The organism is Actinomadura mexicana (assembly GCF_900188105.1).
GTDB classification, from domain to species: domain Bacteria; phylum Actinomycetota; class Actinomycetes; order Streptosporangiales; family Streptosporangiaceae; genus Spirillospora; species Spirillospora mexicana.
In genome coordinates this window covers 340,125-434,053 of the sequence record NZ_FZNP01000008.1, presented here as the reverse complement: position 1 = coordinate 434,053, position 93,929 = coordinate 340,125, and the positions used below count along the sequence as shown (strand labels likewise).

Here is a 93,929-nt window from a genome sequence, read left to right as displayed (position 1 = left end):
GACCTTGGCCACCCGCCTGACCTTGGCCACCCGCCTGACCTTGGCCACCCGCCTGACCTTGGCCACCCGCCTGACCTTGGCCACCCGCCTGACCTTGGCCACCCGCCTGACCTCGGCCACCCACCTGGCCCTGCAGGGGCGCTCCGACGCCTCCCGGCCCGCCCAGGACGTCAGCGCTGGGCGTGACCTCCCGCTGTGCCCGCCCCGGCCCGGCCGGACGGCCAGGCCGGCAGCGCCCGAACCGGCGGTGTCAGGGGGCGGTCGCGGCTGCGCCTTCGTAGTGCCGGCCGCCGCTCCCGGGACCGGCGGAGCGCCTGTGCCTGGCCCGGTGGTGTCCGGGCGGTGGCGCCGGCTGCTGTGAAGGGTGCCCTCCGCCTCTGACCGGCGCCCCTGCGTTCGGGGCCCGAGTGGGCCCCGACGCCGACCGGGGAGAGGGCGTGCCGCCCGCGCGCCCCCGTGGGCGCGGGCGGGACGTTTTCGGGCCGGCCCGTGCGCGCGGCCCCGCGCACGGGCCGGCGTCCGGTCCCGGCGCCGCGGCGGAGAAGAGCCGCGGCGAACGGGAGACCAGGGGCGCCGGGCGGCGGCCCCGGCGGCCGGCACCGCCGGGGCGCGCCCGGGAGCGCCGCCGTCCTGGGAGTGGGACGGGTGACGGCGGCGGTGGAGCGGCTCGAAGGAAAGTGTTCTAGAGGTTAGAAAACTCTGTCCAGTTGTTTGGGAGAACATCTTGAGATAAGTTCAGGCGGAAATGTCATCATTTCCCGCTTAGTTGGCCCCGCGGCCATTTCCGCGGGGTCTGGGAAGAGGTAGTAATGTCCCTCCCCGTGCCACCGACCCTGGACTCGCTGCTGGAGTGTCCGCCCGGCCTGCTCGACATGACGTTCGACCAGCTGCGGACCCTGCTGGTGGTGCACGAGACGGGGTCGGCGCTGCGGGCGGCCCGGGTGCTGGGGCGCGAGCAGTCGAGCGTCCAGAAGCAGCTCGACACGCTGAACCGCAACAGCCAGGTGCTGTGCGGGGAGGTCCTGACGGTCCGGCAGGGGCGCGGGAAGGACTACCTGTTCACCCCGACCGGGGAGACCACGGTCGAACTGGCGCGGACGACGTTCGAGAAATGGCTGGAGTCCATTCACTGGAGCCGCCGCCGCCTCGGACGCATGCTGACGGTCGGCACCACCGAGTTCACCCTGCCGATCGTCTCCCGGGCCTGGGACCGGGTCTCGGAGGAGTTCCGGCAGCGCGAGGTCGAGTTCAAGGTCGCCCACGTCCGCACCAAGGACCTGTGGTCGCGGCTGGAGACCCGCCAGGTCGACCTCATCTGCGGCAGCATCGTCAGCACCCCCGAGGGCGACCTGCGCCTGGAGGAGTACGAGGTCGTCGAGTACGCCCGGGGCCAGGCGCTGCTGCTCACCAACCTGCCGGAGGGCGAGCTGCCCGACACGCCGGTGCAGACGAGCCGCCTCGGGCGGATCCCGCTGGTGGTGCCGCCCGCCGGACTCGTCGCCGACCTGCTCGCCACCTGGTACGGGGCGAACTTCCGCGAGCGCCTCAACGTCGTCGCCGACATCGACGACGTGCACTACGGGCTGTCGCTGCTGCGGTCGGGGTTCGTGCGCGGCTGCATGATCGTCACCGGCTCGATCGGGCGGGGCATGGCCGCGCAGGAGGACCCCGACGCCGTCCCGCTGCGCACGATCGGGCTCCACGACGACCTGGAGCCCAAGGCCGAGTTCATGACGGGCGCCTTCGTCCGCCGCGCCGACCTCGAACGCTACGACGCGGGCCACCCCCTGAACCGCCTCTGGGACGCGGTCAGGGAGGACGTCCGCACCTACACCCCGCTCGCCTGAGCGGGCCCGCCTCTACTTGATCTGGTTGTCGACCACGTCGAGCGTCGGGCGGGCGCCCAGGTGCTGCATGGCGCGGGCGGCCAGGCGGCAGCCCGCGGTGAGGGCGTCGGCCGGCTGCTTGCCGTCCAGCCACGGCGGGAGGAACCCGGCGACGAACGCGTCGCCGGCGCCGGTGCCGTCGATGATCTTCTCGACGGGCTCCGCCGCGACGGTGACGGGCTCGGGACGGCCGTTGGTGTACCACAGGGCCCCGTCGGCGCCGGTCTTGATCACGACCTGCGGGTACCAGGCGGTCAGGACCTTGGCGGCCTGCTCCGGCGTGTCGCGGCCGGTCAGGATCTCGGCCTCCTTGGCGTTGACGACCAGGAGGCGGGCGCCCTGCGTCCACTCCAGGAAGGGCTCGGCGCCCATCCGCTTGAGCGGGGAGGACGAGCCACCGTCCACGGAGACCGACATCTGCGTCTTGCGGGCGATCTCCAGGGTGTGGATCGCCGCCTTGCGGGATCCCTCGTTGATCAGGGAGTAGCCCGACAGGTGCAGGTGGATGCCCCCGGAGAACAGGTCCTTGCAGCGTTCGATGTCCTCCGGCAGGAGGGCGGCGTTGGCGCCGGGATCCGACAGCATCGTCCGGTCGCCCTTGTGGGTGACCATGACCACACAGGTGCCGGTGGGACGTTCCTGGTCCATGACGAGGCGGGCGTCGACGCCGTAGCCCATCAGCTCCATGTCCCGGTTCCGGCCTGCGATGTCGGAGCCGCGGCGGCCGACGAATGCGGCGTCGGTCCCCTCCACGGCGAGCCATGCGGCCACGTTGGCGCCGGAGCCGCCACCGTGCATCGTCACGGCGGCGGGCGTGTCGCTTCCCTTGGACAGGGGATAAGCGGCACGCGCCACGGTGTCTGTCATAAGATCGCCGACCACGACCACGCGCGTCATGGAGTCATCACCTCGATCAACACGGCCCGCGCGAGCGGCAATTCTTGGGCGTGGGCTCGACCGTAACAGCTTCGGAGCCCGGATAAGGTCTCGAACGCGCAGCGAAACCGAGGAAGCCGGTTTTTTCGTCGCGGGGCCGTGACGCATCCGTGCCTTACCCTCGGGTACGTGACCGAGCGTTATCCGGATCAGTGGGAGGCCGACGTCGTTCTCAGCGACGGCGGGACGGCCCATCTGCGTCCCATCCGGCCCGAGGACGCCGATCTCCTGCGCACGTTCCACGCGCGGCTGTCCCCGGAGTCGATCTACTACCGGTTCTTCTCGCCGCGCCCCCAGCTGTCGGACCGCGACGTCGAGCACTTCACGACCGTCGACTACGACCGGCGTGCCGCGCTGATCGCCACGATCGCGGGGGAGATGGTGGCGGTCGTCCGCTACGACCGGCTCGCCGACCGGCCGGAGACGGCGGAGGTGGCCTTCCTGGTGGAGGACGCGCACCAGGGCCGCGGGCTCGGCGCGGTGCTGCTGGAGCACATCGCGGCGGCGGCACGGGAGCGGGGGGTGCGCCGGTTCGTGGCGAGCGTCCTGCCCGACAACCGCCGGATGACCCGGGTGTTCCGGGAGGCGGGGTACCGGGCGGAGCAGCGCTTCGAGGAGGGCGTGATCGAGCTCGTCCTCGACCTGGAGCCGACCGACACCTCGCTGGAGGTCATGACGGCGCGCGAGCACCGGGCCGAGTCGCGCTCGATCCAGCGGCTGCTGTTCCCGCGGTCGGTGGCGGTGATCGGGGCGAGCCGGGCCGAGCACACCGTCGGCCAGACCGTCCTGCGGAACCTGCTCGCCGGCGACTTCAGCGGGCCCGTGTACCCGGTGCACCCGACGGCGGTCGCGGTGGCCGGGGTCCGCGCGTACGCGTCCGTCCTGGAGATTCCGGACGACGTGGACCTCGCGGTGGTGGCGGTGCGGGCCGACGCCGTCCACGAGGTCGTGGAGGAGTGCGCGGGCAAGGGCGTCCGGGGGCTGGTCGTCGTGTCGTCCGGCTTCGGTGAGGTCGGGGAGGAAGGACGGGCCGCCCAAGAGCAACTGGTGCGGCTGGCACGCGCCTACGGGATGCGGGTCGTCGGCCCCAACTGCCTCGGGATCGCCAACACCGACACCGACGTGCGGCTGAACGCGACCCTGGCGCCGACCATGCCGGGACGGGGCCCGGTGGGGTTCTTCTCCCAGTCCGGCGCGCTGGGCATCGCCATCCTGCAGCGGACGGCCGAACGCGGTCTCGGGCTCTCCACGTTCGTCTCCGCGGGGAACCGGGCGGACGTCTCCGGCAACGACCTGATGCAGTACTGGGAGGAGGACCCGGCGACCAGGGCCGTCCTGCTGTACCTGGAGTCGCTGGGCAACCCCCGCAAGTTCGCGCGGCTGGCGCGCAGGCTGGGCCGCCACAAGCCGATCGTGGCGGTGAAGAGCGGGCGCAGCACGCAGGGCGTCCCGATCGGGCACGCGGCGCGGGCGCTCACCCTGCCCGACCACGCGGTCAGCGCGCTGTTCGAGCAGGCCGGCGTGATCCGGGTGGACGACCTGGCGGAGCTGTTCGACGTGGCGCAGGTGCTGGCCTACCAGCCGCTCCCGGCCGGCGACCGCATCGCGATCATCGACAACTCCAACTCGCTCGGCCTGCTGGCGCAGGACGAGGCCGTCGCGCTCGGCCTGGAGGTCCGGCCCCGCATCGACCTCGGCCCCCGCGCCGACGCCGACGACTACGAGGCCGCCCTCGCCGGGGCGCTGGACGACGACACGGTCGACGCGGTCGTGGCGCTGTTCACGCCCCCGACGATCGGCGGCTACGACGCGCGCGTTCCCGAGAAGATCCTCCGGCTCGCCGCCGAGGGCAGGAAGCCGATCGTGGCGACCTACCTCGGCACCGAGGGCATGCCCGCCGACCTTCGCGTCACCGGCCCGGACGGGATGGCCGCGGAGGGCTCCGTGCCGTCCTACACGGCGCCCGAGGACGCCGTCCGCGCGCTGGCGTACGTGATCCGGTACGCCAGGTGGCGGCGGCGCCCCCCCGGCCGGATGCCGGTGTTCGAGGACGTGGACCGCGCCAAGGCGCGGGAGCTGGTCGCCGCGTGGCTGGGCGACGGCGGCCCCGTCGACGTCGCGCCGGAGCAGGCGGGGGAGCTGCTGGCCTGCTACGGCATCGGGCTCGCCGGCGGGACGGACGGGGTCGCGACCCGCATCGTCGTCCGGGAGGACCGCTCGTTCGGGGCGCTGGTCTCGTTCGGGATCGCCGACGAGACCGCCGAACTGCTGGAGGACCGCGCCTACCGCCTGTCGCCGCTGGCGGACGCGGAGGCGGCGGAGATGATCCGCGCGATCCGCACCGCCCCGCTGCTGCTGGGGCACCGGGGCGCCGACCCGGTGAACCTCGGGGCCCTGGAGGAACTGCTGCTGCGCGCGTCCCGCCTCGGCTACGACCTACCCGAGGTGGCGCGGCTGGAGCTGAGCCCCGTCATGGTGGGCCCGTCCGGGGTCGCGGTGCGGGCGGTGAGGCTCACGCTGGAGCGTCCCCTCGGACCGCGTCCCGAACTGGAGCCGCGCCACCTGTGACCGCTGCACGGAGGCCGGGGCCTGAACAGCGTCCCCGGGCCTCCGGCGCCGCCTGAGCAGCGAAGGCACGACGGTTCACGCGCACGCGTGAACCGTCGTGCCCGGCGTCAGTCCGGGGGCGGGGGAGGGCTGGGCTCCGGCGTCGGCGGGACGGGGTCGGGCGCGGGCCCCGGCGGGATCGGCTCGGGCCCCGGCGCGGGCGGGGACGGGTCGGGCGGCGGTCCGGGCGGCACCGGCTCCGGAGAGGGGCCGGGCGGGACGGGGCCGGGAGGCCGCGGCGCGGGCCCCGGGGCGGGGCCGGGCGGCGGCGAGGGCGGCACCGGGGGCTGCGGGGGCGGTGCCGGGTCGGGCGTGGGCGGCGGTACCGGCGGCGGGGTCGGCAGGGGATGCTCGTCCATACCCACCCTCTACCCCGCACACGGACTCTACCCCGCACAGGACATATGACCGTGTGCCGCGGCGGTCATGTGCGCGTCCGGCCCCGGACAGGGCAGGATGGGGCCATGAGGGAAACCCGAGCGACCGTCAGTGGTCTGCGCACGGCGATCGAGCGCAGCGGTTACTACCCGGCCCTGGTCGCGGACGCGGTCGAGTCGGCCGTCGGGGACGAGCGCGTCGTCGCCTACGTCGTCCACCACGAGGCGACCTTCGACCCCGCGATGGAGGTGCGGCGGCACGTGACCGTTCTCGTGCTGTCGGCGAGCCGGCTGCTGGTGTGCCACACCGACGAGCATCCGCCCGGCGAGGGCATGACGCGGCCGCACGCGTCCACCACCACCGAGGCCGTCAAGCTGGAACGCGTCCAATCGGTCGCGGTGACGCGGGTGGTCCCGGACCCCGCGTCCTACGTTCCCGGGGTGCCGCCCACCGAGGTGGTGCTGACCATCGGCTGGGGGGCCATCGCCCACATCGACCTCGAACCCGCGACGTGCGGCGACGAGAACTGCGAGGCCGACCACGGCTACACCGGCAGCGTCACGGCCGACGACCTGTCGCTGCGGGTCAGCGAGGCCGCCGACGGCGCGGACGCCGTGAGCCAGGTGCTGGCCTTCGCCGAGGAACTGTCCGCCGCGACCGCGCAGTGAGCGGGGCGGCCGCAGGGGGGCGCGGCGGGTCCGCTGGCGGAAGGGGCCCGCACCCCGAACCGCCCGTCCCGCGGTACGGCGAGGCCGCGCTGGCCGACCTGCCGTCCTCCGCGCTGGCCGCGCTGGGCGTCCCGGACGCGCCGAACGTCCTCGGCCTGCCCGCCGTGCCGCGCGTCTGCGTGCTCCTGGTCGACGGTCTCGGCTGGGAGCAGCTGAGGGCCCATCCCGGCGAGGCGCCCTTCCTGAACGCGATGGACGGCGGCCCGATCACGGCCGGGTTCCCTGCGACGACCGTCAGCAGCCTCGGCTCGCTGGCCACCGGCGCCCCGCCCGGCGAGCACGGACTGCTCGGCGTGCAGGTCGCGATCCCCGGCACCGGGCGGCTGCTGAACTGCCTGCGCTGGCGGGACGACACCGTCGAGCCCGAGACGTTCCAGCCGGTCCCGACCGTCTACGGGCGGGCCGCCGCGGCCGGCGTCGAGGTCGCGTACGTGGCGCACCCCCTGTACCGGGGCTCCAGCCTCAGCCGCGCCACCACGCGCGGCGCCGACTACCTGGCGGCGGGCGGCCTCGGCCAGCTCGTCGGCCGCGCCGAGCTGGCCCTACGCCGCGGCGACCGGGCCTACGTCACCGTGTACCACGCCGACCTCGACGCGACCGGCCACCGGTTCGGGGTCGGCTCCGCCGACTGGCGCCACCAGCTGGGGTTCGTCGACATGCTCGCGCAGCGGATCGCTGACGTCCTGCCGCCGGGCTCGTCCCTGCACGTGACCGCCGACCACGGCATGGTCGACCCGGACGAGCGGATCGACGCCGACACCGTTCCCGAGCTGACGGAGGGCGTCGCCCTGCTCGGGGGGGACGCCCGCGCCCGCTATGTCTACAGCGAGCCGGGCGCCCACGCGGACGTGCTCGCCGCCTGGACGGCGACGCTGGGCGACCGGGCGTGGGTCGTCAGCCGCGAGCACGCCGTCGAGGACGGCTGGTTCGGCACGATCGGCCCCGGGATGCTGGAACGGATCGGCGACGTGGTCGCCGTCCCGCACGCCGACCTCGCGATCGTCGCGTCCGAAAGGGAGCCGTGGCTGGGCCGGATGGTCGGCATGCACGGCTCCCTCGTCCCGGCCGAGCAACTGGTGCCGCTGCTCACCGCGTCCCGGCCATGAGACCCGCGGAGTTGGGATGAACCCGGAATCGCCCCTCCCTAATCGGGGCAACGGCGGCCAAACTGGCGATGTGCACCCTCTCATCGAAGTGCCCGCGCTGGACCGGCTGCTCCGACGGCGGGCGAACGTGGTCCTGCTGGACGTCCGATGGCATCTGGCGGGGCCGCCGGGGATCGAGTCCTACCGCAAGGGGCACCTGCCCGGCGCCGTGTTCGTCGACCTCGAACGCGACGTGGCCGGGCCGCCCGGCGCCGGCGGCCGGCACCCCCTGCCGGGCTCCGCCGCCTTCGAGGCGGCGATGCGCCGCGCCGGGGTCTCGGCCGGCAGCCTGGTCGTGGTCTACGACGACGCCGACTCCACGGCCGCCGCCCGGGTGTGGTGGTCGCTTCGCTACTTCGGGCATGACCGCGTCCGCGTCCTGGACGGGGGCTACCGCGCCTGGACGGAGGCCGGTCACGCGGTGAGCACCGCCGAACCCGAGGCCGGGCCGGGCGACTTCGTCGCCGCTCCCGGCCGCCTGCCCGTCCTGGACGCCGAGGGCGCCGCGGAGCTGGCCCGGGCGGGCGTGCTGCTGGACGCCCGCGCCGCCGAGCGCTACCGGGGCGAGCAGGAGCCCGTGGACCCCGTCGCCGGGCACATCCCGGGCGCCCGGAACGCTCCCACCTCCGGCAACGTCGGTGTCGACGGCCGGTTCCTGCCGCCCGAACTGCTGCGCGAGAGGTTCGCGCAGCTCGGCGCCACCGACGCCCTCGACGTCGGCGCCTACTGCGGCTCGGGCGTCACCGGCGCCCACGAGATCCTCGCCCTCCATCTCGCCGGCATCCCCGCCGCCCTCTACGTGGGGTCCTGGTCGAACTGGGTGGCCGACCCCGGCAACCCGGTCGCCACCGGCGACGGCTGACCCGCCACCGGCGACGGCTGACCCGCCACCGGCGTCAGCCGGCGCCCATGGCCAGGAAACCGGTCGTGGCCGGGCCCCGGGTGGTGGCGGCCAACGCCCGCGAGGGGGTCTTCCCGGCCGCCAGCGCCGTGTGGAAGGCGGTCATGAAGGCCGGGGTCGCGTCGTCCCGGACGGGCAGGACGCTGGCGATCACGGTGGCGGTGCCCAGGGCCAGCAGGGCACCGGCCATGCCGAGGACGGCGTCCCCCTCGTCGGCGCGGCCGATGTCGCACGCGGACAGGACGATCAGGTGCGGTGGATCGGCCAGCTCGTCCAGGTCGTGGACCATGAGGGGGCCGTCGGCCAGGCGCAGCCGGGAGAAGAGGGCGTTGCCCTGGTGGAACTCGCCGTGGGCGGCGATGTGGGCGACGGCGGCCCCTTCCAGGGCGTCGCGGACGGGTTCGGCGCGGGCGTCCCGGCCGTCCAGGACGGTGGCGCCGGGGTGGAGGCGGCGGAGGGCGGCGATCTCACGGCCGGCGTGCAGGAGATCGGGACCCGCCACCAGGACGGCGTGCCCGCCGGAGGGGGCGCGCGTCCGGGCGTGGAGCCAGGCTCCGGCGGACGGGACCACCGTGAACGGGCGCTCCGCCAGGGACGGGAGCGCCGCCCAGGGCAGCCCGTGCAGGACCCCCGTCGGGGCGATGACCAGTTCGCGGTCGCCCAGGACGGGGCGCAGCGGGGCGAGCAGGAGGCGGTCGAGGCGTTCGGCCGCGCCCGTGAGTGCGGACGGCGCCGGCGGCCCGCCGTCCTCGGCGAGGCGGCAGGCGGCGAAGCGGAGCAGGCCGGTCTCGCGGCGCGCCTCGTCGCCGGCGCCGAGGCGGTGGCGGCGGGTGCGGCCGCCCGCGACGGTGACGGCGTGCAGCTCGTCGCCGATCGCGATCAGCTCGACGAGGGCGCGGTCGCCGAGCGCGGCGGCGACCGCGGCGGCGATCGAGCCGGCCGCGGCCGGGCGGCCCGGGGAGGCGCCGGACGGGCGGCGGCGCGTCCGCTCGCGGATCTTCGCCTCCAGCGCGGTCAGGTCCGCCTCCCGCGCGGCCGGGTCGGCCCGCGGGACGGGCGGGGTCCCGCCGCGGGCGGTGTCGGCCGTGCGGTCGACGCTGAGGGCGCGCAGCGCGGTCAGCGCCGCGGCGCGCTCGGGATCCTTCGGCGGGCGGACGCGGACCGGCCGCGCGATCGCCCGCCGCCGCTCCTCCACGGCCAGCAGCTCCCGCGCCGACCCCGACAGGCGGAGGCCGAGCTCCGCAAGCTCCGCGGCGAGTCCCGCGGCGCGGGCGCGCAGGTCGAGCGCGTCCAGGACCTCCGCATGCTCCTCGGTCACCTCCAGCCCGGCCCTGACCGCCGCCACCGCGCCCTTGCGGGCGTTCCGGGAGGAGTGTTCGAGGGCTGTCGCGTGCCAGGCGGCGATCCTGCCCGAGGCCGGCCCGCTCGTCCGCCGGACGGAGGCCAGCAGGTGGCCTGCCGGGCGGCCCAGCGACAGCGCCACGCGCGCGGCGACGATACGGGCCTCGTCGGCGGCGTCCGCCCAGCCGCCGCCCTCCAGCCGGTCCGCCGCGGCCGTCGCCGAACGGAGCAGGACGGCGGATCGTTCACCCGACGCCCACCGGGCCTTGAGCAGCACATGCTCGGCGAGAAGCGCCCATCCGGGGCGCTGCTGCTCGGTGAACGTCGTGCGGGCCCGCTCCGCCGCCACCGTGGCATCCTCCGCGTTGCCGTCGGCCAGCTCGGCGTGGGCGAGGAGCAGGTAGCCGTCCGCCGTGTCGCATCGGTACCCGTTCGCCGTGGCCGCGTCCAGGGCGGCGGTGAGGACGGGACGCGCCTCACCCGGCAGGCCGGCCATGATGAGCGTCTCCGCCTGGTCGAACCGGCACTGCGCCAGGCGCTCACCGGTCAGGCCCTGCTCGGCCTCCGCGAAGAGGCGGAGCGCCCGCGGGACGTCCCCACGCCGCGACACCGTGAAAGCCAGGTTCCCCTTCGCCATGGCCGTCTGGTGGCGTAACCCGGCGGCCTCGCCGACGGCGACGGCCTCGGCCAGCGCCTCCTCCGCGCCGTCGTAGTCACCGCGGAACACCCGCGCCAGGCCGAGGTTGGTGAGCAGACCGTTGAGCGCCGCCGGATCCTGCCCTGCACGTAACCGGGGCAATGCCTGCACGGCGACCTCGTGCGCCTCCTCCAGACGCCCGGCCCGTGCCAGAGCGCCCGCCTTGTTCGCGGCCAGACGGTCGGCGTCGGGCCCGCGCAGGACGGTCTCCGCTCGCCGCGCGTGGGCGAGCGCCTCGGTGACGTCACCGCTCGCCGTGAGCAGCCCGACGAGATTCATCCGCACCTGCGCCGCCGCATACGGGTCGGACCCGGAGGCCAGTTCCAGGGCGCGACGGAGGTAGGCGAGCCCTTCCTCCAGCCTTCCCAGCTCCTTGGCGGCCAGACCGGCCACGCGCAGCGGCAGGATCCCGCCGCCGTCCTCCAGCAGCGCGAGCGCCCGCGTGAAGGCGGTCGCGGGATCCTGCGCCGCCATCCGCAGCAGGACGCGCTCGTCCCGCCCGGTCACAGCCGGATCCAGCTCGTGACGATCGAGGTGCCGTCGTCCAGCCGCAGGATCAGGCTCACCAGCCCGGCCGGCACGCGCGGCAGCCAGAACATCCCCGCCGGCTCCGTGCGCGCCGTGATCCCGCCCGGCGGCAGGTCGCGGTGCCGGACCTCGACGAGCGCCGCCGCGGACGGGACGAGCCGCCCGTGGATCTCCCGGAGCCGGCCGTCCGGCGCCACCTCGATCTCGACCGTCGCGTCCGGGCAGGTGAACGTCAGCGTCCGGGCCGGTCCGCCCCGAACCCCCGCCGCGCGGTCGCCCCGGTCGTGCTCCAGCTCCGCCAGCCGCGCGGCCGGCGCCCGCCACGCGATCGACGCGCGGGCCGCCGCGAGGACGGCGGCCGGCACCGGGTCGAGGATCCGGAACGTCTCGCGGACCCCCGCCATCAGCTCGTCGTCGTTCACGGGACGAGCCTCCGCAGCGACTCCAGGCAGCGCGCCCGGGTCGGGCCGACGCTGCCGACGGGGATCCCGAGGGCGGCGGCCAGCTCGGCGTGGCTCGGCGCGAGCGCGAACAGCCGCAGCAGCGTCCGGCAGCGCAGGGGCAGCCTCTCCAGAGCGGCGCCGACCATGCCGAGCCGCTCGCGCGCCGCGACCACCCGCGCGGGGTCGGGCTCCGGCTCGCGCGGCGCCGGCACCGACGGAAGCGTACGGCCGCGCCGGCGCGCCAGCCGCAGGCTCTCGTGGCGCGCCGTCGTGGCCAGCCAGCACGCCGCCGCGGCGGGCTCGCGGATCTCGTCGATCCGCTCCACCAGCCGCAGCCACGTGGTCTGGACGGCGTCGCCCGCGTCGGCGTCGTTCAACCCGTACGAGCGGGCGATCGACCACAGCAGCCCGCTGTGCCGCTCGACCAGCCGGGCCCACGCGTCACCGTCGCCGTCGCGTGCCCGTACCACCAGTTCGTCCGTATCGTCCCTACGGGCCACCGAAGTCTCCTCCCGAGGCCCCCCGCTCCCCTTTCACCCTAAGGCATCGACCGATGACGCGGTGTGCACTTCGGTGCCGAGGCCGGGGAGTACCGGGTGCCGCGCGGGATCGAGCACGCGGTCGGCCGCCTCGGCCGCGCCGACGTCCTCCTCCGCCGCGAGGGCGGCGATCCGCCCCGCCACGACGGGCGTCGCGAACGACGTCCCGCTCCATGTCGCATAGCCGTCGAAACGGTCGGGATCGGCACCGTTCACCGCGGAGCGGGGGCCGTCGAACCGGACGAAGGCACTGGCGACGCCAACGCCCTGCGCGCACGCGTCCACCCACCATCCGTGGTTGGAGAACCAGGCCCGGTCGTCGCCGTCCAGGGCGGCGACGCCGATGACCGGCTTCATCGCGGCGGGCCAGAACGGGCGGTCCGTCGCCGTGTTCCCCGCGCACGCCACGACGACCGTGCGGCGGCCGAGCGCGGCGATCGCCTGGGAGAGGACCGGTGAGGGGCGGTCGTCGTAGGTGTGGCAGCCGAGCGAGATGTTGACGATGTCGGCGCGGCCCCAGGCGGCGAGCCACTCCAGTGCCCGGATCACGTCAAGCTCGTCGCCGATCCCGTGGCCGTCGATGACGCGGCGGGCCCGCAGCGCGGCGGACGGGGCCTGGGACAGCACGACGCCCGCGATGAACGTGCCGTGCCCCGCCTGCGCGTCCAGCGCGAAGTCCAGATCGGCGTCCAGGACCTCGGCCGCCTCGTCGCGCTGCCCGTGGTACCACTCCTCGCCCTCGTACCAGGGGTGCGGCGACAGGCCGGTGTCCAGGATCGCGACCGTCACGTGCCGCCGGACCGGGCCGCCCTCCGGCGCGGGCAGGGGAGGGGCCGGGCGGGGCAGGTCGGCGGGCCCGCTCCACCACATCGGCTGGCCGAGGACGAGGTGGTTCGGCGCCGCGCTCAGCCGGCGGTGCCGCCGGTCCGCGCTCCCGAGGGCGGACGCCAGCTCGCACACGTCGACCTTGGCGGGGGCGCGCAGCCGCAGCCGCGTGACGCCGCCCTCGTCGTGGCGCGAGTCGTACCAGCGCCGCACCAGCGACTCGGCGGCGCCGGCGTCCCGCCCCGCGACCAGGAGCTGGTCCCGGCGGATCAGTGCCGGCCGTCCCGGCAGCGGCTCCACCACGACCGCGTCCGAGTGCCGCGCCAGCACCCGGTCCAGCCGCGCCTGTTGATCGAACATCGAGCATCGCCTCCGCCGAACCGACCCTTTCGCTCATCGTGCCGGAATGATGACGCTCCGTGCCGGGAAACGGGCGGAACGCGGGCCGATGACGGCTCCGTGACGAGTCTCACTCCGCGGCGGGCGCACACCTCTCCTTCCTTCGCAATAGTGGATCTTGCCGGAGGCGCCGGGTGAACGATGTGCATCCTGTGTTCAAGCGTTCAACAAACTGCGAACTCGCGGTGGTGCGACTCCGGCCGATGATGCACAATGAGGGACGCGGACGCCGACTTGGGACGTACGAGGCCGTAGGGGAAGACGAGCCTCGGTACAGATCCAGGAGGTCCGGTGACCGCACGTGGCGTTTTTTACGTCCACTCCGCGCCACCTGCGCTGAGCCCGCACATCGAGTGGGCCGCCGCAGGTGTTCTCGGGGTGCCCGTTTCCCTTGAGTGGGCAGATCAGCCGGCCGCGCCCGGAACGCTGCGCGCCGAGCTGCATTGGGAGGGGAAGCCCGGTACCGCCGCGGGCATCACCTCCGCGCTGCGCAACTGGAAACTGGTGCGGTTCGAGGCCACCGAGGATCCGACGCCCGGAACCGACGGCGTCCGCTTCAGCTTCACCCCGACCCTCGGGGTGTTCACCGGGGTCATCGGCGCCAGCGGCGACATCATGATCCCCGAGGACCGGCTCCGCGCGGTGATGGCGAACGCCGCCGTCGGCAAGACCGCCCTGGAGCAGGAGCTCGACCGGCTGCTCGGCACGCCGTGGGACAACGAGCTGGAGCCCTTCCGCAGGGCCGGCGACGGCGCCCCCGTCCGCTGGCTGCACGCCGCCGTCTGACGGACCGGCCGACGCGGAGCGTGCCCGTCCCGCAACTCGCACGCTCCGCTGCGGTAAGGCGGTCATGCCCGCCGTCGGCCGACCCGGGAGGTGTGGAGGCGCGGACCCCGGGGCAGGCTGGAAAAATGACCGTTCTGACCCGCAATAATGTTCATGACCTGGGACAACGGTCAGAGCAGCCCATGATGTTCGCGCACGGGTTCGGCTGCGACCAGGCGATGTGGCGGCTCACCGCGCCGGCCTTCGAGCCCGACTACCGGGTCATCCTCTTCGACCACGTCGGGATGGGGAACTCGGATCTGGCGGCCTACTCGGCCGAACGGTACGGCGCCCTGGACGCCTACGCCGAGGACGTGCTGGACATCGTCCATGAACTGGACCTGCACGATGTGATCTTCGTCGGGCACTCCGTCAGCGCGATGATCGGGGTGCTGGCGGCCAATCGGGAGCCGCATCGCTTCGCCCGCCTCGTGCTGGTCGGCCCCTCTCCCCGCTACGTCGACGAGGGGGACTACGTCGGCGGGTTCACCGGCGCCGACATCGCCGAGCTCCTGGAGTCGCTGGAGAGCAACTACCTCGGCTGGTCCAGCCAGATGGCGCCGCTGATCATGGGGAATCCGGAACGGCCCGAGCTGGGCCGGGAGCTGACCAATGCCTTCTGCCGTACCGACCCCGACATCGCGCGGCAGTTCGCACGCGTGACCTTCCTGTCCGACAACCGGGCCGACCTGCCCGGGCTGAGCGTCCCGGCACTTCTCCTGCAGTGCTCGGAGGACATCATCGCCCCGGAGGCGGTGGGGGACTACGTGCACCGCTCCATCCCCGGAAGCGAGCTGGTGCGGCTGCGGGCGACCGGGCACTGCCCCATCCTGAGCGCGCCCGAGGAGACGATCGCGGCGATCAGGACCTTTCTGGAGAAGGGCCCGGGTGGCCCCGATGTCCGGCACGGATGACGAACTCGCCCGCCTGCGGGACCTCTACGAGCACGCGCCGTGCGGCTACCTGTCTTTGCGTCCTCCCGGCACGATCACCAGGGTCAACCGGACGTTCCTGGACTGGACGGGCTACCGCGCCGAAGAGCTGCTGGACGGCACGCGCTTCCAGGGGCTGCTCCCCGTCGGGGACCGGATCTACTACGAGACGCACGTCCAGCCGCTGCTGACCATGCAGGGCGAGGTCCGCGAGATCGCGGTCGACCTGAGGTGCGCCGACGGCGAGCGGCTGCCCGTGCTGGTCAACTCGACGCTGCGCCCGGAGGAGCCGGGCGGGCCCGCCGCGGTCCGGGTCTGCGTCTTCCGCGCCACCGACCGCCGGGAGTACGAGCGGGAGCTCCTGCACGCCCATCGGCGCGCGCGGGAGTCGGAGGCGCGCGCCCGGCAGCTCGCCGAGACCCTCCAGAGCAGCTTCATCCCACCCGCGCTGCCGTCCGTGCCCGGCCTGGAGGTGGGCGGCGCCTACCGCCCGGCCGGGGCCGGCGACGAGGTGGGAGGGGACTTCTACGACCTGTTCGAGATCTCTCCCGCCCGGTGGGGGCTGGTGCTGGGGGACGTGCGCGGCAAGGGGGTCGGGGCCGCGGTGGTGACGAGCCTGGCGCGGTACACGGTGCGGGCGGTCGCCACGGAGGCCGAGTCGCCCGCCGACGTCCTCCGGAAGCTGAACTCGTCCCTGCTGAGCCATGGCGCGGAACGGTTCTGTACCGCCGTCTTCGCCGGCATCGAGTGCGGCCCCGGCGGCGGGCCGCTTCTGACCGTCTCGCTCGGCGGGCATCCCGCACCGCTTCTGGCCACCCCCGCCGGTGAGGTGCGGACCATCGGCCGCCCCGGCGACCTGCTCGGCCTGCTCGACGACGTGGTGCTGGCCGACGAGGCCGTGGAGCTGCGGTCCGGCGACGCCGTCCTCTTCTTCACCGACGGCGTCAGCGAGGCGCGCCGCGGCCGGGAGTTCTTCGGTGAGGACCGGCTCGCCGGCCTGCTGTCCGACGTGCGCGCCCTCGACGCCGAGGCCATCACCGGCCGCATCGTCGACCGCGTCCTCGGTTTCCAGTACGGCGTGCCGCGCGACGACATCGCGCTCGTCACCCTCAGGGTCCCGTGACGGGACGGGCGCGCACGCGCGGGGGACCTGCGCACGCGCGAACGGCCCGGCGGGGGGGAACCCGGCCGGGCCGCTGCACGAGGACGGTCAGAGAGCGCGCTGGAAGGCGACCGACACGTTGTGGCCGCCGAATCCGAACGAGTTGTTGAGCGCCGCGGCCGGGCCGTCCGGGAGCTTGCGCGGCTCGTCCCGCGCGATGTCGAGGTCGACCTCGTCGTCGAGGTCCTCCAGGTTGGCCACGAACGGGACGAGGCCCTCCTTGAGCGCGAGGACCGTGAAGATCGACTCAAGGGCGCCGGCGCCGCCGAGCAGGTGCCCGGTCATCGACTTGGTCGCGGTGACGACCACCTGGCGCGCGGCCTCCTCGCCGAGCCCCGCCTTGATGGAGGCGAGCTCCGCGACGTCGCCGGCGGGTGTGGAGGTCGCGTGCGCGTTGATGTGGACGAGGTCGCCGGGTTCCAGTCCCGCGTCCTTGAGGGCCCGCTGCATCGCCTTGGCCTGACCGGCGCCGGACGGGTCGGGCAGCACGATGTCGTAGGCGTCGCCGGAGTAGCCGCAGCCGGCCGCGATGCCGTGGATGTTCGCCCCCCGCGCGCGGGCGTGCTCCTCCGATTCGAGGATCATCACGGCGGCGCCCTCGCCGAGCACGAAGCCGTCGCGGTTCTTGTCGTAGGGCCGGGACGCGCGCGCCGGCTCCTCGTTGCGGGTCGACATCGCCCGCATCGCCCCGAACGAGGCCATCTGCAGGGGGTGTATGCACGACTCGGTGCCACCGCAGATCACCACGTCGGCGCGGCCCGCGCGGATCATGTCGATGGCGTACCCGACGGCCTCGCCGCTGGACGCGCAGGCGCTGACCAGGGCGTGCGAGCCCGCCATCGCGCCGAACTCGATGCCGACGTGCCCGGAGGCGCCGTTCGGCATCAGCATCGGGACGGTGAAGGGCGAGACCCGCGACCAGCCCTTCTCGCGGAAGACGTCGTAGCTGTTGAGGGCGGTGTGCAGGCCGCCGATGCCGCTGGACAGCACCACGCCGAGGCGCTCCCCGTCGACGGTGAAGCCGCCGTCGACGCCGGCGCGGTCCATGCCCTTCTGGGGCTTGCCCCCCGTCGCCGCGGCGAACCCGGCGGACGTCCACGCCTCGCGCGCGGCGATCAGGGCGATCGCCTGGTTGCGGTCGAGCCGGCGCAGGTTCTGCTTCGGCATCACCTCGGACGGGTCGACCTTCAACGTCGCGGCGAACCGGACCGGCAGATCCTCGACCCCCTCCCAGTCCAGCTTGCGGATACCGGACTCGCCGGCGAGCAGGGCGGACCAGGTCGACGGCATGTCGCCGCCGAGTGGGGTCGTTGCACCGAGACCGGTCACCACGACCCTGGTCTGGCTCTTGCTCATAGTGCGTGCTCCTTGCGGACTGTGAGGGGAGGAGGAAGGGCGCGCCGCCTCCCGGGTGGCGGCGCGCCCTCCCGCGGCTCAGCTCTGCAGGTTCTGGACGAAGTTGATGACGTCCTTGACCGTCTTCAGGTTGCGCAGCTCGTCGTCGGGGATCTCGACGCCGAACTTGTCCTGGGCGGCCACCGCGATCTCCACCATCGACAGCGAGTCGATGTCGAGGTCGTCGATGAAGTTCTTCTCCGGGGTCACCTCGGACTTGTCGATGCCGACGATCTCATCGATGATCTCGGCGAGGCCGTCCAGAATCTCCTGTTCGGTGGCGACTTTCATGTTCCTGGGTTCTCCTTCGGTGGGTTGGTCCAGAGCCTGCGAGCAGGCGTGACGGCCTACGGGATCTGGATGACTTGGGCAGCGTAGGACAGCCCGGCACCGAATCCGACCAGCAGGGCCGGGGCACCGGACGGCACGTCGCCGCGCTCGATCATTCGGGACAGCGCCAGCGGGATCGAGGCGCCCGAGGTGTTGCCGGACTGCTTGATGTCGTCGGCCACGACGGCGTTGGACGCCTTCACCTTGCGGGCGATGGCCTCGATGATCCGCAGGTTGGCCTGGTGCGGGACGACCGCGGCCAGCTCTTCGGGCTTGATCCCGGCCCGCTCGCACGCCTGGATCGCGATCGGCGCGATGGCGGTGGTGGCCCAGCGGAACACCGCCTGCCCCTCCTGCCGGATGAACGAGTTGCGGTCATCGATGATGATCTTGTCGTACTTGTCGCCGGCGCTGCCCCACACGACGGGGCCGATGCCGGGGGTCTCGCTGGCCGTGACGACCGCCGCGCCCGCACCGTCGGCGAAGATGATGCAGGTGGAGCGGTCGGTCCAGTCGATCCACTGGGACATCTTCTCGGCGCCGATGACCAGCGCGTTGCGGGCGCTGCCGGCCCGGACGGCGGCGCTGGCGGTGGCGAGCGCGTAGCAGAAGCCGGCGCAGGCGGCGTTGAGGTCGAACGCGCCGGGCGCCTCGATGCCGAGGCGGTGCGCGATCTGCGCGGCGTGGCCCGGCATCGGCGTCTCCGCGGAGCAGGTCGCGAGGATCACCAGGTCGATGTCGGAGGGGGCGAGGCCGCTGCCCGCCAGCGCCTTGCCGGCGGCGTGCGCGCCGAGCTCGACGATGCCCTCGTCGTCGCCGGCGATGCGCCGCTCGGTGATCCCGACGCGGCTGCGGATCCACTCGTCGTTGGTGTCGACGGTCCGCGCGAGGTCGTCGTTGGTGACGATGCGGGCGGGGCGGTAGTCGCCGAAGGCCAGGATGCGGGCGCCGGGCGCCGCCTCGGGGATGGTGAGCGCGGTGGTCATGACGCGTCCGCCTCGATCAGCTCGCGGGCCTTGTCCAGATCGGCGGGGGTCTTGAGGGCGACCAGCTCGATGCCCTTCAGCTCGCGCCGGGCCAGGCCGGTGAGCGTCCCGGCGGGCGGCAGCTCGATGATCCCGGTGACGCCGAGCTCGCGCATGGTCGCCATGCACGCGTCCCAGCGGACGGGGGCGCTGACCTGCTCGACGAGCCGGGCGACGAAGTCGCGGCCGCTCTCGACGACGGCGCCGTCGCGGTTCTGGAGCAGCTTCGAGCGCGGGTCGGCGACGGGCACGCCGGCCGCGAGGCGGCGCAGGACGCCGACGGCGGGCTCCATGTGCTCGGTGTGGAAGGCCCCCGCGACCGACAGCGGCCGCAGGCGCGCCTTGGGGGGCGGCTCGTCGGCGAACTTCGCGAGCCGCTCGGTCGTCCCGGCGGCGACGATCTGGCCTGCGCCGTTGACGTTGGCGGGGGTGAGGCCGTGCTTGTCGATCGCGGCGAGCACCTCGTCGGCCTCGCCGCCGAGCACGGCCGTCATGCCGGTCTCGGTGACGGCGGCGGCCTCGGCCATCGCCCGGCCCCGCTCCCGGACCAGGACCAGCGCGGCCTCGGGGCTCAGCACCCCGGCGATCGCGGCGGCGGCGAGCTCGCCGACGCTGTGGCCGGCGACGGCGTCCGGCCCGGTCCTCCCGCCCGGGGCGCCGTCGTAGAGGGACTCGGACGCGGCGATCGCGGCGGCGACCAGCAGCGGCTGCGCGACCGCGGTGTCACGGATCTCCTCGGCGTCCGCGGACGTCCCGTACCGGACCAGGTCCAGACCCGTGACCGCCGACCACCAGGCGAACCGGTCGGCGACACCGGGTTTCTCTAGCCATGGCTGCAGGAAGCCGGGGGTCTGGGCGCCCTGGCCGGGCGATGCGAGGAGAATCACAGCGTCCAGCCTGCCTGCAAGTGCCCGCGCCCACGATGCCGATCACGACGAAGTTTGGTCTTGGCGGTTTGTACGACCCCTACAAGAAACCCTGGTGGGCGCCTGTAGCCCCGGCTGGGACCCTCGGTGCGACGCTCCTCACTGCCCGCCGTCCTGACTACCCGGTCGTCCTGGCGGCGCGGGAGTGGAATCGGCCGAGGACCAGGGCGATCCGGAGGGTGAAGGCGTTGCGGCCGTCGGTGGGGGCCAGGCCGGTCAGCTCCGCGACGCGGCGGAGCCGGTAGCGGACGGTGTTGGGGTGGACGAACAGGAGCCGGGCGGTGGCCTCCAGGGACGAGCCCTGTTCGAGGTAGGTGGTGAGCGTGTCCAGGAGCGGGGCGCCGGCGGCGAGCATCGGGTTGTAGACACTCTCCACCAGGTAGCGGCGCGCCTCGTCGTCGCCGTCGAGGGCGCGCTCGGGGAGGAGCTCGGCGGCGGGGACGGGACGGGGCGCGTCCGGCCAGCCGGCGGCGGCGCGCAGGCCGGCGACGGCGGCGCGGGCGGACATCGTGGACTCGTAGAGGTCGGCGACCTGCGGGCCGACGACGACCGGGCCGGGCCCGCACTTGGCGGCGATCGGGCGGGCGGCCTCCATGGGGTCGGTGTCGCCGCCCACGATGACGATGACCCGGTGCCCCTGGACGCCGGCCAGCACGTCGGCGCGGGCGCGGCGCGCGGCCAGCTGCATCTGGTCGATGGTGACCTCGGGCTCCTCGTCCTCCGGGGTGAAGCCGGCGATGACGGTGACGGGCTTGGACGTCCAGCCGAGCGCGGCGGCCCAGGAGTGCATGCCGTCGTCGACCTCGTCGCGCAGCACGGCGTTGACGACGAGGGCCTCCAGGCGGGCGTCCCAGGCGGCGCGCGTCTCGGCGGCGCGGGCGTAGACCTGGGCGGCGCCGAACGCCACGTCCCGGGTGTAGCGCAGGATGGCCTCGCGCAGCTGGGACTCGCCGCCGGGCGCGGCCAGTTCGTCCAGCCGCGTCTCCACCACGTCGATGATGACGCGGATCATGTCGATGGTGTGCTGGAGCTTGATGGAGCGCAGCAGCTCGCGGGGCGCGGTGCCGAACACCTCGCCGGCGATGGCCGGGCGGCTCCGCTCGTTGCTCTTGAACCACTCCACGAACGCGGCGATGCCGGCCTGCGCCACGAGGCCGATCCAGGAGCGCTGGTCGGCGGGCATGCGCCGGAACCAGGGGAGCTGCTCCTCCATGCTGGTCAGCGCCGCGGTGCCGAAGGTCCCCATCGCCTTCTCCAGGCGCTGGGTGGTCTGCTCGCGGATCTCGGCCTCGTTCGCGGTGTTCACCTTCCCAGGGTGCCACCACACCTGCGGTGTCCTTGCCGGAAGCGCGTAAACGGGCTCAGTCGGGGGTCACCGCGGAGACACGTCCGAGCGCGATGTCGGTGAGGTTGCGCAGTGGCGCGGAGCCGGGGGCGAGGTAGTCGCTGTGGCCTCCGTGTCCGGCGTCGAAGACCCGGGCGCCGAACCCGGTGGAGACCGGGTCGGGACCGAGCCCGAGCCCGAGGAACCGCACGTGCGGGACGTCCTCCATCCAGTCGGTCGAGCCCCGTCCCGCCCAGACGCGGGCCGACCCGCTCAGCCTGGACGCCGACCAGGCGGTCGTCCCCGGGCTGCCGTAGAGGGCGATGTCGGTGACCTGCCTCCAGGCGGCGCTCTTGGAACCGCCCAAGGCGGCCCGGCCGCAGACCACCGAGCCGTAGCTGTGGCAGAGCAGGCCCACGCGCGCGCCCGGGTTGACCTGGTGGACGCCCTTCATGAACGTGCGGAGCCGGACGGCGCCCTCAGCGGCCCGCTCGGCGGTGAGGACGTCGCCGCTGAACGTCTTGGGCGCCGCGTAGCCGAGCCAGGCGACGACCGCCAGGCCGGGCTCGGGCGACAGCGAGCGGGCCTGCCGGTAGACGGCGCGCGCGCCCCCGCCCGGCGTCGACCAGGGTTTGCCGCCCCGCTTGTCGAACGCGGCGAGCGTGGTGTCCGCGCCGGGGACGAGCACCGCGATGCGCCGTGCCCGGGCGAGGTCGCCGATGACCTCGATGGCCCGCCCGCGGCCGCGCGGGTCGAAGTAGAGGAAGCGGCGTCCGGGCTGGAGGAAGGCGCCGAGCGCCCTGCGCCGGTCGGTGTCGCCGACCTTCTCCGCCGTCCTGAGGGCCGCTTCGATGGAGCGCCGCTCGGCGGCGTACCGGACGTCCAGCGTCGACGGCGCCATCCTGGGAACCGCGACGGGCGCCGCGTACGGGTCGGCGTGGCCCGTTCCGGCGGTCGTCATCATCACCGCCCCGATGGACGCGGCGGCGGCGGTGGCCCGCCGGAGGCGGCGGGCCCGCCGTCGCGCGGGACGCGGCGAGGTCGTCGTGAGGTGCGGCGGCATCGTCGCCTTTCTACCATCGAAGATCGTTCGGCCTGGGCCCGGCTCACCCCCCCGGTGGATCAGGAGACGCCTCTGGAGAAGTACGCCCGGGGACCCGGCCGGTTCCCGGGGGCGGCGTCCCGCGCGTGCCGCCGCGGTCTCGGGAAGGCGGCGGCCAGTGCCCCGCCGGCGGCGAGCGCGCCGCCGAAGGCGACCAGCCACGCGAAGCGCTCGGCGATCCATTCCGGCCGGTCGGGAACGGTGTGCAACCCGTTCAGGTTACCGAACGCGAGCAGCGCCCCCACGGTGACGAAGATCATCGCCGTCTGGTGCCAGAGATAGATGCTCATCGCGGAGCGGTTGGCCGCCGCGATCGCCGACCGGGCCCGGGCGTGTCGCGTCCGGCGGGCGAGGGGGCCGTGCAGCAGCGTCGCGAGGCCCGTCTGCGCGAGACCGAACGCGACCGCCGCCAGCGTCGGCGGGCTGAGGTTGGAGACCGCGGCGCCAGGGACGCCGACCATGCTCGCCGGGTACCCCGCGAGCAGGACGAGCATCGCGGTGGCCGCGGCGCCCCCGCCCAGCAGGGCGAGCCCGGCCCCGCGGGACCGCAGCGCTCCGCCGGCCCAGCCGACGCCGAGGTAGAACGGCAGGAGCCAGGCGGTGAGGACGGTGGCCCAGCCCGTCCAGCCGGGCGCGCCGAGGGCGAGGCGGCCGAGGTCGATCCCGGCGGTCGCGCCGATGAGGAGCGCCGCCCCCGCGAACCCGAACCGGTTCCAGGCGGCCGCGATGAGCGGGGTGAACGCGGTCAGCACCACGTAGACGCAGAGGAACCACAGCGGGCTCACCACCAGCCCGATCAGTGCGCGGATGCCGCTCTCCGGAAGACCGGCCCACGACAGGGCCGCGGCGACCGGGATCCAGACGATCGCCAGGGCCGGGAGGGGCCGGGCGAAGCGGCTCAGGCGCCGACGCAGGCGGCGGCTCCAGGGCTCGCCGGGACGCAGGCTCCTCGCCGCCGAGTAGCCGCCGACGAGGAAGAACACGGCGAGCGTCTGCAGGACCCAGGAGAGCGGCGCCAGCTCGGGCATGGTCTTGAGCGGGCTGGTGACGTGCAGCCGGCCGCCTGGGGCGGCCACGACGATCGCGGTGACGAGCCAGTGGCCGAGGACGACGCCGAGGATCGCGAAGGCGCGCAGGGCGTCCACGGCCCGGTCGCGGTCCCCGTCCTCGCCGCGGTCGATGTGCTCGCCACGGCTCCGGTCTTCAGGCATGGGTGACCTCCGCGTCGCGGCCGAGGGCGATCAGGGCGAGATTGCGCAGCGCGAGGGAGCCGGGCTTCAGGTAGCCGCTGTGCGGGCCCGTCCCGGCGTCGAACCGCAGGGCGCCGAAGCCGGGCGAGACGGGATCGGCGCCGAACCCCAGCCCGGCGAAGCGGACGTGGGGCACGTACCGCACCCAGTCGCCCTTCGCCCGGCCCGCCCAGACGCGCGCGGACGTCTTGAGGTCGGAGACGTGGCGCAGGGTGGTGCCGGGACTGCCGAACAGGGCGATGTCGTCCACCGGCAGGGGCGCCAGGCGCCGGGCGGCCTTGCCGCAGACCACCGAGCCGTAGCTGTGGCAGAGCAGGGCGAACCGGGCACGCCGGTTCACGCGGTGCACGCCGCCGAGGAGACGCTCGAGAGCCCGCGCCCCCTTCTCCGCACGTCCGCTTCTCAGGGCCTCGGTGCCCAGCGTCGAGGGGGAGTCGTAGCCGAGCCAGGCGATGACGGCGATCCGCGCACCGGGAGCGGCGGCGCGGACCTGCCGGTAGAGCGCCCGGCTGCCGCCCCCGACGAACTTCGGCGAGTCGTAGTTGGCGAGCGAGTTGTCGGCGCCGGGCACGACCACCGCGATCCGGTCGGCGTGCTCCAGGTCGCCCAGGACCTCCACAGCGCGCCCGTCGCCTCGCGGGTCGAACGACAGGAACCGCCGGTCCGGCCCCAGGAAGGCGGACAGCGCCCGCGTCCGTCCCTCGTCACGGACGCGCTCCGCGACGGCCATGGCGCGCGTGATGTCCCGGCCGGTCGCCTGGTAGCGGGCGTTCAGTGCCGACGCCGACAGTGCGGGCGCCGGGGCCGGCGGCGCGTACACCTCGGCGTGCCCGGCGGCGGCCGTCGAGCCGGCCGCGGCCAGCACCGAAACGGCGGCGACGGTCCTGCGAACGCTGGGCATCCGGCGCGTCCTTCCTGTTCAGTGGAGTGGAGCACTGATCAGGAAGGTAGAAATCAGACGTGTTGGAGCACATCGGCCCTCGGTGCTGTCCCGTGCCGTGCGCCCCCGGTATGACGGGGTGCGCCCCCGGTATGACGGGAAGCGGACGGCGTCAGTCGCCGGGCCGCACCAGCCCCACCTCGTAGGCGTAGACGATGGCCTGCGGGCGGTCGCGCAGCCCGAGCTTCATCAGGATCCGCCCGAAGTGCGTCTTGACGGTCTGCTCGGCGACGACGAGCCGCCCTGCGATCTCGCCGTTGGACAGGCCGCGCGCCACCAGCCCGAGTACCTCGGTCTCCCGCTCGGTCAGCTCCTCCAGCCGCTTGCGGGACGGCGCGCGCGGCCCGCCGAGCCGGGAGAACTCCGCGATGAGCCGGCGCGTGACCGACGGGGAGAGCAGCGCGTCGCCCGCCGCCACCACCCGCACCGCCTCGGCGAGCTCCGTCGCGGACGCGTCCTTCAGCAGGAACCCGCTGGCCCCCGCCCGCAGCGCCTCGTAGACGTAGTCGTCCAGGTCGAAGGTCGCCAGCATGAGGACCTTGGGGGCGCCGTCCGCGGCGTCCGCGAGGAGCCGGCGGGTCGCCTCCAGGCCGTCCATCACCGGCATCCGGACGTCCATCAGCACCACGTCGGGGCGCAGCTCGGCGACGCGGCGCAGGCCCTCCGCGCCGTCGGCGGCCTCGCCCGCGACCTCGATGTCGGGCTGGGCGTTGAGCAGCACGCCGAAACCGGTCCGCACCATGCCCTGGTCGTCGACGATCACGACCCGTATCGTCACGTCGCGTCCCGCGCCTTCACCGGCAGCGATGCGGTCACGGTGAATCCTCCCTCGGACGTGGGGCGGGCGGTCAGCTCGCCGCCCAGCGCGGCGGCCCGCTCCCGCATCCCGAGCAGCCCGTGGCCGCCGCCCGGAAGCGGCGGAACGGACCCCCGCCCGCCCGCGGGCGGGCCGTTGACGACGCCGAGCCACACTATGCCGTCATCGCAGGACACTTCGACCTCGACGTGGGAACCGGGCGCGTGCCGCATGGCGTTGCTCAGCGCCTCCTGGAGGATCCGGTAGGCGGTGAGCCCCACGCCGGGGGGCAGCCCCGCCAGGTCGCCGCTCAGCCGCGTCCCGACGTGCAGGCCGGCGCCGCGCGCGTTGCCGACGAGCTCGTCCAGCCGCTCCAGGCTCGGCTGCGGGGCGGTCTCGGCGCCGTCCTCCGCGCGCAGCACGCCGAGGATGCGGCGCAGCTCCGTCAGCGCGTCCAGCGCGGTCGCGCGGATCTCGGCGAGGTCGCGGCGCGTCTCGTCCGGGACGGTCTCGACCTTGTAGGGGGCGGCCTCCGCCTGGATGGCGATCATCGACATGTGGTGCGCGACGACGTCGTGCAGCTCCCGCGCGATCCGCTGCCGCTCGGTCAGCACCGCCTCGGCGTCCTGGTGCCGCTTCTCCTGCTCGGCCAGCTCGCGCCGGGACGTCTGCCGGACGCGGACGGCGTAGCCCACCGCCAGCGGCAGCAGGAGCAGCACCGACGCCCCGGCTCCCGTCTCCGGGTCCTTGATCCACACTCCGGCGAAGGAGATGATCGCGACGCCCAGCGTGGTGTCGCGCGAGCAGCGCACCGCGACCGTGTACACGGTCACGATCGCCGCGAACACCCCCGCCGGGACGTAGGGGACGGTCAGCCAGCCGTCGATGTCGATCAGCGCCATCGCCAGGAAGCTCAGCCGCCACGCGCCGAGGGGGTGCCGGTCGCGCAGCGCCAGCGGCGCCGTCACCGCCACGGCGATGAAGAGCTTCGTCCCGTCGGACACGTACAGGCCGCGCCGCATCGTCTCGGTGGACAGCAGCGACACCGTCCCGGCGACCAGCCCGACGGTGAGGGCCAGCCCGAACAGGTTCGCCACCAGCCCGTACGGCAGCCGCCCCACGCCGATGTACCGCGTCCAGCGCAGCAGCAGGGGCCACGGCCGGTTCAGCGGAGCCGGGTCCGCCCTGCCGGTCACGGCGGCGGCGAGCAGCACGTCCCGCAGGACGCCGCGCAGTGTGAGGTTCTCCCCGGCCATGAGCACCAGGCTAGGGAGTCCCGGTCTCACTCGGATGACACCGTGGCGGGACGTGCGGGGTCATACCTGGGTACGGTGCGAGGCGTGGAGCCCGTCGAAGCGCTGCGCCGCATCGCGTTCCTGCTGGAGCGCGCCCATGAGCCGACCTACCGCGTGCGGGCGTTCCGCACGGCCGCCGACCGCGCGGAGCAGACGGCCCCCGGCGAGCTGGCCGACCGCGCCCGCGACGGGACGCTCACCGCGCTGCCCGGCATCGGCAAGGTCACCGCCCTGGTGGTCGAGGAGGCGCTGCGCGGCGAGACCCCCGTCTACCTGCGGCGCCTGGAGGCCACCGAGGGGGAGCCGCTGGACGAGGCCACGGCCGCGCTCCGCTCGGCCCTGAAGGGCGACCTGCACACCCACAGCGACTGGTCGGACGGCGGGTCCCCGATCCTGGAGATGGCCGAGACCGCCCGTTCCCTCGGCCACGAGTACCTCGCCCTCACCGACCACTCGCCGCGCCTGAAGGTCGCGGGCGGCCTGTCCGCCGACCGTCTGCGCCGCCAGCTCGACGTGGTCGCCGAACTCAACGCCTCCCTCGCGCCGTTCCGCATCCTCACCGGCATCGAGGTCGACATCCTGGAGGACGGCGCCCTCGACCAGGAGCCCGATCTCCTGGACCGGCTCGACGTCGTCGTCGCCAGCGTCCACTCCAAGCTCCGCATGGACCGCGTCGCCATGACCAAGCGGATGGTCGCCGCGGTGGCGAACCCGCGCGTGCACGTCCTCGGCCACTGCACCGGCCGCATCGTGAAGGCCGGCGGCAAGCGCGGCGGCCTGCGCCCGGAGTCGGAGTTCGACGCCGCGCTCGTCTTCGACGCCTGCGCCGCCTACGACGTCGCCGTCGAGATCAACTCCCGCCCGGAGCGCCTCGATCCGCCGAAGCGCCTGCTGCGCCGGGCGGTCGAGGCGGGCTGCCGCTTCTCCGTCGACTCCGACGCCCACGCGCCCGGACAGCTCGACTGGCAGCCGTTCGGCTGCGAGCGGGCCGCCCGGTGCGGGGTGCCGGCGTCGCAGGTCGTCAACACCCTCACCGCCGACGACCTGCTCGCCTGGACGCGCTCGAAACGCTGACGGTCAGCCGCCGAGGGCGTGGACCATGCGCATGATGGTCTCGATCTGCCTGCCGCCCTTCATGTCGTAGGCGGTGTCGCCGCCGTAGCCCCACCAGTTCCAGCAGCCCTGCGGGTTGCCGCCCAGCCAGCTGGACGCGGTGGCCTGCGGGTACAGGACGATCATGCCGTTGGTGTCGGCGTACTCGTTGAGGTAGGTCTTCGTCGCGAACGCCTTCCCGACGACGCTCCGCCCCTGCTGGCACCCGTGCAGCGCCACCATCAGCCTGCACGTCCCGGCCTGGCAGCTCGCCGGAATGTAGGCGAAGCCCGTCGCGTCCATGCTGATGGACGAGGCGCTCCCGCTCGGCGCGTAGGCGTTCTGGTCGAACTCCATGAGCGTGCCGCCGGGTGAGGAGGCGGGCGAGGCCACGGACCCGAACAGGTGCCCCAGCATCGAGCGCTGCGGGTCGTCACCGCACTTGTTGATGTAGGGGGTGTAGGTGGCCGAGCAGGGGTTGGGGCCGATCGGGCTCACCCAGGCGTGCCCGGACGGCGAGGTCCTGCTGTAGGAGACGGCGGACCCGAAGTCCCGGTAGAAGCCGGCGAGGTCGTCGTTCACCGACTGCTTCACGGTCGAGTCGTTCGTGCCGTGGTAGATCCACACCGGATGCCCGGACAGGTTGCCCACGGGATCGACGCTTCCCCGCGCCGCCCGGTCGCGGGCCGTCCGCTCCAGCTCCGCGGGGTTGTCGTCGTAGAGGTCGTTCATGCACGCGAGCTGCGCGGTCGTCACGTTGCCCCGCGCGCAGTGGTAGGGCCCGGCCGTGAAGATGCCTGCGCCCCGGAACGTCCCGGAGTAGGCGATGTGGAGCTGGTCGGCCATGTAGCCGCCGGACGAGACGCCGCTGACGTACGAGGCGCTGATCGAGTGGCGGGGAAGCGTGGCGGCGGCCGCGGACGCGGGCGACGCGCTGACGGTCGCTAAGGCGAGCGCGGCGGCAGCGGTGAACGGGGTGAGTTTCATGGTTTCCCCTAGCTGAGGGAGCAGGTGTTGACGGTGTCGCCCGAGGTGGGGCGGGGGAGCGTGGCGCTCTTCGGTGGGGTGGTGCCGTGCTGCGTCCAGGACTCCAGGGCCGTGAAGGCCGTGCGCATGCAGGGCAGGAGCGGGCGCAGGCGGTCGGGGAAGGAGTCGTAGAGGCCGTCGACGTGGTTGGCGGCCTCCAGGCGGTAGTAGCGGTAGGGCGCCCTTCCCTTGGCGCGAACGAGGTTCGCGTAGACGTCGGAATCGGTGGTGATGGGCAGGAGGGTGTCGTGGGTGCCGTGCAGGGTGATCATGGGCTTGCGGATGCGGCCCGTGAGGGCCACCCGGGCGACGGCACGGTGGACGCTCTTCGGACGTGCGGCGTAGTCGTAGCCGGCCTCCTCTCCCGTGTAGGCGGGGTCGAACTCTGTGCGGTAGATGCGCTGGGTGAGCTCCCAATAGACCTGGTCGTGGAACGGCCAGAGGAACTCCGAGCCGGGGGCCAGGCCCGCGTCCAGGAGTGCCTGGTGGGCGGACGGGTCACCCGTGGCCGCGTAGGACGGGTAGGCCCGCAGAACCTGCGGAAGGTAGGTGAACAGGTTCGGGCCGTCGGTGCGCCAGAGCGTGCCTTCGGCGTCGATGCCGCCGTCGTACAGTTCCGGACGGTTCTCCAGCTGCCAGCGGACCAGGTAGCCGCCGTTGGAGATGCCCGCCGCGTACGTGCGGCGCGGGGCGCGCCCGTACCGTTTCGCGACGACCTTCTTCGCGGCCCGCGTGAGCTGCGTCACCCTGTCGTTCCATTCGACGACGGCGTCGCCGGGGCGGCGGCCGTCCTTGGAGAACTCGGTGCCGCTGTTGCCCTTGTCCGTCGCGGCGTAGGCGTAGCCCTTGGCGAGCGCCCAGTCGGAGATGGTGAAGTCGTTGGCGTACTGCCGCCTGTTGCCGGGCGGGCCCGCGACGACGAGTCCGCCGTTCCAGCGCTCGGGAAGGCGGATGACGAACTGCGCGTCGTGGTTCCAGCCGTGGTTGGTGTTGAACGTCGAGGTGTCCGGGAAGTAGCCGTCCAGCTGGACGCCCCGGACCCCGGACGGGTTGCGCGTCCCGGCGGCGTGCAGTCCGGCCCAGTCGGCCGGGACGGTGTGGCCCGAGCCGACCGTCCCCGCGGTCGTGAGGTCGTCGAGGCAGGCGGCCACCTGCTTCTCCGCCCCCGGCACCGCGAGCCCGGACGCGCAGCCGGGGTTCTGCCGCGCGTCGGCCTGCACGGCCAGGGGCACGGCCAGGGCCGCGGCGAGGGCGCCGGCCACGGCGCCGGCGGTAAGGGCGGGACGGACGATGGGCATTCCGGCTCCTCGGGACGGACGTCAGATGCCCGCCATGGTGAGCGCCGGTTGTGACCACTGCCACGTGGCCCGCACACATAACGGATCGACCCGGCATGTGCCCGTGGTCGTGACCTGCGCGTGATGTGGCTCACACCCGTATCCGGCCGTCCGAATGTGGGTGCCGGTCACATGGTCCGGTCCGCGGGTGCCACCTAGCGTTCCCGGTCACAGCGGCCCGAGTGCGGTTCGGGCCGTCCACGACGAGCGCGAGGAGGGCGCATGGGCGACCCGGACCGAAATGCCCCGGTGCTGGCGGCGCGCGGCCTGGTCAGGGAGTTCCGCGGCTTCAGGGCCGTGGACGGCGTGGACCTCGACGTCGCCGAGGGGTCCGTCCACGCGCTGGTGGGGCCCAACGGCGCGGGCAAGACCACGCTGTTCAACCTGCTCACCGGATTCCTCAAGCCGACCGCGGGCAGCGTCCGGCTCGGCGCGCACGAGCTGGCCGGGCGGCGCCCCGAGCTCATCGCCAGGCTCGGCCTGGCCCGGTCGTTCCAGATCACGAGCCTGTTCGCCGAGCTCACCCCGCGCCAGCACGTGGAACTCGCGCTCGCCGGGCGCACCGGCCTCGGCTGGCGGTTCTGGCGCTCGGACAAGGCGCTCGGCCGCCACCGCGAGCGCGCCGCCGAACTGCTCGGGCAGGTCGGGCTGGACGAGCACGCCGGCGTCCCGGCAGGGGCGCTGGCCTACGGCCGCAAGCGCGCCCTCGAACTGGCGCTGGCCCTCGCGCTGGACCCGAAGGTGCTGCTCCTGGACGAGCCGACCGCCGGCATGGGCGTCGAGGACGTCGGCCGCACCGTCGACCTCATCAAGAAGGTGCGCGCCGGGCGGACCGTGGTGATGGTCGAGCACAACATGAGCGTCGTCTCCAGCCTCGCCGACCGGGTCACCGTCCTGCAGCACGGCCGCGTCCTCGTCGAGGGCCCCTACGCCGAGATCCGCCGCGACCCCCGCGTCGTCACCGCCTACCTCGGAGACTCCCATGCTGCGCATTGACGGACTGTCCGCCTGGTACGGCGAGGCCCAGGCCCTGCGCGAGGTGTCGCTGAACGTCGACGAGGGCGAGATCGTCACCCTCGTCGGACGCAACGGCGCCGGCAAGACCACGCTCCTGCGCTCCCTGATGGGGCTCCACCGGGGCGCGTCCGGCACGGTCCGGTTCCTGGACGAGGACATCTCCGGGCTCGGCCCGCACAGGCGCGCCCGGCGCGGCCTCGGCTACGTCCCCGACGACCGCGGGATCTTCGCGACGCTCTCGGTGGAGGAGAACCTCACCCTGCCGCCCGTGACGGGCCCCGGCCCCTGGTCGCTGGAGCGGGTGTACGAGACGTTCCCGCGACTGCGGGAGCGGCGCCGTTTCCCCGGGACGAAGCTGTCGGGCGGCGAGCAGCAGATGCTCGCGCTCGCCCGGGTGCTGCGGACCGGCGCCCGCCTGCTCCTGTGCGACGAGCCCACCGAGGGCCTGTCGCCGCTGATCGTCCAGCAGATCGGCGAGATCCTCCGCGAGGTCAAGGCGGCCGGGGTGACCGTCCTGCTCATCGAGCAGAACGTGCACTTCGCCGCGACCGTCGCCGACCGCCACCACCTGCTCGCCGAGGGCCGGATCGTCGAGTCCATGGACAACGACGAGGTCCGCGCCCGCGAGAGCGAACTCCTCCAGTACCTCGGAATATAGGGAGACCCCGATGAGAGTTCTCGGACGCTCGGCCGCGCTCGCGACCGCCGGAGCGCTGCTGGCCGGCTGCGCGGGCGGACCCGGCGGGGGCGGGGGCAAGATCAGCGATGACGGGATCGTGCTGGCGGTGCTGACCGACCAGTCCGGCGTCTACGCCGACCTTTCGGGCAAGAACGCCGTCGAGGCGGTGAAGATGGCCGTCGCCGACTTCAAGGCCAAGTACGGCGGCAAGGCCGTGACCGACAAGATCGAGGTCATCTCCGCCGACCACCAGAACAAGCCCGAGGTCGCCAACTCCAAGGCCCAGGAGCTCTACGACCGCAAGAAGGCCGACCTGATCCTGGACGTGCCCACCTCGTCCGCCGCGCTCGCCGTCGCCACCGTCGCCAAGAACAAGAAGAAGCTGTTCATCGACGTCGGCGCCGCGACGACCGAGCTGGAAGGCAAGCAGTGCAACAAGTACACCTTCCACTACGGCTACAACAGCTACATGCTCGCCCACGGGACGGGCACCGGGGTCACCAAGGACGGCGGGAAGAACTGGTACATCGTCTACCCGGACTACGCGTTCGGCCAGGACATGCAGAAGACGTTCACGGCGGCCATCAAGGGCGCCGGGGGCAGCGTCGTGAAGAGCGACCCGACGCCGTTCCCGAACGACAACTTCTCCACGTTCCTGCTGAAGGCGCCGGGCCTGAAGCCCAAGCCGCAGGTGCTCGGCGCGATGCAGGCCGGCGGTGACCTCGTCAACCTGGTCAAGCAGTACAACGAGTACAAGCTGGCCGACAAGGGCGTGAAGCTCGCCGCGGGCCTGATGTTCATCACCGACATCCACTCGCTCGGCTCCGACGCCCTGGCCGGGACGCGCTTCACCGACTTCTGGTACTGGAACGCCAACCAGGGCAACCGCGCCTGGGCCGACAAGTTCAAGGCCAAGACCGGCGCCCGCCCGACGGCCGTGCACGCGGCCGACTACTCGGCGGCGCTGCAGTACCTGGAGGCCGTGCAGCGCGGCGGCACCGACAAGTCCGACGACGTGGTGAAGCAGCTCGAAGGCGCCAAGGTCAACGACGTGTTCACCTCCACCGGCACGATCCGCGCCGAGGACCACCTGCTCGCCCACGACGCCTACGTCGCCGAGGTCAAGCCCAAGAGCGAGGTCAAGGAGCCCTGGGACTACGAGAAGATCCTCAGCACGATCCCGGCGGCGGAGGCGTTCCAGCAGCCCGACCCGTCCTGCTCCCTCTAGGCGGGCCGCGACGTGCTGCAACAGGCGTTCAACGGGCTGGTGGGCGGGGCGTTCTACGCCCTGCTCGCCCTCGGCCTGGCCGTCATCTTCGGGATGCTGGGCGTGGTCAACTTCGCGCACGGCGCGTTCTACATGCTCGGCGCCTTCGGCTCCTTCGTGCTGCTCGACTCCTTCGGCGTGAACTTCTGGCTCGCGCTGCTGATCGTGCCCGTCGCCCTCGGGATCGCGGGCGTGCTGCTGGAGCGGCTGTTCGTCCGCCGGCTCGCGCCGCTGGACCCGCTCTACAACTTCCTGTTCACGTTCGGGCTCGCGCTGATCCTGCAGGACCTGGTGAAGCGGCGGTACGGGGTGCAGTCGCAGCCCTATCCGCGCCCGTCCGCGCTGGACGGGTCGATCGACCTCGGCCTGTTCACCTACCCGACCTACCAGGTGTTCGTGCTGGCGGTGTCGGTGCTGGTGTGCGGCGCGGTGTGGGTGGTGCTGACCCGCACCCGCGTCGGCATGATCGTCCGGGCGGCGACCGAGCGGCCCGAGCTGTCGCGCGCCCTCGGCATCGACGTCGCCCGCTGGGTGACGCCGGTGTTCGGCTTCGGCATCGCGCTCGCCGCGTTCGCCGGCGTGCTCGCCGCGCCGATGCGGGCGGTCAACCCGCTGATGGGCTCCGACCTGATCATCACGGTGTTCGCGGTGGTGGTGATCGGCGGCCTCGGGTCGGTGTTCGGCTCGGTCGCCGCCGGGTTCGCGGTCGGCCTCGTGTCGGCCCTCGGCAACTACTACGTCCCGTCGCTGTCGCAGACGCTGGTGTTCATCCTGATGGCCGCCGTGCTGCTGTGGCGCCCCGCCGGACTGTTCGGACGCGAGGAGGCCCTGTGATCCTCTCCAAGCTGGCCGGACGGCCGGTCCTGCTGGCCGCGGGGCTCGTGGTGGCGCTCATCCTGCCCTGGTTCGTCTACCCGCCGGTCGCGCTGGACATCGTCTGCTGGGCGCTGTTCGCGGCCGCCGTCGACCTGCTGCTCGGCTTCACCGGGCTCCTGTCGTTCGGGCACGCGGCCTTCTGGGGCGGCGCGGCGTACGCCACCGGCCTGATCGCGCTGCACTCGGGGCTGCCGTTCCCCGTGGCCGTACTGGGCGGCGCCGCTTTCGCCGCCGCCCTCGCCGTCCCGATCGGCTTCCTGTCGGTCCGGCTGCGCGGCATCTACTTCGCCATGGTCACCCTGGCCTTCGCGCAGATGGTGTACTTCATCGCCAACCAGTGGAGGGGGGCGACCGGCGGGGAGAACGGCCTCCAGGGCATTCCCAGGGAGCTGTTCGGGCTGGACCTGTCCGACCCGTTCTTCTTCTACTACGCCGCGCTGCCGTTCGTCCTGCTCGGGCTGTTCGCCGCCTGGCGCATCGTCCGGTCCCCCTTCGGCAGGGTCCTGATGTCGATCCGCGACAACCCGAACCGGGCGCGGGCGCTCGGCTACAGCATCGACCGCTACAAGCTGCTGGCCTTCGTCCTGTCGGCGGCCCTGTCGGGCCTGGCGGGCGGGCTGTTCACCGTCGGGCACGGCTTCGCGTCCCTCCAGGGCGTGTACTGGACGACCTCGGGCCAGGCCGTGATGATGGTCGTCCTCGGCGGCATAGGCACCCTGTGGGGCGGGGCCATCGGCGCCGCGCTGATCGTGGAGCTGAACGACTACCTGGCCACCGCCGGGTTCGAGGAGACCGGGATCATCACCGGTGCGATCTTCATCGTGGTCGTGCTGCTGTTCCGCCGCGGCGTCTGGGGCACCGCCCGCGATCTCCTCGCGGCCCGCGCGTCCCGAGCGCGTCCCGAGCCCGAGAACGACGACGCCAAGGTCGAGGCCTCCGTGTGACGCGGACCGAGCGCGCGGCGCGCCGTCCCCCGAGGGGGGGCGGCGCGCCGCGTTCCGTCGCGCTCAGCGGGAGAGGCGGTGCAGGCGCAGGGCGAGCTGGAGTTCCAGGGCCCGCTCGGGGGTCTGCCAGTCGTCGCCGAGGAGGCGGGCGATGCGGTCGAGGCGCTGGCTCACGGTGTTGACGTGGATGTGCAGGCGCTCGGCCGTCCGCGACAGGCTGCCGCCCGTCCCGAAGTAGGCCTCCAGGGTCTGGACGAGGGCCGTGCCGCGCCGGTCGTCGTAGTCGAGGACGGGACCGAGCGCGCTCCCGAGGAAGCCCGTCACGTCGCGGTCGTCCCCGATGAGCAGGCCGACGAAGCCCAGCTCGGACGCGCCGGCGCCGTCGCCGCGGCGCCCGAGGGCCAGCAGCGCGTCCGCGCAGCGCTGCGCCTCCCGGTGGGCGGAGGCGACCCCGCCCGGCCCGCGCACCGGGCCGGCCGCGCCGACCGTGGCGGCCCCGCCGAGGGAGGCGCCGAGCTCCTTGGCGACCCGGCGCGCCGCGTCGCCCGGCCGGTCGCCCGGCAGCAGCAGGACGATCTCCTCCGCCCGCGAGGCGGCCAGGCCGTGCTCCACCGCCGCGAACGACGACGCCCAGAAGGCCGCGCGGGGCCGGTGCTCGCGGGAGTCGTACTTGGCGCACAGCACCACGTGCGGGGCGTCCAGGTCGACGCCGACGCGCCGCGCCCGGGCCGTCAGCGCCTCCGCGCCCGCCCGGCGGCCGGACAGCAGGTCGTCCAGCAGCTCGCCGCGCACCCGCCCCTCGGCCTCGGTGGCGCTGCGCTGGAACAGCAGCAGCAGCGCGGTCACGAGCGCCGCGCGCTCCAGGATCCGCTGGTCGGCGTCGTCCACCTCGTCGGCGGTGCGCAGCACCAGCGTGCCGAGCATCTCGTCGCCGGTGGACACCGAGGCGATCCACAGATCGCCGCGCCTGACCGTGCGGCCCTGTGCGCGTGCGGAGTGGGCCGAGGCCGAGACCCCGCCCAGCTCGTCGTCTCCGAGGGGTTCCGATGCGGCGCCCGTCGTCGCGAGCCGGCGGCCGTCGGCGTCCAGGACGTGCAGGGTGCCGCCCAGCAACTCGGTCACCACGGCGCCGACGTCCTCCACGCCGCCGCCCCGGACCACCACGGCGGTCATCCGGTCGTGCGCGCGCGCCGCCCGCTCCACGGCCGCGCTGCGCGCCTTGACCTCCTCGTTGGCGGCGCTCAGCTCGGTCAGAGCGGTGCGGGTCTCCTCCAGGAGGCGGGCGTTGTCGATGGCGATCGCGGCGTGGGCGGCGAGCGAGCCGAGCAGCGCCACCTCCTCCTGGTCGAACGGGCGCTGGCTGCGGTTCGCGGCCGTCAGCACCCCGATGACCCGGCTGCCCAGCCGCATCGGCACGCCGAGGATGGCGACCAGGCCCTCCTCGGCGACCGCGTCGTCGATGAACCCCCGGTGCTCGAACTGCGCGTCCTTCAGGTAGTGGGCGCTGTTGTAGGGCATCGCGGTCTGCGCGACCAGGCCGACCAGACCGGTGCCCATCGGCAGCCTGAGCCGCCGGAACGCCGCCGACACCGACCCGTCGGTCACCCGCATGTAGGTGTCGCCGCGCGCGTCGTCGTTCAGCGTCAGGTAGGCGATGTCGGCGTTCAGCAGCCGCCGGGCGCGGCGGGTGATCGCCTCCAGCACCGCGTCGAGGTCGCGCAGCCCGGCGAGGTCGCCCGCGGTGTCGAACAGCGCCGCCAGCTCGTTCTCCCGGCGGGCGTGCCGCCGCATGATCGTCCGGACCCGCAGTGCGGCGAGCTTCGTCTCCTCCAGCTCCTCCAGGACGGCGGGAGGCGCGCCCTGCGCCCGCGCCTGGACGAGGGGACCCTCGAACTCGACGGGGGAGGCCTCCCGGGCCAGCAGTTCGAGGAAGACGCCGCAGGTCATACGGCTCATTCTTAGTGCGCCGTCCAGCCGCCGTCGAGTGCCAGGGAGGCGCCGGTCACCATCGAGGCGGGCGGCGAGCACAGGTAGGCGACGAGTTCCGCCACCTCGTCCGGCTCGATCAGCCGCTTCACGGCGGCGTGGTCGAGCATGATCCGCTCGACGACCTCGTCCTCGGGCATGCCGTGCGTGCGCGCCTGGTCGGCGATCTGGTTCTCCACCAGCGGGGTCCGGACATAGGCGGGGTTGACGCAGTTGGACGTCACGCCGTGCGGGGCGCCCTCAAGCGCGATCACCTTGGACAGTCCTTCGAGGGCGTGCTTGGCCGTCACGTAGGCCGACTTGTACGGCGAGGCCCGCAGCCCGTGCACGGACGAGATGTTGACGACGCGGCCCCAGCCGCGCTCGTACATGCCGGGCAGCGCGTCCCGCACCAGCCGGAACGGCGCCTCCACCATCAACCGCAGGATCCGCGCGAACGTCTCCGGCGGGAAGTCCTGGAGCGGCGCCACGTACTGGATGCCGGCGTTGTTGACCAGGATGTCCGCACCGGAGGCCAGCCCGTCGAGCGCGTCCACGTCGGCCAGGTCCGCGAGCAGCGGGACACCGCCGATCTCGGCCGCGGTCCGCTCCGCCGCGTCCCCGTCCAGGTCGGCCACCACCACCTCGGCGCCCGCCGACGCGAGCCGCCGGGCGCAGGCGCGGCCGATGCCGCTCGCGCCTCCGGTGACCAGGGCGCGCCTGCCCGACAGATCCAGCGTCCCCGAAGTCCCCGCGGACGCCCGCGGTGTCACGCTCGTCATGGGCAGAACTTATGGAGCCCGGCCCCGCCCTCCCATGTGGGCCGCGCACACAATCCACTGCCGGACGGTATGGGTGCGCCGGCTCCAGCCGTTTTCTCCTCCTGCGGCGCGGGCACGCACCGGGGCGGCTACCGTTGGCCCGCACGGGCCGCCAATGCCGCTAGGGGTAGGGATGCACGAGATCAAGCACCGCTTCGTCCGGTCGGACAGCGGGCTGCGCATGCACGTCGCGGAGGCGGGCGAAGGGCCTCTCGTGCTCCTCCTGCACGGCTTCCCCGAGTGCTGGTACTCCTGGCGGCACCAGCTCACCGCGCTCGCCGAGGCCGGGTTTCACGCCGTCGCGCCCGACCAGCGCGGCTACGCCCGCACGGGCGGCCCCGCGGACACCGGCCAGTACACGATCCTGCACCTGGCCGCCGACGCGGTCGGGCTCATCGGCCCGCTCGGCGCGGACCGCGCCGTCGTGGCCGGCCACGACTGGGGCGCCCCCGTCGCGTGGGCCGTCGCCCAGATGCGCCCCGACAAGGTGCGCGGCGTGATCGGCATGTCGGTTCCGCACCGTCCGCGCAGCAGCGGGCCGCCCGTGGAGTCCATGCGCCGCCTCTTCGGCGACGGCTTCTACATGGTGCGCTTCCAGCGGCCGGACGTCCCCGAGGCCGAGCTCGACCGCGACCGGGCCGCCACGTTCCGCCGCATGCTGTACGGGGTGTCCGGCGACGGCCCGTGCCCGCCGCTGATCGCCCCGGAGGGCGGCGGCTTCCTCGACGGCCTCCCCGACCCGGAGAAGCTTCCCGGCTGGCTCACCGACGAGGACATCGCCGCCTACGTCGAGGAGTACGCCGGGAGCGGCTTCACCGGCCCCGTCAACTGGTACCGCAACCTCGACCGCAACTGGGAGCTCACGGCCGCCTGGCACCGCGCCCCCATCGGCCCGCCCGCCCTCTACATCGCGGGCGACCGTGATCTGGTCGCGGTCGGCGCCCGCGACGCCATCGCCTCGATGCGCGACTTCGTGCCGAACCTGCGCGACACCGTCTGGCTGTCCGGATGCGGCCACTGGACGCAGCAGGAGCGCCCCGCCGAGGTCAACGACGCCGTGATCGGCTTCCTGCGCGCCCTCTGACTGTCGGACCCGGCGCGTACGGTCGGCGCGTGAACCGCACCGACCGCTTGTACGCCTTGGTGGAGGAGCTGCGCGCGTGCGCCCCGCGCCGGGTCAGCGCACGGGAGCTGGCCGCGCGGTACGAGGTGAGCGTCCGCACGATCGAGCGCGACATCGGCGCGCTCCAGCAGGCCGGTGTGCCGATCTTCGCGGACGTCGGCCGCGGCGGCGGCTACACCCTCGACAAGAGCCGGACGCTGCCGCCCCTGAACTTCACCCCCGCCGAGGCCGTCGCCCTCGCGATCACCCTGTCCCGGGCCGGCGGCTCGCCCTATTCCCGCGCCGCCCGCACCGCCCTCCACAAGATCGTCGCCGCCATGTCGGCCGCCGACAGCGCCTCGGCCCGCGAACTGGCCCAGCGCGTCCGCTTCCTGACCCCCGCCGAAGTCGACGACCCGGCGTCCGTCCCGGCCGTGCTGGAGGAGGCCATCCGCACCCGCCGGGTGGTCCGCCTCACCTACGTCGACCGGACGGGCACCGAGACCGAACGCGACGTCGAGCCCGTCACGTTCACCGCGTCCGGCAACGGCTGGTACCTGACGGCCTGGTGCCGCATGCGCGATGGATCCCGCATATTCCGCACCGACCGAGTCCGCCGCGCCGCCCTCCTGGAGGAGACCGCCCCAGAGCGGTCGGTCGAAGCCATGCACGACGACATCCCGTCCGACTACACCGTCCGCCCCCTGGAATTCATCTGAGCACACCGGCGCGGGGCCGTCGCGCCGCCTCTACGGCGGCAGGCCCGCACGACGGGAGACGTGCGGGCCCGCGCTCACGGTCAGCCGGTGTAGTTCGGCACCTTGGGGATGGCCTTTCCGGAGGGCATGGTGACCGGCGGCTCGGTGGGCTTGGCCGGGGCCCCGGGAGGCCGGGTCGGGGTCGGGGTCGGTGCCGGGACGCCGGGGGGCTGGGTCGGGGTCGGGGCCGGGACGCCGGGTGAGGCGGTCGGGTGGGGGGTGGCGGTGGTGGCTTCGGCGGCGGCCATGCCGGTGCCGGCCAGGCCGACGCCCAGCGCGACGGCCGCGATGAGGGACTTCAGGCGCATCGATGTTCCTTTCGGTGGTGTTTCATTTCTTGACGACGACAGGCGTGCCGATCGCCAGGTTCTCGGCCATCCAGGTGATGTCGTCGTTGCCGACCCGCACGCAGCCGTGGCTGACCTTGCCGCCCAGCGCCGACGCCTTGTTCGTGCCGTGCACGGCGAGCTGCCCGGGGCCGCCGGCGAACGTCCTCAGCGTCGGCGAGAAACCGCTCAGCCCGAAGGCGTACGCCCCGTAGTCGCCGTTGGGGTTCGGCGGCCGGACCAGCTCGGTGAAGTAGAAGCGACCGGCCGGGGTCGGGGTGCCGCCCCCGCCGGTGGCGACCTTGCCGGTGCGCAGCACCTTGTCACCGTCGAAGACGGTGAACGTGAACGCCTTCGGATCGATCTCCACGCGGTGGGGTGTCGACGACAGCTCGACGTCGGACGCCTTGACCCACCCGGTGCTGCCGTTGGGCCGGAGCGGCAGCAGCACCTTGAGCCAGTCGCCGTCCTTGGCGTCGACGAGGAAGACCCGGGCGGCGCCCATCTCGTTGGGGCTGGACAGCGTCTTCCAGGTCGCACCGTCGCCCTTCCGCTTGTGCACGGCGATCCGGCGGCCGCGCACGGTCGCTATCTCGGCACCGCCCTGCCGCTGCTCTGACCGCTGTGGCTCGGCGGCGGCCGCCGGCCGGTCCGCATCGGGCGGTCCGTCCCCTGATCTGCCGTGGTCCGACGAGCCGCAGCCGGCCGGCCCGGCGATCAGGCCGGCGGCGAGCAGGGCGCCGGTGTGGATCTTGACTTGGCGCATGCCGCGAGATGCTGGCCGAGGAGTGTGAAGAACCTGTGAGGCCGATGTGATGATCCCGTGGTCCCGGTCCCGGGATGGCTACGCTCACGGCCATGTGCGCGAATGTCCTGGTCGCGGAGGACGACACCAAACAGGCGGAGCTGCTGCGCCGCTATCTCCAGCGCGAGGGGCACTGCGTGGTCGTCGTCCACGACGGGCGGACCGCGCTCGACGAGGCTCGCGCGCGACGCCCCGACCTCGTGCTGCTCGACGTGATGATGCCGGGGGCCGACGGCCTCGACGTGTGCCGCGAGCTGCGCGCCGAGTCCGACGTCCCGGTGCTCATGCTGACCGCCCGCTCGACGGAGGACGACCTGCTGCGCGGTCTCGACCTCGGCGCCGACGACTACGTCACCAAGCCGTACAGCCCGCGCGAGCTGATGGCCCGGGTGCGCACGCTGCTGCGGCGGACCGGGCGGGGGAGCGGCGAGCAGGTGTACCGGGTCGGCGCCATCACGGTGGACCCCGAACGGCACACGGTCCTCGCGGACGGCCGCGAGGTCGAGTGCACGCCCGCGGAGTTCCGCATCCTGGAGGCGCTGGCCGCGCGGCCGGGCCGGGTCCTCACCCGGGCGCAGCTCCTGGAGCACCTGCACGGCTTCGACCGCTTCATCACCGAGCGCACGGTCGATGTGCACGTGAAGAACCTGCGCAAGAAGATCGAGCCGCAGCCGCGGCGGCCGGTCCGGCTGTGCACCGTGTACGGCGTCGGGTACAAGCTGGTCGGCGACCGTGCGCCATAGCCTGCTCCTGCGACTGGTCGCCGGCTCGGTACTGATCGCGGTGTGCTCGATCGTGGCGACCGCGTGGCTGGCGGCGCGCAGCACGTCCGGCGAGATCCGGCATCGGCAGGGCCAGACGCTCGCCCGCGACGCCCGGATCAACGACGCGCTGCTCGGCTACGCGGCGAGCCACCCGCGTTGGGACGGCGTCGAGGAGACCGTGCGCGGGCTGGCGCGGCGGAGCGGCCAGCGGGTCGCGCTGGCGACCGAGGGCGGCACCCGGATCGCGGACTCGGCGGCCGGCCGGCCGCCGCTGCCGGCGCGCCCCTCGGCCGTCGTCGACCCGCTCGCCGTGGACGTCTCGCTGGGGCCCGGTGCGGCCACCGACCGGATCGACCCGCGTGCGGCCGGGCCGTTCCGGCTGCCGGATCCCGAGCGGGTACGGCTGCGCCGGGAGGTCGACGCGCAGGCGGCGTGCCTGCGCCGCGAAGGCCAGCGCGCCACGGTCCTCGCCGGGCCCGGCGGCCGCCCGTACCTGCGCCGCGAGGGCGGTCCGACCACCCCGACGCCGACGGCCACGAACCCTCCGGGCGTGCCCGTCGGCGCACCTTCCGGACACCACCCTTCCCCGCAGCGGGCGGCGTTCGCGCGATCGCCCGGCGGCGGAGCGGTTCGGCTCGCCGGGGTCGCCAGGACGCCGTCGGCCTCGGTCCCGCCGACGCCGAGCCCCACCTCGCCGCCAGAGCCGGGGGAGGGGACGCAGCGGCCGGGCTCCACGCCCGGCATCCCGCCCCGCACGTCGACCGGCGTGCCGACCGGCGCGCCCGGCGGCGGACCGGCGGTGCGGCCTTCCGCGGTGCCGGAGCCCCCAGTGCGGCCCGCGTCGTGCTCGCCGGACGCGCCCGGGCCGACCGCCACCGAGAAGCGCGCGCTCAACCAGCTCGCCGCCCTGGTCCGGCAGTGCCGCGGAAGCCAGGTCGACGTGTGGCTGGACGAGACCGGCACGCCGGCCGCTCCGGCGTCGGCCGCCGAGTGCCTGGCCGCCGCGCGCCGCACCCAGCTGAAGTCGTACGTCGCGCCGGCCGCGCTGCTCTACATCGGCTCGTCGGAGGACCGTACGCCGGCCATCGACCCGTACGGCATCGCGGGGGTCACCGCGGTGATCCTCGTCCTGGCGGTCGGGGTCAGCGTCCTCGTCGCCACCCGGATGGCGCGGCCGGTGCGGGCGGTCACCGCGGCGGCCCGGCGGATGCGGGCCGGCGACGGCTCGGCGCGGGTCCTGGTGCGCGCCAAGGGCGAGGTCGGCGAGCTGGGCGCCGCGTTCAACGAGATGTCCGAGCACCTGGACCGCATGGAGCGGCAGCGCAAGGCGATGGTGAGCGACGTGTCGCACGAGCTGCGCACGCCGCTGAGCAACATCCGGGGCTGGCTGGAGGCCGCCCAGGACGGCGTGGCCGACCTGGGCCCGGCGCTGACCGCCTCGCTGGTCGAGGAGGCCACGCTGCTGCAGCACATCGTCGACGACCTGCAGCAGCTCGCGCTCGCCGACGTGGGGAAGCTGCGGCTGCACCCCGAGCCGGTCGACGTGGCCGACCTGGTCGAGCACATCGCGACCGTCTACCGAGCCGCGGCCGAGGCCGCCGAGCTGGTGCTGACCGCCGGGGTGACCGGTCGGCCGCACCTGGACGCCGATCCGGTACGGCTGCGGCAGGCGGTCGGCAACCTGCTCGCCAACGCGGTCCGCTACACGCCGGCCGGCGGGCGGGTGAGCCTGCGCGCGTACGCCGACGGCGATGACGTGCTGATCGAGGTCGCCGACACCGGGCCGGGCATCGCGCCCGAGCACCTGCCGCACGTCTTCGACCGGTTCTGGCGGGTCGAGAAGTCGCGCAGCCGGCAGACCGGCGGCAGCGGACTGGGCCTGGCCATCGTGCGGCAGCTGGCCGAGGCGCACGGCGGGTCCGCGGCGGTCCGCAGCGAACCGGGCCGAGGCGCGACGTTCGTCCTGCGACTGCCCCGCTCCCCGAACCGCGTCTGGTCGCACTGACCACCGAGGCTGTGCCGGAGGTCAGGGTCGGACGCGACAGAACTGACGCGGCACGGTGGAACAGCACATGGATCTCCTGTGCGGACAACATTGATCTTGGTCGACAACCTCTTCCAGCAGGAGTTTCACTCGTTCACAGCCCACATCCGTTGCCCCCGACCAGGCTGTGACCTGGTTTCGCGGCGCGCACGGCTACGCCGCCCCCGCCGATTTCCGAGCACGTGGAAGCCGGATGACTCCGCCCGATGGAAGTGCGACATGGCCTGACGGCCTCACCGCCGTCCGGCTGGAACGATCCGCGACCCTCCGGGGGCACGGACGGCGTGACGCTCAGGCGTGACACCACCATGGACGGTGGAAGCGGGCCCGCCCCGCTTCCACCGTCTTTCCCGGGGCCGCTCCGGGCGAGCCGGTCACTCCGAGCGCAGGGCCGCCGCCGTCTTGATCCGGGACGCCCGGCCCGCCGGGATCAATGCACCGAGCAGGGCGATCGCGATGCCCGCGAAGACGGACAGGAGCATCAGCGGCCAGGGGAAGGTCTCCATGAGGCCGTAGGGGAGGACGAGGCCGCCGGTGTCGGCCATGGCCGGCAGCACCACATGGTGGGCGGCCACGCCCAGCGGCACCCCGACGAGTCCGCCGACCAGGCCGAGGACGGCCATGGAGGCGAGCACGACCGTCAGGACCTGCCGCGGTGTCGCGCCCAGTGACTTCAGGACGCCGAAGTCGCGCGCCCTGTCCCTGGTGTTGAGGATCACCGTGTTGAACACCCCGAGCCCGGCGACCGTGGTCAGCCCCAAGGTCAGCAGGGTGAGGAGCCCGAGGAGGATCACCTGGCCGGATTCGATGCCCTCGGCGGCCGGCTCGGCCGGGATCCCGTCCGCCCTGAGCGCGGCGGCGTAGTGCTCCGGAGAGGTGCCGGGGGTGAGGGTGACCTCCAGAAGGGAGGTCACCATGCCGGAGTGCGGGCCGGAGGATTCCGGGGACGCCGCCGGCTTCCCGCGGTCGACGAGCGAGGTGAGGGACGCCCAGTCCGCGAGGACGGTGTCGCCGCCGTCCACGAGCGCCGTCCCGACGATCCGCAGTGCGGCCTTCCTGCCGTCCACGGTCACGACGACGGTGTCGCCGATCTTCTTGCCGCCGGTCTTCAGGAACGGGTCGCCCACGACCGCCTCACCCGGCCCGCCGAGCCAGCGGCCGTGCACCATCCGGTAGCCGTGCCGGTCCTCGACGTTCCCCTGGTAGGCCTTGACCTGCACCGGCCGGTCGAACCCCGGCACGTGGACCTGCTCGAAGCGCGTGACCGCGACCTTGGCGGTGCCGGGCCGCCCGGCCAGTGAGACCGGCCGGCCGCCGTCGGTGGGGACCAGGACGTGGACGGTCTCGGTGAGTTCCGCGTCGGCGAGGTAGGCGCTGAGCGACCGGTTGAGGCCGGCGGCGAACGTCACCGCCGCCACTCCGAACGCGACGGCGGTGACGGTCAGCGCGGTACGGCCCGGCCGGGTGAACGGCAGGCCCAGGCCCAGGCTGACCGGGCGCGGCAACCGCGTCCGGGCCAGCGCCCGCTGCACCCGCAGGGCCCGGCCCCGCCGCGTCGCGGCGCCCGCGCTGACCGCGACCGCCGTCGGGATCCGCCCGGCCCGGACGGCCGGCACCAGCGCGGTGACGACGGCGACCGCGAGCACGCCCGTGAAGGCCAGGACGTCCACCCAGGGCGAGACGCCGCTGGCGGTCGGCAGGTCGAACGAGTCGCCCAGCGTGGTGGTGACCGTCCCCGCCAGGACGTTGCCCGCGGCGATCCCGATCAGGCTGCCCAGCACCCCCGGTATCGCGATCATCACCAGGTAGACGCCGGTGACCTGGGCGGGGGTGAAGCCCAGGGACTTGAGGACGCCGATGTGCCTGAACCCCGACACGACGGCGCCGCTGACCACGTTGGCGATGACGAGCACCGCGACGAGCAGGCCGGCGATCCCGAACGCGACCAGGAACGGGATGACGGTCGTTCCGGCCTCGGTGGCCTGCTGCCGGGAGACGAGATAGCTCTGGCTCGCGGTCGCCGGCAGCCCGGCGGTGATCGTGCCGGCCGGGGCGGCCGGGTCGGCGAGCCGGTAGAGCATCTGCAGGCCGTCCGGGGCGGTCAGCTGCCCGGGCGCCACCCACGCCTGGGAGGACCGAGTGATCGACCGGCCGATCCCGACGATGGTGAAGGTCCGCCCGTCGCCGAAGGTCACCTTTCTCCCGATCGGGTCGAACGGGAACCGCGCGTAGTCGGTGCCCAGCACGATCTCGCCTGGGGCGGTGGCCCAGCGGCCGCTCCTGAGCGCCAGCCGGTCGACCGGGTCGTCGCCGCGGACGGTCCGCTCGGTGACCGTGAAGGGGCCGGGCGGAAGCAGCCCCGGACGCGCCCGGTCGGTCTCCTCCGGGATGTCGACGACCTGCGAGCGGTACGGGCCGCCCGCCGCCGTCACGCCCGGCCGGGACGCCGACGCCGCGACCTGTGCGGCCGTCGCCTTCGCGGGGTCGTAGGAGACCGTCAGATGCGCGCCGTGCTGCCGCGCGAACGCCTTGTCGTACGGGCCGTCCACGGTGGCGAGCAGGCCCAGCGCGAGCACGACCGTCCCGGTCGACACCAGCAGCACCAGCGTGATGATGGTCGTCTGCAGCTTGCGCCGCCGCACCGCGAACCGCGCGGCCTGCCAGACCGCCCTCACCGGGTCACCTCGGTGGCCACGCGGCCGTCCTCGAAGGCGACGACCCGGTCGGCGACCCGGGTGGCCAGCCGCTCGTCGTGGGTGACGATGAGCAGGGTCTGGCCGATCTGGTTGAGGTCCAGCAGCAGGTCCATGACCTGTTCGCCGGCCCGCGAGTCGAGCGCGCCGGTCGGCTCGTCGGCCAGCAGCAGGGCGGGCCGGTTCATCAGCGCGCGGGCGACGCCGACCCGCTGCCGCTCCCCGCCCGACAGCACCACCGGGTAGGCGTTGCGGCGATCGGCGATGCCCAGCTCGTCGAGCAGCTCCATCGCGCGGGCCTGCGCCTGCTTGCGCGCGGTGCCGAGCAGTTGGGCGGCGAGCATCACGTTCTCCAGCACCGGCAGGTCGTCGAGCAGGTTGAAGAACTGGAAGACCATGCCGATGCGGCGGCGCCGGTACCGGGCCAGCTCGGCCTCGCCCATGTCCGTGATGTCCTCGCCGCGCACCACCACCGTGCCCGAGGTGGGCCGGTCCAGGCCGGCGATCATGTTGAGGAGGGTCGACTTGCCCGACCCAGACGGGCCCATCACCGCGACGGCCTGACCGGCCTGGATGTCGAGGCTCACCCCGGCGAGCGCGGCGGTCTCGCCGTACTCCTTGCGTACGTCCATCAACTGGACCATCAGCTCCATGGCGGTGACGGTACGAGCCGCGCCCCCTCCCGCGCGTCGGGTCCTGGAGGTAGGTCCGAGGCCGGGTCATCCGAGCGATGTACGGCGGTGGACCGCCAGAATGATGCGTTCCATCCGGGTCTGGCGGCAGGATGGGCGGATGCTGCCCGCGTGGCTCGTCCCCCTCCTCGCCGCGGTTCCGTGCACATGGGCTCTGTGGGAGCGGCGCAGGCGCCGCGCCGAGATCGGGGCAAGAACCTGGCTGCTGGAACGTGAACGCGAGGGCGCCGCGCGCCGGGCCGTCGAAGAGGAGCGGGCCCGGGTGGCGCGGGACCTGCACGACATCGTCAGCCACAGCGTCAGCGTCATGGTCGTGCAGGCGGGCGCGGCCCGGCACGGCGTCGACGGGGAGGCCGAGGACGCGCTGCTGGCCGTCGAGCGGACCGGCCGGGAGGCGATGACCGAGCTGCGGCACCTGCTCGGGGTGCTCGCGCCCGCCCCGGACGGCGACGGCGAGGCGTTCGCCCCGCAGCCGTCGCTTGCGCACCTCGGCACCCTCGTCGACCGGATCGCGTTCGCGGGCCTGCCGGTCGATGTGAGTGTGACCGGCGAACCGTGTCCGCTGCCCGCCGGGATCGACGCGACCGGATACCGCATCGTCCAGGAGGCGCTCACCAACGCGCTGAAACACGGCAGCGCCGGGGCGACGGCGGAGGTGACGGTGACCTACGGGAGGCGGAACCTGCGCCTTGAAGTGCTCAACACCGGCCCGAGCGTCCTGACCGGAACCGGCCCCGCCCCGCCCGAGGGCAGCGCCGGCCGGGGCCTGCCCGGGTTGCGCGAACGGGTCGCGGTGTACGGCGGCGACCTCGACGCGCGGCGGCGGTTGGGCGGCGGCTACCGGGTGCGGGCGCGGATCCCCCTGGAGCGGCCGTGACGCGGGTGCTGATCGCCGACGACCAGACACTGGTGCGCGGCGGGTTCCGGATGATCCTCAGCAGGACCGGGATCGAGGTGGTCGGTGAGGCCGCCGACGGGCTGGAGGCGGTGGCCGCAGCGCGGCGGCTGCGGCCGGACGTGGTGCTGATGGACATTCGCATGCCCGGGATGGACGGCCTGGAGGCCACCCGCCGGGTCCTCGCCGACGACCCGGCGTGCCGGGTGCTGATCCTGACGACGTTCGACCTCGACCGGTACGTGTACTCGGCGCTCGCCGCGGGCGCGAGCGGGTTCCTCCTGAAGGACGTCACCCCCGAACACCTCGTGGCGTCGGTACGGCTGATCGAGACCGGGGACGCCCTGCTCGCCCCCTCCATCACCCGCCGCCTCGTCGAGCGTTTCGCCCGCCCCGCCCCGCAGCCCCGGGGCCTGGACGGCCTGACCCCCCGCGAGAAAGAAGTGCTCCGCCTGGTGGGCGGCGGCCTGTCCAACACCGAACTGGCCGCCCACCTCCACCTCAGCGAGGCGACGGTCAAGACCCACGTGACCCGCATCTTCGCCAAGCTGGGCCTACGCGACCGAGCCCAGGCGGTAGTGGTCGCCTACGAGTCAGGCCTGGTAGTCCCCGGCACCCCCGAATGACCCGGCCGGCCGTCGGAGCTTCACCTCCCGCGCCTGGAACGGGTGCCGCCGGGCGGACGTCGTAAGGATCATGCTGAGAGTCGAGGACTTCATGGCGTCGGCCGATGTGAACACCGACGTGGCGGCCAACGTGCTCGCCTATGTGGCCGAGCTGGAGCGGCGTGGTGTCATCGTCTCCGATGTGGAACACGAGCCGGACGCCGACGGCGCGGAGGAGTGGTCCTTCCGCCTCAAGATCGCGAATCGGTGGCTGGTGCGCGTCATGATGCCGGTCTGGCCGCTGGAATGGGTACAGCGCCCCGCGGAGTTCGAGGAGCAGATCGCAGAGACCGAGTGGCAGGGCGGCATGTACGTCGACGGCAGCCGGGACGGCCCGACCGACTTCGACGGTGAGTACCCGACCTGGGAGGAGGCCGTCGAAGCGGGCGTCCGCATCGCCCAGAGCGCCGAGCAGGAGGACTGACCGGCCAGCCCGATCCGGCAACGCTCTGAAAACCGCGAGATCGTCTTATGGCAGTGGTGCTGTCGAGCACGGCCTAACGCATCTTCTGGACGCCAGGTAGGCCGGGGCAGCCTCACCCACCCGACGGCTGCGAAGCCAGCTGGGCCAAGAGGCTGGTGAAGTGTCGGCGGGTGAGGGTGAGGTTTCCGGCGGTGGGGTTCTTGCTGTCGCGGATGCCGATGCGGCCGTCGAGAGCGGCGACCTCTACGCATTCATTCTCGTGAGCGCCGCTATGGGTGCTCTTGCGCCAGTGGGCCCGGGTCGATTCGGGGGTGTTCATGGTCGTGACGCTATCTCGTGGATGAGCTTCAGCGAAGCGGTCCTACTCAGGGACGCTGAGAGCAGCCGTTCGTAGATCTCCTCATGGGCTGCGACCTCGTTCTCGTCCTCTACGAAGACGCTTTTGGTGAGCTGATCGCCCACGCACACAGTGAGCCGTCCAGGTGGGCGCAGCGAGAGGAGATGGAACGGCGTGATGAGCCCGAGGTACTCGCTCGCCGTGCTGGGCAGTACGCGAAGTTCGACGTGATCAAGCCGAGCGGCTCCAGCCAGCCTCTGAATCTGCGCGAGCATGATGGCGGCATCGCCGCCGACCTGATTGTGAAGTACGGCCTCCGCGATGATCGGCACGTAGCGGGGCGGGTCAGGGCGGCTCAGTACCCGCTGGCGGGATATGCGAAAGTCGACCAGTTGCTTGATCTTTCGCGGGGTTCCGGCGTTTCCCAGCGCGATGATCTTTCGGGCGTACTCGGAATTCTGGAGGAGCCCCGGGACGATATTGGACTGGAAGGTCCGAATCTCGGCGGAATCCTCCTCCAAGCTGGCCAGGTCGAGTGCGGCGGCCGAGATCCTGTCCTCGTATGCCCGTTCCCATGTGCCGGGTTTGTGGGTGGCGAGGTGGAGGAGGGACTCGCGGAGGGGGCCGTCCTCGATCTCGTAGAAGTCGAGTAAGTCGGCGAGTTCGTCGGGGGCGATGGCCTGGAGGCCGTTCTCGACCATGCTCATCCAGCCCTGCGAGCGGCCGAAGCGGCGGGCCACCGTGGCGACGGTGAGGTTGTGGCGGTCGCGGGCTTTGCGGAGCGCCGAGCCGATCCGGCGCTGGCGAACGGTGGGAGCGTTCCCGGAAGGCATCCTCCAAGGGTGTCACCGAGTGTGGCGATCCGTACACGGAATGGTGGCCGATTGAACGTTCAGTCGGAGAACGTTCAGACCCCGTGACACGAGGACTTCGGACGGTGAGTGTGGCGGGCGACTCCGAATCGAAGGGAGGCGCACGATGGGAGCGCCCGAGACGAGAATGACCCTGCCAGGGCGGGAGGCGCCGCGCCCCGCGGCCCGGCGCGGAGTGTCGTGGGTGGCGGGGTGATGAGCGGCGAACTCGTCGTGCTCGGCGCGGTGACGCTGCCGGGCGTCCACCGGTCGGTCCGGAACGCGCGGCGGTTCCTGCGGGACATGCTGCCCCCGGGGCATCCGGGGTTGGACGATCTGATGACGGTCGGGAGCGAGACCGTCTGCAACGCCATCACCCACACGGCCTCCGGTGACGGCGGCTGGGTGACGGTTAGCCTGCTGGCCGGAGCGGGTATTCACCGCTTGGAGGTCGCCGACGACGGGGCGGCCGGTAGGCGCCCTCACGTCCAGGGGGAAGACGGCACCGAGACCGGGCGCGGGATGAGGATCGTCGAAGCTCTCTCGAAGCGCTGGGGGTTCCGGGCGGACGGGGACCGCACGGTCGTGTGGGTTGAGTTCGGCTTCGAGAACTCGTTCGAAAACTCCGACAGGGGGCTGTCGCGGGACTCTTCCACGCTGGTGCCAGCAGCGTTCGAAGGAGAGGATCAATGACTGTTCCCGCGTTCAACACCGTCACGTGGTTCCAGGTGGGCACCGACGCGCCGGAGGAGGCCCGCCGCTTCTACGGCGACATGTTCGGCTGGAAGTTCGCGATCGACCCGGACGGTGACGGCTACGACCTGGTCAGGTACCCGGACGCCGACGCGCCGTCCGGCGGCATCTCCCACGAGCCGGACGCGTCCCGCAACCACGCGATGTTCCTGGTCCTCGTGGAGGACGTCGACGCCGTCTGCGACCAGACCGTGAAGTCCGGCGGCAAGGTCGCCATGCCCGCCATGACCAACAGCAACGGCCTCACGTTCGCCTACTTGCAGGACCCGTCGGGCAACACCTTCGGCGTCTTCACGCCCCCGGCGGCCTGACGCCGGACGAGGAAGGGGCCCCGGGATGAACCCCGGGGCCCCTTCACTCGTGTGATCGCGGCCTGCACCTCCGCGATCACCACCGTCCGAACCTCAGCCACCAGCGCGGGTCGGGCGGCCGGAAGGCGCTCTGAGCGCCTGGAGGTCGCACGACCCGTCGAGCCGGGCGACCGCAGCGACACGACAGCAACCCGCACGGGCACGGAGACCCGCACTGTGACGTGAGGATCGCCCGGCTCGCAACGGGGGTTCCAGGGGGTCGCCCCCCTGGGAAACTACGCGTCGCCGCCGGTGTTGCTCTCGGCGCTGCCGACGCCGCCCGCGAAGACGTCGCTGACGGCGGCGTCCAGCCGGTAGCGCTGGATCGCCTCCGTCAGGGTCTCCGGCTTGACCTCGCCGTGGCGGGCGAGGCGGGTGAGCACCGCGAGGACGATCGACGCGGCGTCCACGTTGAAGAAGCGGCGGGCGGCGGCGCGGGTGTCGGAGAACCCGAACCCGTCCGTGCCGAGCGAGGTGTAGTCCCCGTGCACCCACGGCGCGATCTGGTCGGGCACGGCGCGCATGTAGTCCGACACCGCGACGATCGGCCCGGCGACGTTGTCGAGCGTCCGGCTGACGTAGGGGACGCGCTGCTCGGCGTCGGGGTTCAGCAGGTTCCAGTCGTCGCACTCGCGGGCCTCGCGGGCCAGCTCGTTCCACGACGTGGCCGACCACACGTCCGCGGCGACGCCCCAGTCCTCGGCGAGCAGGCGCTGCGCTTCGAGGGCCCACCGGCCGCCGACGCCCGAGGCGAGGATCTGCGCCCGCGGGGCCTCGCCGTTCCCGGAGGCGACCTCCGGGGCGGCCCGGTGCCGGTACAGGCCCTTGAGGAGCCCATCGACGTCGAGGTTCTCGGGCTCGGCGGGCTGCTGGTACGGCTCGTTGTAGACGGTGAGGTAGTAGAAGACGTCCTCGCCGTTCGGGTGCTCCTCGGACGACCCGTACATGCGGCGCAGCGCGTTCTTGACGATGTGGGCCAGCTCGAAGGCCCACGTCGGGTCGTAGTGGACGCACGCGGGGTTGGACGCCGCGAGCAGCGGGGAGTGGCCGTCGGCGTGCTGGAGGCCCTCACCGGTGAGCGTGGTGCGGCCGGCGGTGGCGCCGAGCAGGAACCCGCGGCCCATCTGGTCGCCGAGCGCCCACATCTGGTCGCCGGTCCGCTGGAACCCGAACATCGAGTAGAAGATGTAGACCGGGATCATGTGCTCGCCGTGCGTGGCGTAGGCGGTGGCCGCCGCGATGGTGGACGCCATCGAGCCCGCCTCGCTGATGCCCTCGTGGAGCATCTGGCCGCTTTCGGCCTCCTTGTACGACAGCAGCAGCTTGCGGTCCACGGCGTCGTAGGTCTGCCCGTGCGGCGAGTAGATCTTGGACGTGGGGAACAGCGAGTCCATGCCGAACGTGCGGTACTCGTCCGGGGCGATCGGGACGAACCGGGCGCCGATGTTCTCGTCCTTGATCAGGTCCTTGAGCAGCCGGACGAACGCCATGGTCGTCGCGATGTTCTGCTTGCCGGACCCCTTCTTCAGCTCGCTGTAGACGGGGTCGCCGGGCAGTTTGAGCGTCTTGGCGCGCACGACCCGCTTCGGCAGGAAACCGCCGAGGGCGGCGCGCCGCTCGCGCATGTACTGGATCTCTTCGGAGTCCTCGCCCGGGTGGTAGTAGGGCGGCAGCGGCGCCTCCAGCGCCGAGTCGGGGATGTCCAGGTAGAGGCGGTCCCGGAACTCCTTCAGCTCGGCCTTGGTGAGCTTCTTCATCTGGTGGGTGGCGTTGCGGGCCTCGAAGTCCGAGCCGAGCGTCCAGCCCTTGATGGTGTGCGCGAGGATCACTGTCGGCTGCCCGACGTGCTCGCGGGCCGACTTGAACGCCGCGTACACCTTGCGGTAGTCGTGCCCGCCGCGCGACAGCTTGCGCAGGTCGTCGTCCGACAGGTGCTGGACGATCTTGCGCAGCCGCGGGTCGTCGCCGAAGAACTTCTCCCGGATGTACTCGCCGGACTCGACGGAGAACGTCTGGAACTGGCCGTCGGGCGTGGTGTTCATCTGGTTGACCAGGACGCCGTCGACGTCCTGCGCGAGCAGCGGGTCCCAGTCGCGGCCCCAGATGACCTTGATGACGTTCCAGCCGGCGCCGCGGAAGAACGACTCCAGCTCCTGGATGATCTTCCCGTTGCCGCGCACCGGGCCGTCGAGCTGCTGCAGGTTGCAGTTGACGACGAAGGTGAGGTTGTCGAGCTCCTCGCGGGCGGCGAGGCCGATCGCGCCGAGCGACTCCGGCTCGCCCATCTCGCCGTCGCCGAGGAACGCCCACACGTGCGAGCGGGACGTGTCCTTGATCTTGCGGTTGTACAGGTACCGGTTGAACCGGGCCTGGTACACCGAGTCGATCGCGGTCAGGCCCATGGACACCGTGGGGAACTCCCAGAAGTCCGGCATGAGCCGCGGGTGCGGGTAGGACGACAGGCCGCCGCCGGGGTGGGAGTGCTCCTGGCGGAACCCGTCGAGCTTCTCCTCGGGCAGCCGTCCTTCGAGGAAGGCGCGCGCGTAGATGCCGGGCGCCGCGTGGCCCTGGAGGAACACCTGGTCGCCGGACTCGCCGTGGTCCTTGCCGCGGAAGAAGTGGTTGAACCCCACCTCGTAGAGCGAGGCGGCGGAGGCGTAGGTGGCGATGTGGCCGCCGACGCCGAGCTCGGGGCGGTTCGCCCGCGACACCATGATCGCGGCGTTCCAGCGGATGTAGGCGCGGATGCGCCGCTCCACGTGCTCGTCGCCGGGGAACCAGGGCTCGGACTCCGGCGGGATCGTGTTGATGAAGTCGGTGCTGCGCAGGCCGGGTACCCCGACCTGCAGCTCTCGCGCCCTTTCCAGGAGCCGCAGCATCACGTAGCGCGCCCTGCCGCGGCCCTCGGTCTTGATGACCGTGTCCAGCGACTCCAGCCACTCCCGGGTCTCGTCCGGGTTGATGTCGGGCAGCTGGCTCGGCAGCCCGTCGCTGATGATCGAAAAGCGTTGACGTCCGGAAGCCACGGGGTCCCCTCTGTCCTTACCGTCTTTGCTGGTCAGACCTGGGCCGCCGCGCGGGAGGCCGCCGGTCCCGGCAGACTGTTCGTCGCCATGGTTCGTGATCCATCGTCGCCGGTTATCACGGCTAACGCATCTCTACCAACCAGTAACCATCCTCCCCGGTCAGGAGGGGAACCGACCCGGTGGAACCGCCCTTTTTCACTCGGCTGGGAGATTCCCTCCGGCGGAGTACGGGGAACGTATGAGGCGGGGAGCGAACGAGTGCTCACATGCCCGGCGCGGTCCGTCCCCGGCGGCGGGCGAGCGAGCTTGGGGGTGGAAGGATGAACGGAAGGATCGGAGACCGGCTGCACGTCCACGGCAACGTGGTGGGGCAGCCCGACCGGACCGGCGAGATCGTCGAGGTGCGGGGCCCGGACGGCGGCCCGCCCTTCCTGGTCCGCTTCGACGACGGCCACGAGGGGCTGGTCTACCCGGGGCCGGACGCGGTCGTCGAGCCGCGCGCGAAGGCGTCCCGCTAGCCGTGCGGCGCCGGCCGCGGATCCGACCGGGCGCGGATGCGTCCGGGGCCGCGGACGGGGTACACACGGGATCATGGAGAGCACCGTGGTCCGGGTGGCAACCGGTACCGGCGAGGCCGTGCACGACATCACGGCGGAATGCGAGCGTTTCGCCGCGTCGGCGGGCGGCGACGGGCTGCTGCACGTCTTCGTCCCGCACGCCACCGCCGGCGTGGCCGTCATCGAACTGGGCTCCGGGAGCGACGACGACCTGCTCGCGGCACTGGGGGACCTGCTGCCGGCGGACGACCGCTGGCGACACGCGCACGGGTCGCCCGGGCACGGGCGCTCGCACGTCATGCCCGCGCTGGTGCCGCCGTTCGCGACCCTCCCGGTCACGGGCGGGCGGCTCGCACTGGGGACCTGGCAGTCGGTGGCCCTGGTCGACCTCAACGTTGACAACCCTGACAGGCAGGTCCGGTTGTCCTTTCTCAAAGGTTGAGTAGCGTGGACCGGGGGATGCCGGAGGCCGTCTCCCTTCAGGGGGCGGGAATGAGCAGCGAGAACCGCCTGAGGGTGACGATGGGTTGGCGTCCTGTGACGGGGATCTTCGTAATCGGGCCAATGGGGCCACCAAAAGCCGGGAAGACACTTGCGCAAGGGGCCCACACTTGTGTGGACTGTCCCGCAAACACCGCACAGGTGCGGACGGGCCTCCCGTCCCGGGGGGCCGAGAGCCATACGGGCACGGACCGTGCGGACTGACGACAATAGGAGGACTTTCGTGAGCGCGACCGCGGGTCAGGCGCAGTCTGAGCGCAGCCTGGCCGAACGGCTCGGCCTGAAGGCGGGCCAGGTGGTGCAGGAGATCGGCTACGACGAGGACGTCGACGAGGAGCTCCGCCGCTCCGTCGAGGAGCTCACGGGGAACGAGCTGGTCGACGAGGACTACGAAGACGTGGTCGACATCGTGCTGCTGTGGTGGCGCGAGGAGGACGGTGACCTGTTCGAGGGCTTGACCGACGCCATGATCCCGCTCGCCGGCGGCGGCAACATCTGGCTGCTGACGCCGAAGGCGGGCCGCGACGGGCACGTCGAGCCGAGCGACATCGGCGAGGCCGCGCAGACCGCCGGCCTGTCGCAGACCAGCAGCGTCAGCGCCGCCAGGGAGTGGTCCGGCACGCGGCTTGTCGCGCCCAAGGGCCACAAGTAGCGCCGGGGCTGGAGACGCTTTTGTCGGTCAACGTAGGCGACGCCGCGCCGGACTTCGAGCTGAAGGACCAGCACGGCGCCCCGGTGAGACTGTCGGACTTCCGCGGCGGCAGGAACGTCCTGCTGGTGTTCTACCCGCTGGCGTTCAGCGGCGTCTGCACCGGCGAGCTGTGCGCGCTGCGCGACGAGCTGTCCGGCCTCGTCGCCGGGGCCGGCGCGGACGTGCAGGTGCTCGCGGTCTCGGTCGACTCGATGTTCACGCTGCGGGCCTGGTCCGACCAGGAGGGCTTCCGCTTCCCACTGCTGGCCGACTTCTGGCCGCACGGCGGGACGGCGCAGCGCTACGGCGTGTTCGACGAGGCCAAGGGCGTGGCACTGCGCGGCACCTTCATCATCGACACCGAGGGCGTGGTCCGCTGGAAGGTCGTGAACGCGATCCCGGACGCACGCGACATCGACGAGTACCGCAAGGCGCTCGCCGGACTCTGAGCGAAACGGACCGGTTCCGGCACACCTCACGGCCATCCGGTCCGGGTGGCCGGAACCGGCCCCCGCACCCTTGGAGGTGTGATGCCCTGCTTCCGCTGCGGGGCGCGGCAGACCGACCCCGTGCGCGGCGCGAGCCCGTGGAAGCGCGGGGTCCGGGCGGACCACCAGGTCCTGATCTGCCCCCGGTGCCAGGCCGTCCACGACTGGGCGGACGCCCTGGACCACTGCTCGGAGTGCGGTTCGGCCGCGCTGGTGTGCCGGCTCGGCGAGGTGGAGTGCCGCGACTGCGGCCACACCCGCGACGCCGTCCGGGACGAGCCGGGCCCGGCCGATCTCGTGCACTCGGGCGCCCAGCCGCCCGCCGACGGCGGCCTCTCCGAGGAGGTCGCTGCGGCGCTGTCGCGCGTCCTGAAACGGGGTCCCGCCGCCTGAGGGGCCCGCCGCCACGGGAGCGCCGTCCCCGGACGGCGGATCTGACCTGGCCCTTCACCGGGCATATCGGGCTTGACGCGGCATTTTGCCCAGTGCCACGCTTCGCGGATGCCGATCGTGCTGATGCGCCTGGTGCACCGGATCACCGGGCGGACGTGGCGCGCGCCCGCGCTCGTCCTCCTCACCGCCTTCGTCGCGGGCTGGCTGCTCATCGCGGTGTTCGAGGAACCGGGCGCCGACATCAAGAAGCCGCACGAGTACATCTGGTACTTCCTGGTCAGCGGCACGACCACCGGCTACGGCGATCTGTCCCCGGCCACGGTCGGCGGCCGGATCGGCGGTGTGCTCATCATGATCGCCGGGCTCACCGCGGGGCTGGTGATGTTCGCCGAGCTGACGCTCTGGATGGGGAAGGGACGCATGATGAGGGCCAACGGCCAGGCGCGGCTGCACCGGCGGCGGCACATCGTGATCGTCGGCTACGAGCGGGACGGGCTGGTCGCCATCATCCGGCAGCTGCGCGCCGACCCGCAGTTCGCGAAGACGCCGGTCGTGACCGTCTTCTGGCCCGGTGAGCTGGCGGGGGAGAACCCCGACCCGGAGCTGTACGACGTCGTCGCGTTCGACGCGACCGCCTTCGAGCGGGCGTGTCTGGAGCAGGCGCGGACGGTCCTGGTGGTCGGCCGCAGCGACGACGAGACGGTGCGGGTGATGCTGACCATCGAGGCCTACCTGCGGCGCAACGGAGACCCGGCCGTCCACCTGCTGGCGGGGGTGCGCGACGGCGGGCGGCGGGCCGAGATCACCGAGGCCCTCCGGCTGGTCGGCGAGAACATCGAGCCGGTCGACATCGACGATCCCGCGGTGACCGCGGTCGCGATCCGCAACCCCGGCATCGCCGCGATCTACCACAACCTGGCCAGCACGCTCGACAGCGACGGCACCCTCTACCGCGTGGACGTCCCCGAGGACGCCGGCGAGTGGCCCCGCCTCGACGTGGCGATCTCCCTGCTCCGCCGGGGGAGCACGCTCCTCGCGGTGGGCGACTCGCACCGCCCGGACGCCCGCTTCCGCCTGGCGCCCGCCCCCGGCGAGAGGATCCGCGGCGGCCAGTCGCTGGCGGTCGTCGCCACCCACCGCCCCGAGATCCCCTGGCACGAGCTGTAGGGCCGGGAGGGCGCCCCTCGCGCCCGCTGAGGGCGCCCTCCCGGCGACCGCGGACGCGCGGCCCGGGGCACAGGTCCAGGCCCCGGGGCCTCCCCGCACGCCGCGGAGTCATCACACGTGCTCCTCGTGGAAGCGTCCCCCCACCCCCCGCGGTCCGTTTCGCTCATGGGTGTTCTTTGTGGAGGGCGACCCCCCACACCCCCCGGTTCGCTTCGCTCAGGGGTGTTCTTTGTGGAGGGGCGACCCCCACACCCCCCGGTTCGCTTCGCTCATGCTGCTTGGCGCTGGTCGGCGTCGAGCAGGTGGTAGAGCAGCAGCAGCTGGGTGATGGCGAGCGGGTCGCTGGAGCCGGTGTCGCCGATGCGGCCGAGGGCGTCCGGATCGGGCAGGGCGGTACCGGCGCGGGGGCCGAGTCGCTCCCAGATGGCCTTCTTGACGACCCGCGACTCCTCGGGCGAGACGTATCCGTGGACGTGCAGCGCGTCCACGGGGCGGCCGTCGGTGTCGCGGTGGAGGCGCAGGTGCATGGCGGTCTCGGTGTCGCCGGGGCCGTTCTCCAGGACGTCGGCGAGCTCGGGGTGGTCGATGGTGGGGCGCAGCAGCAGCTCGGCCGACAGCGGGGTGCCGGGCGGGTCGAGGCGGCCGGCGACGGGCGCGAACCGGACGACGATGTCGGCGTGCTTGCGCTGCGGGCGGATGTAGGCGGCGCTCTCGGGCTCGCGGCGGGTGAGCTCCGCCATCACCTGCTCGGGGCTGTAGCCGCGCTTGTCGCAGTCGCGCCGGACCTTCCAGGAGTGGCGCAGCGGCTCGGGCGGGTCGAGGTAGACGGTGATGTCGAAGCAGGCCCGCGCCAGCCGGGTGTGCAGCGGGAGCAGCCCCTCGACGATCACGAAGTCGCGGGGCTCGACCAGTTCCGGCCGGACGAGCTCGCCGGTCGCGTGGTCGTAGACCGGTTTCAGGATCGGCTCGCCCATGGACAGCAGCTGGAGGTGCTGCTCCATGATGTCGATGTGGTTGCAGTCGGGGTGCAGCGCCGTGAACGGCTTCCCGGCCCGCTCGGCGCGGTCGTAGCGGTGGTAGTCGTCCACGCAGACCGCCGTCATCCGGTCCGCCCCCAGGCACCGCACAAGCCCCCTGGTCAGGGTGGTCTTGCCCGCCGCGCTGTCCCCCGCGATGGCGAGCATGACGGGGCGGCGGCCCGACCCGCGCGCCCGGAGCATATGCACGATCCGATGGGGCACTGACTCCTCCGTCCTGCGGAATTGGGTTTTCGCTGTGCAGCGTAGGCCGGTCCGTGCGGCGGCTCGTCCCCCAATCAGGGGAGAGCGGGGGTGAACCGCGGGAAAGCCCGTCCCGGTGGGGGCTACTGGTGAGTAGCTTCCGGTTGTTATCGTGCCGGGATGGGTGTCCCCGTACGCGTCGTCCTGGTCGACGACCACGAGATGATCCTCGCCGGGCTGACCGCGATGCTGGCCGGGTTCTCCGGCCGGGTGCGCGTCGTCGGGCAGGCGGGGACGGGGGACGAGGCGGCCCGGCTGGTCACCGCGCTGCGCCCCGACGTCGTCCTGCTGGACGTGCGGCTCGGTCCCGAGAGCGGCCTCGACCTGTGCCGCCTGATCACCGGGAGCGTCCCGGAGTCCCGGGTGGTGTTCCTGTCGGTCTACGACGACGAGCAGTACGTCTTCGAGGCGCTGCGCGCGGGGGCGGGCGGCTACCTGCTCAAGCGGGTCGACGGCCCGGAGCTGGTCCGGCGGCTGGAGGAGGTGGCGCAGGGCGAGACGGTCGTCGACCCGACGCTCGCCGGGCGGATGGCGGTGACCGCGGCGCGGCTCACCCGCGGCGAGTTCTGGCCGGGCGCCAACCGCGGCCTCACCCAGCGCGAGAGCGAGGTGCTGTCGCTGCTGGTGGGCGGCCTGTCGAACAAGGCGATCGCCGCGCGGCTCGTGCTCAGCGAGGAGACGGTCAAGAGCCACCTGCGGGCCCTGTACCGCAAGCTGGAGGTGGCCGACCGGTCGGCGGCGATCGCCGTCGCGCTCCGCGAGGGGCTGTTCCGGTGACCGGCGTGCGGCCGCTCGAACTGCTCGCCGGGCGCGGGAGCGACCTGCTGGTGCGCGTCGCGGGCGTGGCCTTCTCGGACCGCGAGCTGCCGCGGATGGCCGAGAAGCTGGCCGAGCTGGTCGTGCGGTCCGCGGGGGCGCTGACGTTCTGCGACGTGTACGTCCTGGACGACGAGGAGCGCGTGCTGGAGTGGCGGGGCGCACCCGTTCCGCTGGGGGAGGGCGAGGTCGGCCGGGTCGCGGCGCACGGCCGCGCCCGCCCGCACCCGGACGGGCGCGGCGCCGCGATCCCCGTGCACGGCGACGGGATCGTGATCGCCGTCGTGGACGTCCGGTCCGCCGGGCCGTGCCCGCCCGACGACGTCGCGCTCGTCACCGCGCTCGCCGGGCTGTTCGCGCCGGTGCTGTCGTCGTGCCGCCGGCTGCGGACGGCGCGCGAGCGCGAGCACGCGGCCGAGCGGTTCGCCGAGCGGGCCGTCGAGGCGCAGGAGGCGGAGCGGTCGCGGCTGAGCCGGGAGATCCACGACGGCATCGCCCAGCGGCTCGCCAGCCTCGGCTTCCACCTGTCGGCGGCCGAGCGGGCGCTGCCCGAGCACCATCCCGAGGGGCTGGCGCAGATCATGATGGCGCGGCGGCTGTGCGAGCTGGCCGCCGCCGAGACCCGCGCGGCCATCGGGGGGCTGCGCCCGCCCGTCCTGGACGATCTCGGCCTGTCGGCGGCGCTCGCCACCCTGGCCCGGGAGGCCGGGGACGGTTCCGGCGCGCCCGGCGCGCTCGACGTGACGGTGACCGTCGAGGGGGAGCTGGAGGAAGAGCTGCCCGACCACGTGCAGACCGCGCTGTACCGGATCGCGCAGGAGGCGGTCGGCAACAGCCTCCGGCACGCGTCGGCGAACCGCGTCGACCTGCTCCTGGAGCACTCCACCGACCGGGTCCGGCTGAAGGTGGCCGACGACGGGTCCGGCTTCTCGATGCGGGACGTCCTCGCGCGGGGCGGCCGTGGCCGCCGCCCCGACTCCTACGGGCTGCGCGGCATGCGGGAGCGCGCCGAGCTGCTCGGCGGGCGGGTCGCGGTGACGAGCCGGCCCGGCGTCGGCACGACCGTCGAGGCCGTCATCCCCATCCCCGGCCGCCGCCGCTGAACCTGCGGACCCTACCCGGACGGCGTGCTGAACCGCGCGGGAAGGCGCTCTGACCGGCGCTCAGCCCGCGTCGAGGACCCGGAAGGAGATCCCGGCCTTGACGAGCCGGTCGATCAGCGCGTCGCCCATCGCGGCGGCCGTCGTGACCTGCCCGGACGTCGCGGGCAGATCGTCGTGGGCGAGGCACAGCGCCGACTCGGCGAGCATCTTCGCCGTCTCGGTGTACCCGGGATCGCCGCCCGCGACCTCGGTCACGACGCGCCGGCCGCCGCCCTCCCCGACGAACTTCACGCTGAACCAGTTGCGGGCCCGCCGCTCCTCGGACGGCCCGTCGCCGGGCGCCCGGAGCCGCAGCAGGAGGCTGCGGGTCGGGGGGAGAGCGGCGAGGGCCAGCAGGGCGCCGGAGCCCGCCGCCATCCCCGCGGCGGTGGCGAGCCGCTTGACCGCGATGTAGGAGCCGTAGGAGAAGTCGGGCCCGTACCGGCCGAGGGCCGCGGCCGACCGGACCACGATCTGCGGGTCGATGGTGGGCAAGGGGAGCGTCCAGCCGCCCCCGACGCGGGCCTTCGGCGCCGGGCGCCGCGAGATCCGCACGGTGCGTTCGGCGGGACGGTCCTCCACCTTGCGGCGCTCGCGCTCGGCGCGCAGCATGCCGGCGGCGTCGCCGAAGATGCCGACGGCCGAGTGCAGGGTGCCGCCGGAAGCGTCCCCGCGCACCCGCAGGAACCCTTCGACGTGCAGGGGGACGCCCTCGGGGAGCTGCTTGACCGTGACGTAGGCGCCGAGGTCCTGCGGGATCGAGTCGAACCCGCAGGCGTGCACGATCCGGGCCCCGCTGCGCACGGCGGCGTCGTGGTACTTCACGTACATCCGGTCCACGAACGTGGGCTCGCCGGTGAGGTCGACGTAGTCCGTGCCCGTGCGCGCGCACGCCGCCACCAGGGGCTCGCCGTACTTGACGTAGGGGCCGACCGTCGTGATGACGACCCGCGCCGACTCCGCGATCGCCTCGATCGACGCCGCGTCGGTGGTGTCGGCGTGCAGCAGCGGCAGCTCGGCGCACGCCGGGTCCAGCTCCGCCAGCCGGTCGCGCACGGCCGCCAGCTTCGCCTGGTTGCGCCCCGCCAGCGCCCAGCGCGTGCCGGGACCGGCGTGCCGGGCGAGGTACTCGGCGGTGAGGGCGCCGGTGAAGCCGGTGGCGCCGAACAGGATGACGTCGTACGGGCGGTCGGCGGTCATGGAGGCCCCTTTCACGGTTCCGAACACGATTCTGTCGCGTTCGGTGCCGTTCATGCGCGCCGGCCGGCCGATGTGAGGGACCGCACTCGCGAGGGACCCGCACTCCTCTAGGGTTGCTCCGATGATGCGGATGGTGAGGGTGTGACCGGGCTCGCCGTGGCGATGGACGTCGTCGCCGCGGGCTTCCTCGTGAGCTTCGTGGTCCTGCTGGCGCGCCGGAGCGCCGCCCCGTCCGGCGAGGGCGGCCGGTCGGTCGCGATGATCCTGATCGCCGTCAGCCTGGGCCTGCTGTCGGTGTCGCTGTGGAGCCTGCCGTAGCCGCCATGGAACCCGCCGTGGCGGGCCGCCAGCCGGGCGCCTCCAGCAGGTGCCGGACGAACAGCAGCGTCGTCGCGGTCGGTGCCGCGCCCGCGACCGCGTGCCACGGCCGGTCCAGGGGCATCCCCGGCGCGTCGACCACCACGAGCCGCCCGGCGTCCAGCTCCGCGCCGACGGCGTCCCGCGAGACCAGCGCCACGCCGAGCCCCGCCGCCGCGCCCGCGATCACCGCGCCGTTGGAGCCGAGCACGAGCCGCGGCGGCGCCGCCTCCCGCTCGGCCAGATAGGCGTCCGCGCTCGCCCGCGTCCCCGACCCGGGCTCGCGCATCACCCACGGCGTGCGGGCCAGGGCGAACCCGGCCGCGAGATCGGGCGCGCCCACGACGACCAGCTCGTTCGGCCGCCTGGCCAGCACGGTCGCCGCGACGCCGGCGGGCGGGCGGCCCGCCAGCACGAGGTCGGCCTCGTGCGCGGCCAGGCTGCTCCACACCTGGCGGCGCGGCCCCACCTCCAGGGCGAGTTCCACGTCCGGCCAGCGCGCCCGGAACGAGGCCAGCAGCTCGGGGAGGATCTGGTCGGCGGCCGTCGTCACCGCCGCCAGCCGCAGCGGCCCGCGCCCCGGATCGGCCGCGCCGCGCGCCGCCGCACGCCCCTCCTCCAGCAGCCCGAGCACCTGCCGCGCGTACCTGGCGTAGACCGCGCCGGCGCCGGTCAGCCGAACGCCGCGCCCCTCCCGCCGGACGAGCGGGACGCCGAGCTCCCGGGTCAGCGCCGCGACCGCCGCCGACACCGCCGACTCGGTCACGTACAGGCGCCGGGCCGCCGCCCGCACGGACCCGGTGTCGGCGAGCGCGACGAGCGCCCGCAGCCGCGCCTCCGTCACGTCCCGCCTCCTCGTTCAAGCGAATGCTTGACGGTCACCGTAGAACACTTGATGGACATGGCAAGTGTCGGGAGGCGATTCTCGGACGCGTCACGGTTCCACGTGGCGGGACGCGGCGCTCCACCCCGATCCCCTGGGACATGCCGTCCTCCACCGGGGGCGGCGCGCCGCGTCCCGCCACATCCAGGCTTCGGCTGAAGGAGAGCGGCGATGAGCGCGGGCAGATGGTCGGCGGGCGTGATCCCCTACGCGGAGATGGGCTACTGGCGTCCGGACTACGAGCCGAAGGACAGCGACATCCTCGCCGCCTTCCGCATCACGCCCCAGCAGGGCGTGCCGCCGGAGGAGGCGGGCGCGGCCGTCGCGGGCGAGTCGTCCACCGCGACCTGGACGGTCGTGTGGACCGACCGGCTCACCTCCTACGAGAACTACCAGGGCAAGTGCTACAAGGTGGAGCCCGTCCCCGGGCAGGACAACCAGTTCATCGCCTACATCGCCTACGACCTCGACCTGTTCGAGGAGGGCTCGATCGCGAACCTGACGTCCTCCATCATCGGGAACGTCTTCGGGTTCAAGGCGCTGAAGGCCCTGCGCCTGGAGGACATGCGGATCCCGACCCACTACGTGAAGACGTTCCAGGGCCCGGCGCACGGCATCGTCATGGAACGCGAGTACCTCGGCAAGTTCGGCCGCCCCCTGCTGGGCGCGACCGTCAAGCCGAAGCTCGGCCTGTCGGCCCGCAACTACGGGCGCGTCGTCTACGAGGCCCTCCGCGGCGGCCTGGACTTCACCAAGGACGATGAGAACATCAACTCCCAGCCGTTCATGCGCTGGCGCGACCGCTTCCTGTACTGCATGGAGGGCGTGAACCGGGCGCAGGCCGCGACGGGCGAGGTCAAGGGCCACTACCTCAACGTCACCGCCGCGACGATGGAGGACATGTACGAGCGCGCCGAGTTCGCCAAGGAGCTCGGCAGCGTCATCGTGATGATCGACCTCACCATCGGCTACACGGCGATCCAGTCGATGGCCAACTGGGCGCGCAGGAACGGCGTCATCCTGCACCTGCACCGCGCGGGCCACTCCACGTACACGCGGCAGAAGACCCACGGCGTGAACTTCCGCGTCATCGCCAAGTGGATGCGTCTCGCCGGCGTCGACCACATCCACGCCGGGACGGTCGTCGGCAAGCTCGAAGGCGACCCGAACAGCGTCCGCGGCTACTACGACACCCTGCGCCTCGACCGCGTGGAGGCCGACCCGGTGAAGGGCCTGTACTTCGACCAGGAATGGGCGTCGATGCCGGGCACGATGCCCGTCGCGTCCGGCGGCATCCACGCCGGGCAGATGCACCAGCTCCTGCACTACCTGGGCGAGGACTCGATCCTGCAGTTCGGCGGCGGGACGATCGGCCACCCGATGGGCATCGCCGCCGGCGCCGCCGCCAACCGCGTCGCGCTGGAGGCGATGATCAAGGCGCGCAACGAGGGCCGCGACTACCTCGCCGAGGGCCCCGACATCCTGCGCGGCGCCGCCAAGCACAGCCGCGAGCTGGACGTCGCCCTGTCCACCTGGGGCGACATCACCTTCACCTACGAGTCCACCGACACCCCCGACGCCGCCCCGACCCCCGTGAGCGTGTGACATGCGGATCACCCAAGGCACCTTCTCCCACCTCCCCGACCTCACCGACGAGGACATCGCCAAGCAGATCGCCTACGCCCTGGACAAGGGCTGGCCCTGCTCGGTCGAGTTCACCGACGACCCCCACCCGCGCAACTCCTACTGGGAGATGTGGGGCCTGCCGATGTTCGACCTCACCGACCCGGCCGGCGTCCTGTACGAGGTCAACGAGTGCCGCAAGGCCTACCCGGGCCACTACGTCCGGCTGAACGCCTACGACGCCCGCTACGGGCGGCAGACGACGGCGCTGTCGTTCATCGTCCAGCGCCCGGCGGAGGAGCCCGGCTTCCGGCTCGACCGCACGGAGTCCGCCGACCGGCGCGTCCGCTACACGATGCACCCCTATGCCCTCGACCGTCCCGAGGGGGATCGTTACGGGGCGGACCGTTGAGCGAACGCCCCGGCTTCGGGATGCGGCAGAACGGCTCCCCGGTGGTGGACGCTCCAGAGCCCACGACAGGGGAGCCGCTCCCCGCCGACGCCCGCGTCGACCTCGCCAAGGAACGCGCCGACTCCCAGGTCGACACCGTCCTTTCCGCCCTGGACGCCGAACTCGTCGGCCTCGCCCCGGTGAAGACCCGCATCCGGGAGATCGCCGCGCTGCTGCTCGTCGACCGCGTCCGGGCCCGGTTCGGCATCGAGTCTGGACGTCCCAACCTGCACATGTGCTTCACCGGCAGCCCCGGGACGGGCAAGACGTCCGTGGCCGTCCGGCTCGCCGAGCTCCTGCACCGCCTCGGCTACGTCCGCCGCGGCCACCTGGTCTCCGTCACCCGCGACGACCTCGTGGGCCAGTACGTCGGCCACACCGCGCCCAAGACCAAGGAGGTCCTGAAGCGCGCCATGGGCGGCGTCCTGTTCATCGACGAGGCGTACTACCTGTACCGGGCCGAGAACGAGCGCGACTACGGGCAGGAGGCCATCGAGATCCTCCTCCAGGTCATGGAGAACCAGCGCGACGACCTGGTGGTCGTCCTCGCCGGCTACAAGGACCGCATGGACTCCTTCTTCGCGTCCAACCCCGGCATGAGCTCCCGCATCGCCCACCACATCGACTTCCCCGACTACGATCCCGGCGAGCTGGAGGCCATCGGCCGCCTGATGATGGACCGGGAGGGCTACACCCTCGCCCCCGAGACCGAGCCGGTCTTCCGCGACTACCTGACCCGCCGCCGCGCCCAGCCCCGCTTCGCCAACGCCCGCTCCGTCCGCAACGCGATAGAACGCGCCCGCCTGCGCCACGCCAACCGCCTCCTGGCCCACCCGGCCGAGGTGGACCGCGAGGCCCTGACGACCCTGACCCCCGAAGACTTCCTGACCAGCCGAGTCTTCAAGTAGCCCCCGACACGACGGCCACCCCCACCTGAGCCGTCGCCCGGGACAACCTCAGCCCCCGCAGCAACCACGCGACGACCTTGTGGTCGCGATCGCGTCCGAAGGCGGTTTCGAGCGAAGCAAGAAACTGATCGCGAAGCGAGCCGCAAGGCGAGCCGGAGCGATGCAGCGATCGCCCGCAGTGCTCTCCTCCTTCGGGCCCTGGGGGCCCGAAGGAGGAGAGCACTGCAATAGGCACAGATACTCTTGGGTTGAGGACAGTAGAGGTGGGGGAGAAGTTGCTTAACCCAGAGGATCTGTACGAGCTCGACTCCGACCTGCCGGAGATGACGGGTCCGGTGATGCTGCACAGCCTGGACGGCTTCGTGGACGCGGGGACCACCGGGCAGCTCGTGCGGGAGCATCTCCTGGAGGCGCTGGAGCACCGGGTCATCGCCCGCTTCGACGTCGACTCCCTGATCGACTACCGGGCGCGCCGCCCGCCGATGACGTTCGACCGCGACCACTGGGCCACCTACGAGGCGCCCGAGCTGGTCGTCCGGTTGCTGCACGACGAGGCCGGCAGCCCGTTCCTGATGCTGTCCGGCCCGGAGCCGGACCGGCTGTGGGAGGGCTTCACCGCGTCCGTGCTGCATCTGGTGGAGCGGCTCGGCGTCGGGCTGGTCGTCGGTTTCCACGGCATCCCGATGGGCGTCCCGCACACCCGCCCGGTCGGCACCACCTCGCACGCGACCCGGCCCGAGCTGATCACCCGCAACTCCTGGTTCGACAAGGTGCAGGTGCCGGGCAGCGCCGCGGGGCTGCTGGAGCTGCGGCTCGGCGAGGGCGGCCACGACGCCGTCGGGTTCGCGGTGCACGTCCCGCACTACCTGGCGCAGTCGGCCTATCCGGCCGCGGCGGTCGCCGCGATGGAGGCCGTCATCTCCGCGACGGGGCTGGTGCTGCCGGTCGACCGGCTGCGGGAGGCGGCCGCCGCCACCGACGCCGACATCGCCGAGCAGGTGGACGGCAACGACGAGGTCGAGAAGGTCGTGCGGGCCCTGGAGCAGCAGTACGACGCGTTCGCGGGCGCCGCCGAGCGCGACAACCTCCTCGCCGAGTCGCAGGACATGCCGACCGCCGACGAGCTCGGCGCGCAGTTCGAGCGGTTCCTCGCCGAGCAGGAGGGCCCCGACTCGCCCGGGTAGACATATCCCGTCCGCCGCTGGGTACGCGAGCCCCCGAGGGAGGTCTCGCATGGGCCAGAAGGTGAACGAAGTGATGACGCCCGCGCCCGTGGCGGTGTCCCCGGACACGAACCTGGTCGAGGTCGGGGACCTCATGCGCCGGCACGGCATCGGCGACGTCCTGGTGGTCCACGAGGGGCGGCTGCGCGGCCTGGTCACCGACCGCGACATCGTCGTCCGCGCCGTGGCCGAGCACAGGGACATGTCCCGCACGACCGTCGCCGACATCTGCAGTACCAACCTGATCACGATCGCGCCGGGCGCGGACGCCGGGGAGGCCGTGCGGCTGATGCGGGCGCACACCGTCCGCCGGCTCCCGGTCGTGGACGGCGACCGCCCGATCGGCATGGTGTCCATCGGCGACCTCGCCGTCCAGCGCGACGAGCGCTCGGCCCTCGCCGACATCAGCGCGGAGCCGCCCAACACATGATCACGTTGAGGCTGCCGGACGCCGAGCTGGCGGGCGACCTGGATATACCGGACGGCGCGCGGGGCGTCGTCCTTTTCGCGCACGGCAGCGGCAGCTCACGGCACAGCCCCCGCAACCGCGCGGTCGCCGACGGCCTGAACGCCGCCGGGATCGGGACGCTCCTCATCGACCTGCTCACCGGCGCCGAGGAGGAGGCCGACCGGGCCACCGCGGCCCTCCGCTTCGACATCGAATTGCTCACGCGCCGCCTCGTCGGCGCGATCGACGGCCTCACCGAAGGGCTCGAATCCGCCCCGCACACGGCGGGTCTGCCCATCGGCCTGTTCGGGGCGAGCACCGGCGCGGCCGCCGCGCTCGGCGCCGCCGCCGCCCGCCCCCGGATCGCCGCGGTCGTCTCGCGCGGCGGGCGTCCGGACCTGGCGGGCCCGTCCCTCGCCCGGGTGCGGGCCCCCGTCCTGCTGATCGTCGGCGGGCGCGACACCGAGGTGCTGGAGCTGAACGAGCGGGCGCACCGGAGCCTCGCCGCGTCCGAGGTGCACGTGCTCTCCGGCGCGGGCCACCTGTTCGAGGAGCCCGGCGCGCTGGAAGAGGTCACCGCGCAGGCCGCCGACTGGTTCGACCGGCACCTGTGATGCACGACGTCATCGTGGTGGGCGCGGGCCCCGCGGGCTCGGCGGCCGCGAACCACCTCGCCCGCTCCGGCCTGGACGTCCTGATGCTGGAGAAGGCATCCTTCCCGCGCGAGAAGGTCTGCGGGGACGGGCTGACGCCCCGGGCCGTCCAGGAGCTGAAGGCCCTCGGCGTCGACCTCACCGGCCCCGGCTGGTTCCCGAACAAGGGCGTCCGCCTCATCGGCGCCGACCACCGCGTGGAGCTCCCCTGGCCGGACGGCCCGGGCCTCACCCGGACGCGGGCCGACCTCGACGAGATCCTCGCCCGCCAGGCCGTCCGCGCCGGCGCGACCCTGCGGGAGGACACCAGGGTCACCGCGCCGCTGACGGCGAACGGGCGGGTCAGCGGCGTCCGGACGTCCGGCGGGACCCACGAAGCGCGCCTGGTCGTCGCCGCGGACGGGGCCTCGTCCCGCCTGTCGGTCGCGCTCGGGCTGCGTCCGGCCCGGAACCGCCCCCTCGGCATCGCGGGCCGCCGCTACTTCCGCAGCCCCCGCCACGACGACGAGTACCTCGAAATCTGGCTCGATCTGGCGCCCGCCGGGTACGGGTGGGTCTTCGGCATGGGCGACGGCACCTGCAACGTCGGCGTGGCTCTGCTGCGCACCGAGCACCCCGACTACCACCGCCTGTGCTCCCGCTGGCTCGCCTCGCTGCCGGCCTCATGGGGCTTCACCGAGCACAACGCCGTCGGCCCGCTCCGCGGCGCGGCCCTGCCGATGGGGTTCGGCCGCCGGCCCCACTACCTGCCGGGCGTCCTCCTGGCCGGGGACTCCGGCGGCATGGTCAACCCGTCCAGTGGGGAGGGGATCGGCTACGCGCTGGAGGCGGGCCGCCTCGCCGCCGAGGTGATCACGCTGGCGTCCCGCTCCCCGTTCCCCGAACGCGTCCTGCGGACGTACCCGGACGCGGTCAGGCGCGCCAACGGCCGCCCCTTCACCCTCGGCCGCGCCCTCACCCGCGCCCTCGACGACCCCCGCGCCATGCGCCTCGCGACCCGCCACGGCCTTGCCCACCCGGCCCTGATGCGGTTCGTGCTCCGGCTCCTCGACGGGCTGCCCCCGCCGGCCTCGCCCACCGCGTCCGACCGGCTCGCCGCCGCGCTCACCCGTCTCACCCCGGCATCCTGACCATGCGGCCACGAACAAGCACTGTCCGGGCAGAGCAAAGAACAACGACATTCTGCGACGCTGGACACCGGGAGGGCAGCACATGAGCAAGGCGTACGACATCGTCGAGGCCCACTACGCGGCCTCGGAACGCGGCGACCTGGCCGGCATGGTCGAGAAGTTCGCCGACACCATCGCGTGGACCGAGATGGCCGGTTTCCCCTACGCGGGCACCTACGTCGGAACGGACGCCATCAAGGCCGGGGTGTTCGGCCGGCTCGGCGCGGACTGGAAGGGCTTCCGCGCCGACCCCGACGAGCTGGTCGACGGCGGCGACGGGACCGTCGTCGCGATCGGCCACTACACGGGCACCTACCGCGCGACCGGCAAGGGAATGCGCGTCCGGTTCGTCCACGTGTGGCAGGTGCGGGACGGGCTGATCACCGGCTTCGAGCAGTTCACCGACACCCACCTCTTCCGCGAGGCCATGGCGTGAGCGGCCCCGTCCGGGACCGGCGCGACCCGGCCCGGACGGGGCACCGGCGGCAGAAGCCCGATCCACCTGCCCTTTGATCCCGCCGCTTCGCGATCGCCCCCACGAACCAGGTACGCTTTCCCGGCAACGCGGGCGCGTAGCTCAGGGGTAGAGCACTCGCCTTACAAGCGAGTGGCCGCAGGTTCGAAACCTGCCGCGCCCACCAGCCAGAAGACCCCGTTTCCAAGATCGGAAACGGGGTCGCGTGCCATTAGCCCACGATCGCGAGCGCTCCGGCCGCCCCATCGTCGTCGTCGGGGTTGTTGATCTTGTCGTCCATCGCTCGGGCGATAGCCCGGTTACCGCCCGCCGTCCGGTGCTGGTAGATCAGTGCGGCCCGCACGCTGTCATGCCCCATCCGCTCCATGAGGTCGCGGAGCGTCGCGCCGGACTCAGCCGCGAACGTGTTTCCGGTGTGCCGGAGGTCGTGAAAGTGCAGGTGAGGAACGCCCAGCTTGGCCACCGTCTCACCCCACTTGGACGCCCGCCGGAAGTTCGCCCGCCGCAGGACGCCGCCGCGCTTGCCGGTGAAGATCATCGCTTCGGGCTCCGGACCGGTGAGGTTGCCGAGATGCCGCCGTAGGTCCGGGATGATCGCCTGGGGGAGTGCCACCGTCCGCAGACCCGCCCGCGACTTGGGCGGCCCGATGACCAGCTCACCCGTGTCCAACTCGACTTGCGCTTGCCGGACGGTGACCGTCCCGGCGTTGAGGTCGAGGTCTATCCGACGCAGCGCGACGACTTCACCCCACCGCAGACTTGCGAACGTGGCGAGGAGGACCAGGGCGCGGAGGTGGTCCGGCATCATCTCGGCCAGCTTGAAGACCTGGGCGACGGTGAGGACCGGCCGCTCGTCCGGCTTCTCTTCGCCGGCACCTTTGATTCGGCACGGATTGCGAGCGATGATCATGTCATCGGTCGCCGTCATGAGCACGGCCCGCAGCAGCCGATACGCCTTCGCCACCTCCGACGCACCCACGCCAGCATCGATCAGAGCGGCCCGCCACTCACGAACGGTCGCTGTGTCGATCTTGCCGAGTGGCAGATTGCCGAGATACGGAGCGATGTGACGGCGGAGAAGGCCCGCGTAGATCTCGACCGTGCGCGCACGGAGTTCCGGCCGCTCTTGATCCACTTGGCCGCGTACTCGGAGAGCTTGACCTTCGCACGTTGCGGGTCCGTCCAATCGCCCGTGACTAGCTTCGCTTCCAGGAGCGAGAGCTGCCGTTCCGCCTCACGCTTGGTGGGATACGTCGTTCCGGCCGAGCGCATCTTGCCGTCCGGGCCCAGGTACCTGACTTGGAAGCGCCCCGAGGGCAGTTCGCGGATGCTGCCGAACCGGCGCTTGCCCTGTCTGTTCGCCATCAGGCGGCCTCTCTGCTCTGAGTTGCCGGAAGTTCGGGGGTGTCGTTCTGTGTCGCGGCGTCGAGCTGGCGGCGCCGTTGGATGCGTTCGTTGATCAGATGCAGAAGCCGCGCTTCGGTGGGCTTGACGTCGGGATCGGCGGGACCGGCGCGTTCCCAGACGTGGACGGCGTTCGGGTCAGCCGGGTTGGAGACCGGGATGCCCGCTTCGGCGAGCCGCGCCAGGACCCACGCCTTACGGTCGGCCTTGTGATCGGCCAGGGTTTTGCCCGACCACTTGCGGGAGACCAGGACGCGACGTCCGCCGTAGCCGAGGTGTTCGCGGCGGTGGGCTTTGCCCTTGCAGAAACCTGGGGCCATACCTTCGCGTGGGTTCTTGGGTTGGATGCCGTAGCGCAGCCAGTTCGCGCAGGTGGGCGAGCACGGCTCATAGCGGAGCGCTTCGGCCATCCGGTCGACATGCTCACGCTGCGCCGACGTCTCGGCGGTGTGGCACTCGGCCACGCCCTTGACGAGGTATTTGGTGAGGTAGCCGATCAGCTTGCGGGACTGGGGAGAGTCGGGCATGACGCCTTGTGCGTCGATCTGCCGCCCGAACTTCACCACGTGCAAGGGTTCGGCATCGTCGTCCAGGCCGAGCGCGTCCAGCGCGTCATCCCAGGTCGGAAGGACTTCCCCGGTTACGGGATCGAGGTAGCCGCCTCCGTTCTCGCCCGCTACGTCGTCCCAGACCGGCAGGTGATCCCCCTCGAAGACCACGCGGTCGGTGGAAGGCCACCACACTTGGTGATAGGTGGCAGCGACCACCTGCCGCAGTTCCGCGCGCGAGATCGTACCGCGGATGGCAATGTGCAGGTGGGGCGCGTGACGGCGTTGCGGTTCGACGGTGGCGAAGTACTGGACGTCGTAGCCGACGAACCGGCGAAGGTTCTGCACGAACCGGTCCACCAGCTTGGAGAAGTGGAGCGCGTCCCGAGCCGCCCGCGTGTAGTCGTAGCCGTTCGGGTCGACGGGTGTTCCGTCCGAGCGCACCCGCCCGTAGGAGTCCAGCGTGAGCGTCAGGAAGATCGACGGCCGGAAGCTCTTGCCGTCCTTGCCCTGGTAGACCTTGCCCACGGTGCGGGAGTCGACCGGACGCCGAGGAAGGTCCGGAGCGTCCTGCCGCCGCCGCGTGGAACGAGCCCGCCGGCCCCTGGTCTCATCCGCCGACTTGAGGGCACCACGAACCCCCGTGCGTTCGAGCTCATTGTCGAGGTCACGCACCAACCGCTGGCAGAACCGCGAAGAACCCGGCCCCGGACAGGGCACGCTCTATTGGCACATCCTCGTAGGCAACCACCCCGCAGCCCGCGACCTCGCCCACACCGCACAGAAGCGACTCGCAGACTTCCATGGCCTCCACATGACGCCACCCGAGTGGCTCCACATCACCACACTCGTAGCCGGCTCCACCGACGAGATCACCACCGAGCAGCAACAGGACATGCTCGCCGCCGCCTCAGAACTCCTCGCCGAAATCCCGCCTGTCGACGTAACTCTCGGCCGAATTTTCTACCACCCCGAGGCGATCGCCTCTGAGGTCCAGCCCGCAGGCCATTTGAGGCAGGTCCGCAAAGCCGTCCAGACGGCCACACTAAAAGTGACCAATCGCGAAGGCCACACCGAGGGCCCCGCCCAGTGGACCCCACACATGACACTCGCCTACAGCGAGACTGAGCAACCCGCTGAACCACTCATCACCGCACTCGGCCGAGAACTCCCAACCAGCGAGTTCACAATCAACGCCGTGACCCTCGTCGTACAACAAGGCTCCGAACGCCTCTGGGACTGGCGCCCTGTAGGGCAAGCCCCTTTCCTCGGTAGCCGCTAAGGAGCATTTCTGAACCGAGAGAACCGCCAACACGCCCGGGTTTGCGAGGAGCAGAAGTGACGGGACTCGACCGCCGCAAAGTCCTCTACTCCATTGTATGCGCAGCAGGACCCGCCGCCGACGTCGAAAAGCTCGTCACGCTGGCTCGCTACCGCAACTGAGACCTTTAAAAAATAGCGACGCCATCGGCCCTGGATTTCGTCGACGCTGAGACCTTTGAAGCCAAACCGGCCGCCCCGTCCGCAGCCAATACTGCAAGCCAGGCTAACCCCGCTCATTCAAGGCAAGAGGCCATCATCGCGGTCCCCGCCACTAAAACCCCATCAACAGATGGGCGAACGGCATAGCCGACATCTGCGCCCTAGGCCTCCTCGCGGAAGCCCCCCGCTCTTGGCATCACCGCAGTCGTCCTGCCATTCTTCGACACCGCAGTGGCAGGTCGCACCGCCTCACGTATCGCAACTCTTCGTGAAGAAGCAGTACGATTCCCACTCGGTCCCAAGGAACTTGAGCCACATGAACCGGGCACAGGCGAAACCCGCATGGAATGCCTATCCATGGGGCCAAGCCCTTGAACAGGCTGAGCGTCTGATGAAAATCCGATCGACTCGATCTTGGTCTCCTGCGTAGATGTTAGTCGCATCATGTCAGAGGTGCCCTATTCGGACTTCCTCCAATCATCCCAGGCTTCGCGCAGCACACTATCTCTGTTATCTGCGGAATGTCGAAGATGTTCGCTCTTAAAGCGAAGGGCGATATCTCGCTGGTCGGCATCTGCAAGATCGACCAAATTGGAGCGAACCAGCCAATCGGTGACTTGTGCTCCTTTTTCCGCGTCCTCTTCTGACAATGACATTGCGATCACAGTTGCAGATGCCAGGGGGCTACCGAACTTCTTTGTATCAGTCATGGAAAGAAGGTCTACTGTTGTAGCTGGATCGAGCGCCACCCAGTGATCGTTATCATTGTTTAGGCCATGAAAAACTCGGTCCCATGTCACTAGGATGGGGTAGTCGGGCGAAGACTTCATTGTTTCTTGAAGATGCGCAATTATGTTGGCGTCATGGCGTGCAAGAATATTTGCCCGTTGGCGTCCGAGAGATTTCGCGGCTATGGAGAACTCTCCCTCTGCAGCGACCCGGGCAATCTGATCAGGACGGTCTGAAAAGCAGATTTCAACGCCGTATCTCGCAAACAGGTGTCTGAGCTTAATCATAAGCTGATTCCGTGCTGTGCGACTATCTTGTCCAAGCAGTTCAGATGTCGCCCCCAATCCGGCGAGATACTTCAGAAAGGTTCGAGGATGTCCGGCCTTTCTGAGAGTCACATAGTGTGCAACGTAAGCATTGGTCGACATCCTAAGATCGTCATCATAGTCCACCACTGCGGGATACTGCCGAGAAGCTTGGATAAGATGAAATGCAGCTTCTTCAAGATAGTCTTGAGGTAGACTGAGTTGAAGGCCAGTTTCGGAAACGAGAGAATGAAGAATCTTTGCACTGGCAAAGAAACGCGTAGTTCCGGCACCATAGTACAGATTCAAAAGCATTGGTATCGCGACATTGGAATCCAGGATTAGATTAGGATTGGTCCGATGTCCTCCAAAGGCCGCAGAGAGTTCAGTTACGGTCAAAGAACTCAAAAAGCCAAATACTTCACTCGCGGCAAGTGCCTTCCCTGCCTGTGAAGAAGTTGTCATATTCATGAGATCTGATATCAGCGCTCGCCGCCCATTGTCGTCCATGGCGCCTAGACTATGCAGCATACTGTCGAGCTCTGCGATCCTTTTGCGCAGATGATGCTTCAACGAGCTGGCGTCCTTAGTGCCGAAGGCGCCTTTAGCGCTAGTTCCGACTCCCGTAGCGGTTGCTCCTAGGAAACGGACCACTTCGTCAACCTCGGCATCAGATATATTGGGCAACTCTCTACGCAAAACTGTCATGATCTTTTCGATCAAGAGAGTCCATTCGCGTTCGTTAAGGGCGCGACTGGTTTCTACGTGATCGCGTGAAATTTGTGAAAGTTTCAGACCATCCTCGCTGGCGAGGATACTGCCATCTTGAAGCAAACGATCAATGGTCGATGCAAAGGCGGATGATTTCTGTGAAGACCCGAATGTCTCTTGTGCAATTCCTCGGGACAAAGTGTTCACGGACCGACTTGTAGACGTATTTTCGTTTTCGCTAAGATATGCAAGTGTGATGCTATCGAGGATGCGTTCACGAAAGTCCCGAATGTCATCACTGAAGAACAGGTAGCTAAAGAGTGCCTGATTTACAAAGGAGCTTTCCTTGGAAGAATATCCAATCTCCTCATTGTGGTGTATTCCTCCAATTTTGAGAAGTTCACTAGTGCGACCTTCTGTAAAAAAGGCGCTAGCTAGCGATTGTCCATCCACCCTTTCGATGGCTACACCGGTTTCCTCTTTCAGTTTATCCTTTGTCTTCTCAAATTCCAACTCAGGCAGGCGGCGACTTGATATATAAATAAAGGATTCGATTTCATAATTTTCTATTGCCTTTCGCAAGTCTTCCGATATCTTGGCCTTCCATTTCTTCTCAACCGAGACTTGAATGGCAATCTTAGACTTTGCGTTTATTGCGTTGAGAACGCGAACATCGGTTCCGCCATCACTCCATCCGTCACTCAACTCTGGATTCTGGAAGCCGCGCATACGTAGATACAGGATCGCCGCGTCTTGAAGTTGTGCGGGGTTAAAAGTCTCAACTAGGCGGACCAGGTTCTCAATATGCATGATCGGCTCATTTCGTCGCAAGAGCTACTCGGGTACTCACCCTACTCTCTCGTGCTTAAGGAGTGAAGGTGAACGAGAAACCCTTGGACTCTCATTTGATCGTTTGCATCATCCATTGCCGAATCGGGCTGTTTGGGATCAAGGGGCGGCGGCGCTTGGGCCGCTGCGCGGCCCCGCGCCTGGCCGCCCGGAGCGTGCGGCGTGGGCGCCGGTCACCGGACGGCCGCGCCGACCCGCGCATCGTGTCGCCGCCGCTCCGTCCGCCAGCTGCCGGCGGTCACCGGGGCGCGCCGCCGCCAATCCTCAGGTTCACGTGGCCGAGGTCTTCAATGCCTCCGGCGGGGAACTCCGGCTCCGGGAAGTAGGGGGCGTGTCCGTGGCGGTCGCCGAGGGTCGGGGTGTGGGCCTGAGCTTCCCGTCTGCCGTCGTCCCGATCGGAGATCTACCAGACCAGGGCCAGGGGGTGAAGGTCGTTCGTCCGGTGGGGCGCTCCACCTTCACCCCCTGGCCCCTGGCCCGGCGGCGCGAAGCGCGGGACGACGGCAGACGGGAAGCTCAGGCGGGGGAGCCGTGTGCGTGCCACGCGGGAGGGCGGCCCGTGCCACTTGCGTGCCAGACGGGAGCGCGGGAGTTGTGCGGCGTGGCAGCTCAGGACCTTGATCAGCCTGCGTGATCTTGCCGCGCGTCCGTGCCATTAGCGTGCCATTAGGTCTGTGGACAGAGAGCGTGCGCCTTCCCGGACGGGTGGCGGAGGCCCAGGTGAGCGCAGTCCGGTTGGTGATCACGGCTCCTTACAAGCGAGTGGCCGCAGGTTCGAAACCTGCCGCGCCCACCAGCCAGAAGACCCCGTTTCCAAGATCGGAAACGGGGTCGCGTGCCATTAGCCCACGATCGCGAGCGCTCCGGCCGCCCCATCGTCGTCGGGGTTGTTGATCTTGTCGTCCATCGCTCGGGCGATAGCCCGGTTACCGCCCGCCGTCAGTGCTGGTAGATCAGCGCTTCGGGTTCGGGGCCAGTGAGGTTGCCGAGATGCCGGCGCAGGTCCGGGATGATCGCCTGGGGGAGTGCCATCGTCCGGAGCCCCGCCCGCGACTTGGGTGGTCCGATGACCAGCTCACCGGTGTCCAACTCCACCTGCGTTTGCCGGACGGTGACCGTCCCGGCGTTGACGTCAAGGGGCGGCGGCGCTTGGGCCGCTGGCACGGCCCTCCGCCTGGCCGCCTGGAGCGTGCGGCGTGGGCGCCGGTCACCGGGCGGCCGCGCCGGACCGCGCATCGCGGCGCTTTCGCCGGTCCTGCCCCAACCGGCCGCCACAGGGGCGCGCCACCGCCGTAACGTATGACCATGCCCACCACCCCAGAGGCGCGCATGGCGCACTGGAAGCGCTGCATCGCCGAACGGCCCAAGTGGCCCTTCCACACGCCGAGCCGATGCACCGATCCACAAAGCATCGCGGCTCTGCACGACCACCTCGCACAGGAACACGGTGTTGCTCCGCACTACCTCACCGGCTGGTACCCCGAGATCAACACCTGGGAGCAACTTCTTCAGCGTCATGAAGACGAGCACCGTTCTTGCGGGCTGGACTCCCACTCCCACGCAAGCATCCCGGACGTGAGCTGGCTTTAGCCTTCGCCGGTGGCTGGACGAACAAGGCTCAGGGTGCGTTGCGACAGGAGGCTCCGCCGGTGCTGGGACGTTCCAAGCTGGGCTGGAAGGGTGCGGGGCTCCCCCGACCCCGAGCTGCCGGGGATGGCGCCGGCCGGAACCCGTCAAGGGCGCCCTTCGGGCGTCACTACGTGATGGCTTCGCCACCTTGGACAGAACCCGTCCGCCGCTAAGTGCAGGTCCCGTCGGGGCCGAGGGGAGGAAGATGGGGAAAGCACAGCGGCTTCGCCGCACGCCTACGGCCGCTACGGGGAGCGTTGTCCGACGGGTGCAGGCAGGTGCGGGGCGCCCAGGGGCGGGCGTGCCATTGGGGAGCGTGGTCCGTGGGTCGTGGCAGGTCGCGAGCGTGATCATGCTGGGAGATCGAGCGTCGCGCGCGTGCCATACGCGTGCCATTAGGTTGCGCCGGGTGGCGAAGACGGGCCGTCCGGGGGCGTGTTCCGGCGCAGGTCACAGCCAGTGACCGGGTGATCACGAGTCATTGCAAGCGAGTGCCCGCAGGATGGCCATGTTCGTGCGCGGTGCCGGTGCCTCGCCGGTGCTTGTTCAGGGCTGGGGGCGCTGATCATGGGCGGATTGAGCGTAACGGGCGGGGCCGGCGCCGCGCGCTCCCCCAGGCACACGATCGAGGCCGCGATCAGCTGCCACGCCAGTGCCGGCTCTGATCCGTTTGCTGCGCCATGGGGCGTATTCGAGGGGGATACCGGCGCAGATCTTGCGTCCCAAGATTCACGTTGGACTGTCATCCGTAGTTCCGGTCAGGCCGGAGCTACCCGCTACTTTGCGGGTCACGTGATGAGAAGGTGAGACTGAAATGCGTGGTGAAAGCAGCATCCCCACCCACGTTGGCGGCTCTTCCGTGGTCTTCGACCGTCCTGACGGCGAGTACATCGAAGATGCCGACCAGCCCAACGCCGGCGACGGCGCCGGCGAAGACACAGAGACGATCATCGGGCTGCTCGGCGAGGCGCAGCGTCTCATCGACGGCCAGTAACTCCCGATGCCGTGTCCTTCGCAGGGGCGCGGAGAATCGGCTGATCTACATGGCACCGAGCCGGTCAGCCGATGAACCACTTGTTGGCCCCCCGCATCGTGCGGGGGCCAGCTTTCTCCTTTGGCCTTCCAACCGGGCGGCAGCGGTGACCACGATGAGGGAGTCGTGCATCGCGCGCCCCGTTCAGCCGGACGCCCCGGGCAGGCGCTCGGTCACCAGGGCGCCAGGCTCGTCGCCGTCCGGCGGCATGAGGCTGATCCCCTCCAGGTGGTCGGCGCGGCACTCTCGGTTGCCATCACCGCGCACCTCCACCACCACGGTCAGCAGGCGGGCAGCCTCGGGGAACGCCGTCCTCAGCGTCCTTGCCGACATTCTCGGCCAGCCCGGCCATGACGCGCTTAGCGCGGTCGTAGTAGAAGTCGGCGCCTACTCGATGAGAAGCAGCCTCGGGCTTTACCGGGGTGGCAGCGAAGTGTTCCGTTGACATGAGAAAGTGCCTCTGCGCTGGGAGGGGCGGGCTTGTTCAGAGTCCAGTCCGCGCCAGTTCGAGGTACTTCTGCCGGCCGTTCGGGCTGCGGAGCAGCGCGCCGACCAGGTCCACGTCGGCGGCCGGGACCTCGCCGACGTGGACCTGGCCGGCGCCGGCGTCCACCTGGTCGCTCGCCCCGGAGCCCTAGGTCACCACTTGCTGGACCAGTAGATGGCGTCCATGGCCACGCGGACGGGCGGCGCGCCGTTCCGGATGTGCTTCCAGTCGGCGTCGTTGAAGCTGTAGTTCAGCCGGTAGTGGCCGGAGACCTTGGTGCGCAGGTCGCTGTGCCGGAGGCCGGCGATCCCGGCGTAGCGCACCCGGTGCTGGGCTCCGATGAGCGCGGGCGCGGCGCTGGAGGAGTTGACCGCCTCGTCCCTGTCGGTGGCGAGCAGCGTCCAGTCGGTGCCGCCGTCGGCCTGGGGCAGCTGCGTGCCGAGCCAGTTCATGAACGAGTTCGTCCCGTTCATCTCCCGGCACTGCTTGTCCGACGCGCAGAGCGTCGGCACGATGGCGCCCTTGTGCGGCGTGCCGAGCGTGACCACGTCCTGGATCAGCAGCTTGGGCGGCCAGCCCGGCTCGTGGCGCGCGTAGCCGGCGATCGCGGCGCGGGCGACCAGGCCGCCCATGGAGTGCGCGACGATGTCGACGGTCTGGCCCTTGGACGAGTAGTTCCGGTAGATGTTCTGCGCCAATTTCTTGCCGAGGTACTTGATGGAGGTGTCGGTCGACCCCTCGGCGATCCGCACACAGTTCTTTGGATAGTCGGTCGAGTAGTAGCCGACCCGGTGGAATCTGCCTTTCCAGCCCCAGCCTTGCATCGCGTTCACCGCGTCGGTCCACTTGCTGGCGCATCCGGTGTCGGTGACCTTCTGCCGGTACCCCTTGATGAGGTAGACGGGCGTGTTCGCCGAGTCTCCGCTGACGCGGGTGGCACCGGCTGCGATCTGCGCGGCGGTCAGGCCGTCGGCCGCCTGGGCGGCCTTGGTGCCCCCGGCGCTCAGCTTGGTCTCCTGAGTGGACGTCGCGGCGCATGCCACCAGCCCCAGGCCGGTCGTCATCGCGAGGCCGGCGGCGGCGAAGGCAGCCTTTCTCCGAACGGTGATCGCCATGATTTATCTCCCCTTCGGTGACGTGGGGGAGAAGTTACTCGGGGAGAACCATTTGCGGGCAGGGCTGTAAGGCCTCAATGCGCCGGGGAGATTTTGGGGCCCTAGGGCTCTGGTGGGGTGGAGGGAGCCCGGTACCACCGGGACCCCTACGGCATGGAACAGAGATGGCCGAAGTAAACGCCGACGGAAAAGTCCTCCGGGTATTCGCTGGTGCTGATCACCTTGGCTGAGCTTGGTTTACGAGCGAGTGGGTATCGCGCGAGAACACCGGGCCCGGCGGCAGCGGCTGGCTCGGGCGCGGCGTTCGCATCCTGCTGGCGGTTCGCCTAGAGGATCTCTTTGATGATGGCGTTGCCCGCGGTGGCGGCGCGGGCGTAGAAGTCGCGGACGGTGTCGAATGCCTTTCCGAGGACGCCGTGTTCCACCATGTCCTGTGCTTCGCCGCTTTGCAGCCGTCCCCAGCCCTCGAAGGAGTAGGGCTGGGCCTCCTTCAGAGATGCGTGACGCTGACGGATGAGGGCGTCGCGGTCCAGGCCGCGTAGGAAACCGTCGACCGCGCGTACCTGGTCGGGACGCAGAAGGCGTGGGACGTGTAAGAGGGATCCCTCCCCGGTTTCGTTCATGACGAGGCCGCCCATCACCACATCGCAGGCGGGTGGGTCTCCGGAGACGCGCTCGTAGTCCTCGTTCGGGTGGCCGGTCAGCAGGACGTGCAGGGCATCCCAGGCCCGGTGCGTATCCATCTCCTCCAGTTTGCAGAGGGAGCCGGATGGGTCGTATCCGAGCTCGATCGGCAGGTCGTCCCAGATGTCCCGCAGCCGCCTGAGGCCCGCGTGCAAGCCATGCGGATGATCGAGCAGGGCGGCGACCTCGGCGCCGTCGTACCTGGTCAGCCACATCCAGTAACCCATGACCCTCCGGCCTCTGCTCGCCGTCCGCGCTGGTCAGTTTCACACGCCGGGCGACCGGAGGTCCGAGTCACGCCAGGATGACATGCATGCCGCCCTTGGCCACGACGTCGAGGGCCTCGGCGAGCCGGTGTGGGCGAAGGCGCCCTCCGAGGCAGGGGCGGACGTGCGGTGCGTCAGGTGTCCTCGCCGTAGTGGGCGGCTATGTCCTTGGGGCTGGGCCAGCGGCTGTAGGTGGGGGATTGGGGCCAGCCTTCGGGGACGTCCTGCCACTCCTCCTGGCGGCCGTAGGGAAGCAGGTCGATCAGGGGGAAGGTGTGGCTCAGCTGCTCGGTGCCTCGGCCGGTGGTGTGCCAGGTGCGGTAGACGGTGTCGCCGTCGCGTAGGAAGACGTTGACCGCGAAGCCGCCGCCGGGAGGGGCGTCCACGTCGGCGCCGAAGGAGCTGTCCGCGGTGGAGTACCAGGTCATCTTGTTGCCGACCCGCTTGCTGTAGGCCAGGGCCTGGTCGATCGGGCCCTGGGTGACGATGACGAACCTGGCGTCGTAGGCGTCCAGGAACTCCAGCCGTGTGAACTGGGACGTGAAGCCCGTGCAGCCCGGGCACTGCCACTCCTCGCCGGGGAACCACATGTGGTTGTAGACGATCAGCTGGGACCGGCCGTCGAAGACCTCGGCCAGGCTTACCGGGCCCTCCTCGCCTTCCAGGGTGTAGTCGGGCATCCGGACCATCGGCAGCCGGCGGCGCTGGGCGGCGATCGCGTCGAGTTCGCGGGTCGCCGCCTTCTCGCGTGCGCGCAGCTCGTCGAGGTGGCGCTGCCAGGTCTCGGTGTCCACGACGGGCGGTAGTGCCATGGCTCCTCCAGGGTTCGCAGGGTCTTCACATGTGGACTCCGCCCGGTCGCCGAACTCATCGCACGGAGGCCATGGTTCGCCCCCGCGGACCATGGCCTCCGTGGTCGGAACCGGCTATGGGCGCAGGTAGGGGCCCGGGTAGAAGGAGGTGAAGGACGGGGTCGTGGGCTGCAGGCCGGGCTCGGGGTCCGTGTCGAACACCGTCTGGTAGCCGGGGGCCAGTGTGGCGGCGGAGCGGTTGAGCGCGGCCGGTCGAGTGTCCGGCCAGCGGTCGGTGTCCATGCGGGTGAGGAGCGCCTTCAGTGTCGCGATCTCTTCGGAGGCGGTGAAGGAGCAGTGGTAGCCGCGGTCGACGTAGAGCCGCCTCAGGTTCGCCGGGTCGCGTACCTGGGCGGCGTACCGGCGCTGGTTCTCCGGCGGGACGTTGCCGTCGCCCGTGGAATGCAGGGTGACGACCGGCCAGGGTGTGCGGCCGGACGGGGTGCCGTAGCGGTCGAGGTAGCGCACGGCGGCCGGGTCCGCCTTGACGCGCGGTGCCGCGTTCAAGCGCTTGAGATCGTCGCGGAGGCTCAGACCGGCCTCACGGTAGGCGCGCTTCACCAGGGCCTTCTGGCTGGAGCGGGCGAAGAGGGACCGATAGTCCACACCGGTGTTCCAGGACGGGTTCCCGCCGGCGAGCTTCTCGATGTCGGTGCGGTTGGCGCCCCAGAACGCCCCGCGGTCGTAGGCGGCGTAGTAGACCTGCTGTTCCACCTGGCCGGCGACCGTGTCCGGCGCGGGGGCCCGTGCGGTATAGCGACCGGGAATGTCGGCGAGGGCGGCGGCGAGGGCGAGTCGGGCGTGCCCGCCGGGGTCGTCCAGGGCGGTTCCGAGGGCGCGGCGGGCGTTGGTGGTGTTGGCCTGGGGGTCTTTGACGCGCACCAGTTCCAGGTCGGGCGCCAGGAGTGTCTTGATCGCGTAGTTGGTGTCGAGGGCGCTGTTGAAGTGGCCCGTCGTGCCGCCGAGCACTCCGCAGAGGGAGGCCACGCCGGCGAAGCGGCCGGGGTTGCGTTCCGCCAGGAGCACCGAGGTCAGCCCGCCGGCGGACGAGCCGGCCGAGACGGTGCGCCCGGGTTCTCCGACGTTCGCGGTGAACCAGTCGAGCAGGTCGATCTGGTCCTTCAGCCCGGACTCGACCACCCCCCAGCCGCGCGACACGCGGAACTGCGAGGCCGCCAGCGCGTACCCGTGGTCGAGCAGCCACTGCCGGGTGGCCGGGTGGTTCGCCAGCGAGATCTCCGAGGGCGCCGGGTACTCCAGGCTGTACGCGCCGTGGCTCCACAGCAGCAGCGTCCCGTTCCAGCGGGCGGGGACCTCGACGCGGTAGGGGACTCCGTCGATGTCGCCCTCGCGGACGCTCGCGCCGTCGTCGGCGCGGACGGGGAGGGCGGCCGCGGTCAGGGCGGCGAGCACCATCAACGGAACGGTGCGGCAGAGCAGGCGGAGGCGTTTCATGCCCGCACCTTCCAGCACGTTCCGCGCCGGGTGCAATGATTTCAGAAATAGGTTAAATGTCGTATTCTCCGCCCCATGCTCCGGCTCTGGCTCGACTACGAGGACCTCACCCGGATTCGCATCACTCCCGGCCTCTCGCCGCTCGCCCAGACCGTTCTCGGCGCCCAGTCCCTGCGCGGCATCGGGCCGGAGCCGATTCCCGGCGCCTGGCGGTCGCGGACGCGCGCCAGGCTCACCGGCCCGTCCCGCCTGCTGCTCGATCTGGTGCCGCCCGGGCGCTGGGTCCCCGACTTCCTGACGCCGTACACGCTCGTGCCGGGTTTCGAACCGGAGCTGGACGCCGTCGCGTCGACGCCCGTCCGGCGGATCCGCGACGAACTGGAGCGCTCGTACGGCTCGCGGCCGCCGGTCCCGTGGCTGACCCGCCTCGCCGGCCGCGACGGGGAGACCATGCGGACGCTGGTCCGGGGGCTTCGCGACTTCCACCGGGTCGCGCTGGCGGACTCCTGGGCCGGCCTCAGCGACCATCTCTGCGCCGAAGCGTCCCGGCACGCCCGCACGATGGCCCGCGACGGGATCGGCGGCCTGCTGGGGAGCCTGCACCCCGCCGTCCGGTGGACGTCCCCGGTCCTGGAGGTCGAGACGTTGCGCGACGGCGACGTCCACCTCGACGGGCGCGGGCTCCTCCTGATGCCCTCGGTGTTCGTCACCGGGCCGCGCGTCATGGTCGCCGGCGACGGCCCGGCGACCGTGGTGGTCCCCTCGTCCCGGCCGCCCAGCGGGGCGGGCGACACCCTGCCGCAGGTGTTCGGCCGGACTCGTGCGGCCGTGATCCGGCTGGTCGGCGCGGACGGGGAGCTCACGACCGGGACGCTGGCGGCCCGGCTCGGGGTCAGCGCGGCGTCCGCCTCCCAGCACGCCACCGCCCTGCGCGGCGCGGGTCTGATCACCAGCGAGCGCCGGGGCAGGACGGTGCACCACGCGCTGACGCCGCTCGGGGAGCGGTTCCTGCGCGGCGGGGATTCGACGGAGTGAGAAGACCCCGCTCCCGGACGCGGGAACGGGGTCTTCGCGGTGATGTCAGCAGAGACCGCGCGGGTTCGAGGTCCGGCACTTGTTGTCGCGGAAGCGGTTGGTCCTGCTGCCGCTCCTGTCGACCAGGTCGAACGGAGCGTTGTCCTTGACGAGGTTGAGCTTGACCAGGTTGTGGCGGGCGGGCTCGCCCTTCGGGCTCGGGAACAGGACGATGCCGCCGGAGTAGGGCAGCGTGCCCCGGTTCCAGAGCACGGTGTTCTTCTCGATCGTGTTGTGGTCACCGCCGAAGACGAGGATGCCGGTGCCGCCGAGCGGCGGGACCTCCTCGTGCTGCGGGCAGGAGCGGTTGTTCTTCCAGACCTTGTTCTTCCAGAGCTTGGTGTCGCCCTGGCCGCCCTTCTGGTCGTCGTTGACGAGCGCGGCCCCGACGCAGTTGCCGACGAGCTCGTTCTCCCAGGCGTAGACGTGGCGGGCGTGCCTGACCAGCAGGCCGAGCGCGTTGCCCGAGGCATGGTTGTAGGCGACGACGGTGCCGCGCGCGTTCTTGATGTCGCCGACGTACAGGCCCGCGTCGGCGTAGTTGTCGACGGCCCGGTTCTTGACGAAACGTCCGCGGGTCGACCTGAACTCCGTGATGCCGTACTCGCCGTTCTTCTTCGCGAGGACGCGTTCGACGGTCAGGCGGTCGGTGTACAGGCCGTACACGCCGCTCTCCTTGAAGCCCCGGACGGTCAGATCCATGATCGTCACGCCCCTGACCGGGTGCTTGCGGTGGCCGATCACGCAGATGCCATTGCCCGCCGCCCCGGCTTCGGCGCAGTGGTCCTTGCGGCCCGGGTGGAGCACGGTCCTGTCGCCGTCCCCCTGGATGGTCAGGCGCTTGCGGACGAGGACGCCGCCGTCGTAGGCCCCGGCCTTGAGCCGGATGACGTCGCCCGGTCGTGCGCGGTCGACGGCTTTCTGGATCGAGTGGCCCGGCCACACGACGTGGATCCGCTTGTCCTGCCCACCGTCGGCCGCGTGCCCGGCCGGCGCGAAGGATGCCAGTCCCGCCAGCGCGACGGCCGTACCGAGCGAGGCCGCGAGAGTCCGCCTCATCCTTTTCCCCCGTTCTGTGCTTCATGGTGAGGACGCGCCGAAGTGACGCGTCCTCGCTCATCTTGAACAGAAGTGATGGCGCGGCCGGGTGTGGGAGGAGTAAAGAAATATTTGGGGGTTTCAGGCAGTGGGTGGGATGCGTCTGATAAATGCTGGCACGCCATTTTATTGACCATTAAGTATCGATTTGAGACGGTTGGAGGTGAGTCCGGGCGGTGTGAGCAACGTCTCAGCGGCTCATCTCGCGTGTTACACGGCGTTCACAAAAGGGCAACAGATGCGAAATGCCTGGTTGGCACGTTCTGTGAGGCCGAACCCGCAAGGCCCGGCAGCGAACGAAGGGACCGACGTTGAGCTACAAGGCCGAGTACATCTGGATCGACGGCACCGAGCCGACCGCGCGGCTGCGGTCGAAGACGAGGATCCTCGCCGACGGGGCCGACCTGCCGGACTGGGGGTTCGACGGGTCCAGCACGAACCAGGCGCCCGGCGACCACTCGGACTGCGTGCTGAAGCCGGTCTTCTCCTGCCCGGACCCGATCCGGGGCGGCGACAACAAGCTGGTGCTGTGCGAGGTCTACCTCGTGGACGGCACGCCCCACGAGACCAACACCCGCGCCAAGCTGCGGCCCGTGGCCGAGCAGTACGAGGCGCAGGACTCCTGGTACGGGATCGAGCAGGAGTACACCTTCTTCAAGGACGGTCGCCCGCTCGGCTTCCCGGAGCGCGGCTACCCGGCGCCGCAGGGCTTCTACTACTGCGGCGTGGGCTCGGACGAGGTGTTCGGCCGTGACATCGTCGAGCAGCACCTGGACGCCTGCCTGGAGGCGGGCCTGAAGATCTCCGGCATCAACGCCGAGGTCATGCCCGGCCAGTGGGAGTTCCAGATCGGCCCGGCGGGGACGATCGAGGTCGGCGACCACCTGTGGATCGCCCGCTGGCTCCTCTACCGCATCGCCGAGGACCACGACGTGGCCGCCACCCTCGACCCGAAGCCGGTCGAGGGCGACTGGAACGGCGCCGGCGCGCACACCAACTTCTCGACCAAGGCCATGCGCGAGGGCTACGACGCGATCATCGCGGCGTGCGAGGCGCTGGCCGAGAAGGCGCAGGAGCACGTCACCGGGTACGGCGCCGACATCGAGCGGCGGCTGACCGGCATGCACGAGACCGCCCCGTGGAGCGAGTTCAGCTACGGCGTGTCGAACCGCGGCGCCTCGGTGCGGATCCCGTGGCAGGTCGAGGTGGAGAAGAAGGGCTACATCGAGGACCGCCGCCCGAACGCCAACGTCGACCCGTACGTGGTGACCCGCCTGATCACGGGGACCTGCTGCGCGGCGCTGGAGAAGGCCGGCCTGGTCTGACGGAGCGCGACCGATCCCCGGGGAGCACGGCTCCCCGGGGATCCGCCGTGTTCTGCCATACGGGGTAACGCGGCCAAACATCTGCAAAATGGTGAGGTTGGGCGCGTTCCTCCCCGTGGCGCCGGGTAGCACTCCTACGTTCGCACCGGGGGAGGGAACATGCCCGACTCATCCTTCGGGCGGAACTCCGGTGGCCTGCCGGGCAGGCACGCCGGCCGCCCGGCGCCACGGCCGTGGGAACGCTCGTTCCGCTGCCCTTCCGCGGCGCGACGGCGGCCGACGGAGGCACCGCCCAGACGGTACGAGGACTTCGTCGCGCTGCACGAGGAGATCTCCAGGGAAGGCTCCGGCACGCCGCTGCGCCCGCTGTGGTGGACGGGGGTCTCCGCCGCGCTGGCCGGCGGGGGCCTGGCGTTCGCGATGACGATCGGGCTGCGGTCGGCGTTCGGCGTCGAGGTGCCGGTGTTCGCGGGCGCGAACACCGCCGCCGCGCCCGCCGCGACCAGCTACGCGCTGTGCGCCTCGGCGGCGACGATCCAGGCCACCGCGCTCATGCACCTGCTGCTGTCGTCGGCGGCGCGCCCGGTCCGGGCGTTCGCGTGGATCGGCGGGATCGCGGTCGCGCTGCTGACGATCCTGCCGTTCACCCTGCACGCCCGGCTCGACGCGGCGCTCGCCACGTCGGCGATCAACCTGGCCGGCGGGTCGGCCGTGGTGGCGCTGCTGTGCGCGGTGGTCTCGGCGACGTCCCGGCAGTTCCCGTGGGACGGCCCGGTCAGACGCGGCCGACCGTGATCGTCAGCGGGCCGCCCGCCGCCGAGGAGACGACCCGCACGTGTGCCGGCCAGCCGGAGCGCCGACCCCACCCAGCCGATCTCCGTCAGAAGGGGATCTGGCATCGCCGCCTCCGCCTCGCCCGTCGCCGTCCTCCCACGCCTTCCCCGCGAGAGACGGCCGAACCAGGGGTCAGGGCACGACGGTCACCGGCCACCGCCCCGCCTTGACCAGGCGGACGGCGACGGACCCGATCAGCCGGTGCCCGGCCTGCGCCGACGCGCCGACGACCACGGCGTCCGCGCGGGACTCGTCGGCTACGCGGGCGAGCACGGTGTAGGCGTCGCCCAGCTCGGTGACGAGGTCGTGGCGGACCTGCTCGCGCCCGGCGGCGGCCTCCAGCTCGCGGCGGATCTGCGCGGAGATCTCCTCGGCGGTCTCGCGCAGCGCGGCGGCGCCGCCCGGGGTGAGGCTGCCCATCGAGGCGACCGGCGCCACGTGCACGACGACGAGCCGGGCGCCGGCGCGGCGCGCGAGGCCCCACGCGTAGGCGCCGGCGCGCAGCGACGTCTCGGAGCCGTCCACCCCCGCCACGATCACCTTCGGCCCGTCGACGCCGTACTCGAACGGTCTCATCTGATCACCACGGGACCAGCGTAATCGGCGGTTCAGGGCCGGACGAACCGGGCCAGAAGGTCGCCGAGGCCGAGGGCGCCGGTACCGAGCGCCGTGTACATCGCGTCGGCGTCGCCGTAGCCGAGGTCGCGGGCGACGGCCAGGGAGTCGCCGCGCGCCTCGGCGGCGAGCAGGTCGACCTCGCGCGCCGCCAGTGCCCTGACGAGGCGGCGCCGGCCGGCCTCGGCGTCCTCCTCGGCGCGGCGCAGGGCGAGCCGCTGCTGGATGTGGACGCGGGCGGGCACCGACACGGCGAAGCCGAGCCAGTCCTCGGACGGGGATCCGGCCGGGTCGGTGAGGATCTGCACGACGTTGCCGCTGCGGATCTGCACCGACATGGGCGCGAGCCGGCCGTTGACGACGGCGCCGATGCAGCGGTCGCCGGTGCCGGGGCCGAGGGCGTAGGCGAAGTCGAGCGCGGTCGCGCCCGCGGGCAGGGGGACGATGTCGCCGCGGGTGGTGAACGCGGCGACGTTGCCGGCGGCGAGGTCGGCGCGCAGCCGGTCCAGGAACTCGGCGGACGGCGAGTCGGACTGCCAGGCCAGCAGCCGGCTCAGCCACACCAGGTCGCGGCGCTCGGCGACGGTGGGGCCCGTGTCGCGGCCCGCGTCCCTGATGTGCGCGACGATGCCGTACTCGGCGACCGGGTGCATCGCCTCGCTGCGGATGATCACCTCGAACGGGTCGCCGTCCGGGCTGATCACCCGCGTGTGCAGCGACCGGTACAGGTTGTCCTTGGGCGTCGCGATGAAGTCGCGGACCTGCCCGGCCACCGGGTGCAGCGCGGCGTGCACGGCCCCGAGCGCGACGTAGCAGTCGCTCTCGGCGCCGTCCACCACCAGCAGGAGCCGCGCCGCCTCGCACGGCCGGAGCCCGGCCAGGCCGCCGCCGAACGACTGGTGCACCGCGTACAGGTGCGACGGCCGCACCTCCACCCGTGCCCTGACCCTGTGCTCGGCGAGCGAGGGGCGCAGCAGCGCCGTCGCGTGCCCGAACGTCGGCCCCGCCCCGCTCAGCGCCGCCCGGACGGCGCGCCGCGTCGCCTCGTGCGCCCGCGGGTCGCGGGCGGCGAAGGCGAGGTCGTCCATCTCCCGCTTGAGGACGTGGATGCCGAGCCGCTCCGCGAACGGGACCAGCAGCTCGTGGGACGCCCGGGCGTAGGGGGCGCGCTTGTGCTCGGGCTGGTGGCGCAGCGTCCGCAGGTTGTGCAGCCGGTCCGCCAGTTTGATCACCAGGACGCGCAGGTCGGCCGCCGCGGCCAGCACGATCTTGCGGAACGTCTCGGCCTCGGCGCGGTCGCCCCAGCGGCTGCCGTCCAGCTTGGTGACGCCGTCCACCAGCACCGCGATCTCGTCGCCGAAGTCGGCGCGGACCTCCCCGAGCGTGTACGGGGTGTCCTCGACGGTGTCGTGCAGGAGCGCGGCGACCAGGGTCGTGGTGTCCAGTCCCATGCCGGCGAGGATCAGCGCGACCGCCAGTGGATGGGTGATGTACGGAGCGCCGGACTTGCGGAGCTGCCCGCGGTGCATGCGCTCGGCCACCGCGTACCCGCGCAGCAGTTCGGCCTCCGCGGCCCCCGGGAGGGGGCCGCCCGGGTGGGCGGCGCGACGGGCGGCGAGCAGGGGGGCGAGGGCGGCCCGCACGGGGTCCGGGCCGCCACCCGCCTCCTCCCGCCGCCGCGCCGGGAGGCGGAACCGTCCCGTCGCCGGATTCAGCGTCGCCATCGCGCCCCCGCCCGGCCCGTCCGCGGCACTCCGCCACGGACTGTGATCGCCATTATGCGCGATGTGGTCGTGCCGGGGGGAGACCCAGGCCGGGGCCACCTTCGGCCCCCGCCGCGCGTCAAGGGACGTTCCAATCTCCCTAGCCGTGCCGCCATCTACGCGTCCCCGGGTGTGTCGCCTCTGTGATCATGGCGTCGCCGACCGTAGTGTGGCGCACCGTTGTTGCGAGCCGCGCCGGCCACGCGCCGGGCCGCGCGGGACGTCGGGGGGCTGGGCATGACGGGCAGGAGCGGGCGGGACGGCGGCCGGAGCGAGCGGCCCCCGATCGAGATCATCGGGGTCGCCCCGTTCGGCCGGCCCGCGCCCCGTCTCGCCGTCGCGGTCGCCCGCGCGGGCGGCACCGGCGTGCTCGACCTCGGCGGCGACCGGGCCCGGGGGCTCGCCGCCCTCGCCGACGTCGGCCGCTGGTGGACGGGCCCGTTCGGCGTCCGCGTGCCCGCGCGGTGCCCGATCCGGCCGGACAGGGGTCCCCGAGGCCGCGCGAACCGTCCTGGTCGACGCGCCCCTGCTGGGGGCGGACGGCGCGCCGGACGTCGCCGGGTTCGCCCGCGGGCGCCGCCTGCTGGTGGAGGTCGTGGGTCCGGAGGAGGCCGCCGCCGCGATCGCCGCCGCCCGGGAGATCACCGGTGACGCGGGGCTCGTCGCGCGGGGGAACGAAGCGGGCGGGCGCGTCGGCGAGCTGACCACGTTCGTGCTGCTGCAGCACCTCCTGGCGGACATGGACCACTTGGCGGACATGGCCGTCCCGGTGTACGCGGCGGGCGGGATCGGGCCGCACTCCGCCGCGGCGGCGGTGGCCGGGGGCGCGGCCGGCGTCGTCCTGGACGTCCAGCTCGCGCTGGTCCGGGAGACGGAGCTGCCCGCCGACGTCGCGGCCAGGCTGGCGGCGATGGACGGCGCCGAGACGGTGGTCGTCGGCGGGCGCCGCATCCACCCGGGGCCCGGCGCGCCGGAGGCCGGACGGCGCCCGCTGCCCGTCGGGCAGGACGCGCCGCTCGCCGCCGCGCTCGCCGGGCGGTACGAGACCGCCGGGGGAGTGGTGCGGGCCGTCCGGGAGCAGATCGACCTGCACCTGCGGGCCGCCGTGCGGTCCGAGCCGCTCGCGCCGCGTTCCGAACCGGCCGTCGTGCAGGGCCCGATGACGCAGGTCAGCGACACCTCCGCGTTCGCCGGCGCGGTCGCGCAGGAGGGCGGCCTGCCGTTCCTCGCGCTGGCCCTGACGGCCCCCGGCCGGGTGCGGGAGCTGCTGCGCGAGACGGCCGACCGGCTCGGCGGGCGCCCCTGGGGCGTCGGCGTCCTCGGGATCGCGCCGCCCGAGCTGCGGGAGGCCCAGCTCGCCGCGATCCGCGAGGCGGCCCCGCCCTACGCGATCGTCGCGGGCGGCGGCCCGGCGCAGGCCGAGCCGCTGGAGGCCGCCGGGATCAGCACCTACCTGCACGTCCGGTCCCCGGAGCTGCTGGACCGGTTCCTGGCCGAGGGCGCCCGCAGGTTCGTGTTCGAGGGCGGGGAGTGCGGGGGGCACGTCGGGCCGCGCGCGAGCTTCCCGCTCTGGGACGCGCAGGTCGAGCGGCTGGCGGCGTTCGGCGGCGACCCGCGCGAGCTGTCGGTGATGTTCGCGGGCGGCGTGCACGACGCGCGGTCCGCCGCGATGGTCGCCGCGCTCGCGGGGCCGCTGGCCGAGCGCGGCGCCGACGTCCGCGTCCTGATGGGCACCGCGTACCTGTTCACCGCCGAGGCGGTCGCGGCCGGGGCGATCCTGCCGGGCTTCCAGGACGTCGCGCTCGGCTGCGGCGGGACGGCCCTGCTGGAGACCTCGCCCGGCCTCGCGACCCGCTGCGCCCGCACCCCCTACGTCCGGACGTTCGAGGAGACCCGCCGCGAGCTGGAGCAGGTCGGCACGCCGTCGCGGGAGGTGTGGCGCCGACTGGAGAAGCTGAACCTCGGGCGCCTGCGCGTCGCGAGCAAGGGCCTGCGCCGCGACACCCCGGTGGACGCCGGCGTCCAGCGCGCCGACGGCCTCTTCATGATGGGGCAGGTCGCCGCGCTGCGGTCGGCCACGACCCGGATCGCCGACCTGCACGAGCAGGTCACCTCCGGCGCGACCGCCTTCCTGGCCGCCCGCGCGGCCGAGCTGGCCGCGGCCGGATCCGGGGCGGCCGCCGGCGGGGCCCGCCCGGCCGACATCGCGGTCATCGGCATGGGCTGCGTGTTCCCGGGGGCCCGCGACGCCGGGCGGTACTGGGCGAACGTCATCGGCGGCGTCGACGCGGTCACCGAGGTCACCCGCTGGGACGCGGAGATCCACTACTCGCCGTCCGGGGAGGGCGGGACGCCGTCGAAGTGGGGCGGCTTCATCCCCGACGTCCCGTTCGACGCGCTCGCCCACGGCATCCCGCCCGGCGAGCTCGGCGGCGTCGACCCCGTCCAGCTGCTGTCGCTGGAGGTCGCCTCCCGTGCGCTGGCGGACGCCGGGTACTCCGACCGCCCGTTCGACCGGTCCCGGACGTCGGTGGTCTTCGGTGCGGCCGGGGGCGGCGACCTCGGCACCGCGTACGCGATGCGCGCGACGCTCCCGTCGTACTACGGCGAGGTGCCCGCGGGCCTGGACGAGCGGCTGCCGCGCCCGACCGGGGACTCCCTCCCCGGCGTCCTCACCAACCTCGTCGCCGGCCGGATCGCGAACCGGTTCGACCTCGGCGGCGCGCACCACACCGTGGACGCCGCGGGCGCCTCGTCGCTCGCCGCGCTCGACGCCGCCTGCAAGGACCTCGTCGCCGGGACCAGCGACATGGTGCTGTGCGGCGGCGCCGACCTGCGCACCGGCGTCCAGGACTACCTGCTGTTCGCCTCGGCGGGGGCGCTGTCCCCGTCCGGGCGCTGCGCGGCGTTCGACTCGTCCGCCGACGGCGTCGCGCTCGGCGAGGGAGTCGGGTGCGTGGTCCTCAAGCGCCTCGCGGACGCGGAACGCGACGGCGACCGCATCTACGCGGTGGTCAAGTCGGTCGCCGGGGCCGGCGACGGCCGCACCCCCGACGTCGCCTCGCCGCGTTCCGAAGGGCAGC

The 93,929-nt window shown here is 72.1% G+C and carries 90 protein-coding genes, 1 tRNA gene and 1 pseudogene (1 of these 92 only partly in view); 48 read left to right on the top strand and 44 right to left on the bottom strand.

Features of this window, described 5'->3' with window-relative positions; translation table 11 throughout:
* Positions 1 to 821 precede the first annotated feature (821 nt).
* Positions 822 to 1,847, top strand: a complete 1,026-nt coding sequence (locus CHC11_RS22905) for a LysR family transcriptional regulator (RefSeq protein WP_218826205.1) — start codon at positions 822 to 824, stop codon at positions 1,845 to 1,847.
* Between the two features lie 12 nt (positions 1,848 to 1,859).
* Here CHC11_RS22905 and CHC11_RS22900 read toward each other — a convergent pair whose 3' ends face one another.
* The gene (locus CHC11_RS22900; protein ID WP_089313801.1) at positions 1,860 to 2,783 is read right to left on the bottom strand and encodes a carbohydrate kinase family protein; all 924 of its coding nucleotides are present in this window, start codon (positions 2,781 to 2,783) and stop codon (positions 1,860 to 1,862) included.
* A 168-nt stretch (positions 2,784 to 2,951) separates the two neighbouring features.
* On the opposite strand from CHC11_RS22900, the gene CHC11_RS22895 reads away from it, so the two are divergent.
* A complete protein-coding gene (locus CHC11_RS22895; RefSeq protein WP_089313859.1) occupies positions 2,952 to 5,390 on the top strand; it encodes a bifunctional acetate--CoA ligase family protein/GNAT family N-acetyltransferase in 2,439 nt (812 codons plus the stop codon).
* A 107-nt stretch (positions 5,391 to 5,497) separates the two neighbouring features.
* Here the strand turns inward: CHC11_RS22895 and CHC11_RS22890 are convergent, their stop codons facing one another.
* Positions 5,498 to 5,788, bottom strand: a complete 291-nt coding sequence (locus CHC11_RS22890) for a hypothetical protein (RefSeq protein WP_089313800.1) — start codon at positions 5,786 to 5,788, stop codon at positions 5,498 to 5,500.
* 105 nt (positions 5,789 to 5,893) lie between these two features.
* On the opposite strand from CHC11_RS22890, the gene CHC11_RS42155 reads away from it, so the two are divergent.
* The 3 genes from CHC11_RS42155 (at position 5,894) to CHC11_RS22880 (ending at position 8,542) form a co-directional block, all read left to right on the top strand.
* Positions 5,894 to 6,475 (top strand): DUF5998 family protein, encoded by a 582-nt coding sequence (locus tag CHC11_RS42155; protein ID WP_218826204.1) that lies wholly within the window; start codon positions 5,894 to 5,896, stop codon positions 6,473 to 6,475.
* Positions 6,472 to 7,641 carry an alkaline phosphatase family protein gene (locus CHC11_RS22885; protein WP_218826203.1) on the top strand — a complete coding sequence of 390 codons (1,170 nt, stop codon included), beginning with the start codon at positions 6,472 to 6,474 and terminating at the stop codon, positions 7,639 to 7,641. The genes CHC11_RS42155 and CHC11_RS22885 overlap by 4 nt, the downstream gene beginning before the upstream one ends.
* Before the next feature lie 70 nt (positions 7,642 to 7,711).
* On the top strand, positions 7,712 to 8,542 hold the full coding sequence (locus CHC11_RS22880) for a sulfurtransferase (RefSeq protein ID WP_245919605.1): 831 nt from the start codon (positions 7,712 to 7,714) through the stop codon (positions 8,540 to 8,542).
* 34 nt (positions 8,543 to 8,576) lie between these two features.
* Here the strand turns inward: CHC11_RS22880 and CHC11_RS22875 are convergent, their stop codons facing one another.
* Genes CHC11_RS22875 through CHC11_RS22860 form a run of 4 tightly spaced genes read right to left on the bottom strand, consistent with a single transcriptional unit; the run spans position 8,577 to position 13,314 of the window.
* Entirely contained in the window at positions 8,577 to 11,126 is a 2,550-nt protein-coding gene (locus CHC11_RS22875) for a CHAT domain-containing protein (RefSeq protein WP_245919603.1), read from the bottom strand.
* Positions 11,123 to 11,569 carry a hypothetical protein gene (locus CHC11_RS22870; protein ID WP_089313797.1) on the bottom strand — a complete coding sequence of 149 codons (447 nt, stop codon included), beginning with the start codon at positions 11,567 to 11,569 and terminating at the stop codon, positions 11,123 to 11,125. Before CHC11_RS22870 ends, CHC11_RS22875 begins: the two co-directional genes overlap by 4 nt.
* A complete protein-coding gene (locus CHC11_RS22865) occupies positions 11,566 to 12,090 on the bottom strand; it encodes an RNA polymerase sigma factor (RefSeq protein WP_218826202.1) in 525 nt (174 codons plus the stop codon). Before CHC11_RS22865 ends, CHC11_RS22870 begins: the two co-directional genes overlap by 4 nt.
* Before the next feature lie 33 nt (positions 12,091 to 12,123).
* On the bottom strand, positions 12,124 to 13,314 hold the full coding sequence (locus tag CHC11_RS22860) for a S8 family peptidase (protein ID WP_089313796.1): 1,191 nt from the start codon (positions 13,312 to 13,314) through the stop codon (positions 12,124 to 12,126).
* 330 nt (positions 13,315 to 13,644) lie between these two features.
* Here CHC11_RS22860 and CHC11_RS22855 point away from each other — a divergent pair, with 330 nt between their 5' ends.
* From CHC11_RS22855 to CHC11_RS22845, 3 genes are all read left to right on the top strand, one after another.
* Positions 13,645 to 14,139: a DUF3145 domain-containing protein gene (locus CHC11_RS22855; protein WP_089313795.1), complete on the top strand. Its 495-nt coding sequence runs from the start codon at positions 13,645 to 13,647 to the stop codon at positions 14,137 to 14,139.
* A gap of 182 nt (positions 14,140 to 14,321) precedes the next feature.
* Entirely contained in the window at positions 14,322 to 15,092 is a 771-nt protein-coding gene (locus CHC11_RS22850) for an alpha/beta fold hydrolase (RefSeq protein WP_281258361.1), read from the top strand.
* Complete coding sequence (locus CHC11_RS22845; RefSeq protein WP_143227202.1) at positions 15,076 to 16,233, top strand: SpoIIE family protein phosphatase; 1,158 nt, start codon at positions 15,076 to 15,078, stop codon at positions 16,231 to 16,233. Before CHC11_RS22850 ends, CHC11_RS22845 begins: the two co-directional genes overlap by 17 nt.
* 87 nt (positions 16,234 to 16,320) lie before the next feature.
* Here the strand turns inward: CHC11_RS22845 and CHC11_RS22840 are convergent, their stop codons facing one another.
* The 10 genes from CHC11_RS22840 to CHC11_RS22795 all read right to left on the bottom strand — a co-directional run bounded on the left by CHC11_RS22840 (position 16,321) and on the right by CHC11_RS22795 (position 26,616).
* Positions 16,321 to 17,628, bottom strand: a complete 1,308-nt coding sequence (locus CHC11_RS22840; RefSeq protein WP_089313792.1) for a beta-ketoacyl-[acyl-carrier-protein] synthase family protein — start codon at positions 17,626 to 17,628, stop codon at positions 16,321 to 16,323.
* A 78-nt stretch (positions 17,629 to 17,706) separates the two neighbouring features.
* Positions 17,707 to 17,958, bottom strand: coding sequence for an acyl carrier protein (locus CHC11_RS22835; RefSeq protein ID WP_089313791.1), 252 nt, complete (start codon positions 17,956 to 17,958; stop codon positions 17,707 to 17,709).
* A 56-nt stretch (positions 17,959 to 18,014) separates the two neighbouring features.
* A complete protein-coding gene (locus CHC11_RS22830; protein ID WP_089313790.1) occupies positions 18,015 to 18,983 on the bottom strand; it encodes a beta-ketoacyl-ACP synthase III in 969 nt (322 codons plus the stop codon).
* Positions 18,980 to 19,909 carry an ACP S-malonyltransferase gene (locus CHC11_RS22825; protein WP_089313789.1) on the bottom strand — a complete coding sequence of 310 codons (930 nt, stop codon included), beginning with the start codon at positions 19,907 to 19,909 and terminating at the stop codon, positions 18,980 to 18,982. The genes CHC11_RS22830 and CHC11_RS22825 overlap by 4 nt, the downstream gene beginning before the upstream one ends.
* Positions 19,910 to 20,066: 157 nt before the next feature.
* Positions 20,067 to 21,194: a PucR family transcriptional regulator gene (locus tag CHC11_RS22820; RefSeq protein WP_425427339.1), complete on the bottom strand. Its 1,128-nt coding sequence runs from the start codon at positions 21,192 to 21,194 to the stop codon at positions 20,067 to 20,069.
* A 115-nt stretch (positions 21,195 to 21,309) separates the two neighbouring features.
* Entirely contained in the window at positions 21,310 to 22,335 is a 1,026-nt protein-coding gene (locus CHC11_RS22815; RefSeq protein WP_089313787.1) for an alpha/beta hydrolase, read from the bottom strand.
* A 59-nt stretch (positions 22,336 to 22,394) separates the two neighbouring features.
* On the bottom strand, positions 22,395 to 23,585 hold the full coding sequence (locus CHC11_RS22810) for an acyltransferase family protein (protein WP_089313786.1): 1,191 nt from the start codon (positions 23,583 to 23,585) through the stop codon (positions 22,395 to 22,397).
* Positions 23,578 to 24,525, bottom strand: coding sequence for an alpha/beta hydrolase (locus CHC11_RS22805; RefSeq protein WP_089313785.1), 948 nt, complete (start codon positions 24,523 to 24,525; stop codon positions 23,578 to 23,580). Before CHC11_RS22805 ends, CHC11_RS22810 begins: the two co-directional genes overlap by 8 nt.
* Positions 24,526 to 24,676: 151 nt before the next feature.
* Positions 24,677 to 25,342 (bottom strand): response regulator transcription factor, encoded by a 666-nt coding sequence (locus CHC11_RS22800; RefSeq protein ID WP_089313784.1) that lies wholly within the window; start codon positions 25,340 to 25,342, stop codon positions 24,677 to 24,679.
* On the bottom strand, positions 25,339 to 26,616 hold the full coding sequence (locus tag CHC11_RS22795) for a sensor histidine kinase (RefSeq protein WP_089313856.1): 1,278 nt from the start codon (positions 26,614 to 26,616) through the stop codon (positions 25,339 to 25,341). Before CHC11_RS22795 ends, CHC11_RS22800 begins: the two co-directional genes overlap by 4 nt.
* Before the next feature lie 84 nt (positions 26,617 to 26,700).
* On the opposite strand from CHC11_RS22795, the gene CHC11_RS22790 reads away from it, so the two are divergent.
* Positions 26,701 to 27,729 carry a PHP domain-containing protein gene (locus CHC11_RS22790; protein WP_218826201.1) on the top strand — a complete coding sequence of 343 codons (1,029 nt, stop codon included), beginning with the start codon at positions 26,701 to 26,703 and terminating at the stop codon, positions 27,727 to 27,729.
* A 3-nt stretch (positions 27,730 to 27,732) separates the two neighbouring features.
* Here the strand turns inward: CHC11_RS22790 and CHC11_RS22785 are convergent, their stop codons facing one another.
* Both CHC11_RS22785 and CHC11_RS22780 read right to left on the bottom strand, forming a co-directional pair.
* Positions 27,733 to 28,734, bottom strand: coding sequence for an extracellular catalytic domain type 2 short-chain-length polyhydroxyalkanoate depolymerase (locus tag CHC11_RS22785; RefSeq protein ID WP_089313782.1), 1,002 nt, complete (start codon positions 28,732 to 28,734; stop codon positions 27,733 to 27,735).
* 8 nt (positions 28,735 to 28,742) lie between these two features.
* On the bottom strand, positions 28,743 to 30,071 hold the full coding sequence (locus tag CHC11_RS22780; RefSeq protein ID WP_089313781.1) for a tannase/feruloyl esterase family alpha/beta hydrolase: 1,329 nt from the start codon (positions 30,069 to 30,071) through the stop codon (positions 28,743 to 28,745).
* Between the two features lie 261 nt (positions 30,072 to 30,332).
* On the opposite strand from CHC11_RS22780, the gene CHC11_RS22775 reads away from it, so the two are divergent.
* From CHC11_RS22775 to CHC11_RS22755, 5 genes are read left to right on the top strand one after another with little or no spacing between them, the layout of a single operon-like run.
* Positions 30,333 to 31,106 (top strand): ABC transporter ATP-binding protein, encoded by a 774-nt coding sequence (locus CHC11_RS22775; RefSeq protein WP_089313780.1) that lies wholly within the window; start codon positions 30,333 to 30,335, stop codon positions 31,104 to 31,106.
* Positions 31,093 to 31,785: an ABC transporter ATP-binding protein gene (locus tag CHC11_RS22770; RefSeq protein ID WP_089313779.1), complete on the top strand. Its 693-nt coding sequence runs from the start codon at positions 31,093 to 31,095 to the stop codon at positions 31,783 to 31,785. Before CHC11_RS22775 ends, CHC11_RS22770 begins: the two co-directional genes overlap by 14 nt.
* Positions 31,786 to 31,795: 10 nt before the next feature.
* Positions 31,796 to 33,034 (top strand): ABC transporter substrate-binding protein, encoded by a 1,239-nt coding sequence (locus CHC11_RS22765; protein ID WP_089313778.1) that lies wholly within the window; start codon positions 31,796 to 31,798, stop codon positions 33,032 to 33,034.
* 12 nt (positions 33,035 to 33,046) lie between these two features.
* Entirely contained in the window at positions 33,047 to 33,907 is an 861-nt protein-coding gene (locus CHC11_RS22760) for a branched-chain amino acid ABC transporter permease (protein ID WP_089313777.1), read from the top strand.
* A complete protein-coding gene (locus CHC11_RS22755) occupies positions 33,904 to 34,893 on the top strand; it encodes a branched-chain amino acid ABC transporter permease (RefSeq protein WP_218826200.1) in 990 nt (329 codons plus the stop codon). Before CHC11_RS22760 ends, CHC11_RS22755 begins: the two co-directional genes overlap by 4 nt.
* Before the next feature lie 63 nt (positions 34,894 to 34,956).
* Here CHC11_RS22755 and CHC11_RS22750 read toward each other — a convergent pair whose 3' ends face one another.
* Together CHC11_RS22750 and CHC11_RS22745 are read right to left on the bottom strand one after the other, a co-directional pair.
* Positions 34,957 to 36,840, bottom strand: a complete 1,884-nt coding sequence (locus CHC11_RS22750; protein ID WP_245919601.1) for a helix-turn-helix domain-containing protein — start codon at positions 36,838 to 36,840, stop codon at positions 34,957 to 34,959.
* 11 nt (positions 36,841 to 36,851) lie between these two features.
* Positions 36,852 to 37,640 (bottom strand): 3-hydroxybutyrate dehydrogenase, encoded by a 789-nt coding sequence (locus tag CHC11_RS22745; RefSeq protein WP_089313774.1) that lies wholly within the window; start codon positions 37,638 to 37,640, stop codon positions 36,852 to 36,854.
* Positions 37,641 to 37,812: 172 nt separating this feature from the next.
* Between CHC11_RS22745 and CHC11_RS22740 the strand changes: the two genes are divergently transcribed.
* Together CHC11_RS22740 and CHC11_RS22735 are read left to right on the top strand one after the other, a co-directional pair.
* Positions 37,813 to 38,763: an alpha/beta fold hydrolase gene (locus tag CHC11_RS22740; protein WP_089313773.1), complete on the top strand. Its 951-nt coding sequence runs from the start codon at positions 37,813 to 37,815 to the stop codon at positions 38,761 to 38,763.
* A gap of 29 nt (positions 38,764 to 38,792) precedes the next feature.
* Positions 38,793 to 39,500, top strand: coding sequence for a helix-turn-helix transcriptional regulator (locus CHC11_RS22735; RefSeq protein ID WP_089313772.1), 708 nt, complete (start codon positions 38,793 to 38,795; stop codon positions 39,498 to 39,500).
* A gap of 80 nt (positions 39,501 to 39,580) precedes the next feature.
* On the opposite strand, the gene CHC11_RS22730 is transcribed toward CHC11_RS22735, so the two are convergent.
* Positions 39,581 to 39,847, bottom strand: coding sequence for a hypothetical protein (locus CHC11_RS22730; RefSeq protein WP_089313771.1), 267 nt, complete (start codon positions 39,845 to 39,847; stop codon positions 39,581 to 39,583).
* A 22-nt stretch (positions 39,848 to 39,869) separates the two neighbouring features.
* Complete coding sequence (locus tag CHC11_RS22725; protein WP_089313770.1) at positions 39,870 to 40,631, bottom strand: L,D-transpeptidase; 762 nt, start codon at positions 40,629 to 40,631, stop codon at positions 39,870 to 39,872.
* Between the two features lie 92 nt (positions 40,632 to 40,723).
* On the opposite strand from CHC11_RS22725, the gene CHC11_RS22720 reads away from it, so the two are divergent.
* On the top strand, positions 40,724 to 41,413 hold the full coding sequence (locus CHC11_RS22720) for a response regulator transcription factor (protein WP_089313769.1): 690 nt from the start codon (positions 40,724 to 40,726) through the stop codon (positions 41,411 to 41,413).
* On the top strand, positions 41,403 to 43,439 hold the full coding sequence (locus CHC11_RS22715; protein ID WP_089313768.1) for a sensor histidine kinase: 2,037 nt from the start codon (positions 41,403 to 41,405) through the stop codon (positions 43,437 to 43,439). Before CHC11_RS22720 ends, CHC11_RS22715 begins: the two co-directional genes overlap by 11 nt.
* Before the next feature lie 413 nt (positions 43,440 to 43,852).
* Here CHC11_RS22715 and CHC11_RS22710 read toward each other — a convergent pair whose 3' ends face one another.
* Together CHC11_RS22710 and CHC11_RS22705 are read right to left on the bottom strand one after the other, a co-directional pair.
* Positions 43,853 to 46,153: an ABC transporter permease gene (locus CHC11_RS22710; RefSeq protein ID WP_089313767.1), complete on the bottom strand. Its 2,301-nt coding sequence runs from the start codon at positions 46,151 to 46,153 to the stop codon at positions 43,853 to 43,855.
* Positions 46,150 to 46,824 carry an ABC transporter ATP-binding protein gene (locus tag CHC11_RS22705; protein WP_089313766.1) on the bottom strand — a complete coding sequence of 225 codons (675 nt, stop codon included), beginning with the start codon at positions 46,822 to 46,824 and terminating at the stop codon, positions 46,150 to 46,152. Before CHC11_RS22705 ends, CHC11_RS22710 begins: the two co-directional genes overlap by 4 nt.
* A gap of 100 nt (positions 46,825 to 46,924) precedes the next feature.
* On the opposite strand from CHC11_RS22705, the gene CHC11_RS22700 reads away from it, so the two are divergent.
* The 3 genes from CHC11_RS22700 (at position 46,925) to CHC11_RS22690 (ending at position 48,847) form a co-directional block, all read left to right on the top strand.
* On the top strand, positions 46,925 to 47,740 hold the full coding sequence (locus CHC11_RS22700; protein WP_218826199.1) for a sensor histidine kinase: 816 nt from the start codon (positions 46,925 to 46,927) through the stop codon (positions 47,738 to 47,740).
* Entirely contained in the window at positions 47,737 to 48,384 is a 648-nt protein-coding gene (locus CHC11_RS22695; RefSeq protein WP_089313764.1) for a response regulator, read from the top strand. Before CHC11_RS22700 ends, CHC11_RS22695 begins: the two co-directional genes overlap by 4 nt.
* Positions 48,385 to 48,454: 70 nt before the next feature.
* The gene (locus CHC11_RS22690) at positions 48,455 to 48,847 is read left to right on the top strand and encodes a hypothetical protein (protein WP_089313763.1); all 393 of its coding nucleotides are present in this window, start codon (positions 48,455 to 48,457) and stop codon (positions 48,845 to 48,847) included.
* A gap of 112 nt (positions 48,848 to 48,959) precedes the next feature.
* On the opposite strand, the gene CHC11_RS22685 is transcribed toward CHC11_RS22690, so the two are convergent.
* Together CHC11_RS22685 and CHC11_RS22680 are read right to left on the bottom strand one after the other, a co-directional pair.
* Entirely contained in the window at positions 48,960 to 49,166 is a 207-nt protein-coding gene (locus tag CHC11_RS22685) for a DUF397 domain-containing protein (protein ID WP_089313762.1), read from the bottom strand.
* The gene (locus tag CHC11_RS22680) at positions 49,163 to 50,017 is read right to left on the bottom strand and encodes a helix-turn-helix domain-containing protein (RefSeq protein WP_089313761.1); all 855 of its coding nucleotides are present in this window, start codon (positions 50,015 to 50,017) and stop codon (positions 49,163 to 49,165) included. The genes CHC11_RS22685 and CHC11_RS22680 overlap by 4 nt, the downstream gene beginning before the upstream one ends.
* A 234-nt stretch (positions 50,018 to 50,251) precedes the next feature.
* On the opposite strand from CHC11_RS22680, the gene CHC11_RS22675 reads away from it, so the two are divergent.
* Positions 50,252 to 50,728 carry an ATP-binding protein gene (locus CHC11_RS22675; protein WP_143227201.1) on the top strand — a complete coding sequence of 159 codons (477 nt, stop codon included), beginning with the start codon at positions 50,252 to 50,254 and terminating at the stop codon, positions 50,726 to 50,728.
* A complete protein-coding gene (locus CHC11_RS22670) occupies positions 50,725 to 51,099 on the top strand; it encodes a VOC family protein (protein WP_089313759.1) in 375 nt (124 codons plus the stop codon). Before CHC11_RS22675 ends, CHC11_RS22670 begins: the two co-directional genes overlap by 4 nt.
* A 275-nt stretch (positions 51,100 to 51,374) precedes the next feature.
* On the opposite strand, the gene aceE is transcribed toward CHC11_RS22670, so the two are convergent.
* Positions 51,375 to 54,164, bottom strand: coding sequence for a pyruvate dehydrogenase (acetyl-transferring), homodimeric type (gene aceE / locus CHC11_RS22665; RefSeq protein WP_089313758.1), 2,790 nt, complete (start codon positions 54,162 to 54,164; stop codon positions 51,375 to 51,377).
* Between the two features lie 320 nt (positions 54,165 to 54,484).
* On the opposite strand from aceE, the gene CHC11_RS22660 reads away from it, so the two are divergent.
* The 6 genes from CHC11_RS22660 to CHC11_RS22635 all read left to right on the top strand — a co-directional run bounded on the left by CHC11_RS22660 (position 54,485) and on the right by CHC11_RS22635 (position 57,961).
* Positions 54,485 to 54,682: a DUF1918 domain-containing protein gene (locus CHC11_RS22660; RefSeq protein WP_089313757.1), complete on the top strand. Its 198-nt coding sequence runs from the start codon at positions 54,485 to 54,487 to the stop codon at positions 54,680 to 54,682.
* 73 nt (positions 54,683 to 54,755) lie between these two features.
* A complete protein-coding gene (locus CHC11_RS22655) occupies positions 54,756 to 55,163 on the top strand; it encodes a YjbQ family protein (protein ID WP_089313756.1) in 408 nt (135 codons plus the stop codon).
* A gap of 282 nt (positions 55,164 to 55,445) precedes the next feature.
* Complete coding sequence (locus CHC11_RS22650) at positions 55,446 to 55,874, top strand: DUF3052 domain-containing protein (protein ID WP_089313755.1); 429 nt, start codon at positions 55,446 to 55,448, stop codon at positions 55,872 to 55,874.
* A 20-nt stretch (positions 55,875 to 55,894) separates the two neighbouring features.
* Complete coding sequence (locus CHC11_RS22645; protein WP_089313754.1) at positions 55,895 to 56,362, top strand: peroxiredoxin; 468 nt, start codon at positions 55,895 to 55,897, stop codon at positions 56,360 to 56,362.
* Between the two features lie 81 nt (positions 56,363 to 56,443).
* Positions 56,444 to 56,794 (top strand): hypothetical protein, encoded by a 351-nt coding sequence (locus CHC11_RS22640; RefSeq protein WP_089313753.1) that lies wholly within the window; start codon positions 56,444 to 56,446, stop codon positions 56,792 to 56,794.
* A gap of 108 nt (positions 56,795 to 56,902) precedes the next feature.
* Positions 56,903 to 57,961: a potassium channel family protein gene (locus CHC11_RS22635; RefSeq protein WP_089313752.1), complete on the top strand. Its 1,059-nt coding sequence runs from the start codon at positions 56,903 to 56,905 to the stop codon at positions 57,959 to 57,961.
* A gap of 269 nt (positions 57,962 to 58,230) precedes the next feature.
* Here the strand turns inward: CHC11_RS22635 and CHC11_RS22630 are convergent, their stop codons facing one another.
* Complete coding sequence (locus tag CHC11_RS22630; protein WP_089313751.1) at positions 58,231 to 59,181, bottom strand: phosphoribulokinase; 951 nt, start codon at positions 59,179 to 59,181, stop codon at positions 58,231 to 58,233.
* Between the two features lie 180 nt (positions 59,182 to 59,361).
* Between CHC11_RS22630 and CHC11_RS22625 the strand changes: the two genes are divergently transcribed.
* Positions 59,362 to 60,018 (top strand): response regulator, encoded by a 657-nt coding sequence (locus CHC11_RS22625; protein ID WP_089313750.1) that lies wholly within the window; start codon positions 59,362 to 59,364, stop codon positions 60,016 to 60,018.
* The gene (locus CHC11_RS22620) at positions 60,015 to 61,160 is read left to right on the top strand and encodes a GAF domain-containing sensor histidine kinase (RefSeq protein ID WP_245919598.1); all 1,146 of its coding nucleotides are present in this window, start codon (positions 60,015 to 60,017) and stop codon (positions 61,158 to 61,160) included. The genes CHC11_RS22625 and CHC11_RS22620 overlap by 4 nt, the downstream gene beginning before the upstream one ends.
* Before the next feature lie 60 nt (positions 61,161 to 61,220).
* On the opposite strand, the gene CHC11_RS22615 is transcribed toward CHC11_RS22620, so the two are convergent.
* A complete protein-coding gene (locus CHC11_RS22615; RefSeq protein WP_089313854.1) occupies positions 61,221 to 62,399 on the bottom strand; it encodes a saccharopine dehydrogenase family protein in 1,179 nt (392 codons plus the stop codon).
* Positions 62,400 to 62,540: 141 nt separating this feature from the next.
* Here CHC11_RS22615 and CHC11_RS41525 point away from each other — a divergent pair, with 141 nt between their 5' ends.
* Positions 62,541 to 62,717: a hypothetical protein gene (locus CHC11_RS41525; protein WP_179278949.1), complete on the top strand. Its 177-nt coding sequence runs from the start codon at positions 62,541 to 62,543 to the stop codon at positions 62,715 to 62,717.
* On the opposite strand, the gene CHC11_RS22610 is transcribed toward CHC11_RS41525, so the two are convergent.
* Positions 62,674 to 63,600, bottom strand: a complete 927-nt coding sequence (locus CHC11_RS22610) for a LysR substrate-binding domain-containing protein (RefSeq protein WP_089313749.1) — start codon at positions 63,598 to 63,600, stop codon at positions 62,674 to 62,676. The two genes, CHC11_RS41525 and CHC11_RS22610, sit on opposite strands and share 44 nt — an antisense overlap.
* A gap of 210 nt (positions 63,601 to 63,810) precedes the next feature.
* Between CHC11_RS22610 and CHC11_RS22605 the strand changes: the two genes are divergently transcribed.
* From CHC11_RS22605 to CHC11_RS22565, 9 genes are all read left to right on the top strand, one after another.
* On the top strand, positions 63,811 to 65,244 hold the full coding sequence (locus CHC11_RS22605; RefSeq protein ID WP_089313748.1) for a form I ribulose bisphosphate carboxylase large subunit: 1,434 nt from the start codon (positions 63,811 to 63,813) through the stop codon (positions 65,242 to 65,244).
* Position 65,245: 1 nt separating this feature from the next.
* Complete coding sequence (locus tag CHC11_RS22600) at positions 65,246 to 65,674, top strand: ribulose bisphosphate carboxylase small subunit (RefSeq protein ID WP_089313747.1); 429 nt, start codon at positions 65,246 to 65,248, stop codon at positions 65,672 to 65,674.
* Positions 65,671 to 66,621, top strand: a complete 951-nt coding sequence (gene cbbX, locus CHC11_RS22595) for a CbbX protein (RefSeq protein ID WP_245919596.1) — start codon at positions 65,671 to 65,673, stop codon at positions 66,619 to 66,621. Before CHC11_RS22600 ends, cbbX begins: the two co-directional genes overlap by 4 nt.
* A gap of 275 nt (positions 66,622 to 66,896) precedes the next feature.
* Entirely contained in the window at positions 66,897 to 67,805 is a 909-nt protein-coding gene (locus tag CHC11_RS22590) for a PAC2 family protein (protein WP_089313853.1), read from the top strand.
* Between the two features lie 49 nt (positions 67,806 to 67,854).
* Positions 67,855 to 68,274 (top strand): CBS domain-containing protein, encoded by a 420-nt coding sequence (locus tag CHC11_RS22585; RefSeq protein WP_089313745.1) that lies wholly within the window; start codon positions 67,855 to 67,857, stop codon positions 68,272 to 68,274.
* Entirely contained in the window at positions 68,271 to 68,906 is a 636-nt protein-coding gene (locus CHC11_RS22580) for a dienelactone hydrolase family protein (RefSeq protein ID WP_089313744.1), read from the top strand. Before CHC11_RS22585 ends, CHC11_RS22580 begins: the two co-directional genes overlap by 4 nt.
* The gene (locus CHC11_RS22575; RefSeq protein WP_089313743.1) at positions 68,906 to 70,075 is read left to right on the top strand and encodes a geranylgeranyl reductase family protein; all 1,170 of its coding nucleotides are present in this window, start codon (positions 68,906 to 68,908) and stop codon (positions 70,073 to 70,075) included. Before CHC11_RS22580 ends, CHC11_RS22575 begins: the two co-directional genes overlap by 1 nt.
* Before the next feature lie 82 nt (positions 70,076 to 70,157).
* Complete coding sequence (locus CHC11_RS22570) at positions 70,158 to 70,550, top strand: nuclear transport factor 2 family protein (RefSeq protein ID WP_089313742.1); 393 nt, start codon at positions 70,158 to 70,160, stop codon at positions 70,548 to 70,550.
* A 130-nt stretch (positions 70,551 to 70,680) separates the two neighbouring features.
* A tRNA-Val gene (locus tag CHC11_RS22565) sits at positions 70,681 to 70,755 on the top strand.
* 45 nt (positions 70,756 to 70,800) lie between these two features.
* Here the strand turns inward: CHC11_RS22565 and CHC11_RS22560 are convergent.
* From CHC11_RS22560 to CHC11_RS22555, 3 genes and pseudogenes are all read right to left on the bottom strand, one after another.
* Entirely contained in the window at positions 70,801 to 71,724 is a 924-nt protein-coding gene (locus tag CHC11_RS22560) for a site-specific integrase (protein ID WP_218826198.1), read from the bottom strand.
* A 128-nt stretch (positions 71,725 to 71,852) separates the two neighbouring features.
* Positions 71,853 to 71,954: pseudogene (locus CHC11_RS44055) on the bottom strand (hypothetical protein); the annotation flags it as partial.
* Positions 71,954 to 73,216, bottom strand: a complete 1,263-nt coding sequence (locus CHC11_RS22555; RefSeq protein ID WP_342750003.1) for a replication initiator — start codon at positions 73,214 to 73,216, stop codon at positions 71,954 to 71,956. The pseudogene CHC11_RS44055 and the gene CHC11_RS22555, both read right to left, overlap by 1 nt.
* On the opposite strand from CHC11_RS22555, the gene CHC11_RS22550 reads away from it, so the two are divergent.
* Positions 73,125 to 73,823, top strand: coding sequence for a 2'-5' RNA ligase family protein (locus CHC11_RS22550; protein ID WP_342750002.1), 699 nt, complete (start codon positions 73,125 to 73,127; stop codon positions 73,821 to 73,823). The two genes, CHC11_RS22555 and CHC11_RS22550, sit on opposite strands and share 92 nt — an antisense overlap.
* 658 nt (positions 73,824 to 74,481) lie before the next feature.
* On the opposite strand, the gene CHC11_RS40475 is transcribed toward CHC11_RS22550, so the two are convergent.
* Positions 74,482 to 76,578: a restriction endonuclease gene (locus CHC11_RS40475; RefSeq protein ID WP_143227200.1), complete on the bottom strand. Its 2,097-nt coding sequence runs from the start codon at positions 76,576 to 76,578 to the stop codon at positions 74,482 to 74,484.
* 978 nt (positions 76,579 to 77,556) lie between these two features.
* Positions 77,557 to 77,781: a hypothetical protein gene (locus tag CHC11_RS22545; protein WP_089313740.1), complete on the bottom strand. Its 225-nt coding sequence runs from the start codon at positions 77,779 to 77,781 to the stop codon at positions 77,557 to 77,559.
* 141 nt (positions 77,782 to 77,922) lie between these two features.
* Between CHC11_RS22545 and CHC11_RS40470 the strand changes: the two genes are divergently transcribed.
* A complete protein-coding gene (locus tag CHC11_RS40470; RefSeq protein WP_143227199.1) occupies positions 77,923 to 78,207 on the top strand; it encodes a hypothetical protein in 285 nt (94 codons plus the stop codon).
* Between the two features lie 853 nt (positions 78,208 to 79,060).
* Positions 79,061 to 79,240: a hypothetical protein gene (locus CHC11_RS40465; RefSeq protein WP_143227198.1), complete on the top strand. Its 180-nt coding sequence runs from the start codon at positions 79,061 to 79,063 to the stop codon at positions 79,238 to 79,240.
* A gap of 183 nt (positions 79,241 to 79,423) precedes the next feature.
* Here the strand turns inward: CHC11_RS40465 and CHC11_RS22540 are convergent, their stop codons facing one another.
* The 6 genes from CHC11_RS22540 to CHC11_RS41520 form a co-directional block, all read right to left on the bottom strand.
* Complete coding sequence (locus tag CHC11_RS22540; protein WP_089313739.1) at positions 79,424 to 79,612, bottom strand: hypothetical protein; 189 nt, start codon at positions 79,610 to 79,612, stop codon at positions 79,424 to 79,426.
* Positions 79,613 to 79,763: 151 nt separating this feature from the next.
* Positions 79,764 to 79,892, bottom strand: coding sequence for a hypothetical protein (locus tag CHC11_RS43515; RefSeq protein ID WP_281258360.1), 129 nt, complete (start codon positions 79,890 to 79,892; stop codon positions 79,764 to 79,766).
* Positions 79,893 to 79,918: 26 nt separating this feature from the next.
* The gene (locus CHC11_RS22535) at positions 79,919 to 80,881 is read right to left on the bottom strand and encodes an esterase/lipase family protein (protein WP_089313738.1); all 963 of its coding nucleotides are present in this window, start codon (positions 80,879 to 80,881) and stop codon (positions 79,919 to 79,921) included.
* Positions 80,882 to 81,207: 326 nt separating this feature from the next.
* On the bottom strand, positions 81,208 to 81,780 hold the full coding sequence (locus CHC11_RS22530; RefSeq protein WP_179278947.1) for a DUF1877 family protein: 573 nt from the start codon (positions 81,778 to 81,780) through the stop codon (positions 81,208 to 81,210).
* Positions 81,781 to 81,965: 185 nt separating this feature from the next.
* Positions 81,966 to 82,643, bottom strand: a complete 678-nt coding sequence (locus CHC11_RS22525; protein ID WP_089313736.1) for a DUF899 domain-containing protein — start codon at positions 82,641 to 82,643, stop codon at positions 81,966 to 81,968.
* Between the two features lie 114 nt (positions 82,644 to 82,757).
* Positions 82,758 to 84,137 carry an alpha/beta hydrolase family protein gene (locus tag CHC11_RS41520; protein WP_089313735.1) on the bottom strand — a complete coding sequence of 460 codons (1,380 nt, stop codon included), beginning with the start codon at positions 84,135 to 84,137 and terminating at the stop codon, positions 82,758 to 82,760.
* A gap of 75 nt (positions 84,138 to 84,212) precedes the next feature.
* Here CHC11_RS41520 and CHC11_RS41515 point away from each other — a divergent pair, with 75 nt between their 5' ends.
* The gene (locus CHC11_RS41515) at positions 84,213 to 85,172 is read left to right on the top strand and encodes an ArsR/SmtB family transcription factor (RefSeq protein WP_089313734.1); all 960 of its coding nucleotides are present in this window, start codon (positions 84,213 to 84,215) and stop codon (positions 85,170 to 85,172) included.
* A 45-nt stretch (positions 85,173 to 85,217) separates the two neighbouring features.
* Here the strand turns inward: CHC11_RS41515 and CHC11_RS22510 are convergent, their stop codons facing one another.
* Positions 85,218 to 86,270, bottom strand: a complete 1,053-nt coding sequence (locus tag CHC11_RS22510) for a right-handed parallel beta-helix repeat-containing protein (RefSeq protein ID WP_089313733.1) — start codon at positions 86,268 to 86,270, stop codon at positions 85,218 to 85,220.
* A gap of 350 nt (positions 86,271 to 86,620) precedes the next feature.
* Between CHC11_RS22510 and glnII the strand changes: the two genes are divergently transcribed.
* Together glnII and CHC11_RS22500 are read left to right on the top strand one after the other, a co-directional pair.
* Positions 86,621 to 87,634: a glutamine synthetase gene (glnII, locus tag CHC11_RS22505; RefSeq protein WP_089313732.1), complete on the top strand. Its 1,014-nt coding sequence runs from the start codon at positions 86,621 to 86,623 to the stop codon at positions 87,632 to 87,634.
* 159 nt (positions 87,635 to 87,793) lie between these two features.
* Entirely contained in the window at positions 87,794 to 88,429 is a 636-nt protein-coding gene (locus tag CHC11_RS22500) for a hypothetical protein (protein ID WP_089313731.1), read from the top strand.
* A gap of 171 nt (positions 88,430 to 88,600) precedes the next feature.
* Here CHC11_RS22500 and CHC11_RS22495 read toward each other — a convergent pair whose 3' ends face one another.
* Together CHC11_RS22495 and CHC11_RS22490 are read right to left on the bottom strand one after the other, a co-directional pair.
* Positions 88,601 to 89,044 carry a universal stress protein gene (locus tag CHC11_RS22495; RefSeq protein ID WP_089313730.1) on the bottom strand — a complete coding sequence of 148 codons (444 nt, stop codon included), beginning with the start codon at positions 89,042 to 89,044 and terminating at the stop codon, positions 88,601 to 88,603.
* Between the two features lie 32 nt (positions 89,045 to 89,076).
* Complete coding sequence (locus tag CHC11_RS22490; protein WP_089313729.1) at positions 89,077 to 90,807, bottom strand: RelA/SpoT family protein; 1,731 nt, start codon at positions 90,805 to 90,807, stop codon at positions 89,077 to 89,079.
* A gap of 634 nt (positions 90,808 to 91,441) precedes the next feature.
* Between CHC11_RS22490 and CHC11_RS22485 the strand changes: the two genes are divergently transcribed.
* A protein-coding gene (locus tag CHC11_RS22485; RefSeq protein ID WP_218826197.1) for a type I polyketide synthase crosses the window boundary here: on the top strand, positions 91,442 to 93,929 show its 5' end (the start). The gene runs 3,650 nt beyond the window's last position; 2,488 of the gene's 6,138 nt are visible here — the first part of the coding sequence; the start codon lies at positions 91,442 to 91,444; the stop codon falls past the right edge of the window.

What these genes read in the sequence shown, in the direction of transcription:
- CHC11_RS22850 (WP_281258361.1), top strand. Translation starts at nt 14,322, where the DNA reads ATGATGTTCGCGCACGGGTTCGGCTGCGACCAGGCGATGTGGCGGCTC.
- CHC11_RS22750 (WP_245919601.1), bottom strand. Translation starts at nt 36,840, where the DNA reads ATGACCTGCGGCGTCTTCCTCGAACTGCTGGCCCGGGAGGCCTCCCCC.
- CHC11_RS22725 (WP_089313770.1), bottom strand. Translation starts at nt 40,631, where the DNA reads ATGCGCCAAGTCAAGATCCACACCGGCGCCCTGCTCGCCGCCGGCCTG.
- CHC11_RS22705 (WP_089313766.1), bottom strand. Translation starts at nt 46,824, where the DNA reads ATGGAGCTGATGGTCCAGTTGATGGACGTACGCAAGGAGTACGGCGAG.
- CHC11_RS40470 (WP_143227199.1), top strand. Translation starts at nt 77,923, where the DNA reads ATGCCCACCACCCCAGAGGCGCGCATGGCGCACTGGAAGCGCTGCATC.
- CHC11_RS22740 (WP_089313773.1), top strand. Translation starts at nt 37,813, where the DNA reads ATGCACGAGATCAAGCACCGCTTCGTCCGGTCGGACAGCGGGCTGCGC.
- CHC11_RS22765 (WP_089313778.1), top strand. Translation starts at nt 31,796, where the DNA reads ATGAGAGTTCTCGGACGCTCGGCCGCGCTCGCGACCGCCGGAGCGCTG.
- CHC11_RS22535 (WP_089313738.1), bottom strand. Translation starts at nt 80,881, where the DNA reads ATGGCGATCACCGTTCGGAGAAAGGCTGCCTTCGCCGCCGCCGGCCTC.
- CHC11_RS22770 (WP_089313779.1), top strand. Translation starts at nt 31,093, where the DNA reads ATGCTGCGCATTGACGGACTGTCCGCCTGGTACGGCGAGGCCCAGGCC.
- CHC11_RS22490 (WP_089313729.1), bottom strand. Translation starts at nt 90,807, where the DNA reads ATGGCGACGCTGAATCCGGCGACGGGACGGTTCCGCCTCCCGGCGCGG.
- CHC11_RS22530 (WP_179278947.1), bottom strand. Translation starts at nt 81,780, where the DNA reads ATGTGGCTGACCAGGTACGACGGCGCCGAGGTCGCCGCCCTGCTCGAT.
- CHC11_RS22685 (WP_089313762.1), bottom strand. Translation starts at nt 49,166, where the DNA reads ATGAACACCCCCGAATCGACCCGGGCCCACTGGCGCAAGAGCACCCAT.
- CHC11_RS22660 (WP_089313757.1), top strand. Translation starts at nt 54,485, where the DNA reads ATGAACGGAAGGATCGGAGACCGGCTGCACGTCCACGGCAACGTGGTG.
- CHC11_RS22785 (WP_089313782.1), bottom strand. Translation starts at nt 28,734, where the DNA reads ATGAAACTCACCCCGTTCACCGCTGCCGCCGCGCTCGCCTTAGCGACC.
- CHC11_RS22510 (WP_089313733.1), bottom strand. Translation starts at nt 86,270, where the DNA reads ATGAGGCGGACTCTCGCGGCCTCGCTCGGTACGGCCGTCGCGCTGGCG.
- CHC11_RS22690 (WP_089313763.1), top strand. Translation starts at nt 48,455, where the DNA reads ATGCTGAGAGTCGAGGACTTCATGGCGTCGGCCGATGTGAACACCGAC.
- CHC11_RS22570 (WP_089313742.1), top strand. Translation starts at nt 70,158, where the DNA reads ATGAGCAAGGCGTACGACATCGTCGAGGCCCACTACGCGGCCTCGGAA.
- CHC11_RS22580 (WP_089313744.1), top strand. Translation starts at nt 68,271, where the DNA reads ATGATCACGTTGAGGCTGCCGGACGCCGAGCTGGCGGGCGACCTGGAT.
- CHC11_RS22845 (WP_143227202.1), top strand. Translation starts at nt 15,076, where the DNA reads ATGTCCGGCACGGATGACGAACTCGCCCGCCTGCGGGACCTCTACGAG.
- CHC11_RS22720 (WP_089313769.1), top strand. Translation starts at nt 40,724, where the DNA reads ATGTGCGCGAATGTCCTGGTCGCGGAGGACGACACCAAACAGGCGGAG.
- CHC11_RS22780 (WP_089313781.1), bottom strand. Translation starts at nt 30,071, where the DNA reads ATGCCCATCGTCCGTCCCGCCCTTACCGCCGGCGCCGTGGCCGGCGCC.
- CHC11_RS22625 (WP_089313750.1), top strand. Translation starts at nt 59,362, where the DNA reads ATGGGTGTCCCCGTACGCGTCGTCCTGGTCGACGACCACGAGATGATC.
- CHC11_RS22835 (WP_089313791.1), bottom strand. Translation starts at nt 17,958, where the DNA reads ATGAAAGTCGCCACCGAACAGGAGATTCTGGACGGCCTCGCCGAGATC.
- CHC11_RS22700 (WP_218826199.1), top strand. Translation starts at nt 46,925, where the DNA reads ATGATGCGTTCCATCCGGGTCTGGCGGCAGGATGGGCGGATGCTGCCC.
- CHC11_RS22615 (WP_089313854.1), bottom strand. Translation starts at nt 62,399, where the DNA reads ATGACCGCCGACCGCCCGTACGACGTCATCCTGTTCGGCGCCACCGGC.
- CHC11_RS22585 (WP_089313745.1), top strand. Translation starts at nt 67,855, where the DNA reads ATGGGCCAGAAGGTGAACGAAGTGATGACGCCCGCGCCCGTGGCGGTG.
- CHC11_RS41520 (WP_089313735.1), bottom strand. Translation starts at nt 84,137, where the DNA reads ATGAAACGCCTCCGCCTGCTCTGCCGCACCGTTCCGTTGATGGTGCTC.
- CHC11_RS22815 (WP_089313787.1), bottom strand. Translation starts at nt 22,335, where the DNA reads ATGCCGCCGCACCTCACGACGACCTCGCCGCGTCCCGCGCGACGGCGG.
- CHC11_RS22840 (WP_089313792.1), bottom strand. Translation starts at nt 17,628, where the DNA reads ATGAGCAAGAGCCAGACCAGGGTCGTGGTGACCGGTCTCGGTGCAACG.
- CHC11_RS22630 (WP_089313751.1), bottom strand. Translation starts at nt 59,181, where the DNA reads ATGCTCCGGGCGCGCGGGTCGGGCCGCCGCCCCGTCATGCTCGCCATC.
- CHC11_RS22575 (WP_089313743.1), top strand. Translation starts at nt 68,906, where the DNA reads ATGCACGACGTCATCGTGGTGGGCGCGGGCCCCGCGGGCTCGGCGGCC.
- CHC11_RS22635 (WP_089313752.1), top strand. Translation starts at nt 56,903, where the DNA reads ATGCCGATCGTGCTGATGCGCCTGGTGCACCGGATCACCGGGCGGACG.
- CHC11_RS22810 (WP_089313786.1), bottom strand. Translation starts at nt 23,585, where the DNA reads ATGCCTGAAGACCGGAGCCGTGGCGAGCACATCGACCGCGGCGAGGAC.
- CHC11_RS22495 (WP_089313730.1), bottom strand. Translation starts at nt 89,044, where the DNA reads ATGAGACCGTTCGAGTACGGCGTCGACGGGCCGAAGGTGATCGTGGCG.
- CHC11_RS22775 (WP_089313780.1), top strand. Translation starts at nt 30,333, where the DNA reads ATGGGCGACCCGGACCGAAATGCCCCGGTGCTGGCGGCGCGCGGCCTG.
- CHC11_RS22675 (WP_143227201.1), top strand. Translation starts at nt 50,252, where the DNA reads ATGAGCGGCGAACTCGTCGTGCTCGGCGCGGTGACGCTGCCGGGCGTC.
- CHC11_RS22730 (WP_089313771.1), bottom strand. Translation starts at nt 39,847, where the DNA reads ATGCGCCTGAAGTCCCTCATCGCGGCCGTCGCGCTGGGCGTCGGCCTG.
- CHC11_RS22860 (WP_089313796.1), bottom strand. Translation starts at nt 13,314, where the DNA reads ATGTTCGATCAACAGGCGCGGCTGGACCGGGTGCTGGCGCGGCACTCG.
- CHC11_RS22890 (WP_089313800.1), bottom strand. Translation starts at nt 5,788, where the DNA reads ATGGACGAGCATCCCCTGCCGACCCCGCCGCCGGTACCGCCGCCCACG.
- CHC11_RS22830 (WP_089313790.1), bottom strand. Translation starts at nt 18,983, where the DNA reads ATGACCACCGCGCTCACCATCCCCGAGGCGGCGCCCGGCGCCCGCATC.
- CHC11_RS22680 (WP_089313761.1), bottom strand. Translation starts at nt 50,017, where the DNA reads ATGCCTTCCGGGAACGCTCCCACCGTTCGCCAGCGCCGGATCGGCTCG.
- CHC11_RS22600 (WP_089313747.1), top strand. Translation starts at nt 65,246, where the DNA reads ATGCGGATCACCCAAGGCACCTTCTCCCACCTCCCCGACCTCACCGAC.
- CHC11_RS40475 (WP_143227200.1), bottom strand. Translation starts at nt 76,578, where the DNA reads ATGCATATTGAGAACCTGGTCCGCCTAGTTGAGACTTTTAACCCCGCA.
- CHC11_RS22670 (WP_089313759.1), top strand. Translation starts at nt 50,725, where the DNA reads ATGACTGTTCCCGCGTTCAACACCGTCACGTGGTTCCAGGTGGGCACC.
- CHC11_RS22900 (WP_089313801.1), bottom strand. Translation starts at nt 2,783, where the DNA reads ATGACGCGCGTGGTCGTGGTCGGCGATCTTATGACAGACACCGTGGCG.
- CHC11_RS22540 (WP_089313739.1), bottom strand. Translation starts at nt 79,612, where the DNA reads ATGTCGGCAAGGACGCTGAGGACGGCGTTCCCCGAGGCTGCCCGCCTG.
- CHC11_RS22795 (WP_089313856.1), bottom strand. Translation starts at nt 26,616, where the DNA reads ATGGCCGGGGAGAACCTCACACTGCGCGGCGTCCTGCGGGACGTGCTG.
- CHC11_RS40465 (WP_143227198.1), top strand. Translation starts at nt 79,061, where the DNA reads ATGCGTGGTGAAAGCAGCATCCCCACCCACGTTGGCGGCTCTTCCGTG.
- CHC11_RS22745 (WP_089313774.1), bottom strand. Translation starts at nt 37,640, where the DNA reads ATGACGAGCGTGACACCGCGGGCGTCCGCGGGGACTTCGGGGACGCTG.
- CHC11_RS22525 (WP_089313736.1), bottom strand. Translation starts at nt 82,643, where the DNA reads ATGGCACTACCGCCCGTCGTGGACACCGAGACCTGGCAGCGCCACCTC.
- CHC11_RS22805 (WP_089313785.1), bottom strand. Translation starts at nt 24,525, where the DNA reads ATGCCCAGCGTTCGCAGGACCGTCGCCGCCGTTTCGGTGCTGGCCGCG.
- CHC11_RS22655 (WP_089313756.1), top strand. Translation starts at nt 54,756, where the DNA reads ATGGAGAGCACCGTGGTCCGGGTGGCAACCGGTACCGGCGAGGCCGTG.
- CHC11_RS22605 (WP_089313748.1), top strand. Translation starts at nt 63,811, where the DNA reads ATGAGCGCGGGCAGATGGTCGGCGGGCGTGATCCCCTACGCGGAGATG.
- CHC11_RS41515 (WP_089313734.1), top strand. Translation starts at nt 84,213, where the DNA reads ATGCTCCGGCTCTGGCTCGACTACGAGGACCTCACCCGGATTCGCATC.
- CHC11_RS42155 (WP_218826204.1), top strand. Translation starts at nt 5,894, where the DNA reads ATGAGGGAAACCCGAGCGACCGTCAGTGGTCTGCGCACGGCGATCGAG.
- CHC11_RS22640 (WP_089313753.1), top strand. Translation starts at nt 56,444, where the DNA reads ATGCCCTGCTTCCGCTGCGGGGCGCGGCAGACCGACCCCGTGCGCGGC.
- CHC11_RS22820 (WP_425427339.1), bottom strand. Translation starts at nt 21,194, where the DNA reads ATGGGGACCTTCGGCACCGCGGCGCTGACCAGCATGGAGGAGCAGCTC.
- CHC11_RS22500 (WP_089313731.1), top strand. Translation starts at nt 87,794, where the DNA reads ATGCCCGACTCATCCTTCGGGCGGAACTCCGGTGGCCTGCCGGGCAGG.